The following is a 115343-nucleotide window of genomic DNA, read 5'->3' on the forward strand; positions in this document are numbered from 1 at the left end:
GATGATAATCGATTTCCAATCACGTTCGGGATCGAGACCTGGTTCATAGATCCCTGTAGCATAGCCCAGAAAAGGATCGACAACCACCTCAGATGGAGGCAGAAACCCAAGCTCTTGCAACCACTGAGGCATCTGAGTGGAACGACCACTGGCTTCAACTACCAGATTTGCTTCAAGCTCTTGAGTAGTGTGCTCAGATGGTGCCTGGGTATTCCGCTCTCGTATTTTGACTCCGGCTACCGCTTGCTTTTTCGCATCTGTCAAGAGACCTACGACTTCATATCCTTCAAGTATTCGTATCTGTGGGGATAGACGCAGAAGTTGATGAATCTGCCACTCAATCAAGGCACGGGAACAAGTATAAAGCATCATCGAAGATGGGATTCGGTGAATACGTCCTTCTCCAAAGTTCATGATCGCCTCTCTAAGGAGGTCTAAAGGGATCGCTCCTTGTGCCTGTAATTTCGTGGTAATCCCAGGGAACAGCTCTTCGAGGACGCTTCGTCCTGACAAAAGCATGAGATGCGTCTGACGACCTTGAGGAACACCCGAACGAAATGCAGGTTTTTCGGGGTAATGGTCTGGTTCGACAATCGTCACGCGCTCAAAGTGATAAAAGAGGACACGTGCAGTTGCTAAGCCTGCAATACCTCCACCAATCACTATCGCATGTTTTCTATGAGGGGATGTTATATGACTACTCATCAATAAATTTACCTTTTTCTGGAAGAGAATATGCTCATATCAGGCACATTCCTCATACTTTGTGTGTCTGGATGGCAGCCGATGGGGACACCCACACGTTTCACGCCACTGTCTGGCAGAAGAACTCTTCGCGGCTGACTATATCGACCAGAAGACTCCTCCAGGCCAATCTAATCGTGGGCCAGGAGGAGCCTCGTGTAAATTTGCTCACTTCGTGGGAGGAATTTTACACGTTGGGCCTCAGTGGCGGTCCGACCACTGACTCGGTGTTCCACCTCTCGTCGGCACGCCGAACGGCATCGAGGACCGGAGGACCTGGTGGGGGAGGAATGAGCGAGGTAGCTGGCTCGCCGACATCTGCGAAGTAGCGCTCGCTGCCGCCCGGTGTCAGCAGGCCAAGCAGGACAGCGTCCTGTTCGCCGACGACCAGGAAAGTGTGCGGCACGTCGCGCGGCAACAGCACGAAAGAACCCGGCCCGACAGTAAAGTCCCGCTCACCACAGCGGAAGCGTACCTGCCCTTGGATGACCCATACTGCCTCGTCTACGCCGTGATGAACGTGCAGCGGTGGACCGCTGCCAACCGAGGGGCGCGACTCGATTAGCCCATAGTGGCCGTCGGTGTCTGCGCTGCCGACTTTGATCGTGATCCGATGACCGCCAACCCAGAACGACTCGCCGTCGTCTGGTCCAACAATGAGAAGCCGGTCGATGTCTCTCTTGTTCATTAGTACCTCTCCTTTTGGATACGTTCTCGGTACACGTCAAATCATTACTGCTCTTAGCATAGAAGCTTATCGAGGCGCAAACTAGGAAAATCTTGCGGTCTTCTGGTGTGATGCCAACGTATCGCTTGAATAGATGACTTTGACCCGATTTGTAGGAAATACCAATTATTGACTCTTACGCAACCTCGCTGATCAAAAGAGTGGTATGCTGGAAGGTTCTCTTTTTTCGACTTTCGCTTTTGGGCTATCTTGGGCGCGATGAAGCACGCGCTGTCGGAGCAGGTCAAATTTCGCACGACCATACATGCTTCGCTTAAGCAGACACGCGCCGCGTGATTTGTCCTTCCGTCTGACCGTTACTCCCAGGCAGGGTCAAGCCCGCATAGATAGCGGCATGGTCCTGCCGCACGAAAGCCTCAAACGCCTCGAACTCTGGGATATGACTGGTTTCCGCGGTTGTGTTGCAAGAAAGAAGCTAATCTGGTAAAGTGAGGAGAAAAAGGAAGTGGGAACAAGTAATGACAGAGCAGAACCCCTTCAAATGGCGACATTTTCAGACCGAGATCATCCTGCTCTGTGTGCAGTGGTATCTACGCTATCCTCTCAGTTACCGCGACCTCGAAGAGATCATGGCTGAGCGCGGCCTTCTCGTCGACCATAGCACCATTTATCGTTGGGTTCAAGCGTATGCTCCCGAAATAGAAAAACGCTGTCGACCTCATCTCAAAGCCTGCAACGATTCCTGGCGTGTCGATGAAACCTACATCAAGGTCAAAAAAAAGTGGGTGTATCTCTATCGAGCCGTCGATTCCCAGGGGAACACGTTGGAGTTTCTCTTGAGTCCAATGCGCGATGCTGAGGCAGCCAAGCATTTTTTCTGCAAAGCTTTACAATCCTGCGCTGGATCTGTCTCTCAGATTGGTTCGGTTCGTGAAAACGAGCTCACATCTTCTGTACCAGCCACTCTCCCTGTTCCCCGGTCAGCCCCTCGTGTGGTCAACGTCGATAAGAACGCAGCCTATCCCAAAGCGATTGGCGAGCTCAAAGCAGCGGGAACACTTCCCGAGAGCGTAGAACTCCGGCAAGTGAAATATCTCAACAATCTGATCGAACAAGACCATCGCTTCATCAAACGATTAACTAAGCCAGGGATGGGCTTCTTTTCGTTTAAGACGGCATGGCGATCATTACAGGGATTTGAGGTGATGAACATGCTGCGGAAAGGACAGGTACAAGGGGTGGACAAAGGAGATGTGAGAGGCCAAGTGGCCTTCGTGGCCAAGCTGTTTGCAGCAGCAGTGTAAGAACGATAATGAGGAACCATCACGCCTAGTTTCTTCTTTGCAATTTCTCGCAACACAACCCGCCTTTGCACCAGGTGATCTGGCTCTGATCGAAGCAGTTGGTCGTCTGGCAGGATGGACCACCAAGCGCCATCCCCGCCGGTATCATTGGATCTACGCTGAAGCAGATGCCGCTCGCGAGAGGCTTACTGGCGAGGCTTGGCACGCCTTCGTCACTGGCTGGCGACAGACCGGCGGCGACAGACGCCGTATCAAAGGCGTCTAAGATCGTTGATGAGGCCATTCATGACTATCTCGTGAAGATGGGCTATTGAGGCGTTCCGTAGAGGAACAAAAGCCCCTTTTCCTATAATCGCAGTTCCTCCTTCCATCAGTTCCGCCTCATTTGGGCAGAACCAGTATAGAATCAACTTGCTTCGATGGCTATGAAATTTTCGTTAAAATGAAGCGACCAACGGGTGTTTTTCATCGAAAGTGCGGGAGATCCTGGATTGGTTGACATATCCTGGCAGCAAGGGTGACCGATGAACTCAAAAAGCTCGCATTACCCATGTGGAACTTTTCTCTGATGAAGATCGTGTTACCGTCTATGTGGAACATCCGAGAACAGTGCCTCCCTACGCACTGTCATTGCAGCAAATGAGAAAGAAGGAAACACGATGGCAAGCAACGTTCTTCCCCATCCACGTGTGTGGTTCATTACTGGCAGTTCGACAGGCTTTGGTCGTGCGCTGGCTGAAGCCGTGCTCACGCATGGTGATCGGCTCGTGGCAACGGCACGTCACCCTGAGCGTTTACAGGATCTTGTCCGCTCTTCTCCAGATCGTGTTCAACTCCTGCCCTTGGATGTCACAAACCCGCCCCAGAGCCAGGATGCCGCGGCCCAAGCCGTTGCGCATTTTGGGCGGATAGATGTCCTCGTCAATAACGCTGGCTACGGCCTACTGGGTGCCGTGGAAGAGGCCACGGATGCAGAAACACGTCAAGAGTTGGAGACCAACTTCTTTGGGGTACTGCATGTGACGCGTGCCGTCCTTCCCTTTCTGCGCCGACAGCGCTCCGGGCATATTCTCATGATGGCATCGGTTGATGGCTTCATCGGTGAGACGGGTGCCGGCATCTACAATGCCAGTAAATTCGCGATAGAAGGCCTGTCCGAGGCGCTTGCTCAGGATGTGGCTCCACTGGGCATCCACGTGACCCTCATCGAACCGGGATACTTTCGCACCGACTTTACTGGACGGTCTTTAAAGGAGGCTGCCCGCCAGATTGAAGATTACGCTCAAACCAGCGGAGTTGCGCGTGAACAGGTCAGACACATCAATGGCAAGCAGCCGGGTGACCCAAAACGTGCAGCCCAGGCCATGATTCACGTCGTGGAGACGGCTCATCCGCCTTTGCGTCTGGTTCTTGGTGCTGATGCTCTCTCGCGTGTTCGTCACAAGCTCCAGCAAGTGAAAGAGGAGGTGGATTCCTGGGAAGCGACCACGGTCAGTACGGCCTTTGCCGCAACTTCAACCCGTTCTTCCGGCTAAGCAGAACAGGGAGAGAGGGGAGAAATGTTTTTCTCATGCGCCTACCTCTGATCGGCCCATCAGATCCTTATGCATCAGATAGTGGTCATTCTCACTGCCAGGATGTGTCACCCATCCGGGGTCTTCCGCGATGTTGATGATTCAGATATGAGGAACTGTGCGGAGAGTTTCGGCAGTTTTTGTGGGTATTGTCAACTTAATGGAATTGCAGAGCTATGATTCGCAAATTGAAGACGAAAGTGGGGAATGAATCCACATCTTCTCCAAGAAAAGAGGCTGTCGAATCGCTGAAAGAGGGTTCAGTGGGGAAAACTCATCAAGAGAAAAATTTAAGTTGACAATACCGTTTTCATAGCTCTTCCTTCTTTCCTGTGAGCTAGAAGAAGCACATCATATTGTCTCGGACCGAGGGGCAAGGCCTGTCTAAGCTCGTGATACGTGGTCTAGGCCACTCGATACGGTTCAAACTTGGGCCAGCCCGAGATGATGGGGGACTATCTTACGTTCGCGGTCTCACCCGCAGCTGTCACCTCGTCCTCACCATCATTATGGAACCGATGTTCCTATTGTACGAGCTATCTGCATCCAACATAACAGTAGAAGGAAAATTCAGAAGGATGAAACATACTAAATCCTCCTTTTCATAGATTACATCCTTTTCTATTTGTGACAGATTCAGCGAGTCTTTCCACTCAGAAACGTATCGGCCAATTGAAATGCATGATACAGCGCGATACCAATGTCCGGTTTGAGCGAAACAAGACCTCTGATAGCCGAAGCAAAAAGTTGCAGTGCGAATGCTTGTGTCTCTGCATGTAACCACGAAAGCTGCACTAAAGCAAACATCTTTTCATACTCTCCAGCCGTGAGAAGCCTCTCCACCAGCACACTCAACGCTCTCCCTTGCTTTTCGTTATGCATGATGGAACGTGCGACCTCTTCTGCCTGCTTCCAGCCCTCAGCTTCGGTCAATGCGCTTGCTAGTTCGCTCAACGCTGCCGCTTGCACTTCGCTATCTGTGATAGAACGCGCGACCTCTTCTGCCTGTATCCAGAGAGACTCTGCTCGCTCCCAGCCTTCGGCTTCGGTTAATGCGCTCGCTAGCTCGCTCAACACTGCTGCCTGCTTTTTGTTATCCATGATGGAACGTGCGACCTCTTCTGCTTGCTTCCAGCGCTGTACTCTAGCTAGTTTGCTTACTAGTTCGCTCAATGCTGCTGCTTGCTTTTTGCTATCCGTGATGGAACGTGCGACCTCTTCTGCCTGTGTCCAACGCTGTACTCTAGCTAGTCTGCTGGTAAATTCACTCAAGGGTGGACCGATTTTGCATGGAAGAATGCGAATTTGATCTGAAGGATGGGAATCGGCGGCTCGTCTTCAGGTGATGCCGCTCCCGATGCGGCTTTTCCCATCGATCACTTGTAAATTAGAGCCTGTGCATGGAGAGGTTGAAAAACGTCATAGGCATGCGATGATGATCTCTCCATGGTCTTGACCCAGAAAAGTGTGGAAGGTAAACTAGAGAGAATGGACTTCCACAGAAAGGGAACAGACCATGCAAAAGAAACAAAGGACATTTACACGAGAGTTCAAGAGAGAAGCAGTCCAACTCGCAAAAACCAGTGGAAAGCCGATGATCCAAATTGCAAGGGATTTGGGCATTGCTGACAGCACGCTGCATCATTGGTGTAAGGAGTTTGACGAGCATGGGGTGCAAGCATTTCCTGGAAGTGGGCATCAAACACCTCAAGAAGAAGAAATGAGACAATTAAAGAGAGAAAACGAATTATTGCGCCAAGAACGTGATATCTTAAAAAAAGCGCTGGGCATCTTCTCGCGCGGCCAGCTCTGACCTTTCCTTTCATTGCAGAGCAGAGCCAACACTATGCCATCACGATGCTCTGTAAGACCCTTGAGGTGTCGGAGAGTGGCTACTATGCCTGGAAAAATCGAGAGCCTTCCCAGCATTGTCGAGAAGATGCCCGTCTTGCCGCCGAAATTCAACAACTGTTCCTGGAGCACAGAAAGCTTTATGGGAGTCCACGCATTCATATGCTGCTCAAAGAACGAGGGATCAGCACAGCTCGCAAGCGAGTTGCACGTTTGATGCGTGAGCTGGGCTTGTCAGCGCTGCCCAAACGGTCGCGCAAACCGACAACGAAAAGCGACCCTCATGCTCGTTTTGCTCCTAATCTCCTCCAACGAGAATTTCACGCGGATGCACCCAATACGAAGTGGGTCTCGGATACCAAAGCCGTCGAGACTGCTGAGGGGTGGCTGTATCTGGTCGTGATCCTGGACCTCTTCTCGCGCATGGTGGTCGGCTGGGCGATGGGGACATCGGAGGATTCGGAACTGACTGAGCTGGCTCTGCGTATGGCGGTAGCGCACAGGCATCCTGGATCTGATTTGCTTCATCATTCTGACCGAGGAACTGAATTTACTTCCGAGCGGTATCAGGCAGCTTTGCGTGAGGAAGGCATTGAAGTCAGCATGAGTCGCACTGCAAATTGCTGGGATAACGCTGCAATGGAATCGTTCTTCGCTACTCTCACGAAAGAGTGTACCAATCGAATACGCTTCCAGACAAGGCAGCAAGCTCGTACAGCCATTTTCGAGTATCTCGAATGTTTTTATAATCCCATTCGTTTGCATTCGACATTGCAGTATGTCAGTCCGCTTGCTTTCGAGCACACTTCCGAAAATAAGATGAGATAACCTCCCAGTTTATCATCTACATTTTTCTGGGTGAATTCCAACTCACCTTGCCCCAAAATAACGGTTTGGTTGAAGGAAAAGTGAACAAATTGAAACTTATTAAACGTATGATGTTTGGAAGGGCTGGATTTCCTATGCTACGCCAGAGAGTACTCCATGCTTTGTAGAACGATGTTATACATGAGAAATTATCTACTAACTGTAAAGAGACATCACCTAAAGTGTGTAAGATCCGTCGTTCACAAACTCAAGAAACAGGCTGTTCCTTTCCTCAGAAAAGGCCTGTATCCCTTTTTGCGCAGAAGTCACTGTAGTCCACATGTACAGGTCAGCATGTCCCAGGACAAATGTCCGGCGATCCCAGATACGAAGGTGAAAGCGTTCTTGAGCAGGGCTTCCCTCGTCGTACGAAAAATTGAGCGGAAGATTAGAATGATCTGATGCGACCTGCCGTAGCGCCTGCTGGTAGGCTTGGTACAGACGAGCCATTTTGTTGAACCGGAAATGGGACTCGACCCGGAGCGCGCTGAAGCGAGGGACAACAGCATCGGTCTCAGTTTTGCGATGTTGACGCTGCTCCTGTTCGACCTCATCCCTTTTCGTTAACCCTTCCACAACCCAGGGAGCCACTGGTAGCAAAACGAAAGGTTGATAGCGGGACCTTTTTTCTGCAGGAAGAGACTGGAGCCAGGAGTGTAATTGCATTGAGGCCCCGCTGTACTCTTTCCAGAAACGTGCACGCGCCCAATCAGTTGCTTCGGGCAGGATTTCCCCAAGCAGATAGGCACGCATATGGGTATCTGCATCCCATTCGCTCATGGTTTCCATCTGGAGTGCGGCAAACAACTCGGTAAAGCGTGCATGCAGAATGACCAAGGTGGATCTCACGGTATTCACGTCCCGATTGCGTGCGGTCAAAACAGCAGCTACAAGAGCCAGGTGATTCATCCAGGGTTTTCCTGATACATGGTAGTACAGGTAGCCCACGACACGTTCATGAACGACCGGTCTCTCTCCACTGCCTTCGGGATCGCCACCGGTCTTTGGTGCATGCAACACTTGTGGGGCGATTTTTCCCTCTAAGTCTGCCCAGGTGCGTGATGGGTTCTTACGAGGCATGGGTGTGTCCTCCCATGCTGCAAAGAAAGTCAAAATCAGGGTCGCTCTCAAGGAGGTGGGTCAGCGATTGCACGGCAGGATCAGGAGCAGCTTTACTGCCTCGCGTGGGCGATCGGCGGCGCTCTGCCAAACCCTGTTTGAGCGATTCATCCAGTTTTTGATGGACGGCATTCTGAATTTCTGCGTGACGGATCACGTCAAAGTAATGTTCGTAGCACTCGATTGTTTGCCATCCTTGCCGCCATTTCATGTACTCGATCAGTTCGCGGAGCCGTCGTTTGACCTCTCCCTCAGCCCTGGCAGTTTCGTAGATATGCCGAACTGCGGCTGTGACGTACCAATGGCGGCACTGGTGAATATCGACGTCAATCTGAGCCATTTGGCAGGCTGGATTCCAAAAATTTTCACGGAATGTATTTGCGGAAAGTGTCGTTCCTCGTCCACTGAGAAACAATGGCACGGTACTCAGATCAATCTGATGGCGTTTGCTCAATTCAACGTAGTCAGCAAGGGTGTACCCATTGGGATCTGATCCTCGTCTCTCCTCATCGAAGTATCGACGAAGGAGTTTGCCAGTATCGTTTGAAAACCGTAAAAACTTAATGCGAGTGCCGTGACTTCCTTTACTGAAAGCGTTGGCCTCCTGGAGTATGCCGCGTGCAACCCAATCACCGACCGTGAGTCCAGTGACTTCAGAAACCCGACCGCCAGATTCAAACAAGATCCGTGTCACACACTCCTCACGGAGTCTCCAGTTAAGCAGTTGCCCACCTGCAAGGACTCGGCCTGGGAGTGCAGGATCATCGACCACTTGAGGAATCCACTCCTCTCCCTCCAGCTTGAAGTAGCTATCTGAGAGACGCATCTTGTAGCGAGGCGGTTCCACCCCGCTGCAATCTGGCATGTGGGGATATTCGCCGCGATCTTCAGGCTCTTCTTCGATCATGGCATGAAGCGCTGACACAGGGTCAACAAGAGGATTAGCAAATGAGTAGCAGCCACGCTGCTTCATCACCCGGTAGAAAAACTTCAGGCCGGACAAGAACACATGAATGGTGCTGCGAGTTCCTTGGGTAATGGAAACAAGTTGGAAGCCTTGGCGATGCTGTCGTACTTTACACCGAAGATGTTGCACGAGGTAATCATCAACGGCCTGACGCACAGCATCGGGGGCTGCATCCCACCCACATGCTGCCCGCTGCTGCCAGCGATCAGTGTCCAGAAAAGTGAAGAACGGGAGAATTGCGTACAAGTAGGTTCGGACAGTCCCTACACTCAGCTGAGCGGTAGCCTCTTTCGCAAACACGGTCAGATAGAAATGCAGACGATCTTCCCCATCAAACACAAGGTAGGGATGCTGGTGCTCTGTGTCTGCTGGTCTAGGTACGAATCGATAGGTTCCCCTTGCCATCATCAACCTCTTCTTGTCAGAAATGAGCCTCAGTAGGATATCTGAGAGAACTTCTTCAGTATATCTGAGATAACCACTTCTGCCAAGAAAACAGTACTGAAAGGATGCCTGCATATCTACACGCTGGTAGTGCATAGATGTTGAGTCTTCCTACCTTACGCGAGAAGGGAAAATGCTTAAAGTTGTTTACGGATACGCCACCTTATGGGTAAAAGTTCAACAGATGAGGCCAAATAAGCCGTAAATGGGGCAACACTCCTGCGTTTTTTTGGGTGAAATCAAGGCGCATCAGCGTGAAACCGAGAAATGGACGGTTCTGGATCTGGAGGAACCGCACCCCATCTGGTATACTTCCTTCCAGAGGTGTAAATGGTGTCCATGTATCTCTGATAGGCTAACCGTGGAAACACACATTTCCCGCTCATAAGAGGCAGGAAGGAATACTGATGGTTGCACCGCCTGGCGATGGCATTGATCTCTTCAAAATTGCAGGCCGCTCCATTTCGTGGTGGATCAAAAGCTACAAGACGGGCGCCACCAGGAGTATCAGGCAACCATTTTGTAGTCGGCTCGAAAAGAAGCGCTTGAGATGTGTTAGGGATAAAAGATGAAAACAGCGCGTATTGCTTTCTTCATTGGAGGCCTTCTTTTCATAGGTATTTGTGCTATCATTCTCTTTCGGAATGCTCAAACGTTCAATCCAGTATCAAATTTCATTAACGTCTTTTTTGTTGTTTTTGGAGTGATCATTAACTTCATGCAACTTTTCTTTGCTTTTCCTCTTTTCAGCAACAATGCCTCTCCACAGGTTGCCTTCGCTCCCAAAAATACTCCTCAACCGTCTCCATCCCTGTCACTTTCTCGTGGTTCACGGTATCTTCTGGGGACACGAGGTTTCTGCAACATCATTATGGGAATGCTCATCTTCTTCAATGGCCCAGATGTGGGCCACCTTGCTCTGCTCATCGCGGTGACCGTACTTTTGTCAGCAATGGCAACACTGGCCCTAGTAGCGCAAGAGTGGAAGGCTTCTCGAAGGCGGCGCTGGCTCCTTCCTGAAGGGATTTTGGGGAGTCTAGCTGGTATCCTGCTCATCACTTCGACCTCTCAGATCTTAGCATATTCCCTCCCATCAAATTACTCTCCTCTTGCATGGGTATGGGTAGCGACTATGATTCTCTGGTTCCTGACGACAGGCATTGGTGAAATCATTGCCTCTCATGCTTGGGCATTAATCGTCGGAGGAATCCTCTCTCTGTTGGAAACGGCAAGTATCCTTGCAGCTTTGATTATGGCCGACTCACCACTGGCCAGTGCTCCTATCGCCCAGCCTGTTGCCTACTTTCTTTTTTTTGCATATCCAATTCTGTTTGGGATTGCCTTAGTCATTGCTGCTTTCCAATGAGTGTTCTCCTTTGATTCTGCTCACATTTCCGGAGTCAAAATCTTTCCTCAGCAATTTATTTACAACATTCCATGCTGATCCTTTTGATGGGAAGCGGTTCCTCCAGATCCAGAACTATCCATTTCTCGGTTTCACGCTGATGCGCCTTGATTTCACCCAAAAAAACGCAGGAGTGTTGCCCCATTTGCTAATAAGCCATACCTGAACGCGTGAGCGATGATGACCTCTCATAACCAGAAGTCAGATCATCGCATCATCAAGCTGAATCGAGAAGGAAAGGGCAGATGTACATGATCTGCCTCCTCCTTGGTTTTTTTTCATCTCCAAGATGCCACCATGAGCATTTTGAACGGTATTGTCAACTTAATAGAATTGCAGAGCTATGATTCGCAAATTGAAGACGAAAGTGGGGAATGAACCCACGTCTTCTCCAAGAAAAGAGGCTGTCGAAGTGTTGAAAGAAGGTCCTGTGGGGAAAACTCATCAAGAGAAAAAATTAAGTTGACAATACCCTGTTCGTCATTGGAGAGCAGAAGGCGGCACGATACACCCAGGCATATCCTTGTTGCACATCCGACCACAGTGCGGCGGTTTCTGCGAGTCCTTTTGTCAGAAAAAGCTGCATGCGTTCTAACTCACGCGGTAAGCCCCTTTTTCAGAGACCCGGGTGAGTGAGGCAACAATGGCGGAGAGACGTCCGTAGAGTTTCAGACCAGGGGCTTCTAACGGCGGTCTGCCATCGTCGGTTAAGGCGCTTCGGACAGCCAGACAATAGCTGCAAATGGCTTCGGCCTCTGCATCCGTGCGCCACTCAAGCGCGCGTTCAATCGGACGAACGCCACGTACATACTTTTTCAGTTCCTTTTTGGCATGCCGATCAGCTTCATAGACGGGTTTGGCCGCTTCACGCAGGTAATGGAAATGGCATAATTGATGCGGAACGTCTGGCAATACCGTCTGAACTGCCTTGCGAATCGAGTATTGCCCATCGGAGATGATCCCACGAATGGGAACGTCAAGCGCCTGGTGGACCTCGCGCAGGAGGTTGGCGAGGTCCGCTTCACAGGCACTGAGGAGGCTCCGAGCAAGGAAGATTTCCCCAGAGAGACAATCCCGTAACACCCAAAGAGCTTCATGGCCCACATCTGGTTGTAAACCGTCAAGAGCAAGGATGACCTGCCCCTGTTCTTTGAAACGATCACGGAATCGTTGCTGGTCTGAAAGCTTGAGTGCAATCAGTTCCTCATCGCGCTGAAGCAAATGGGTCACGGCTCGTTCGGCGATTTGAACTCCTCGATCACAGAGCGCCTGGTGGATTTCAGGAATACTCCGATGAGAGGTATAGCGCAGCGTGCCAACCAGGGCAATGATATCCAAGCCAAACTCACCATGTGGTAAAGCCCATCGTCCCTCTTCTTCGGGCCGGTAGGGGCGATGATACCATGCGCACTGCCGATTGCGACAACGACAGACGCAGAGCGTGAGGCAGCAGATCCCCTGTAATGTCGTAATGGTTCGTTGGGTGTAGTAAGCGACCCACATCATTTGACCACATCCAGCACAGCGTGTGCGTAGCAGCGAAAGCTGCTGTTCTGCAGTAGCTGCCGGGCGACATCCTGTTCTCATACATTTCCCCTGATTTTCCTTCCTGCCAGACGAAGCTCCCTGGTTCTCTGTGGAGGATGCGATGAAAGGTGCCTGGAGCTGCAATGTCCTTCTGCTGAAATGAAACCGTTATCGAGCAGCCATAGCCTTACAGCGTTTGGCTTGAACCACAGATCACGTCGCTCAAGAAGCTGATACCCCGCTCTCGTGTTTGGCGAAGGATTTGGCGAGAGTCTTAAATGCAGCTTTTGGTTCCCACATCATCTCAGGATAGCTGATCCCATGCTTGCCTGCATAGCTTTTCACGAGGGCGTAACTTGCCATGTCGAGATCGTAGCGTGGGTCTTCATGATACGGAAAAGCGGGTGCGACAAAGGTGAAGACAAACATCCCATCTACTCCAGCACCTTCCAGGAGCGCAAGCAAATCAGAAAGTTCTTGTGCCTGTAACCCCTCGTCACGCACATACTTCCCATTGAGTTGCGGTGGTATTTTGGAAAAGTCAACAATCATCCAACCTCTTCCACCAGCCTGCTCGGCCCCTTGATAGGTGCAGCAGCCGAACTCTGTAATGATGACAGGTTTGCCATGGAGAAAGTATCGTTTCAGTGATTCGGCGTAAGAATCTCTGTTACGCGCTTCTCGGTAATGGTCAAGGCACACGAAGTCAAAGAACCCCCAATCAACGGATTCTAATTGCACTGACGCATACGTGACGTTCCCATGAAAAACCTGTCGGACAGCCCCGGTGGCTTGCGCTAAAAATGCATGAAGCGGTTTGTTCTGTGCTCCTGTTTGAATGTATTCCCGAAATGCAGGATTCCCGACTCGCTCAAGGACCGTCTTTCCTGGGATGATGCCCTGCATAAAAAGGGTCAGCTCACTCCCCAGGATAAAGACCAGTGCTGGCAACCGTTGACGCAAGGCTTCAGCCGCTGCTGCACACGTGACGATGTAATCAAGCGTTTCTTGTTCGCTCTTCTCAGGACGTTGCGGTGAAAGCCACACTTCCAGCCCTTGTTCGAGGGCATCCTCTGCCGCTGTTATCAACCTATCAATATCCGTGCCTGCTATCCTGACGGCATTGCAATGGAGATCGTTCTTGATAATTTCCAGCTCACGATGCACCACTTCCATGTCAAATGTAGGCCGTGTTACGTGCTTCAGCTCAATGCCTACATCATAGTTGATCCCTTTACGTTGCATGATTTCCCCTTTCTTTGTGCTTCCTTTATTGAACGATAGCTTTATCTTTTCCAACTGTTGCCACTAGTGGGCGTTTTGCTGGCGTTTTCTCGCGATCAAGACGTGCCTGAAAGCCAGCGAGCCAGCGATCAGGGCCGCGATGATCCCATAATCGATCACCGGTCGGAGCAGAATAACCTGTGCAATGGGGAGCGTATAGGTGAGAATGACGCAGACAACCAACATGAGCAGCAGTGCCATTCCCCAGATTGTTGTCAGGAGCAGAAAGCGGCGGTGTGCTCCTGAGGATTGAAAACTCCGTTCAAGCTGTGCTCTCTGCTCCTGCGACATATCCCCAAATCCACTTTTAATGAGCACTAGCAGCACCGGCTTCCCAATCAGCACTGACCCCAGCATTAGCAGCCCAAACACGCCGATCATCAACGAGTGACTGATCAGCACGAGGCGAGCATCATTGAATAGTAACGCACTCAAGAGTTTCACGGCGATACCCACCAGCGTAAAGGAGCCAATCAAGCTCAGTCGTCGCTTGCGCATCAGCTCGATGAGCACGCCAAACACTGGCGTAATGGCTGCCAGCAAGAGCGCATTCACCTCTGAGAGATGAATGCTCCCAGTAGCTACAAGATAGATGAGATAGGGGACAATCGCCGCATAGATGAGTGTAGGAAGAAGCTTCATCCCGATCATTCGTGGAGAGAACGCCTGTTGATTTGAGACCGGTAGGTTTGACATAGGATATCACCTTCTTTTTGCTTTTGTAACATCAATTGATCTTAAACTTTATCATTGCTTCCCGTACATGATCGGCACATATCTCCGCCGTATCATCGAGGTCACCAGAAGGAGTCTACCGCAAGAGGGGGCATATGACGTCCCTCGAAGGAGGTATTGGAGAGGAGTATTGTCCTCGTGGTTTAGAGTAGATGGAGTTCGCGAGCACGGGCAACCGCCTGGGTGCGATTGATCACCGCGAGTTTGGCAAGCAGATGTTTGACATGGAGTTTGACCGTGTGCAGGCTGATGACCAACCGATCCGCGATCTCCTGGTTTGAGAGGCCAAGAGCCACCAATTGAAGCACTTCCTGTTCACGAGGGCTCAAGGGATCAGGGAGAGACTGGCGTGATGGTGGGAGCGAAAGCGCGGCAGGTGCCTGTGGCATGGGAACAAGCGCAGCCTGGAGTAACTGAATATAGCCAGGCGAGGCAGAGGTAAAGGGGGCAATCTGTGTGAGAAGATGTGCCATCTCCTTTCCTTCATCAGCGAAGAGGCGCACATAGCCTTCTGATTCGGCCCGGGCCAGCACTGGTCCGAGCGTGAAGAGGGCCTGCCTCGTCTGGCCCTGTGCAAGCATGACTAATGCTGTGAGGATTTGGATCTCTCTAAACCAGCCAGCCAGGTTCCTCCTCACGGCGATCGGGCGTAACTGGTCCAGCAGCATCAACGCCTCTTTGAGCGCCACCGGCTTTCGTTGGAGGCGTCCCCGTGCCAGCAATATGCGTGCTAGTGTCACATACTCAAGATAATCGTAGCGCGAAAGTGCAGATAGCAGCCGATCATCAAAACGTAATGTGCGTCTTGCTTCCCAATGCTCGGCTTGCGCTAGCTGACCCTGCGTGAGGGCCAAGCGTACAGAAAACATTTCCATACTTCTTTTCCCTGCATGAGTGAGCAAAGGCTCAGAAGGATGTGGAACTGTCGCCAGCTCGAATGCTGCTTGGGTGAGCAGTTGCCTGGCTTGATCAATGTCGCCCAATGCCCCGGCGACGCGTGCCTGTACCCAGGAGCTGAGGAGGAGCATGGTGGGGAGAGGCAGTTTCAAGCGTTGAACCAGCTCTCTTGCCTGCTGTGCGCACGCCTCGGCTTCGGCAAGCTGATTCCATTCATAGAACAGGCTAGCCTGGCGTGCTTGCATCAGGGCAAGGTAAAGAGAGGACGAGTTCTCCCTCTGAGCGAGCTGCTGGAGCACATCGGTATAGAGTTGTCCAAGTGCGCGCAACTGCCCCTGTGCTTCGTAGATTTCCGCGAGCGTAGGTGCGGTAGACAAAAACTGAGGATGATCTGTACAAACCCTGCCCATAGGAAAAGCTTTAAGGAGTACCTGCTCGGCAGATTCTAGATCACCGTGCGCACGATAGAGAACGCCAAGCGTCATCTGGCGGCCCGCTACGATGAAACGGCTCAGCGCGCTTTCAGCAGGAGAGTGCAGAGCTCTCGCCTGCTGAGCGAGGGTGATCGAACGCTCCGTATCGCCTTGAGCCATAGCCGCCCACGCCTGCAAGAGCGGGAGCACCTCAGGCCGCTCAGCAAAGCCGACAGAATCATCCCACCTCTGTATCTGTATCTGCTCTTTGAGGTGCGAAGTCAACATCTTCACAGACTGCTCTGAGTTGAAGAGAGGGAGATGGTCGAACCCCTGTACCCAAATCGAGGTCAGAGAAAGCAATGGGGAGTCAGTAATCAAAGCTGGCGGAAGTTGAGAGAGAAATGTTCGCATATGCAAAAACTCTCCCTGTTCAAACAATTGCGGCAGAAGCCGTTCCAGGAGAGCCGCTGCACGGGGCTGATCCCCTGCGAGCAAGGCGTACGCACAGGCTTCCTCTTCCTGGTGCTGCTCTTCATACCAGAGACTGGCCCGACGATACAGCTCTGGTATGCGCTCAGGTTCCCGCTCTCGCAGGTGTGCCGATAACGCTTCGGCAAAGAAGGGATGGTAGCGATACCAGGTTTCCGTCTCATCCAGAGCGCTGACAAAGAGATTAGCTGTGCGCAGTTGCGCCAGGCGATCCTTGCTCCCCACCTCACCGAGCACCGCGTCGCACAATGGTCCACAGAGCCGTCGCAGGAGGCAGGTGGAGAGCAGAAAATGTTGCGTCTCCGCTGACTGCTGCCCCAGAATTTCTTCGCTCACATACTCGCGGAGAAAACGATACGTGCCCCCTGCTTGTCGCAGAAACCTGGCAGCATCAGCCCTCCCATGCAGCGCCAGTGTCAGCAATTGGATGCCAGCGATCCAGCCCTCGGTCCGCTCTTCCAACAGGTGCATCGCTTCGTTGGAGAGCGTGAGGTTCACGGTGTGCACAAACGCTTCTACCTCAGAAGAAACAAAACAGAGGTCTCCCGTTCGCAATTCGCTGACCTGATTGCGCGCACGCAGGCGTGCCAGGGGCAAGGGTGGATCAACGCGTGTTGCGATGATCAGATGCAAGCGAGCGGGCAGATGATCCAGCAGGAATTGCACCAGAGCATGGACCGTCTCGGATGTCAGGAGGTAGTAATCATCCAGAATCATGACTGTATCTTGCTGGAGTAAACGAGCAAGATCGTTGAGAAGATGCGTCATCGCCTGTTTCCACGAAGGGATGGGCGTCCATTGGTCTCCCTGCACCAGTGTGCCAATGCGTATATCCAGTCTTGTCAGAGCAGCCTGAAGGTAAGAGAGGAAGCGCACGGGATCATTATCCGCCTCCTCACACGACAGCCAAACCACAGGGAAGGTGGTCGCAGCGGCCCACTCCGCGAGCAGCGTCGTCTTCCCGAAGCCAGCGGGAGCCGAGCAGAGCGTCAAGGGCCATTGTACCCCCTGGTCCAGGAGGGTAAGGAGGCGGGGGCGCGATACATGATGCACTGGCAGACGCGGAAGAGCGAGTTTCGTGTTCAGGATCAGAACAGGTGTCAGAACGTCAGACGAGGGTATTGTCTGCAATCCATGCTCTTGTCTTGACGCTTCTTCCCCAGTCGAAGTGTCCTCAAGACGTAGCGCCAAGCGGCGGACAGCCTCACACAGGTGTGGCTGCGTCAAGTTTGCGGAGACGCCCAGGTAACAGGCGACAAGTCGTCCGCATTTCCGCCGATAGGCGCGCCAGTACCAGCCACCACGCCGATTCCCTGCCCGCCTTTTATGCGCGGTAAATGTACCCGCTTCGCCTTCAAATGTGAAGGCTGTTGCCGTTTCTAGCCAAGCATACCAGGAGGACGTTCCGACGTTGACTGCCACTTGCTGCCCCTGGTGTTCGTAAACCAGCGTCTCGTTTTGGACGATCCCAGTTGTCGCTGACAGCTTCTTAATGGTAATCCCTCCCGTGGAAAGATGGTGGAGGTGTTAGGCATGCTCCTAACAGTTGCCTAACAGGGAGTATAGCAGGTCAGTGATGAAACCTCAAGGAAAGTTTGCTATCCTTGAAAAAAAGAGAAGCGGCGAGAGTCAGACCGCTTCTCCCAATAGAAAGCGGCTCCCAGAGCAAGCGAGCGTCAGGAGCCGATGAGTGAGTATAGCACAGATGGACGTTAAGAAGCTATGAAGGTTTTTGCAGAGAAGACAGGTAACACGATGTGCGTGAGAGAAGAGAAAGCGAGCGAGTTGCCTGCGGGGTGTCGTGCCCAGCGGAAAAAGGACAGATGACGCCCATCCACCAACACGAAGGGACCTGCACCAAGCGTTTCACCAGCTCAACACAGAGATCATTGGGTCCATTGCCTCCAATATGATCCATGCTGTCGTGTGATGCAACACTGATAGTAGGAACGGCAAGAACGGGATTTCTCTACCTTTCACGTGGCCGTGTCTCAACTTGGGACACCTCATACAGAGACAGTCTCAAGTTGGGATGTGCCTCTTTGTTGTGCAAGCCCTGACAGACTGACAGCTCTGTTTGTAAAGGCTCAGGATCGGTGTTTCAAGCCCTGACGAGAGGGGAGCGAGTAATTCACTTGTAAAATTGGGATTTTATTACGCACTATTGCTTTCATACAGTGCTCACCACTACTGTAGCAAGTAATTCAAACCTAGAGCGACGCTTCTTTTAAGAAAATACAGAGATCTATAAATTCGTAGTAGGCAAGTAAGCGACAACAGCCCGACTTCGGAATATGCCCGCTGTGCTTCATGCTCCTCACTATTCGGCTCGCAATGTCCTCGACGTCTCTCGAAGCGTGGCAGTACCCTCATTTATGCCTCGTCTACGCCTCGTCCAACGACGCTAAAGCGTGTGCTAAAAGCTCACCATTGCCAAAGCGCATCTCGGGCACTTTTTCCAGACAGCGTAAGATGATCTCTTCCAGAACGGGAGGAATATTCAGATTGAGCTGTCTGAGAGGCGTGGGTGCATCCTGAATATGCTGCATCGCCACCGCCACCGGCGTATCTCCATTGAAAGGAATGCACCCAGTCAGCATCTCGTACATCACGCATCCAAGCGCATAGACATCAGTCGCTGGGGTAATGGGCTCGCCCTGGGCCTGCTCGGGGGTGGCGGACAGGAAGGGACCCCATCCCCTCCCAAAATCGGTAAGTTTCATTGAGCCAGTGGGGTCGAGCAGGATGTTGTGAGATTTGACATTGCTATGTACAACGCCGCGACGATGAGCCGCACCCAGTCCAAGTGCGACCTCATATGCGAGAGCGACAGCTTGCGAGGAGGTGAGTACTCTCTGCGAACGCAAGTAATGGCACAGATCGATCCCCTCAACAAGCTCCATCACCCTGAAATACATGCTGCCAGTTCGTCCGAAATCATAGACCGCTACGATGTTGGGATGCTGTAAGGAAAAGGCAGTCCTGGCTTCTTCCAGAAAGCGCAAACCATTCTCTGGAAAACTGTACACCTGTGAAAATGACGTTCACCCTCGCACGGGAAAAAGGAGACTCAGAGGAGGGAGGAACGCTGTTGGTGCGAGAGTTCTCTCTTTTCTGATCAGGGGTGGACACCCAGGCTGAGAGAACCATCAGCAAGGAGGGTGTCAGGCAGCGGTCTCCTATGAGTAAACCAACCGAGCGCATCAGTTGCAGTGTAAGGTCTAAAGCAGCAGCAATGGCTTCTTGCAGATCCTCGCGTGTGCGAGTACCACTGCTGCACTGCGGGCATTGTGATTCCGCCTGCTCTCCAGCAGTTCCAGATATATATTTACATAGTTACACTTTGGTAGCTGCCTAGAATAGAAAGAGAATATGAAAGAAACCTTTCACTTACTTCTCTCATGATGGTGAATGTGAAAGAGAGCGGACACAAGTAATATCTGAGAAAGGGAATCATCAGTATGGCTACGTGTGAAGTGTGTGGCAACGATTATGCGATGTCCTTTGTGGTAGAAACAGCTGGAGTCAGGCACGTCTTTGACTCCTTTGAATGTGCTATCCACCGCCTTGCTCCTGTTTGTGAGCACTGTAGCTGTAAGATTATTGGACACGGTGTGGAGGCTGCTGGACATTTCTTTTGTTGTGCCTCTTGCGCGGCTGCAAAAGGAGCAAAGGGCCTCGTCGATCATGTCTAGTCGATACCGACACAGAAAAACTGGCTCAGTTCGTCAGGCCCTCACTGCGAAGGCCACGCGTAACGATGATTTTACGCCGCATGCTTAGACCTCAGCGAAACCGCTATGCTTTGCCTGCAAAAAATCATCGCTGACGTACTTGAGCACGCATCGCCCAATGCGAGGATCAGGGCGCTCAAAGAGAGGCTTGACGACAACGCCTTCACGGAGATGCTCAGCTCTCGGGGCTTCATCGAGTGCGTGATCTCTGAGCGCTGTGTTCCCTTGTGCATAATGGCGAACAACGCTGAGCGCAGAAGAGCACCTCGTCTGGCGGGATATCCGGCGAGGCGGGGATGCTCCACAGATTTCTACGATTTTCTCCCGGTATTCGGCTCTGTTGCACTTTACGTGATTCCATCTCACGTTTGTGCCTGACTATCTGGATTCCAGCCTCAGCCATCTCATCGACCTCATCCAGTATGAAAGTGGTCATGTTCAGAAAGCTCTCCCTCTCTCCCTCTCCTCCTCGCTAGGAGCTACTGATGCCGAAGCTCTATATATAGATGAGATATGTAACCATGAAACGTATCTACTATAAAGATAGACAATATAGCATGTTTTTCATCTTATCTCTAGAGTAGAGATACTGTTACGAGTAGACCTCACAGAGGATGCTGGCAAACGGAGAAGCTTGTATGGTTTTCTTCGCTCAGCGTTCAGGATTGAGTGACAATAGAAGAAAGGGCATACAACCATGAAGTCCACTACGTTGAAATGGGTCTTTGCAAGAGCTTACTGCATGCTGCTGCTCGCCATCCTGTTGCTGGTGGCAGCCTGCGGAGGCTCTTCCTCTCCAGGCAGTTCCCCTGCCAATCCTACCCCAACCAAGGGAGGATACAATCTCGTTACACTGTTCGAGAGGGATATACAGGTCTTTGACCATGCGATCCAGTCCATCCTGACTCCATAGAGTACACACTCTGTGTTTGTGATAGGAGAAAACCGGCCCTATCTCACTTTAACGAAAGCTGTGGTATAGATTGAGAGGATGGAACCCGCAGAGGTTCAGGAGCGCGTCTCCAACAACCTGTATGTTCTCAGTGACCTAATCGTCACGTAGAGGGAGATAGGGCTATTATCTGGTTCTCCATCATCTTCCGTGCAGGATGAGCTTATGAGAACCTTTCGCTCTTTCGCCGCCCGCTTCCAGAGCAAATCCGGGTTTTTCATCATGCTGTTGATGAGATTTTTGCACGAGAGCTGACGGAGAACCAAAAAATCTGTTCCACGTTCCATGCTGAAGGAAAGCTTCAGCAGAGACGAGGATGCACATGGAGACATGAACTGGCGAGAAGCCGCGCCATGACAGGAAGTCCTTGCTCATCTTAGAAACGACAATCTGCTGGTGATGCACCTAGCGCCCAACGGCAAAGGTACTCTGCCAGGAGCCGCCAGACCAGCTTACGTCCAAGGTATAACAGCCCGCGACTGAGAACAAGGGGAAGATCCCCCACTCTTTCCAGCCCTCTCTTGGCGACCCATGTGGAACGTCCGGCACCCCCGGAACGCTGCCAACATCCTCTGTATTCGTCTTGGAGTTCAGGATCAGCGTTTGCGTGCTTGTACTGGGAGGGATTTGCCCATCGGTCCACCAGGCGAGCTTTCCCGTTTCTCTATTCCGAAGGCGTAGCGTGACCGGCTGCTCATAGTTTGGCCCAACCTCCACAACGAGCTTTGTTATCGGCCACTGCTGATTGCCATCCTGACCCACATGGACGACGCTCTGGTAGAAGGAGCCGTAGATCCAGAACGGCCCGCTCCCGATCAGGTGCACGTTGCTATTCATTCCCAAACTGTCAAGATGCATCTCATGTGGCGGGGACTTTAGAGGGCAATTCTGGGGAGGTGGAGCCAGTGGGCTTGTGACAGACGATGGGCCAGCCGTTGCTGTAATCTGTGTGGCATGTGAGACGGCGGTACTGACCGACTTCGCGGTTGGTGTAGCCTGTGAGATACCTGTAGTGGCAGACGAACAGCCTGTGAGGAGCAACACTGCCAGCAGGCCGATGCACCTTCCTAAATCACCCTGGGGCCAATGAACCAGACAGGGAAGGAGACGTAGGGAAATCATCAGTCAATCCTCATTTCTTTTTTGCATTTAAAGTACGCTCTCTGACTGAAGAATACCTACTCTCCCTGAAATAGGGCTGAATGAGCAGTGTAAATTACAAAATTCGGTCCTGCGCAAACCGGAGGATCGCTCAGCAGAAGACCAGTACCTGCTCAACCTCGTAGAACAAACCCATCCTCAAGTGCAAGTGGCCTGTGTGTTGGCTCAAGCCTTTGCGCTGATGGTCCGCACCAGGAACGCTCCTGCACTCAAGCCTTGGCTGCAAGAAGTGAGCAGCAGCGGAGTGCCAGAATTGCGCACTTTTGCCGCAGGTATCAAGCGCGATCAGGCAGCAGTCCTCGCGGCTCTGACGTATGAGTGGAGTCACGATTACGTTGCATAATGCACCTCGTCTCTCAGATCATTATCATTCTCAGGTAGTCGTGCTTGCTGCTCCTCATCAGGAGGAAGAAAAAGACACGATCCTCGATCATTGTATCGTGCTCCAATAATACGTCCTTTATGGTATCTTCGCCAAATGACTTGAGCAGAGACACCCAACTTGCTCGCCAATTCTTCTGCGGTCAGCATCCCTTGAGACCGCAGGCGTGTGTACCGATCTGGAATACTGTGGTGCCGACGCAGTTGATACACATGGATGCCCCGAAAGAGCAGTCCATCGAAGGTCCGATGCCCTTGCTGATTGAGCTGCGCTGCGACCTCCGTGTCTGTGTGCTCTTCCAGCAGGCGATCCATAGCAGCAAGAGTCTCAGGTGGTGTCAAGCGGGATTGGGCAAAAGGAGGAGGCAAGGGCACCATGAGAGTTTGTGTGGCTCCCCCCTTGAAACGAATATGTGCGACAATCTGGTCAGATTTGTGGACGGTCACATCCTCAATCACCAGGCGTATCGCACGCTTACGTTGGCGCACAGTGGTCTTGGAGTTCTCCCAGAATCGGCGGAAACGCTCCGGGGTTCCATCTATCTCGGTGCGCTCTTCCTCGCTCACCTGGTGTTGATCGCTCTGATTGTACTGCTCCTCGATGGCTCGGGCCTCTTCTAGTTCACGCAATTTCGTGTTCCATTCGGCTTCTAGCACCGTCGCCACCAGTCGGTTCTCAGGATCAACTTTGAGGTAGCGGCGTTGAGCCAGGTCCGCCTCATATTGGGCTCGTTCAACTTGCAAGTGACGCAAGCGCCGTGCTTCATCCGCTCGACTCACCAACTCGTCTTGGACAGCGAGAGTGAGTGCCAGGGCTTCTGGAGTCACCCGTTGCATGAGAAGCCTTCCAATGCAACGATCCAGATCAGAGCCAGGGATACGCTGACAAGGTGGCTCGCCTTGCTCAATGCTTTTGTGCTGACACAGATAATCGGGCACAATACGCTGGCCGGCTCGCTGATGATAGCGTACAGTCATGCGTTCTCCGCACTTGCCACACAGGATGAGTCCCTGCAAGAGTGCTGGCCCTTCTCGTGGTGGAGAGAAGCGCTGTGGAGCATAGGCTTGACTATTCATAGCTAATTGTGCCTCATTTCTCTCGTAATCCTCGAAGGCTAATGTACCCCACATGGGCATTCTTCACAAGGGTATCCCATTCAGATCGAGGCAGATTGATAATGTGAACCTTGCCATCTGCCGTTTTCGTCGTGCGAGTGCGGCCAAAAACATAGGCCCCTGCATAGGCGGGCTGATGCAGGACCCTCAGCACATCGTGGTGCTGGATCACTCCCCAGGCGAGTTCTCCTTGATGAGGTCCTCGACGAATCCGTCGGGGAAAGAGCAGGTGCTGCTGGTGAAAGTGGCGCACAGTCGCAGATGCGGAGAAAGTCGGCTGGAAGCTGAGGAAGACCTCCCGGATGGCAGCTTGCACCTGGAGATCGGGATCAAGCACAATTGTTCCGGATTCAGTGTAACCCAATCCAACGGGGAGAGCCAGTTTCAGAGCTCCACGTCGCGCTTTGTTGAGGATGCCCCCTTGCAAACGGGCGCGCATCACAAAAAGCTCAGCTTCTGACATAGCCCCTTTCAATCCGAGCAAAAGCCTGTCGTTGAAGGTGGAAGGATCATAAAGACCCTCCTCATCTAGGATCAAGGTCTGGGTCAGTGCACAAATTTCCAGCAGTTGATGCCAATCGCTGGAGTTGCGAGCCAGCCGAGAAACTTCTAACCCTAAGACCAGACCCACCTGCCCTAGTCCCACTGAAGCCACCAAACGCTGAAATCCGAGACGGTCGGCAGTGGAGGCAGCTGAGTGACCCAGATCTTGGTCAATCACGAGAATACGCTCCTGGGCCCATCCTAACGCCAGAGCCCGTTCACGTAGCGATCTGAAGTATGCTTTGGGCTTAGAATTGAGCGATCCCGGCTTTGACTTTACTATTTTGTCGGACTGACGCCACGCGCCTGATAGATCAGGGAGCAGAGCAGCTCTTGTTGGATGCCATGCTGGTTCTATTTAAAGAGCAGGGGTGGCTCAAGGAACGTCAGCGCCAACGAACAGACTCTACCCATGTGCTGGCGAAAGTACGAGCGATTAATCGGCTCATATGCGTCGGTGAGGCGATGCGCTTTGCGCTGGGTACCCTGGCTATCGTTGCTGGAGACTGGGTATTGGCTCATAGCAACCAAGAGTGGCTTGCCGCTACGGGCACCATATCGAGGAATCCCGCCTCCCACGCAGCCAGCAGGATCGTCAGGCGATAGCTGAACAGATCGGCCGGGATGGTTCACAGTTGTTGATTGATATGTATGCGCCAGAGGCACCTGCCTTTTTACGTGAGATTCCAGCAGTTCAAATTCTGCGCCGCGTCTGGATCCAAAATTACGTCTGGATTGAGGGTCAACTCAGCTTTCGCGGCAATGAGGATCTTCCTCCAGGCAAGCAGTTCATCAACTCCCCTTATGACCAAGAAGCCCGCTATGGGAAAAAGCGCGAAACGCGATGGACTGGCTACAAAGTGCATCTCACCGAAACCTGCGAAGACGATGCCCCTCATCTCATCGCGCATGTGACTACCGTCGCTGCTGCCATCACTGATGAGGCCATGAGCCGCTTCGATCCATGGCCGAGCTTGTGCAGACGAAGCTCACCCCACGTCAACATTTACTCGACTCAGGCTATATTACCGCACCCATTCTGGTCAGTAGGCGAGCCTCAGTACGGAATTGAAGTGATCGGTCCTGCACGTGATGTCAAGTGGCAAGCCAACACCGAGGGAGGCATCGATGCCAGCCAGTTCCACATCGATTGGGAACAAAAGCTTGCCATCTGCCCCGCTAGGCAACGCAGTATCAATTGGACTCCTGCCATCGACGACCGGAAAAACGAGGTGATCAAGATCAAGTTCTCCACCACCGATTGTGGTCGCTGTCCACGCCAGATCGACTGTATCCGCTCAGAAAAAAAGTCGAAGCGACGTACCATCACCATTCGACCCCAGGCCCAACATGAAGCGCTGCAAGCCGCCCGTCGGAGGCTTTAGACGGCAGCCTTTACTCGCCAATATGCCCTGCGAGAAGGCATCGAAGCGACGATGTCTCAAGGGGTGCGAGCCTTTGGCATGCGACGCTCCCGTTATCTCGGCTTGGCTAAAACGCATTTACAACACCTTAGCATTGCCGCTGCAATCAATCTGGTTCGTGTGGGGGCATGGCTCGATGGAGATGATCTTGCTCCCACATGCATCTCGGCTTTCCAAAAACTTTGCTTTGCTGCTTAAAGAGGTTTCCCAACAGTGTCAACTTTGGTGAAGGATGAGTTTATGAGAGGAGAAGTGATCCTTGAGTTGAGCGTAAACTCCCAGTTCTTCATGTCATTACTACAGAGGTTTCACCAAAGTTGTGTATGAGCCATGTTTGGCCGTCGTCAAGAAACTGTGGTACACTTCAGAAATTAAGAGTCAGATGTAGACATAAATTGGGAAAGGGACAAATGAATAATTCTGACGAACAATCTCTCTCTGAAATTTTCCGTGAGTTCTTGCGCAAAAACCGTGAAAGCAAAGATCTTTCTCAAGAGCAACTTGCGGAGAAAATCGGTGATATTTCCAGTAAGACAACTAGGTGGCCCAGTTTGTCAAGACAAAGAATTCGACTGAAATAAGAGCTACTTGCCTCCTTTTCAATGACTATTCACTCTCAGTCTGCTCTGCGGTGGATTTACGGAAATAGACTTCAGCAGGGATGTGATACTCGAGTGCCTGATGAGGACTCTGCCAATTGTAAAACGCAAAATAGCGAGTTAATGCCTGACGTGCTTCGCGTGGCGAAGAGTAATCGTGAATGTAGACCTCCTCATACTTAACTGTGCGCCATAATCGTTCCGTAAAAATATTGTCGAGTGCTCGCCCTTTGCCGTCCATACTGATCTGAACATTGGCCGCTTTGAGTACATCCAGATATTGTGGACTGGTGAAATGGCTTCCTTGATCGAGGTTCGCAAATACATGGCACAGCCTGTTCGAGTGCCTGCTGAACTGCCATGATCACAAAAGGCATTTCTAATGTCTGATCCAATTGCCAACTCACGACATAGCGCGAATACCAATCCAGGATTGCCACCAGATACAATACATCCAGCCTTTTTGCATGCGAATGTAGGTGATGTCAATGCCCCAGACATGATTCGGATAAGCAACAGCCAGATTTCGCAAGAGATACGGATAGACCTGTTCTTTGAGCTGGCGACGGCTCAAATTGCTTCCCTGGATAAATGGCTGCAATACCCATCTCGTGCATATAGCGAGCCACTGTTTTGCGATTGATACTCATTCCTTCTCGGTGGAGCTGTGCGGCAATCTTTCGTGCCCCATAAAAAGGATAGTGCGTATAAATTTCATCGATGCGATGTTTGAGCTGCACTTCTTCCGCACTGGGAGGCCGTGGTTGATAATATAAACTTGAGCGACTTAAACTGAGTAAATCGGCTTGTAGGCTCAGTGGAAGCTCGTCTGCTTCTCGTTCAATGAACGCGACCCGCTCCTCTCTCGTCAGAGCTGTAACTTTTTTTTGAGCCAACTGACTTGAGTCGTTAACTTGCCAATTTCGGCGTAGAGTTCCCCGAGTTGCTGCTCGTGAGCGGCTTTGAGTTCGGCTGTACTCTCCTGTTTCTCAAAGAGACCTGGCAACCCTTCCAGTGCGATTGCTCGCCAATTTTTGAGTTGGGTGGGATGTACTTCATACTCTGCGGCAATTTGGGCCAGCGTTTTCTCTTCCTTCAAAAGTTCTTGAACTACTCGGGCCTTGAATGCGGCTGTATATTGCTTTCTCATTATGTGTTGAGTATATCTTACTTCCGCCTCTTCCTGTGTTCAAAATCTTAGGGCCATTATACAATTGCCAGATGGGAACGAGGTACGGCTTTACCTTCTCGAAGTAATTTGTGGAAGCTAGCCGAGTTCTTTGGTGATGAGGAAGGGATAGTTAAACGATTGGCTGATTTGAATCCTGGATCGCGGAACGTTACTATCCAGATGCGCATATTAGCAGAGCCTCTTACCGCTCAAAATCTCTTGACAATCATCTCAGCGCTAACAGAACTGACTACGAAATACTGGCTCATCGCAAAAAGGCGCTTTGCTGATTTCATCGAATACACCCAAACGCACAATGGACGATTTGCAGAAGAAGCTCAGATAGTAATAACACGTATCAGCTACAATTCACCTTTCAATATGGATTGGAAAGTGGATTTGAGTGCTCCTAGTGTTGCAGAGGCGCTTGTCACAACCATTGATGGCATTACTCAGCGACAAGAGCGACTGGAAAAAGCGAAACTGGAAAACCAGGCAAAAGCACTGGAAATCAAAGAAGCAGAACAAAAGGCTGAGCAGGACAATCAAATAGCTCTGCTTGAGCAAGAGAAGCACCGCCTTGAACTTGAGCAACGTCGTCTGGAAGTGCTAGGGAAACAGTTAGAGGTGCAGAAGAAGGGCATTGAGTATGCTCTGGAGATTGCGGGAAAAGTAGTTGATATGTTACACCCTGGAGCTGATCCGGCAACACGAGCAATGGAAATTCAAGCACTCCTCCCCAATCTCGTTCAGCTTCAAAATGGGAAGGGACTTGAATTGGCCTTACCTCCTCTGTCGAAAGATACTGAGTAAGATTTTGACACCATATCATTTGATGGGAGGAAGAGATCATGCCAAGACCACTCGACGGCATCGGATTCCTGGCTTACTGCCGGAGACAAAGTTTTTCGAAAGAAACACAAGAACTGCTCGCCAACATTCGATCTTCCACACCCTAGCCGCTTCTCACCAATCCCCCTGTGGTGGTGCGAACATCACCCCACCACATACAAGAGAGCAGTTCCTTCCCCGCTAGCACTGCGTGACGCTCCTCATCTCTCTCCCATCACCAAGCAGACTGTGTCAGATCGATCCTCTTCACCTCATCACCGTGTTCCATAAGAGGTTTTTATATCTTTTTTATAGACAAGAGGAACAACTCTGCTATACTAGCTCTATCATCCTTTACAGATGTTTTCATACAGGCCACAATGATCACCATGCCACCGAGCCAAGAGTGAAGAGGATGGGGAGTCCTCACGCACTCCTGGCTCTCCCTTCCTCTCATACGTGCGGTGACGATTCTCCATGGATTACTCCTACCACACAAATGAACCGCGAGAGCATATAATAGAGGAAGCTCTTTTTTATGCGTGCCCCCGGATCTCTCCTTGCAAAAAGGTTCACCTCCCACTCCACAGACCACACGGCGCTCCTCGAAAGGGGAGCACCGTGTGGATATTCTTATTAGCCATGTTGCTCATGATATCCCTGTGATATCTTCCTGCCACTTTAGCAGATCGCGCCTGCTTCCGCAAGCCACAGAGGACCTCTCTGCTGCTTTTGTTAAGGAAAGCAGCAGAGAGGGAAGATGAACCATTTGGAGTGACCCCTTCCTACCGGGTCTGACGCACTTTTGATGATCATGAAGAATCCATTGATGAATGCAAAACACGCTGACGAAGGAGATCGAAATTCGCTCTCCCATACATCTGACGCTTCAAATACTTTAATCGATGAACGTGCCCTTCCACGACACCGTTGCTCCAAGAAAAAATGAGACCGGCCTGCACTGCTTCCTGATCCTGCCGCAGTTTGACCACAAAGGAGCGCAGTTCGGGAATGCCACTGTGGAAAGCCGCGTGGAGCCAACTGTCAAGTTCTTCTCCCCTCCGCTCTCGTACCATCTGGAGAAAGAACTGAAGCAACGAGGCTGTGTTGCAAAGACAAAGCTGATCGGCTACAGTAGGGAGAAAAAAGCGAAAGAGATCTCCTCTCAATGAGCAACTACAGTGAAAATCCGTTCAAATGGCGTCACTTTCAGTCCGACCTGATTCTCTTGTGCGTCAGGTGGTATTTGCGCTATTCGCTCAGCTACAGAGATCTTGAAGAAATGATGCTGGAACGAGGATTGCAGGTGGATCATACCACCATTTACCGCTGGGTTCAGCAGTATGCTCCAGAGCTTGAACGGCGTTGCCGTCCTCATTTGAAGCCTACCACCGATTCCTGGCGGGTTGACGAGACCTACATCAAAGTGAAAAAGCAGTGGGTCTACCTCTATCGAGCTCTCGATTCGCAGGGAAAGACTCTCAATTTTTGGCTGAGTCCGACCAGAGATGGAGAGGCAGCCAAGCGTTTCTTGCTCAAAACCCTCACCGCCTCTTATTGCAGCCAATCACGCGTCATCAACGTAGACAAAAACGCTGCCTATCCCAAAGCTTTTTCTGAGCTGAAAGCGGCAGGAAGCATCCCAGAAGGTTGCAAGCTCAGACAAATCAAATATCTGAACAATATAGTCGAGCAAGATCATCGCTTCATCAAACGATTGACCAAGCCGGGGATGGGATTTTTCTCCTTTGAGACGGCCTGGCGAACCCTCCAAGGATTCGAAGTGATGAACATGCTACGGAAAGGGCAACTGCAAGGAGTGGAAAAAGGGGATGTGAGAGGGCAAGTCACGTTGGTCGCCGGGCTGTTCACAGTAGCCATCTAATGCATTCTCAAGAGACCTTTTCCGGGATGGATAAATGAGCTTCATACGAACAATGATAATAAGCACAAATCCGCTCGGCCAACTGCTTGGCTGTGAGCAGCCCATTAGGTTCAACGACAGCTCGCTTGCCATGCACCCACTTGGGTTCAATAGGATTGAGCCACGGACTCTGCTTGGGCAGAAACAACGGGAGAATGCGCACGCCCTTGCCTGTCAACTTGACCTGCTGGTTGTGATCTCGAATCCAGGTGCGTACGATCTTACTGTCATGCCAAGAAGCATTATCCCAGATGAGCAGCCAGGCCGTTTTCCCCTGACGCTCCAGTTGGGTGCAGCACCAAGTCAGAAACTGCGTCGTGATGTCACTGACTGGACGTCCATCCACAAAGCGCAGGGACATCTGATCCCGAACGGGAGCATCTGCTGGCCCTCGTTGCCACAGAACCCCATAACATGCCAGCGCTTTCGCATCAGGATCGGCCTTCTGCCAGCTCTGTTCTCTCAAATGAACGGGAGCATCGGTCGTTTGCCAAGCATGGGCTGGGGGCAACGCGAAGCGACTCCACTACACCTCATCGAGAAAGCCGATGGCCCAGATGGCCGCCTGTCGCGCCTGGGAGGCCCAGATCAACAGTCGGTCGCGAGCCGTTTTTTTTCTGGTACAACGGATCAGGGCTGGTGAGCCAGTGTTTCGCCCGCTTCCAGTTGATGCCCAGACGCAAGAGCGTTTGGCGCATCGTCTCGATGGAGACGGAGCGGGTCATCCAGCCGAGGCGAACACACTGCTTGACGAGCAAGTCGAGTGTCCACAGGCTGGTCTCGAAGCCGAAATCGCGAGGCGGGCGATGCAACACCGCTTTGAACATCTCAGTGGTCACGTCTTCGCGCAGAACGGTCGGCAGATGGTGGGGACGGCTCGATCCAGCTTGGAGCGCTTCTTGTCTCTCCCGGTTGAATGCGTGGATGGCATGGCGAACGGTTTGTTCGTCGCAGGAGAGCGCCTTCGCGATGCGGGGGGGCGTTTCCCCACGAGCCGAGGCGAGCAAGATCTGGCTGCGACGAAGCACAAATGCGTCGGCTGAACGTAATCCGGCGGTCAACGCCGTTCGTTCGTCTTCGGAAAGGTCTCGAACAAAAATGCGTGGTCTCATGGGATTGAGTATACCAAATCCCGGATTACCTCTCTTGAGAATGCACTAAGCAAGCTTGAAAGGACCACTCACGTCCATTTCTTTTCCTCCAATTTTTTGCAACACAACCTTCCTGGCCGCCCTCCGAAGAAACGGGCACCAGTGGAAGCTGGCATATTGCCCCAACTACAGGCCCACGCCGATGTGACGCTGGCGCAACATTGCACCATGTAGGAGCAGGCCAATGGTGAGCGCGTGAGCCGTTGGACGATGAGCCGGGCGATCACCCAGCTGGGCTGGACACGAAAAAAAGTCGATCGGAGCGACGGAGCGCAATGAAGAGGAACGAGCTGCGTAGCGAGCAAAGGCACGTACGCTTCCGACAAAAGATCTGGTTTTTATTGATGAGACCGGCTCCAATATTGCCTTGACGCCCCTCTATGCCCGTGCTCCAAGGGGAGAACGAGAAAGACGGGAAGGTGCCTCGCAACCGTGGCAAAAATACCACGCTCATCGCGGCTCTTTCTCTGTCTGGTATGGGATGCAATGATCCTGGAAGGATCGACCAACACGAGTGCTTTTGAGATGTATGTCGAACAGATTCTGGTTCCCAGCCTCCAGGCGGGGCAGATCGTGGTCATGGACAATCTCCAGGCGCACAAGGGCGGACAGATCAAGCAGATGATCGAAGCGAAAGGCTGTCAACTCCTCTTTTTACCAAGCTATTCCCCCGATCTCTCTCCTACCGAAGAAGCGTTCTCCAAACTGAAAACCGTCTTACGTCGCACAGGAGCGAGAACCCGAGAAGCCCTCGAAGAGGCCATTGCTCAAGCGTTTTTCACCATCACGGCTCAGGATGCGCAGGGGTGGTTTCAGCGTTGCGGGTATCCTCTTCCTGAGCAAGAAAGGCAGAGGTAATATGGCTCAATCTTTTGGCACCCCGCTGTAGGTTTCTTGATGCTCAAGAGATGATGTCTTCTTCATGTCCGTAGTATAAAATACCTCAAGTGCTTGAGGTCAAGAGCTTTCAGGGTTTCTTTTGAACGGTGTAAGCTGGAACCAAAACAGTGGAAGAGCGAGAAGTTCATTCCACGGGTTGCGCAACTTACTAATCCTGACAAATGACAAGAATCCCTTTTTTCGTTTAATCTAGTAGTGTCTCCCACAAGTTTCCTCGTTGGATAGGCTCGCCATGAGCTGGACACACCCAGAGAAATTCACGCTTCTTGATGGCTGAGAGCGAGCGTTTCAATGCTGTCTTATTCCAGGTAAGAAGAGCAGGCGCAGGGCGTAACTTGTTTTTAGAACTGACTACGAGATCACCGCTAAAAAGTGTCTCCTCATAGAGAAACGAGACGTGACCGGGTGTATGACCAGGGGTGGGGATAACTTCTATCTTTCCGATCTTTTGCCCCCAAACATAGGTATGGTCTACCCGAGGTAAATTCGTCCTGACGACCGTTTGCAATACTCTTCGGAAGCCTGAAGCAGAGCGTTGCTTGAGAATATAAGGAAGATCCTCATGAGAGGCCCAAACTTGAGCACCTGAAGCTTGTTGGAGTGCATGAGCATTCCCAATATGGTCTCCATCATGATGCGTCAGCAGAATATGAGCAATATCGGTGGGCTTCATCCCGAGCTTCTCTAGTTCTGCTACTATTGCTGGTGCGCGTCCTGGAAAACTGGTATCGATGAGAATAGGCTCATCACCCAGAACCAGATAGGCGTAACTGCCCTTTGTTGTTTGTAGCAGGTGTATATCTTTTATGATTTCCATCTATCCTATGCTCCTTTAACAGAATAATAGAGCTTGCCACTTCAAAAGAAGAAACTTTCAATTCTACTTACCTTTTCTCATGATCTCCATTTCTTCAAATGATGATCTTAGATCACTTTTTGCTCACTGGGGCAGAGGGAAAAATTCGTTAGAGGAGCGACTGAGCGCGTATCCTCAAGTGTATATTAACATGTTACTATTGAGAAGGATAGTAACATGTTAATATACACTTGTCAACAACCTCTTTCAGTAACATTTTTATTTGACTTGACACGAGCCTGTCAGCATACATGGACGGGAATAAAACGTATGCATAGGAAGAAGCGAAGGGAGATCAGAAGATGGATAATGCGCAAAGCAGAGATGATAGTAAGACGGATGAATTAGCGGGCAGACTCACAAAAAAGAAGAGTTTTCCGCTTTTAACAATCCTCTATGAGACGGCGCGACAAGCCGATGCCGCACTTCAGGGGGTGCTTGCACCTGTCAATCTCAGCACGGCACAATGGTCCATTCTCCATGTTATTGATGAGCATCCAGGTATAGCTGGAGCAACCATTGCGCGTCAGGGCAAAATCAGCCCGGCAGCGGTAACGACAATGCTTCAGCGCCTTGAAGCGACGGGGCTCATCGAACGACATGCGCCGTCTCATGGACGGGCCATGGAAACGTTTCTTACTTCCTATGGGCGTGAGTGCCTGCAAGCGGGTGACGCCGCCGTCCGGCACGTGGAACAATTACTCTGGTCGTTGGCCGATGAGCGTGATCTTATCCAATTGCTTACAATCATGGAGCTGTTCATTACGACCCTCGATGCTTTAGAGAAGAATAATGCTGAAGAGAGAGGCGAATAGAAAGAACTCTCTCTGAATTTTCTTTTCTCAAAATAGACATGCATAAGAAAGCCCTGATGTTCAAGTGAACCCCTTTCTCTCTGAAAACGACTGCTAAACGCTGGCTGACGCTCTCTAACGAGGAACGAAATCCTGCTATTCTCATAGGGAGAAGAGCAGGAACGAAAAAGAGCAGAACCATCTATGGAAAATAAACTTCTTGAGCAAATGCAACAAGGTGATCATGATCACCTTGTTCTCTCTTTTGCACTTTTTCCCTGTTTTAAGATGAGAGAAGGAAAAATCATGTATGATATAATTGTTGTCGGCGCTCGTTGTGCCGGGTCCTCAGTTGCTCTGCTTTTGGCTCGCAAAGGCTATCGGATCTTGCTGCTCGATAAAGCTTCGTTTCCCAGTGATAGGAAATGTCAGGTGGAGATGCTCTGTAAGCGACTGCTGCTCTAAAATGTGAATGGCCCGCAGGTAGAACAACTCGGCTTGCTCGTCTTTGCCCTGATGAGCATAGATGCGTGCCAGGCCATCGAGAGGAGATCCCAACTGGGGATGATCCGCTCCCAAAAGACACTCCTGTATGTGTAGGGAACGCAGGTAGAGTGGTTCGGCCTGCTCATCTTTGCCCTGATGAGCATAAATCACTGCTAGCCCGTTGATGGCGAGAATGGTCTGGGGATGATCTGAACCGAATTGTTGTTCCCTGATACGCAGTGTACGCATCGTAAGCGCTTCTGCCTGAGTATACTGTTTCTGCCGCTCATAGACCAGGCTCAACCCGAGGAGAGAGGTGGCTACCAGGGGATGCTCTGGCCCCGACTGCTCTTCACGGATCTGTAAGGCTTGCGCATAGAGGCGTTCTGCTTGCTTTAATCTGCCCCGGTTAGCGACAATATTCACCAGCCAATGGAGCGCGAGGGCAACATCTAGATGCTCTGGTCCCAGATGGTGCTGGCGGATCTGTAAGGCTCGCTGACAGAACGCTTCGGCCTCCTGGTCTTTGCCCCGCTGCGAAGAAAGATTAGCCAGGTTCAGCAAGAGGGTCGTCATGGGCAAAACCTGGGGCGTGCCTTGCTGTTCATGCAGGCACAAGGCATGCAGGAGGAGCTGTTTAGCCTGTGCAAAGCTGCCACGTTCTCGCAGATAGATTCCTGCGCGCTCTAGCAAAGCTATTGCTTCCTCCTGTTGTAACCCATATTGTCTGATAAGCTGGTCACAGTTCTTCGCCTGTTCCACTACTCGTTGACATTGCGGCCATGATTCTATCTCCACCCGCGCATCTGTCGGAAGGAGCGCATGGACGGCCTGGACCAGGCGTTCAGCCCACTGTTTCTGGTCCCGCTTGTCCATGTGTGCTTGCTGCACTACCTGTACTAGCCGGTGCAGACGAAGCAGACGCTCTTCCCCAAAGCGCTGCACCAGGGAAAATGCCTGTACTGTTTCGAGCAACTGATTGAAGCGCCACCGATCACTCACCGCTTCTTGCAAGGCAGCGGGCCAGAAGGATGCTCCCTGGATCAGCACTTCCTCTGGAAACTGGTCAGGAGCCACAAATGCACATAACTGCAAGAACTCGGCAGCCGCCTGATTGCTCTGTTCGATTTGCTCAAAGGAGAGTGACCAGGTGGTGGCGACAGAGTCGGCATAGCCAACGGTGTGTTTCCCTCGTCGAGCCAGCAAGGCGTACTGCTGCTCTTGAGACAGGTGCAAGTATTCCTGCAAGCTGCATCCAGTTTCCTCTATAATAGGCTCCAGCTTGATCGAGGGCCAGGGGTAACTGACCCAGAGCCGCTACGATCTTGCCTGCCTGTACTCTCGTTTCCACGGTGGCTGAGGTCTCGCGTTGTATGCGGCGCAGCAACAACTGGATGCCTTCTTCCAGGCTGAGCGTTTCCATCTGCACGGAGGAGGCGAGTGGCCCTACGGCGTTGCTGCGCGTGGTAAGCAGGATGCTGCCCTGGCCGCGGGTAGGTAGCTGGAGAGAACTGAGAGGTCATCGGCGTTATCCATGATGAGCAGCCAGGGATCGTGACAGTGTTCTAGCCAGCATATGACGTGGCGTGCCCAGATCCGTTGATCGGTCCCTGGTGCCACATCCAGGGAGATCTGTTCACGGAGGGCGGCAAAGCTAGCAAGGAGCGATTCTTCGCTGGTGGCCGGCATCCACAGAGTATGACGGTAGCGTCCTTGTTCATGGGAGCGATAGACATATTCAAGTGCCATTTGCGTTTTGCCGATCCCTCCTAACCCCTTGGGGGCATACGCCTGGGGCAAAGGCGCTCGTCGGCCAGAGTTGGGAGTCGGCAGAGAAGAGGCGAAGTGTTGGAACAACATAGCGAGCAGATCCTCGCGTCCAGTAAAATGAGGATTTCGCTGGTAGGGAACGGTCCAGAGGGCATTGTCTTCAGCAGGAGGAGGAGGATCTAGGGAAGGAGAAGTCTCGGGAGGGAGAGCATCATCAAGCAAGCCTAGTTCCTGGGCACTTGCCTCGAAGAGTTCACAGAGCTTGACACGATAATAGAGCGTTGGGTGTTGACTGCCTCGTTCCCAGCGTTGAACCGTCGTAACACTGATTCCCAGGTGTTCGGCGAGATCCTCCTGTCGCCAGCTACGCCGGATTCGTTTTTCTCGCAAGCGATGATTATGTGTCATCTCTTTTCCTGATCTTTCTCTATAGCGAAGCATCTTTGCCATAGGTCCGTTCTATGGAGAATGGAACCAGGCAAAAAGTATTCTAAACAACGATAGACAAAATTTTCAAGTTTTCTTTCTCCTGATCAGTATTGATACTTGAGCTGGACAGAATGCTCAAGGGTTTGAGGAATACCCAATTGTCAAATCCCCTTCAATTGTGTGCACTCAGCACGAGCATAAGGGTATCAGATTTGCCCATGAGGATCAAAGTATCTGGGCCTTTGCATCTCCTGGTATCTATGTACCAACGAACACTACAAACGTACATAGAAATTCATGCTCTGCACTCAAATACTCGTTGTAAGACTTTCAGCCTAACTGAAAGTCTTACAACGAGCGTTTCACCTGTCCATTTATATACCTGGAGACATCTTCAGACTGAACGTAACGCCACAATAGGATCGAGTTTGGATGCCCGTACTGCCGGATAGATGCCAAAGACCATCCCGATAGTTCCAGAAACCGCAAAAGGGATGATGATCGAAAAAGTAGAAACCACAAAAGGAATGCCCACCAGATAAGTCACTCCTGCGCCAATGAGCAGGCCAATAAGCAGACCTATCATGCCTCCAAGCACGCTCAAAGTCAATGACTCAATAAGAAATTGGTTACGAATATCCTGTCGCCTGGCCCCAATAGACATACGAATGCCAATCTCTCTTGTTCGCTCGGTGACTGAGACCAGCATGATATTCATAATGCCGATCCCTCCAACTGTTAACGAAATGGCCGCCACCCCAACGAACAGGGCCGTTAATATCGTGGTAAATTGGTTCGCCGTCTGCAATAATTGGCTGGAATTGGTGAGATTGAAATCATCGGCTGCTCCTGTCTGAAGATGATGCTGCTGCCGTAGAAGCTCATCAATTTCTTGTTGAGCCAGGTTGATAACATCTGAAGAACTGACCTGAATAATAATCTGATCAACATAGATCGAGGTTTTTAAGCGGTTGAGGGCCGTCGTAGAAGGGACCATGATGATATCATCGTTCCCGCTCCCTTTCGCTTCCAGCACCCCGACGACTTTAAAGAGCTGATCGCGAATACGAATCGTTTGACCAATCGGATCGACTCCTGATGTTGCAAAGAGATTGTCTACTACTGTCTGACCGAGGATAGCAACTGGTTTGGCACCTGCCTCATCGCTCTCGCTAAACCACATCCCTTGAGCAATGTTCCAGCCTTCAATCGTTTGATAGCTGCTATCCACGCCCTCGATCTTGGTGTTCCAGTTCTGATTACTGTACACGACCTGGGCACTTACTGAGATGACTGGGCTCACGTCGGTCACATACGTTACTTTTTTGATCGCCGCTACATCGCTCAGCGTCAACGATGGCGTCGAACTCCCCCCGCTACTACTCCCACCTCCAATTGCACCACGGGTGCGAGCAGCTCCAGGAGCAGCAGTAATCACATTGGTGCCCAGACCCATGATGCTGGAGTTAATCTGTGCGCTCACTCCCTGTGTGAGGGTCAGCGCGGCGATGACTGCCGCGATGCCAATGAAGATGCCAAGTGTCGTGAGAAATGACCGTACTCGATTACTCCACAATGCTTCCAGGGCAATGCGAAAATTGGGGCCAAACATCCCCCCTGCCTTAAAATCTTTGGCGCTGAGCGGGGGAAGTCCCCTCTTTGAAGGAGAAGAAGAAACAACCAGATCCGATGTGCCAGCAATCCTTTGTGGTTGTGATGTACTCACGTTTGAACCTCTCTGCTTTCTAATACTCATTTTGGGGATTTGCTGAGAGCAACTGCTGCAATTCGTCTTCGGCAGAACGCGGCGTCAGATTCAACTCATCGCGCAGCAGCCGCCCGTCACGGAAGACGACCTGGCGCGAGGTATAGCGTGCGATATCCGGCTCGTGCGTGACTAGCACAATCGTCAGACCTTGCCGGTTCAACTCCTGTAAAAGAGCCATAATCTCAATACTGGTGCGGCTGTCCAGATTGCCGGTCGGCTCATCAGCTAGCAAAAGCGACGGGCTGTTCACCAGCGAGCGAGCAATTGCCACGCGTTGCTGTTGTCCACCAGAGAGCTGCATTGGTTTATGATCCATACGTGAACCTAATCCCACCAGGTGAAGAGCCTGACGTGCCCGACGTTGTCGCACTTCCCTCGATATCCCTGCATAGACCATTGGCAATTCAACATTACTCAGGGCGGTATCTTTACTCAAAAGGTTAAAACTCTGGAAGACAAATCCGATCAACCGATTACGTACACGCGCCAGCGCTTCGTTAGAAAGACGGCTGACGAGATAGCCAGCCAGCCAGTAGGTTCCCTGTGTCGGGCGGTCCAGGCACCCTAACAGGTTCATAAAGGTCGATTTGCCAGAGCCAGAAGGCCCCATGATTGCCACAAACTCGCCTGGATAAATGTCCAGTGAAACATCTTGTAAGGCATAGACAGGAGTCTGTCCGAGCATGTACGTCTTTTTCAAGTTCTGGACGCGAATCACTGGATGCGCAGTCGGATCAGCATCGACAACGCCTCCTGGTGATACTGGCCTCTGTGGGTGTGTTGCCTGATCATATATCCCTATTTGATATGTTTTGGTGGGGCGAGATGAATCAGAGAAGATCTGTCCATCCACCGAGGGATGTCCAGCAAAAGCCCCGCTCCATGAAGCGTGAATATGCTCATTGGCCATCGTGTTTGCACCTCTTTCTAAGAATATTGCTGGTATTTCTGTTTTTCTGCATGTCATTTCATAAAAAAAAGCTTCATCCTGGTCTTTCTAATGACAGGTCGTCCTGGCATAGGGTAGGCTTCTCTGAAGAGGAAGTCACTTTAGCGTGGTCATCCTGAGGTGCTCCATTTATGATTCGCTCCCTTCTAAAAGCAAGCTGTGCCGTTGTGCGAAGGCAATAGTTTCCGCTCTAGACTGCACGCCTAATTTGCCATAGATGCTGGTTAGATGCGTCTCAACCGTTTTTATAGAGATATGAAGCGCGAGTGCGATATCGCTGTTGCGCTTTGTCTGGACCACTAAATGCAAGACGGCCAACTCACGACTCGTCAGCGGTTCCATCTCGTGAATGAGCATGTCCTCTTTCTCCTCTTGCAGCAGGTGTTTTACCTCTGGTGCAATGCTGGATTTTCCCGCGGTAAGGTCGTGGATGGCTGCACGAATATCACTGCCTCGTGCGCTTTTGAGCCAGTACCCTTTGACGCCAAGTGCGAGCATCGCTCGTACATAGGCCACCTGATCGTAGGCGGTGAGCACAAGAATCTCTGGCTTCCATTCCCGGTGTGAGAGCAGTGCCTGGGCGACGCTGAAGCCGTTCATCCCTTTCATGTTGATATCAAGGACTACGATCTGTGGCCTCCGTTCTAGACAGAGCGCGACCGCCTCCAGGCCATTTTCCGCTTCGCCAATGACTTTCAGATGGGGGTCTTCCAGGAGCAATCGCCTTGTGCCCTCACGCATAATAGGATGATCCTCGATCAATACCAGCGTGATGTTTTCTTCAGTTGGAAAGCGGCTCAGATTCTCTTGCATATCGCGGTCTCCTTCCTGTTACGAGTGATGTGAAGTGAGAATGCCCTCCTGCATCAAGGTGGTGCAGGAAGGTGGCGGAACATACGTCGCACGAATAGTGACCCCACATCCTGAGCTGGAGCGTATCTGCCAGTGTCCGCCGATGGCTCGCATACGTTCTTGCATACCTATCAGACCAAGGCGCTCCTTGAGCGGCTGGTGGCTCCCTATCCCTCGTCCGTCGTCAGCAATCAGCAAAGAGACCATGCCGCTTTGGCTGCGGCGAAGCCGTACGGTGATAGTATTTGCCCTGGCATGTTTGAGCGCGTTGGAGAGCGCCTCCTGCGCAACGCGATAGAGGGCCAGTTCAACAGTGGCTGGCAGACGAGACGAAGATGTGCCAGTACAGCTCACCTGAATGTGCATATCATGCCCACTCGTTTTCCCACGTTGCCTGCTTTGCTGTGCCAGGAAGCCAAGAGCTTCTTCCAGTCCTAGCTCGTCGAGGAGAGGAGGGCGTAAGTGGAGGCAAGTACGACGTAAGTCTTCCTCTACCGAGCGAACAAGCGGCATTACTTCTGCCACCTCTGTCATTGTGCAAGCTTCAGAGAGTTGGCGTACGACCAGCATGACCAGTTGTAATGCCTCATCGTGTAGCTCAAGGGCAAGGTGTCTACGTTCTTCCTCCTGGGCTGAGACGACACGGTGGTTGAGGGCGGTGAGTTGCTGCGCGTGTGCCTGAGCCTGAACGAGATAGCGACAATTGACCTCCAGAACGGAAAGTTGAGCTGCCAGTGTCGTGAGAAAGCTGATGTCTTGTTGGCTGTAGGGTTCGAGATTTTGTTTGGGTCCAAGACAAAGAAAGCCGGTAAGTTGCTCACTCTCATAGAAAGCGAGGAGGAGCATGTTATCCAGAAAAAGCGATTCCTCGGTATGGCGCGTGCAATAGGTACTGGCAAGTTGAGCCAACCGTATCAACCTTTCAGTTGATGTGCCCTGTGGCCCTGTCATGTAGTGATAGACCTGCCAGGAGATGGTTATTTCGTGCAGGTCGCGTGTTGTGGAATAAGGAGATTCTTGCGGCCTGGTAGACACCAGGAGAGCACATTCGCTGGCATTGAGCAAATGTGCCAGATGCGGCAACACGAAAGCGCTGATCTGATCGATCCCCTGGAAACGCGTGAGGGCAGTACTGAGTTCACAGAGGGCATGGTTGTACTGATAGAAATCGTGGTAGAAGACCTGATCGCCCAGATCACGAACCCTGTGCCAGGTAAGCGGAAAGAGCCAGAGGCTTAAAAGCCCAATCGGCACTGAGAGCCAGAACCACTGGTCTTCACTGAGAGAGGCACTGGTTGAGACAACGCTGAACACAACGGTAGCAGGGAACACAAAAAGGCTTGCGAGCATCAGCCATAAGACGACCCGCATTACACGACGGCTGATCAGACTGGTGGTACCAACAAGTTGATGACGCAGGAGTGCATACCCATAGGCCAGGGGGAGGGGCAATAGAGACAACAATCCTGGTCGCACCATCGCTCCACTACGCGTGAAGTTCAGACTCAAAGTCAACCACACCAACAGGCAAAGGATGCCGATCACAATCAAGAAGGTCATTGGCTGCTCACGTCGCTTCAGGTGGCGTACGCCCAGGAGGAGCGTCCAAAGAATGACGCCGATGCAGGCAACGCTATAGAGAGCAATGAGCAGCAAAAGCAGGAGATGAGCCTGCGGCCAGATCAGGAGTGCTGGCCATTCCACCACCACGAGCAAGAGAGCCACCAGGAGCGGGCTGGAGAGGAGACACAGCTGGCGGGGTGGTATCGGTCGCCCTCCTTGCTCAAAGGCAACTGAGGGAAACAGGTTAACGGCTGTGGCGGCAAGCCCTGGCAGGATTAGCATCAGGAAGAATAACAACAGGCTCACCCAGAATGTTCTCGGAGCGAAAACGCTTTGCAAGCAAAATATCAACGAGACACAGGAGAACAGACCATAGCTCACGAACGCGACGGGGCGGCTTCTTGCGTGCAGAAAGATCGCTATTCCCATGAGACTAAAGATGAGGACAAGAACACCTTTGAGTGCCACATCAAGTCCACTCACTGGCTGCGGTGAGGCATTGACCACAAACTGCTGTTCCAGGATGGCTGAAGGAGCTTGAATGGAAACGCCAGAGGCCAGGCAACTCTGGGAGCCTGTCTTCTGGTCCCTCAGTTGTACAATATCGCCTGCCTGTACGCCAAATCGCCACACATTCGTAAAAGGCACGACCTGTACCACGCGACAGACGTTGGGATTCCCTGCAACAGGAGCCAGTTGGATCGCTGGAGATTGAGCCTGACCAAATCCGCTATTTGCCAGAACGAGCACAATAATCTGCACGAGAACTCCTGAATATACCACGAACCAGCGCCTGGTGATCTTGTCATTGATGCTCTGAGCAATGATTGAGATGAGATGTACCATTGGTTTCTCCAGTTCTCCTTATGCGGTTACCTCTTGCTGAGGAAAGTATACTCCAACCAGAGCCACAAAAACATCAGGGTTTCCCCTGGAGACAAGCTTCTGGTACAAAGCTATACTTACTTCTGGTCATGAGTGAACATGATCAGGGGCTTTTTGGACCGAACGAACCAGAAAAGCCTTTTATTGAGGAGAAAGGATACTGCTCATGAAACGCACGTTCCAACAGGTATCCCACCGGATATCCGCGATCAGGACTTGGAGTGTGGTCTCACTCCTGCCGTTACTACTTCTCTTGCTGTTTCTTTTCGCTGCATGCGGTGGCAAGAAATGATGTAACCCTCACTCATCAACTTCGGTATCGTTATTAGCAGGACTTGCTCATGAGAGGATGTTTTGTCCTCCTCTCATGAGGGGGTTGCTTTCTGATGAAAATGTAGAACAGAAAGAAGGTAATCTGAATGTCACAGAGATATCGTTTAGTGAGCATGGTAAGTGGTATTGTCAACTTGGTGGCGTATTCGAACCATATGCTACAATAATCTCATGAAAACGAACACCATTGCTCCCAACTATAAAGGCTACCGCTTTCCACCTGAAATCATTAGTCATGCGGTCTGGCTGTATTTCCGTTTTTCGCTCAGTTTCCGCGATGTGGAAGAGCTTCTTGCACAGCGTGGGATCATCGTGACCTATGAAACGATACGGCAATGGTGTCTCACATTTGGACAAACCTACGCCAATGAAGTTCGCCGTCGCCGCCCTCGCTGCGGTGATATTTGGCATATGGATGAGGTCATACTCACCATTCGTGGGAAAAAACATATCCTCTGGCGAGCCGTAGATCAAGATGGCACGGTGCTTGACATCCTCGTGCAGAGCCGACGCAACACAAAAGCTGCCAAGCGATTTTTCCGTAAGCCCCTTAAGGGGCTCCAATATGTCCCGCGAGTCATTATTACAGATAAGCTCAAGAGCTATGGGGCGGCAAAACGCGAGATCTTGCTTGGAGTGAGGCATCGACAGCACAAAGAGTTGAACAATCGAGCAGAAAACTCACATCAACCCACACGGCTGCGTGAAAAGAAGATGCGACGCTTTAAATCAGCCAAGCAGGCACAACGATTTGTTTCTGCATTTGGTCCTCTCTCCCAACATTTCCAACCAGGAAGACATTGTCTGAGAGCCGAGGACTATCGTGCCACTTTACAAAGCCGATTCCAACAATGGAATGAGATCACCAGAGTGAAACTAGCCAGCTAATGGCAGAACGCTCCAAAACTCTTGCTCGCCTCCAACCTCTTTCCTCTTTCTTACTCAGCAATACGTCACATGTTTACGAACAAGTTGACAATACCCACCTATTCAAATGGCGTCATTTCCAGCCCGACATCATTCTGGTGTGTGTACGTTGGTATCTTCGCTATACGCTCAGTAGTCCACCACAGTAAAGTTGATGCCTGGCTGCTCCTTAAGGTATGCTGAGAAAAAAAGGAGCAGAACCGCATGGCCCTCATCCACAAAGTCTGTCTGAGCGACGAAGATCGGACAACATTGCATGACCTCCTGAAAGTGGGGGAACATTCCGCCCGAACCATCGCCAGAGGATACATCTTATTACTAGCCCATCAAGGCAAATCGGACGACGAAATTGCGCAGACGCTGGAAGTCGGTCGGGCAACGGTCCAACGGGTTCGCAAACGGTACTGTCAAAAAGGGTTAGATCATGCGCTCACTGAATTCCCTCGTCCTGGCGCAAAGCCTCGACTCGATGGGAAGCAAGAAGCCTATCTGGTCGCGCTTGCTTGCAGTGATGCTCCCGAAGGCCGCACTTGCTGGACGCTCGAATTGCTCGCGAACCGACTGGTGCAATTGCACATCGTGGACAGCATTTCTGATGAGACAGTTCGTCGCGTCTTAAAAAAAAGGAACTCAAGCCCTGGTTGAAAGAAGAGTGGTGTATTCCGAAAGTCGGGGCGGAGTTCGTCTGGCGGATGGAAGATCTCCTGGATTTGTACATGCAGCCCTACGATCCAGCGTTCCCTGTTGTGTGCATCGATGAGCGTCCTTGTCAACTGATTGGACACCTGCAACCACCCCAACCAGTGCAATCGGGTCGCCTGGCTCGCGAGGATACGGAATTTTCGCGCCATGGTGCGTGTAGCACTTTCTTGATGTTTGAGCCACAAGCGGGTTGGCGGCATGCTCTGGTCAAAGCCACCCGCACGAAGCGAGATTTCGCCGACTGTCTCAAATACCTGCTTGATGAGAAATATCCCTCTGCTTCCAAAGTGCGGCTAGTCCTCGATAATCTGAATACACATACGCCTGCTGCTCTGTATGAAACGTTTCCTTTCCCAGAAGCACTCCGTTTGGCAAAAAGGATCGAATGGCATTACACACCACTCCACGGGAGTTGGTTGAATATGGTGGAAATTGAGTTATCGGTCTTAGTCAACCAATGTTTGAAGAGGCGTATCAGCAATATCGAGCAACTCCGTCAAGAAATTGCTGCATGGGAGCACGCACGCAACGCGCAAAAAGCCATGGTGCAGTGGCGCTTTACTCCTCCCGATGCACGCATCAAACTGAAACACTTGTATCCCTCACGCGAGGAAATTCCTTCTTAAGGGAACGAGAACCAGGCATCACCTTCAGTGTGGGGGACTACTCAGCTATCGAGATCTCGAAGAGATGATGCTCGAACGCGGCTTGCAGGTGGACCATACCACGATCTATCGATGGGTGCAAACATACGTACCTGAACTGGAGAAGCGCTGTCGACCGCATCTCAAAGCGTGCAATGACTCAAGGACGGGTGGACGAGACGTACATCAAAATCAAGAAAGTCTGGATGTACCTCTATCGAGCAGTTGACTCTGCAGGAGACACGATCGAGTTCTTCCTCAGTCCAACACGGGATGCAGAGGCAGCTACACACTTTTTCTGTAAAACACTGCACGTTGCTGCGCGTTCAGTTCTTCAAGCATGCCTGATCAAAGAACAGGTGGCTCAACCCACAATTCCCACTGACTTCAATACAACCAGACTGATTCCTCGAGTGTCGGGCGCTGGACAAGAATGCTGCCTACCCTAAAGCCATTGCAGATCTCAAAGCCGCTGGGGTCCTTCCGGCAACGGTTGAACTAAGGCAAGTGAGGTATCTGAATAATCTCGTGGAACAAGATCACCGCTTCATCAAACGCTTGACGAAGCCTGGGATGGGTTTCTTCTCCTTTGAGACGGCGTGGCGAACGTTGCAAGGCTACGAGATCGTGAATGCTATGCGAAAAGGGCAACTGCAAGGCGTGAAAAAAGGAGACGTGAGAGGCCAAGTTGCCTTGGTCGCCAAGCTGTTTGGAGTGGTTGCTTAAACCGAACAAGCCGAGTTGCTCCATGACTCATCTTATTCTTTGAAATTTCTTGCAACACAACCCTTCGCATCACGCTCATTCACCTGTTTCGGTGTGAGGCATGTGCCCCTTGTCAACGTCTGTGCACATGTCGGCGTGCATACCCTTTACCATTTCTGAAAGATGGCCTGGGAGAAGGAATGAGTATCCTCCTACGTTGGTTGCTCATGCGGCGGCCAGTCGAGCGGCAGGCCCGCCTCGAGGTGGGCCAGCGCCTGATCCGCCAGGCCAAGTACGTCGGCATCAGGGTCATTGGCTGCCGTGAGAAACGTTGCCATCATTACCCCAAGCAGAGCGCTGGCTAGATTGCGCACTGCAAAATCGTTGCTTGCACGCCCAGCACGCCCGGCGACCACTGCAACGATCTCATCGAGCTGGTTGGCGGACTGGTTGAGAAACGCAGCGCGCAAGGTGTGGTTCGATGACATCAATCCGAGACGCCGCCGAAAGATGGTGTTCTGTTCCGGCGTGAGGTGTGAGAACACGTTGCGAATGGCTTTGCGCAGCACGGTGATCGGGTGGAGACCTGCTGGTTCCACCTTGATGGCTTCCAACAGCACCGGATCAAGGTCATCTTGAAAGACCACGTCTTCCTTGGTCGGGAAATAGTTGAAGAACGTGCTCAGTGCGATGTCTGCGGCCTCGGCGATCTCCTCGATTGTGGTGGCCTCAAACCCTTTGTCCAGAAAGAGGCGCAAGGCCTCTCTCTGGATCAAGGCACGCGTCTGGAGCTTTTTGCGTTCGCGCCGACTGAGGCGTGTCTCAGGCAATGTGTCCAACTCTCACCCTCCTTTGTTTGGTAACGCGCATTTGGTAAAACACTGGAACTCATGCTGAAACGGGATCAAGAAGCGTGTCACTTGCGCCAAAGGTGACTCCACCCGAGGCCCACATCATCGCTTGACACGACTTCCTGGATCACGTGATGGCTCCCCGCTTGCTCTATTGAAATTGTGCCCAGACACTTCCGGTATCCAGGTACTGCCTCATGAAGTCGATCTTTTCCTCTGGATTGACATGATAGACGAAACATTGAGCCACTCGGTATTTCCGCCCCAAGAAGTTCTTCGGGTCTTTCGGCCAGGGCCAATTTTGTGTGGTGCCGAATGTGATCACCTCTTCGCTCAGGGTTCCGATATTCCAGTATTCAAAGACACCCCAGTCTTTGGTGGCGACGTTTGTTATCACGATGGGTTTTTTCTGGTCTGCTGATGCAGCTCGGAACCAGGGAATAACCTCTTCTTTGCCTTTGAGCACTTTGTTGTAAGGCATCAATCCCCATTCAATATCGTCTGTAATCAGAGCCTCGACGGTAGCAAGGTCTCCTGACACAACTGCCCAAAGCAACGTAGAAAAAGGAGTCGTCTGTGATCCTGGGGTAAGCGCTCCGTTATTGAGATCGAGCGGTTTGATGGTATCGAAATCGAGATCGTGTGCGTTCATCATGGGTTTCTTTCCCTCCTGGATATACAATATCATTGGATTTTCTACAAACTTATAGGAATATTATAATTGGAATAGATCCAAAATTCAAGCGGTTTTATCTCCAGATTCAGAACGGGGGCATCACAAGATGACAGCAAGAGAGTTCTTTTTGGAGGAAGAGACTCCAACTCTTTCACGAAAATCGCTTTCTCAGCATCTGACGCGCGTGGCATCTTTGCTTGAACCAAATAAGTACAAATACAATGAAGTTTCGGCAAGAGCCGCTTCATGAGACAGGTGTATCTCGTTGCGCAACCCGTGGGTATGTGAGCAATTGTTTCAACAGTGCCTCTCTGACAAAGCAGATTAGTACGGCCTACAATCACTGCAGAAGTCAGACTCAATATCAGTGAAACCTGCACTGTCGCAGTAGTTTAGACTCTCCTATCAGCTCTCTTTGTCAGAGAGGCTACCACGAGCATGTGTTTTCTCATCTTGCGATGGTCGTTTTTGAGCAGGAGATAGTATATCACGTGAAACTAGATATTCCTGAAATAGAGGATGTATAAAGCGATATCCTCCCCCAACACGCTGAAGCAGATTGCAACTGACAGCTGTATCTAAGAAGTGACTCAGACGCCAGGGCATGGTCCCGCTTCGCCAGAGCAGATAGCGGAGGAGATAGTGTCCGCAATAGTCGCTGCCTCCAAAGTTCAGGGCAAAAAAGAGGCCAAGGCAGAAGCCTCCTCCAGTTCCAAAGATGACGCCAGAGGTCGGGCCAAAGAAGAGACCAAACACGAGGCTAAATAACAATCCAAAGCAGAGCCAGATAAGCAGCCCAATGCATAGCGCATTATATCCCGTTCGTACAATACCTTGATTTGGGAGAAATCGCTGATCTATGGGAAACTGCTTGCTGGAAAGGCCGCTGGCACATCCAACGGCCAGAGCACTCAACAGACCTGCAACACAGCCAGCAAGCAGCCCATACAAAGGCCAAAACAAGAGGAAACCAGCCCATCCCGCAACAAGTCCAGGGAGACCCTTTCTCCAGGACCAGAACAAGAGATCCTGAGGAACGACCTCAAGGCGAAGGCTGTGCGTCCTGATCGAAAGCGCGCGAATCAGCCAACGGAGCAGCGTATCGAAAAACCAGAGGAACAGCACACAGGCAAATACATCGAGCAATCCAAATAGTATACCAGTGAACAGACCAGCATAGATACTACAAAACAGCCCAGAGACGATTCCACTGCTTAGAAGTGTCATAGCGACTGGCTGCCAGGCATGGTGTGTTGCACGCCAAAGGGGACGTTGTACATTGAGCTGAAGATAGGCATCAAGAGGCATGGGCAACCAGATACGCAGAAGGCCTGAACCTAGCCCGGCGAGGAAAGCATTCCAGACAGAATGGCAGGGCTGGCTCCACGCACAAACCAAACAAGCAATCCGACAATCACTCCCGTCGGCAAGCCCAATGTTCCTGCCACAACGAGGCCAATGAGGACTCGCTCCAAACGAGAAGCCCACTGGGGAGGAAGCCAGGAGCGTTGAAGCCATTCAAGGTAGATCTCGGCCAGGTGTTCTTTGCGCATGCACAGTGCTAACCACCTCAACCACTGAACAGCTGGTTGGGGAGAAAAAGGGCTTTGCTTCCCCAACACCTGGAGCATCCGTTGCAGATAGTGCTCAAAGAGTTGATCCCGCGATGGCGCGGTGAACAGTTCATCCGCAGCGGCATTGGTATAGACATGGACGAGAACACTGAGCATCAGCGGAGTGGTGAGGAGTGTTTGAAGGGCGACATCTGTTTGAAGAGCAGTCCGGACTGCCTGCATGGATTCACCCAATTCTTCAAGGTAGTCTATCACACGCTGGAACGGTAGCGCTTGCAGGGTCACCACCCCAGGAAACGGAAAACGTGCAACTTGTGCGAGGTACTCTTCTCGACGCGAGCAGACCACTAATGGGACAAAGTGTGCTTGTCGATATGCAGCAATGGTCTCAATACACGCAGTTCGCCTCCTTGCCTCCACCTCATCCAGCCCATCCAACAGGAACAAGACCTGTTGATCGGCGAGCAGGGCTTGACTCAGGTGAGCAGGAAGTCCATAGATCAAACTCATTTGCGCTTCGAGCCAGGAGGCAAATGGCTGCTTATTTCCCCAAGATGAGAGGTGCAGGATCATCGGTATGGGATGTGTTGGATCACGCTCGGCACGTTCAAGCAGGTGCATCGCAAGGTCAAGCAGAAGCATCGTTTTGCCCGATCCTGGAGCTCCTAGCACAAGAAGCGCATGACCAGCCTCGTCATACGCCTGCAATAAGGAAGAAACAGGGGAAAGAGAGAAATCGTGTGATGTCTTTTGCTGGTACGATCCTAATGGGCCAGAAGAAGCAACCAGATCAGAACGCTCAAGGAGGTCAATGGACATGAATGGCATGCCTGAAAGAGACTGAGTGAACCGTTTCCTGTATTCTTTATGCGTCCCACGAATCAGTGCAGTGCGCTGCTGTGTGGAGAGGGAAGAGGAAGAAGTTGGAGCAAGATGCCTGGCGGTCCGTCGGCGCACGATGCCCACCAGAGCAGTCAACATCAACAAGCAACTCGTGAGCGACCCAGTCAAGACAAGATGATGTAGCATCCATCCCACAGGAGTATCAGCAGGAAAATCGGCCTGCGAGGTGAGTCGTGTGGAAACGATATTGGTGGCCAGACTCCACATCACAGTAAACCAGAAAAAATTGAGGATCCGCCACAGCCAATTGCCAATATGCACCCAGAAAGGGCGTGACAATGCAATGCATCGTGATGAGAGTGGGTCGGCCATCCTCTTCTGCCTCGCACGCAGGAGCATCCTTCATCTGCCAGATGAGTGTAACTGTCTTTCTAACAATACTATACCACAAAGCACTGGCTTTTTCAGGCGCTTCCGACGAAATTTTTGAGAAGCTGTGGAAGATCACAATGACAGAAGAAAACATTGCTTCTTCTGTAGCTCCTGCCAGCGCTCAATGGCTTCGGCATACTCTACCTCCACAGATATTTCTTACTTTCTGCATTGCTGTCCAAAATACTTACGTATTGAGCGTCTTTCTAAATAAAGGATGGCAATTGTCAGGGAAGAGCTTCATGAAGAAACACAATTGGAGCAAAGTTAGTCTCCTCCTGGGAGGCCTCCTCTTTCTGCTCACGATGACTGCGTTGCTGCCACTCTCAGAGGTATGTGCGCACGAACAAACGTCACACATAGGCACGCCAATCAACGTCACCGCTCAACCAACTCCAACTGAAGATGCGACGGTGACGGCCTTAAACAAGCAGAAACTTCTCCACGAGAACGATTGGTGGTGGATTTATGGGGCGACCATTCTCACATCAATCATCTCAACGTTCACGCTGGCGGCTGCTGGTGTCTTCGCTGTGGTACGCTATTTCAATGACCGCAGAGATACTCGAAAGAAAGAAGAAGCTGAAGCCAAGCGCCAAGCAGGAGATCGTCAAGCCGAACGAGAACGAAGAGATGAAGAACAACAACGTTGGATGAAAGATCGGGAAGATGAGCGAATCAAGCGAGCAGAAGAGCGTTTTCAGGTGGCGGTGACGGGACTCGCAGACAAAAATGAAGGAGTGAGAATCGGCGCAGCTATTCTTTTACGTACTTTCCTCCACGAAGGCAATCAGCAATTTTACTTCCAAATCTTTGACCTGGCTGTTGTCAATTTACGCCTTCAACGAACTGCTCAGACGTTAAAAGATCCAGTTCCAGAAGAACACCCAGAAGATGATTTATTCTTCGATGAAGAACCAGAAGACGACTTTGCTTGCTATCCGGATCCACCTGCACGGCTCACCACGCTCAGTCAAGCACTCATAGTCGTCTTCAAAGAAGCTTTTCCGTGTGCTCGCGAGGTCTTAAAAGAACGGAGAGGAGCATTTCGCCCCCAGTTTTTGGATGCCAGTTACATTCAATTTGACAATGCTTATCTCGCGGAGGCTGATCTACAAGACGCATGGATGCCACAGGTGTTCCTACGAAAGGCGAATCTGAGCCATGCGACTCTTCGTGGAATAAATCTCAGTAGAGCTAGCCTCGAAGAGGCAACTCTCGGCGATGCCGATTTGAGCCATGCGACTCTTCGTGGTACACAACTCTATCGTGCAAAGCTTTGCAACGCGAAGCTTTGTCATGCCGACCTCAGTGAAGCTATCCTCAATAATGCTGATCTAAGCCATGCCAACCTTCATGGTACACAACTCTCTCATGCAGCTCTGAACCTTGCTACTCTCAGTGGAGCCAATCTCACTAAAGCGCTCCTCACCGGAGCCAATCTCAACAAGGCCGAACTCAGCAACGCCAAGCTTAACAAGGCCGATTTGAGCGAAAGCTATTTCAGTTCTGCCAATCTCAGCTATGCTGACCTCAGCAAGATAGAGGTCTTAGCGCATACTGAACGCTATTTGATGGAGGGGAGCAAAACGCATTTTAATGAAGCGAACCTGAGCGGCGCCAATCTGAGCGGTGCGATCCTTCGCCACATCGATTTTAGCGAGGCAAACCTTACTGATGCTAATCTAAGTGACACCACCTTCACACACACCAATCTCGAAGAGGCTCAATCCTTAGAAAATACAAATTTACATGGTGCCAAAGGTTTGACGAAGGAGCAGCTAGCCGTCTGCAAAGCCAAAGGAGCTATCGTTGATGAAGACCTCACAAGCGACCCCTCTCAGCTCATCGAGGCCTCCACTATGCCGTTACAAGGCAACAATATCCAAGACACATCAACGCTCTCTGATGCAAAGCAGCAGGAACCGCCTGCCGATGCCACCACCCACCAGGCAGTTTCCGAATCGGCTAACCCTCCTCCCTGATCATCAACAACACGTCCATGGGATTTTTGCTCATAAAATCGAGCCGGGAGACCTCACGCATCATACAGAAGCCTAGTCCTACAGTTGTAGATGACTGGCGAGAGCACTAGGCCATCTCCGCAGGCTTCACGCCCTCTTCCAAGCTGCGTCGCACTAACAACCAGCGCTGCCACCCACTGGTCTTCGGTGCCGCCAATTCGATACGGGCCCACGAGAAGAGGCGCGAACCTTTGCTCCCTGCGCCTGCACTCAGTACCTGCCAATCCTCTCTCGCGAGAGTCTGGGCGAGCTGATCCACTCGCTTGCGCACGCCTTGCACTTCCACATACTCTTTACAGGCCACGGCCAGGGCATACGCCTGTTGGCGCTCCTCCAGCGCCATCCGCAGTGACTGAGCGCTCCCATAAACGGCATCTCCCATGACCCAGGCAACGGGAAGGCCTGGGCCCAGGGTTCGTTCAAGCATGCGTTGCGCTAACTCTGGCTTCGTTGCGAAGGTCACCCCGTCTGGCACATGCGCTTCTCGGCATCGTGCCTGGTCATCTACCCAGCTTTTCGGCAAATACAATTCCCGATCCAATAAGGCATGTCCATGCGCACTCGCGTAGGAAAGAAATACGCCGATCTGGCAATTCTCGATCCGCCCTGCTGTGCCACTGTACTGTCGTTGCACTCCGACCGATTTGCTCCCTTTTTTGAGAAAGCCCGTCTCGTCGATGACCACGACCGCTTCAGGAGTCGAAAGTTTCTCCAAGACATAGGCACGCAACGCATCTCGTATCCCATCATAATCCCACTTTGCCCGATCCAACAGGCGTTGGATGGCATAGGGAGTGGCTTCTCCCAGTGCTTCAGCTACTTGCCAGCCATTTTTTGCGTTCCACCATCCCCATCAATCCCCGCACATAGGCAAGCGCTCGCTGATAGGATTCTGGCCGCACAAAAGCATGCCTGATCCGCTGGCCCAACTCGTTGAATGCGATGGCCCATATCGCCTCCGGTGATGAAGAAGGGCTTGAGGGAAAATGAAGTGACATGGACAATCTCCTCTGCATTTCTTGCCCTGTCAGTGATTGAGGAGAGAGAAGGCGTGACCTTCTCTCTCCTCCGGACGCCCGTTCAGGAGATGGAAGATCACGAGAGGAAAGGCTCGCGTGGTGCGGGCCTGAAGCCCCTCATAGATGTGTGGAGCATCTTGCACGAAGCGCTCCCACAGTTCACGCCTTCTCTCCGGTCCCACGATTTCTGCTTCCGCTTTCATGGCCTGGTTCCTCACCTGTAGTGTCACCTGCGGATGGGCGCGGACATTGAGCAGCCAGCCGGGTTGGGAGTCCCGCCCGCCGTTTGTTGCTGCGATCACATAGGAGGAGGCATCCTTGATGTAACTCAGTGGCACGGTTCGTTGCTTTCCAGACCGTCGCCCAGTCGTGGTGAGCAGGAGGACGGCTGTCCCATTCATCGAGCCAGCGATGCGTCCCCCTGTGACACGATAGAGCAAGATCAGCACAGGGAGCAGGAGCTTTAAAAGAAACTCATCAATTCGTTGCATGAGAGACCAGTGCATCCGTTTCTGCCTCCATCCTTTTTGTCAGCTCTTTAAGCGGTTTGTCCTGGCCCTTCGCTCGAGGCTGGCAGCGGGACCGGTTCTGCGTTCTCCCACCCTGTCTTGCGAGCCCACGCTTCCAGCGTCAGCGGCTCTGGGTGGAGCTTGCGTAATGCGGGAATGTTGGCGGCATACCCCTGCTCGTTGAACCAGCGCAGCATCGCGCCCGGTTCATTCCTCTGTTCACCTGCGTTGTCCTGGACTTGAACCGGCCTGCCAATCACGCGACTGAAAACCACAGCGGTCTGCGCTGTGGTCAACTCATCTCCTGCCAGCTCCAATGCCTTGCCCAGATAGTACTCCGGGTTGGCAAAGGCCAGGGCCACGAAGGCGGCAATATTGGTAAGCGCGACCAGTTGCATGGCCCTAGCAGACCGGAGCCCAAACGAAGGGAGGGTTCCATTCAGAATCAGGGGACGCAGGAACAGGTAGTTGTCCATGAAAGCGACCGGGCGTAGCACGGTGGATGGCACCTCCAGCAAACGAATATAGTGCTCAATCTGCCACTTACTCTCGAAATGAGGAATGCCCGTCTTTCGCTCCGCGCCGCCCACCGAAGAGAACACGAAATGCTGCACTCCTGCCGCCGCCGCTGCATCCGCGAGTGCCCGGCCCTGGCGCACCTCGCCTTCTGATCCCACACCTGCTAGCCCGAAATTGACCACGCCGAAGACTCCATAGACGCCCTGCAATGCAGCTTCGAGCGAGACGCGGTCTTCCAGGTTCCCCTGAACTACCTCCGCACCTGCTTCAGCCGGGGCTTGCGCCTTTTCACTGGTCGCGTCACGGGTCAGCGCCCGCACCGACCACCCGTCTGTCAGCAGACGACGTGCGGTCGTGCCCCCTTGATTGCCCGTCGCACCGACCACCAGGATATATGGTTGTGTTGTTGTCATACGATACTTCCATTTCTCTGAAAAAGGGGGCTTATCTGTTCGAGAAAGCTCGTTCACGCCCTCTGCGGAGAACTCCGATGCCGATCCACATGAGCAAAGCTGCTGCAAGAGCCAGAGGCAGGTCGCTAAAGAGGGAAGCGGGAACAAAACGGCCAAGCAGGAAACCAAGAATAATCAAAGGAACTGTCAGCACGCCAATGAGCAGGAGCATCACCGCTGGAAAGCCAGGGAATGCTCTAGTGCGCAAGATCGCAATGGCAAGCAGCGTCATTCCGACAAAAAGCGTGATGGTTGTCATCCCCGCCATGGCACGCGGAAGCATTCCCCCTCCGAACAAACTTGAAAGCTGAGTGATGTTGATGAGGTGTATGATAAGCGCCATTGTCTCTAGCCCAATGGCCCCGGAAGCCAGCACTTTTGCCTGCCTCCAAAGCCGTACACTAAGCAGAAGCAGGCCAGTTCCTAGACAGATTTGTGCAGCTTCGTTGGCGATCATGCCCAGCCACATAGTGGCTGATCCATCAAAGTAGTTCGGATCAATCAATTTCCCAGCCATCACTCCTGCCAGGTAGGTCATCATCCATAGCATGCCTGCCAGGGTCAATCCCCATCCCCCCCAAACGGCGAACCCTGAAGCAGATGCTCTCATCGATGTACTTGTTCCCTTTGTCGCGTTTTGCATAAATCTCTCCCTTTTAGTTTTGTGGATGCAAGAGGACCATCGGGATTTCTCGCTGCGTGAGCTTTTCATACCGTGCAAACATCGGTGAGGCTCTCACCAGGTGTTCCCAGAGCACTTGTCGCTGCTCGGGATCGGCGATTTCCGCGATTGCGGAGCTCTGCCAGTTTTGAATGCGCACCTGCACGTGCGGCTGGCTGCGCAGATTGAAAAACCACGCGGGATGTCGATCTTGTCCAGCGTTCGATCCGGCGACGACATAGGCGGAACCGCTTTTAATGTAGATCAGCGAGACCTTGCGTGGTTGCCCAGAGGTACGCCCCGTGGTGGTCAGTTCGAGGAGTCCCACCGGATCCGTCGCGCTATTCATCTGAATGCGCCCACCCGTCAAGTTGTAGACAATCAACGAAAACATACTCAGCTTTGCCGTTTTCTGTGACATCAGCTTCTCCCTTCGTGTGAATGATCTCCTTCGCCTTTAAGAATTTCATTTTGAAATAGTGTCAAAATGAAATCATATTTGAGGCAAAAAAAACTGCGCTTTCGTCAGGCAAGCAGACTTCTGCCTGTTGAAACGTTCTGCTCCCGCCACCTAGCGGGATGGCCAGTTGTGTTGGACCTTCGTGAGTAAATCGATAAGCACCAGTTGCTCAGTCGTCGTCAGGGCATCCAGCACCCCCTGTGCCACGCTTCGCCATTCCTGCATGAAGGTCTCAATGGTGAGCTTCCCCTGCTCCGTCGGGATGACCCGGAAGCTGCGCCGATCCTCCTGATTGAGCATCCGCTTGATGTAGCCGTGCTGCTCCAGCCGATCTAAGATACGGGTCAGTGTGCTCAAATTCACATCACCCAGAGCTTCGGCGATCTCCTTGACCATCAACGGGCCACGAGGTTCCATCCAGAGGAAGAGCACGCGCACGTCCTCGGGATGGCATCCCTTCATCTGTTGCTCAAAGTTCCACTGTTGTTGCTCGATGCGGTCGCTCAGAAAAAAGATAAACCGGAGCAAAGCCGTCGTCATCTCTGGCCGATCAGGAAACGATGTGCTTGCCATGGAACTCCTTCATGCCCAGCGTACCGCCAGCGTCATCTGGCTGTTCATCTCATATATTTTCATTCTGAAAATAGAATACCAGACCCATCGGCGCCTGTCAAGAGGGGGAGAGGGGTTTCCTCTGAAGCATGAAGGATCATTTCCCCAATGTGGCTTTTCTTCTTTCTTCATTTACAACTGTAGGGCTAGCAAGGAAACAATGTTATCTAAGACGGATCCCTGACGCCTCAAAATAGTTATCGAACTGAAGCGGAAAGAAGTGCGCTGAAATTTGGCAGAGACAAACGTTTTTCTTTATGAGTATTGTACTCATAGGCACAAAAAGCTATACTTACAGAAAAGAGGTTCTTGAAGGGAATGCAGTAATCGTATGCAACAGAAACGACGTCATCACTCAGTTGTATGTCTCTGTGCTCCCCCTGACCTGCCATATCTTGAGCAGTGGGAAACCCATCTCCACCCTCTCGAACAAGCAGGGCATCTCACTGTCTGGTCTGAACGGCATCTCACCGCTGGAGCGCTCCTGGCTCAGCAAATAGACGAACGTTTGAAGCAGGCAGATCTGCTTGTGCTGATGCTCAGTGCTGATTTTTTTGCATCCGACAACTGCATGGCCCTGATGGAACGAGCCATACAATATCACCAGGCTGGTTCAGTACGCCTCATCCCGTTGCTGCTGCGTCCAGTAGCCTGGCAAGAGTCTTCGCTTGCTTCGCTGTCATGTATTCCTTCCAATGGCCTTCCGGTAACCCAATGGGCTGATCCAGATGCCGCCTTTCACGCATGTGTTCGAGAGATCCGCCACCTCTTCGACCAGCCGATGGCCTCATCATTATCAGACTGGCACCCTGTGTCTGCCAGAGAATGGCAGAACCGAATCCGTATGCTCAAGCGGCTGAGCCATTCTTATCGAGAGATGTTGGCACAATCGTTGCGAGGAGCTGCCTGGCTAGAACTTGGCCTGGCTGAAAAACCGGATGCCGTACTGAATGCGGCAAGTCTCTTATGGCATAGCTTCAATCAGGTTGAGCGTATGCTTCCTCCTGAGACGTCCATCTTGCAAGTTTTTGATGAGGCCGAACAGGAGTTGCTGATCCTGGGTGAGCCAGGCACGGGAAAATCGACGTTGCTACTCGACCTGGCACAACAACTGATCCAGCGAGCCGAAACCGATGCAATGTATCCCTTGTCGATCATCTTGCCGCTGTCTTCCTGGGCTATCAAACGCCCTCCACTCCACAGTTGGATAGCCGAGCAACTTTCGCAAATCTATCATATACCGCGCCGTCTGAGTGAGCAGTGGGTACGTGAGGAGAAAATTCTGCCCTTACTTGATGGCCTCGATGAAATGAATGAAGCGGCTCGTCCAGTCTGTATTGCTGCAATCAATGAGTATCATCGTGAGCATCTCCATGTTCCACTGGTTATCTGTAGCCGCAAGGCAGAGTATGAAGCGGCCACATTGCAACAGCAGCTTATCCTTCAGGCCGCGGTCATCGTGCAACGTCTCACCCGGGAGCAGATTGATGCCTACCTCCTTCATGCAGGCACCCTGCTCATAGACTTACATAGTGAGTTTGAAAAGAATACTACTTTGTGGGAGTTGGTAACAACTCCGCTCATGCTGAATATCTTCATGCTTACTTATCAAGGAACCTCAGTACGAGATCTTCCCTCCAAGGAAGCTGAGCTACAACGACAGGTTTGGATCGATTATATTAAACATATGGTTGAACGGAAAGGAGATGCGAATCGCTATCCACTTCAGCCCACTCTCAAGTGGCTTAGCTGGCTGGCCTGGCAAATGCGGGAACACAATCAAACAATTTTTTATCTGGAACAGTTACAACCCGATTGGCTCCCTCAGAGACAAGAAAGATACTACCGATGGAGTATTGGGCCAGCCACTGGGCTGGTTTTGGGTCCGCTCGTTGGCCTGTGCTCTGGCTTAGCGCTTGGCCCGATGGCAGCACTGACATTTGGCACAATTGTTGGCCTGTGCTCTGGCCTAGCATATGGCTTGGGCTTTGTGACAGGCAAGTTAAGCGCTCAGATAAAACCCACAGAAGTGCTCGTTTGGTCGTGGAAAATTTGGTACGAGCACAAAGAATTGGATTACTTTTTGCTCTATCCATGGGTGTGGCTACGGGCCTGGTCGGCGGCTTGGTTGCGGGCCTGATCAGCGGCTTGGTCATGGGCCTGCTCATGGGAGCATTGAGTATGTTTTCAGAAAAGCAAATTATAGAGCGCAGTATCCTGACTCCAAACGAGGGAGTACGGCGTTCCATAATAAATGGGGTAATATTTACGCTTATCGTTGGACTGATCTTCGGGCTGTTCATAGGTTGGTTCGACGTCAATGGACCACTCGATGGGCTGATCTCTGGGTCGCTCTTTGGCATTGGCGGCGGGCTCATTGCTGGGCTGCAAGCAGCCATACAACACTATACCCTACGTTTCTGGCTCTCTCAAACACACCTTCTTCCCTGGAAAACCGTTCCGTTTCTGAACGATGCCACTACTCGCATTCTTCTGCGACGCATAGGTAGCGGCTATAGCTTTACCCATCGTCTGCTCCTTGAGCACCTCGCTGACAGACAGGCATCTTCGATCTAATCGCTCCAGGCAACAGAACAGTTGTAGCAGTGCTTCTTACTTCTCATTAGCGCAGACTTTCTCGCATCTGGTTATTGTTATGGTGTTGAAATGTTTAAAGCTCTAGAGAGGCATGAAAAAAGAGAAGCTTGCGTTATTCCTATCATTCTTCGGCCAGTTGATTGGGCAGGAGTCCCATTTGAGAAACTTCAAGTGCTTCCCAAAAACGCTAAGGCTGTCACTAGTTGGCGACTACGAGACCAGGCATTTGTGGAAATTGTTCAAGAAATTCGAAAAGTAATTCATTCGCTGAGAATAGGCTCTGGAAAACAAGATCAGGGAGCCGGCTTCGAGGGAATGCGGAGTGCTGATCTCCGATCAAACTATGAAGAATTTATTGATTGGAGCAAGTATATCCTCCGCAGAGACCCGGAAAATGCAGAGATATATTTTCTTTTAGCTGATGCTTTGAAATATGAAGGTTTCCATGATAAAGCTCTTGCTCTGTATGGGTGGTGTCTTCAATTTCGTCCTCGTATGATGCAAGCCTATTATGGCATTGGAAATGTTCTCTATTTACAGGCAAAATTTAGTGAAGCTCAAACAGTGTATGAACGTGCTATTCAACTTGACCCAACAAATCCGTATGCATATTATAGTTATTGTATTGTTTACTTTACTCTCTATGGAGAGCGAGAAAGAGGGAATAATGCCTACAAGGAGGCTATCAATGCTTACAAAGAGGCAATCGCATATGATCCTCGACTCAAACTGAATGATCTTTCTTTTAAGGAGGAAGCGATTGATTATTATCTGGATTGGGAGTATGCTCTCCCAAACGATGATAAGCTGGCTGCTCACCGATATGAATGGGCTTTGAGAAGTTTATATAATGCTCTTTGCAGAGAAGAAGCATTTAAGAAGTGGCTTGAAACTGGTCAAATAATATGGTCAGATTACATGCCAAATTGCCCAGAAAGGTAACCTTTTTGGCCTATCGCCCTCCCCCCGATTTTAAGATGCTTATTCATCACCCCTTCCTCCATACACAATGAATCACATCGAAAGGCTTTCTCGCTGTGAGAACTCGTTCCCATCGCTGCTCAGATGAGACGCGGAGACTAACAGTCTTCCAACATGACACGAAAGCGCCATTAATTCTATCTCCATACTCTATGGCTTCATAACAGGCCAATCAGATCAAAGAGGCTTCTATACACATATCCACACAGTCATTCAGCCATAACTTTTCTTTGGTCCAGTCTTGCCCCAGGGCTTTCCTCGCCTTCTCGCCTCATGCAAGCTAAACATATGGGCGCGCCTCTTCTCCGTACCAGGTCTCGTCCCCGTCTCTCGCTCGATCCTCTGCTGTTTTTCGTTCCCTAACTTGCTTAAATGGAAATAAAATCCATTGAGGTGCCGTTGTTCACGTTGATCTTGCACAAAACAGGCACGCGAGCAAAAGGGCTGTTCTGAGTTGTGCTTTAGTCGGTGTTTCGGAACGGAGTGAGTACACCAGTAGCAAATGATCTCACCATTGGCCCGTCGGGTATTGTCAACTTAATTTTTTCTCTTGATGAGTTTTCCCCACAGGACCTTCTTTCAACACTTCGACAGCCTCTTTTCTTGGAGAAGACGTGGGTTCATTCCCCACTTTCGTCTTCAATTTGCGAATCATAGCTCTGCAATTCTATTAAGTTGACAATACCACGAACAGCACACAGCTGCTCAGGTGCGTAAGAACTATGAAACGCTCCTGGCGGAAATGGAGCAAGCGCCAATATCCTCTGAGATACTTCCCCATATGCTCTCGACATTTCGCAAAGTGACCATGAGCTATTGGTCTGATCTCTTTCATTGCTACGATCTTCCTGATCTCCCACGCACCAACAACGAGTTGGAGCAGTAATTTGGCTCAGCACGCTATCATGAGCGGCGAGCGACTGGGCGAAAGCAGGCGTCACCAGGCTTGGTCGTCCGTGGCGCTGTTCGAGTAGTGGCATCGGTCGCTTCCCGTTTGCATACTTTTTCTGGACCAGAGCTTTGTCCGACCGATTTCACACGATGGCGTACCTTGCGCAGCGAACTGAACCATCGTCACGAAGCACGGCGCATGCAATACCGCTTCCGTCAATCACCCGAAAAGTACCTCGCGACTCTTGAAGAAAAGCTCATCAAGGAAAGATTACCGACGTAGAAAAAAAGTTATACTGAACCTGGCTGATCGAGGCGGGCGCATCGAGTGCTGGCAGTTCAGAGCACATGCCATTCGTGCATCACGAGCGCGTTTCTGTCACCTTAATTACCTCAATATCGTGTCCAAGAAGAATGATGCAAAGTGGGATGCTGAAATCGAAGACATGAAAGATCTCTCTATGTCAAGCTCTAAAAGCTCATGAAGAAAAATTTGAGAGGAAGAAATGAGACAGCAAGAAAGAGGAAGCCCTTCAACATGGCATAAGGAAGTCTACCATGCCGCGTCACGATGTCAAGCCGCTTCGCTTCCCGAGACCTCGCGCCGCTTGCATGGTCTGAAAAAGGCATGCCAAGTTGAAAGTCAAAAAACAGGCTGTTGTTTTGCCTCTCTAGGCCGCTCGTTGCGCATGGTCTCGTCGGGCTGCTTCAAAGATGGCTGCTTGATAGCACTCTTCCTTGAGCCACATCGCATGGATTACTCGTCCCCAGACATTAGCAAGGGCACGTACTGCGACCGTATGGCTTTTTCCTTCCTTGCGCTTGCGTTGGTAGTACTCCAAGGCCCACGGCTCGGAGAGCGTCGATTGCCAAGCAAACTGCTGCAGGGCATTGCGCAGCGGTTTAATGCAAGCATAGCGTCGATGGGCTTTGGCATAGGTTCCACTTTGAAAGAGAACCGGCGAGGTCCCGGCCAGGGCTTGCAAGCTGGCGGCAGTGGCGTAACGTGTTCGATCATCCCCAATTTCTGCCAACAGTCGAGGGGCAAGCCGCGTTCCAGCGCGGGGAAGACTGCTGAAAAGCTCGCTGTCAGCATGCGTCAAAAAAAGGTCTTCGATGGCCTTGTCATACTCGGCAATGCTCTCCACCACGGGCAGCAGTTGTTTCATCAATGTGATCAGCAGGCGCGACTTTGTGCGGGTCGTGATTTCGTCGGCTTGCAAGTGGGGTTGATGCAAAGTTTCGTAGATCTTGGAGGCGGCAGAGCGGGGATTGCTGTGATGCCCCACGCGCCTCGTTCCCTCGATTTGTTGGATCGAAGCAGCCTGAGCCGCTTGAGGAGTAGGATACCTTTGCAGAAAGGTCAGCGTCGAAGGCTGTGCAAGCTTGCTGAACAGATGCAAGCCCGCCGGATAATAGGCTTTGAGGCAGGCAGTGAGCTGGTTGACCAGGCGTGTTTGACTCTGGATCAAGCTATCCTGATCACGGGTCAATGCGCTTCCGTTCTGCAATGATTGGGCTATCGGGTGTGAGTCGCCGCAAATCAGCGAAATCTGCTCTGCCGACTTTTGCCAACAAATACGCATCGATGCTATCCGTCTTCGCTCCCGAAGCAGACCGACGCCGATCAATGGTGTTTGGATTGACTGGATAGACCGGAAATCCTGCTTCCAGCAAAGCCGTGATCAGCAAGCCGTGATTGGTTTCGACGATACAAGCTACCTCAGTTTTTCTGTGCGGGCCACTGATAGATTGCAGGAGGTCAGTCAGTTCTTTAAGCCCTTCGACTGTATGCTTCACCTGACGTTTTCCAACCTGATGACCGGCATCATCAAGAACCATGAGATCATGCTTTTCGTCAGCCCAGTCGATGCCAGCGTACCACATGGGCAGTTTCCTCCTGGGGCGCCAAACGTTCCTGGAGCGACGAGTCCTTCTACTGTGGCGCTCAAAGCGCGACTCTCTAATGATCGATCTTCCAGGAACTCCGACAGGCGAAGGACGATCTTTCATAAGCGGTCAAGCCGTTTGGAGGTCCCAGCCTTTCGCCTGTCGGGTTCGACAGTTCACATGAGCAAGCATACCCTTGCTCCGGCCCTTCTGTCGAGAGGGCTTGAGACTAGTTTACCGTAGAAGGAGGTCACGTGATGACAAATTCGGCAGCGACGCTCGAACATTTTGAGCGCCAGAAGAACATTCTCCTGACGAGCTATCGCCGCGTTGGTACACCAGTATATACACCAGTGAATATTGCCGTCGAAGGAGAACATGCCTTCGTCCGCACATGGAACACGGCGGGGAAATTCAAACGGATTCGCCACCATCCCACTGTCGAGATTGCCCCCTCGACCGTGTTTGGTCAGCGAACTGGTCCAGCGATTCGGGCGCGTGCTCGAGTGCTGGAAGGAGCCGAGGCGGTTCATGCCGGTCAGGCGCTTGATCGCAAGTATCCTCTGCTGCAAGGCGTCCTCGTCCCAATGATTCATCGCCTGGGCCACTATCGAACCATTCATATCGAGCTGACCCCTCTCGACGATCTTGTTGGACGGACTGTCCTCATCACCGGAGCAACGGCGGGCATCGGGCGTACTGCCGTTATTCAGCTTGCCCAGCGCGGTGCCCAGATCATTATTGTGGGTCGTAGCGAGGACCGAGGTCGGCAGGCAGTCGCCGACATCAGCGCTCAGAGTCACAACGATCAGGTCTCCTTCCTGCAGGCGGATATGGGCCATCTCGAATCGGTACGTCGTCTTGCCCAGGTGGTGCGCCAGCAGTACCCCCAGGTGGATACGCTCGTGAACAATGTCGCAGGTCTCTCTCCAACAAGGCAGGAGACGGTTGATGGATTGGAAGCCACCCTCGCAGTGACGCATCTCGGTCCATTTCTGCTCACACGGCTGCTCGTGCCCCTACTTGAGGAGAAACCAATCGGCAGAGTAGTGAATCTCATGTCAGGGACCTACCGCTTTGGCAGCCTCGACCCTCTCACCCTGGAACCATCCGGCCCCTATCGCGGCTTCGATGCCTATATGAGTGCCAAGTTGGCTCTCTTGCTCACCTCGCTCGAACTCGCTCGACGCACACAGGGAAGTACACTGCGCGTCCTGCTTGCAGATCCAGGTGGGGCTGACACCGATACACTCACGGTTTCCTTGCAACCTGGCATGCTCAGTGCTCGCATGCGGTTGATGGCAACCTTCTTCTCTTTGCTGGTCCGCCGCCCTGGGAACCTGGAGCGAGCTGCTCGTTCATCAGTCGAGGCTGTCACCTCGACCGACCTGATGAGTGGAGATTACCTCAAAGCCAACACCCGTCCTAGTCAGATCGCCCGTGTGGCCCAGGATGCTGCCTTCGCACAACGTGTCTGGGCAGCCAGCAATCGTCTGGTTGGCTTGCCTGATGATCTGCGTGTGTCAGAGACGCTGTTCAGTACTCAGGAATAGTCAAGCCTTCAGCCGCAACAGCTAGGGACTTGAGGAGGTTCCGGCGAGGGGAGGAGGGGCAAGTTGGTGCGATGCAACGCGCGTGTCCAGCATGGTTGACTCCTGCCCACTGCTCTCAACGCTCAGGAGACGGAGGCTTCATGGGACATCTCGCTGATGGAGAGATGATGTGCGTGGTCAATGAAAATGCCTGCTGTTCCCGGCCTCCTCACTGCCTGAATTGACCGTTGCCTTTGCTTCAGAAGTCTACTCTGTTGTATGGCAGGCTCAAAGACGGAAAGAAAGGAGAACACACAAGGGCAATGCCATCAGCCAACGTTACCCCCTAGCAGGGTAAACTCTCTGCTGGTGAAGTGTCGCGGAGGGTTTGTAAAATGAAGCTGACAAGACAGAAGGAGCCTGGAAAGCGGGATCTTGTTGTTGTCGTTGTGTGCGTTGCTGTTGCGTCTGACGCTTGCGTGCAAGGAGAGTAAGCATCAAGCGGATCATCGCAATGTGGATCATCGCTTCGCTACTCTCCACCGACCGCTCGTAATCTTTGGCAAGGCGGCGATACCGATTGAGCCGCCCAAACGTCCGTTCTACCACCCAACGATGTGGAAGCACTTGAAATCCTTTCTCGTTGCCAGCACGCCTGACGATGGCTCTCCATCGCTGAGCACGTGCTCTCGACCCGTCTCCGCCCTCTTGCGCGACGCGCCCACCTGTAGGCACGTGGTGAGAAGTGGTCTTGCCAAATGTTGAGATGGTGTTTTGAGGAGGAACATGCGTATCATCTGAGTCGGCCCGAAGTCGCTAGATACGTGATTGAGGCGACCAAAGCACTCGCTGATCTGCTTGGGATCTCTCTCGGCGAGGGAAGAGGCAAGAGCGAAGATTGAGCTGAAAGCGAGGAACACCTGAGATGTGTTCCCCGCCACTTCTGGTTTGAGTGCTCTCAATTGAAGTGCAGAACCATCTTGCCATGCTCAAATCGCCGGAAGCGTCAGGACTGTGAACAAGGTCTCATGTGGGTCTCCCTCTTGTGGTAAACTGATGGTCATCCAACACATCTTCAGGAGGAGCGACCCATGAACTGCCCACACTGTACATCTGCCGCAACAAAGGAACAGTTGAAGAAAACGACGCTTGGATACCGAACGTTTCGCTGCCGAGAGTGCCGACACACGTTCAATGAACGTGACTTCCACTCCTTTCAACTACTTGGAATATCCAACCGATATCGTTCTGCTTGTCGTGCTCTGGCGACTGCGCTATAAACTGAGTCTGCGGGATCTGGCAGAGATGTTCCTCCAACGCGGTTGGGTGTTCACGCATGAAGCCGTTAGAGACTGGGAAGCGAGGTTTGCCCCATTGCTTGCAGATCAGTTACGAGCGAAGCGCCGAGGACAAGCAGGGACATCGTGGCATGTCGATGAAACCTACGTGAAAGTGCATGGGAAGTGGTGTTATCTTTATCGGGCGATTGATCGCGATGGCAACCTGGTGGATTCGCGGCTGAGTGAAAAGCGCGATATGGAGGCGGCCAAACGCTTTTTCATGCAGGCCCTCGAGGTCTGCGGTCAGGCTCCTGAACGGGTAACAACTGATGGGCATGATTCGTATCCACGGGCCATCCGCGAGACACTCGGCAGTCACGTCATCCACCGTTGCAATCCCTACCTCAATAATCGACTGGAACAAGATCACCGGGGAATTAAGCAACGATATTATCCCATGCGTGGGTTCGGAAGTTTCGCATCGGCATCTCGCTTTTGCCAAGCCTTTGAGGAGGTGCGCCAGTTTTTCCGCTTCCGCACCACCATGAACCAATCGGTGCCTCTTGCTGGGCAACGTAGGTTCTTTCGTCAACGTCTGGACACCCTACGACGAATGTCCCTAACTGTTTAGCCTCTAGAAACAGAGGCTTCAAGAAATTGAACACGATTGGTGGTTTGAGCTTCTCAGTTCTGACACTTCCTTAGAAAGTGCAACTGTAGTGCTCTTCTCATTTCCAACCCATTTCCAACCCATTTCCAACCTGCTCCTCCCCTTTCTTGGGTATACTTACTGCAAGCAATACTAGGTGAATGATTCGCCCCTAGAACAGCAGCCGAGCGCTGTTCTCCCAGGCTAAATGAAATGAAATTGAAAGGAATGCAAACTTTTTATGGATACAAAATCAAACAAAATGTTTCTGACCAAGCGGAAGGCGATTGCTGGAATGCTGGCTACTGGAGCGGGCCTGAGCATCAACTTTGCGACCCCTCCATTCAGCTTTGCCGCCAGCCGCTCGCCCTCTGCAACAAATCCCACTCCCCTCTCCATTACTCACGTGTCCAGTGGCACCTATGCCTTTGGAGCGCAGACGACAACCGCGGAGTATATGGATACCATTAATACTTCTGGTGATGTCACTCTCTATCAACAGTTAGACCGGAACGATATCCCTCGTGATGCCTTTTACGCCGGTTTGGGCTAACGAGATCTCGTATACCACCAATTCCAAAGTGTATAAATTCTGCTTGAATTCATAAGTACTTTCTCGTGCTCTATCCATCTTTCGATTGAAGGTGGTCAGAGCAGCAGTCGTTCTCAACTCTTATTAGGCTAAACGGGGTGTATCGCATGGATTTGACGGACATCGTCACCTTTGTTTCCGCGTTTTGTCGTTGTGCTACTGGCTTCGTTTTTCTTCTTTCGTTTGGGAGCAAAGTACGTGATATCGCTCAGTTTCAGCGCAGCGTTGTCGCTTTTCGTCTGCTCCCCAGAAAACTGAGTCACATTGCCGCAATCCTCTTTCTCGGCGGAGAGCTGGTGGTTGTGCTCTTCCTCCTGGTGGGGGAGTGTTGCTGCTGCCAGGATTCATACTCGCTCTGTTTCTACTCATAGTATTTAGCATCGCAATATCATCTGTTCTCGTCAGAAAGCTCCATATTTCCTGCAATTGCTTTGGGGCCAGCGATCAACCGGTGGCCGTGACCGATGTCTGGCGCAACGTTGGCCTGATCATCTGCGCGCTGGCTGGCTCTGGTACGACTTCCTGGAGCCAGGCAGGAGGCCGCATCCTGAACATCGGAGAATGGTTGCTGGCAGGCGTCAGCGCGCTGCTCCTCTCACTGTTATGGTTACAGCTCAGAAACATTGTGCAATTGCTCTCCGGTGATCAATCATCTTCTACAGAAAAGGTATAACAAACAAGGAGGTATCTTTTGGAAACAGTTCTTATTGTGAGTTCAGTACTTCTCTGGATCGTACTCATTTGCAATGTGTTCTTGACGCTCGCACTGGTACGCAATGCGAACAAGACTGCCACGCAAGCGAAACCCTTTACTCCCCCGGAAGGCTTAAAAGAGGGAGATGAAGCGCCTGTATTTACAGCTCAAGCGCTCGACGAGACGACCGTGACGCAGGAGGACTATAGCCATAAGCCCGCACTCTTCGTCTTTATTGCTCCTCATTGTGGACCCTGCCATGAAATTCTCCCGTCTCTGAAGGCGATGGGATCTCAGATGGCAGACACGGATCTGGTGCTGGTCAGCAATAGTTCGCTAGAGGAAGCTCGCGAACTGGCAAAAGAGTTCGATCTCACGTTGCCGCTCTTATCGGCTCCCAAACCCCAGAATCCTTTCTTTACCGACTACAAGGTTCACGGCACGCCCACCTATTACCTGATCAACGCGCAGGGTAAGGTCCAGGCGACGGGCAATCCCCATGCGAACAATCCTCAGTGGAACAAACTGGTAGCATCCCTGACCAAACAGGCCGCTGCGGTTTAAGCTATTCTCTCAACCCAGGTGTTCCCTGCAGATGAGAAGGCCGGCGGGCATGCGAGAGAGAGATTCGAGGATTCTCGCTCTTCTCTCTTGCTCAGCCCAAATTGCTGCATGCCACCAGCATCATCTGCGGTGACATATAAATTATTATTGGCTCCATATGCTCAATGCCGAGCCATGCAAAATGGAGCTATTCACAAGTAAAAGGAGACCATGCGATGACCAATACTGTTTTCTCGACTGTTGATCGTTTCGCCAGCAAATTCAAGCTCATTGATAGCTTGATCAACAGCGTTGCTGAGCGGCTTCTGCCACAACATGAGGCACAGGCAGGTTATAATTGCGGAGCCGGCGCATATCACTGTCGTAATCGATGTAGAGGTGAAATGTGTAGAGAGGATCTAGGTTTATATTACGGTCAATACGTCTGCTGCGACAGCCGCACGGGCCAGGATCTTTACTCCTATGATTATTGCGGCTGTTAATAATAAGTCGTGAGATCAATGCATCTGAGGCTTATCTCGTGTCGAGCAGGACATGCCCGGCACGAGAGCCACATCCTGATCAAGAATAGCTCTACAAAATCATAAGGAGTAATTTTATCATGAATACCGTTTTCTCGACCGTTGATCGTTTTGCTAGCCGCTTCAAGCCGGTTGATACCTTGATCAATCATATTGCGACACGTCTTTTGCCTCAGCATGAGGCAAAAGGTGGCGGTTGCCCGTCAGGCACTACATATAATGGGTGGACGTGTGGCAATTATTGCCGCCCTGCCGGCGATTTACAATATGAGCTGCTCTACCTTTGCGGTTTTCACGGCGGACAGTATCTCGTCCGACAATGTTGCGACTGCTGCTCATAGATACCATTCTACCCTCCCTGTAATTCATAAGGGATAGATATCACCGCTTTACCTATATGTTTATCCGCATCTCATCCTATGCTACACGACGGCAGGACCTGTTAAGAATTACAGGTTCTGCCATGAGAGAAATGAGCTTTTCTGCTATGCTTCTCTTCATGATCATCATTTGCATACTATGCCTTTTGCTTTGTTGCGCAGTCTTTCTGCTGCGTAAGAGTATGTACCTGGTGACGGTCATCGGCGCTTCTATGTCTCCGCAGCTCGTGCATGGAGACCGCGTTCTGGTCTTTCGCTGGTATCCCAGCCGCCGATTACGCAACGGACAGGTCGTGGTTCTGACCACGAGCCGCAACAAGTATTACAAACGCGATTCGGGACGCAGCACATGGTACGTGAAGAGGATTGTGGCAATGGGTGGCGACACCTTCACGCAGGATACCGCGCCTTATCCTGATGCTGATAATGATGAGCACATACGCAACAAAGCACAGGTGGACGAGGCGGGGCGATGGAGCTGGCACATCCCACCGGGACACATCTTCGCCTGTGGTGACAACCGGGAGCGCAGCATTGATTCGCGCATCTGGGGTCCCATTCCAACCAATCAGATCATCGGCATCGTGCTCGCCAAACTCCCAGGCACCTCCGTCGTTCCACCTGAATTGACATCTCGCGACGTCATCCCGAACACCCCACTTCCCAGTGGTGAGCCTGCCCCCGACTTTCATGCCGAGACGCTCAGCGGCGAGATCGTCTCGTTAGACAGCTATCAAGGGGAAGCGCTGCTTTTATTGTTCATTGCTAAAAACAGCTTCTCCTATCAAAAAACTCCCGCGTTCCCGACGCTTGCAGAGGATCTCGCGACACATCATATCGCAGTTACCTTCGTCTTTGATGGGACACGCGAGACGGCCCAGACGCTCACAGAACTGCTTCCTGCCTCTCAATCGGTGCTCCTCGCTCCACGCCGAGCGAATCCTCTGTTTGACGATTATCACATGATTGGAATGCCCTCTTACTGCTTGCTTGATGACCAGCACATTGTCCGAGCCACAGGTTTCACCAGCTTTGACGCCGCAACCCTGCTAGCTTCGCTCGAACAGGCACGATCAGATCGTTCCCAGGAGGAGTTGAATGCATAAGCTACGCGACTGGTCTCACTTTCTCCGGGATATGGTGAAACTCACCGGCCAGATGATGGCGCTGGCGTGGCGTGCATTGCCATTGTGTTTTGTGATTCAACTGGGGCTGGAACTGCTCCAGGGGGGCATCCCGCTGGCCTCGGCCTGGCTCTCCAAAGGGATTTTCGATGCCCTGGGTCAGGGATTGCATGGTCAGCCCTTCGCTCGTCTTCTCCCAACGCTGATTTTCCTGCTTGCGACCCAGACGGTGGTGTTCGTCCTCGGCCAGACCATCGCCCCTCTCAACCGATTTGTTTCCAGTGAGCTTGATCGCGGCCTGACCCTGCAGATCAGAGAGACGCTGTTCCGCAAAATCTCCGGCCTGGTCGGCATCTCGTACTTTGAGGACCCTGAGTTCTACAACAAAATGGAGCTGGCTTCCTCACGCGCCCAGTTCGCGCCCAGTCAGGCATTGCAAATTCTGGGCACGCTCATCCAGCAAGGCATGACGCTGCTCTCTTTTGTTGGTACCCTGCTGGCCTTCAACCCCTTACTGGCTCTGAGCATCAGCATCGCCATCCTGCCAGAGATTATCGTGCAACTCAAATTCAGCCGTCAACGCTTCGGCATCGCCATGCTCAATAGTCCCAGAGCACGCCGCGCCTCGTACTATGGTCGCCTTCTTTCCTGGACGATGTTCGCCAAAGAGCTGCGCCTCTTCAATCTCGGCGAGTATTTCCTGCGCAAATTCCTGGACATGACCAGAGAGATCCAGCATAACGAGCGAGAGCAGCAGAAGCGCGAACTGCGCTGGCAAGGCGGGCTGACCCTGCTGGGCAGCCTGGTTTCTTCTGCTGCGTTTGTCGTGGTCATCTCCTCTGCCTTTTCTGGCCGCATCAGCCTGGGCGACGTGGTGCTCTACACCAGCGCCGTGAGCAGCGTCCAGAGCGCCCTCAGCATACTCATCAACACGATGGCCCACACTAACGATAGCGTCCTGTTTTTCCGATTGTACACGGATATTCTGAAGCTGGAGCAGCCTCTTGCCATCAGCACACAGACTCAGCCCGTTCCTCCACTCTCCAAAGGCATCACCCTGCGCAATATCTCCTTTCGCTATAGCGAGCAGCATCCCTGGATTTTGCAGAACGTCAACCTGTTTCTACCCGCAGGCAAATGCCTTGCACTCGTGGGGCTCAATGGCGCAGGCAAAACCACACTGGTCAAGCTGCTGACACGGCTCTATGATCCCACCGAAGGTGAAATTCTCTGGGATGGCATCGACATTCGCACCTTCGATCCGCAAGGCTTCAGGTATCATCTGAGCACCATCTTTCAGGATTTCGCCCGCTACGAGCTGACCGCCCACGAAAATATTGCCTTGGGCGGAATCGAGCAGATCGAGGCCACCGACAAGATCGAGCAAGCTGCTCTCAAAGCGGGAATTCACGAACGCATCAAGGCGCTCCCCGACGGTTATCAGACCATCTTGAGCCGCTGGATGGCGGAGGAAAAAAAGGCCGGGGCCGATCTCTCAGGTGGCGAGTGGCAGAAGCTGGCCCTGGCCCGTATGCTGATGCGAGAGAGTGATTTTCTTATTCTCGACGAGCCATCGGCGGCTCTCGACGCCCAGGCCGAGCACGAGCTTTACTGCCACTTTCGCGAGATGATGCGCGACCGCACCTCGCTGCTCATCACCCATCGCTTCAGCACGATCCGCATGGCCGACTCCATCGCCGTCATTGAGCAAGGACAGATCAGCGAATATGGCACGCACGACGAATTACTGGCTCTGAGCGGCACCTACGCTCAGCTCTATACCACCCAAGCTGAGAAATATAGCCTGCATGGGGCTCCTTCTCCAGAGCCAAAAAGTAGAGAACGAGAAAAGAGAACCGAGACAGAGACGACAGAGCGAGAACGTGTCAATGCCAATCGGAAACCAGCCTCCCCAGGCGATGCGCAACGGGCGAACTCTCTCCAGTGAAGTGACGCACAGATCAGTTTTCGTCGTCTTCCTGGCTTTTCGGCTGCGATGGTGTAAAATCCTTTCTGATACGATAACAGGAAACGAGAAGAAGAGAGAGGCGGCAGCGTTCGTTTTTGCTGTGCGAGCGCCGCAGGCAGCAAGTCTGGCACGAACCGGCCCGTAATCCTGTGGACGCATGTGTGTCTGTAATTCTCATAGTCATTGTTCTTTCTCTCAAAGAGGAGTTTATCCCCAGGGTGCAGGGAATCTGTGGAGAAGGATGTGGAAAAAGGGGTAGAGGAAGAGGGGGAGGGTTGGGTAGACTTGTGAGAGAGGAAGTGTTTTCCCCTGTGGTTTCTGGCTGGAAGCGTTCATCTGTGGCGTTGTGGTCGCTATTTCATCCGTGTGTTGTTGGCCAGGCAAAGAGACGAACAGGAGGAAGCAGATGAGTTCAGTAGGTATCCTACGCAGCGCGGTGCGGTATCGGCCACTCACGGAGTCGGTGCAGGAGTTTGTGGTGCTCTCGCCCCGAGCCTCGAAGAGAACGTCACGCAAGCCCCCGCAGAGGACAGGGAATCCGCACCCGCTGTGGGTTCCCAAGCACCCGTTGGTGCTGGTGGGGGTGGGGAGGTATTCGCGCTATGTCGTGAGTTGGCAATTGGATCAGACATTAGAAATGCCTTTTGTGATCATGGCAGTTCAGCAGGCACTCGAACAGGCTGTGCCATGTATTTGCGAACCTCGATCAAGGAAGCCATTTCACCAGTCCACAATATCTGGACGTACTCAAAGCGGCCAATGTTCAGATCAGTATGGACGGCAAAGGGCGAGCACTCGACAATATTTTTACGGAACGATTATGGCGCACAGTTAAGTATGAGGAGGTCTACATTCACGATTACTCTTCGCCACGCGAAGCACGTCAGGCATTAACTCGCTATTTTGCGTTTTACAATTGGCAGCGTCCTCATCAGGCACTCGAGTATCACATCCCTGCTGAAGTCTATTTCCGTAAATCCACCGCAGAGCAGACTGAGAGTGAATAGTCATTGAAAAGGAGGCAAGTAGCTCTTATTTCAGTCGAATTCTTTGTCTTGACAAACTGGGCCACCTAGAAGTGCCGGTACACAGGTCGTATTTGTTGATCCCAAATATACCAGCCAAGTGTGTAGTAGCTGTGGAGTGATAGTCAAGAAAGAGCTATCCGAACGCTGGCATGAGTGCGAGTGTGGATGCTCTCTTGACCGCGACCACAACGCGGCTATCAACATCAAAAAACTAGGGATGAAAGCACTGGCAGAAACAAGAGTCCAGGCTCGGTAGGAGCCTTCAGGGGACGCGCCCCTGAGAAGCCCCTATACACATGTATGGGGTGCTTCACGCAATTGCTTTCTGACGAGGAGGCAGCGCTCTCAGTAGTGCAATCCTATAACATCTTTGATCTGCATTCGGATGGCTATTACTCTGTCAAACTACATTGCTCGGTTTTTGGAATATGTCCAATCGGCTTGAGAAGGGCATTGAAGCCCTCTGAAAAACCAAGCAATGTGGTTTGACAGAGTACTATTATGAGCGGGAGGAAGAGACTATTCCCGCTGTCTGGCAGGCCAGGGTAGGAGCGTAGTTTCCCTACCAGTCCGTCTCGCGCCAAGCACGCTATGAAGGAGCTATTCGTGATGTTCTTTCAGGGAGGAGACCCCTATGAACAAGGTCGTGCTTATTGGGGGTAGAGCTACATAAGCTTTCACTAGAGCAAAATAGTGAGCTTACATACATTATAAGTATTACGACAAAAATAGATATTAACTTGTACGTGGGTTTGCGGTACAAATTTTTCGCACTTTTTTATCCAAATCATGGGTTAATCACTAAGAGTGCCGTAAATTTTTAAGGAGAAACTCCTTGTTTGCGCGAACTTTGGCGTTGTGGGGGTCAAGCCGTAGCGCTCGTTCACAAGCCTTCAAGGCTTGCTGGTATCTCCCCAACTGAATTAGGGCCACGCTTGCATTGTGATGAGCTAGAGCGTTGCGAGGATTATACCGGAGAGCTAGATCGCAAGCATCAAGTGCTTGTTGACATCTCCCCAATTTAATGAGAACCAAACTTTTGTTGGCATAGGTCGAAGAGTGAGAAGGGTTAAGTTGTAGTGCTCGTTCACAGGCGTCAAGGGCTTCCTGGTATCTTCCTAATTCACAGAGAGCTTTGCTTGCATTGTGATGAGCCAGAGCATTGCGAGGATCATATCGAAGAGCTAAATCGCAGGTAGAGAGCGCCTCCTGATATCTTCCCAACTGAACTAGGGCAGCAGCTTTGTTAACGTAGGCCAGAGAACAAGAAGGATCAAGGTGAATCGCTTGTTCACAAGCGCTAAGGGCTTGCTGGTATCTCCCTAATCTAATGAGAGCAAGAGCTTTGTTCACATAGGTCTTGGAAAAGGTGGGTTCAAGGTGAATCGCTTGTTCACAGGCACCAAGGGCTCGTTGGGATTTCCCCAATTCGAGAAGTACCTTACCTGCATTGTAATGAGCCAGAGCATTGCGAGGATCATATCGAAGAGCTAGATCGCAAGCGTCAAGAGCTTCTTGGTTTCTTCCTAATCCACCCAGGGCGGCAGCTTTGTTCACATAGGACATGGAAGAGGTAGGATCAAATTGAATCGCTTGTTCACAAGCATCAAGAGCTTGTTGATATTTCCCTAATTCAAGAAGCGCTTTGCTCACATTGTAATGAGCCAAGGCATTGTGAGGATCATACTGAAGAGCTTGCTGGCAAGCCTCTATGGCTTGTTGGTATTTCCCTAAACTAAGCAGGACCACGCTTGCATTATAGTGGGCCAGAACATTGTGAGGATCAAACTGAAGAGCTTGTTCACAAGCCTCCAGGGCTTGTTGATATTGTTCCAATTTAGCCAGGGCAGTGACCTTGTTTGTATAGGCCAGAGAACATGAAGGGTCAAGTTTGATGGCTTGATTGCAGGCGTCAATAGCTTCCTGGAATCTTTCCAAATTAAGTAAGGCGAGGCTCTTGTTTACGTAGGCTGGAGAGCAAGAGGGGTCAATTTGTATCGCCCACTCACAAGCATTTAGGGCTTGCAGATGCCTCCCTAGATGACTGAGGGCCTTGCTTTTGTTGACATAGATCCGAGCGTCCTGAGGATCGAGTTGGAAGGCTTGTTCACAAGCCTCCAGTGCCTCCTGGTTTCTTCCTAGATTAATTAAAGCCAGGCTTTTGTTCACATAGATGAGCGAACAGGAGGAATCAAACTGAAGAGCCCTATCACAAGCCTCCAGCGCCTCCTGGCTTCTCCCAGACTCAATAAGCGCCTTGATCCTGGCAAGATTCTCGTCGATGGTTGATTGAGGGACTGGTGAGGGTTGAGTGGGAGGCAGCGAAGCCGATGAACTGAGATCTTGCAAGATTTCTTTTTTAACAGTGATAGCTAATGGAAACGTGGGATTAAGCCTGAGAGCTTGTTCGCAGACCTCCAGAGCCTCATGCTGCTTCCCCATATAAGAAAGTATGGCGCTCTTCTTTACCAGGAATGTCTCATCGTCTGGTTTGAGATCAATAGCTCGCTGGCAGTCTGTTAGGGCTTCTTCGTATCTTTGAAGATGACCCAGGGCAGTGCTTCTTATTGTAAATGCTCTTACATTATTCGGGTCAAGTCGAAGCGCTTCGTTACAGGCGGTGATGGCCTCATCAAATCTTTCTAAGGTAAGAAGGACATATCCTTTCTCCGTAAACATTTCACTTATCTGGTTATGATTAGTCGTATCAGGTGCAAGCTTGATTGCTTGATTATAAGCTTCCAGCGCTTCTATAGGCCTTTCCAATCGCTGCAAAAATGCTGCTTTAAAAGTAAGAACAACATGATCATGCGGGTTAAGCCTATTAGCGTAGTCATAAGCTTCTAGGGCCTCTTGAGACCTGCCGAGCGTCTCTAAGATTTTCGCGGTACTCACAAGAGCCTGACTATTATAAGGGAAAGGAACGCCACTCTGAACTGCCTGATGATATGCTTCTATCGCTTCCAATGGCTTTTCTAGATGAAAGAGAAGGTCTCCTTTGAGTAGAAAGAAGGATGCGTCAGGCCGTTTTAAACGAAAAAGATGCTCAAGAGTCTCCATAGCTTCCTGATATCTTCCAAGATCCTGAAGTGCGCTACTTTTAGTGATAAAAGCAGGCCCTGTTTGAGGGTCAAGCTGAATAGCTCGTTCACATGTCTCTAGTGCCTCTAGAGGTTTTCCTATGTGAAGCAGCGCAGTTCCCTTCATAGCAAAGGCAAGGGCATTGCAAGGGTTAAGCTTGATAGCTTGCCCAAAAGCGATAATTGCTTCTTGGTGTCTATCAAGATGGACAAGTACATCTCCCTTCCCAACAAAGGCGTCATCGTTACGGGGGTTGAGTTGAATAGCCTGTTCGCACGTAGCGAGCGCCTCTGCTAGAGGTCCAGCGCGCTTTTCCAAAGGTAGGGGCTTTCCATAAACCACAAGAGAAAACAACACGGAACCCTTCAGTGCAAAAGCGCTATCGTTAAGTGTGTTGAGCTTGATAGCTTGCTCGCAAACACTGAGTGCTTCTTGATATTTACCAAGTCCCTGGAGGGCAGCTCCTTTTCCAACAAAAGCAGCATCGTTGCGAGGGTTAAGCTTGATAGCTTGCTCGCAAGCACTGAGTGCTTCTTGATGTTTATGAAGTCCCTGGAGGGCAGCTCCTTTTCCAACAAAAGCAGCATCGTTGCGAGGGTTAAGCTGAATAATATGCTCGAAAGTTTCCAGTGCCTCCTGGGGCCTTCCTAACTTTTGGAGTGAGGCGCCTTTACCTAAAAAAGCTTGCTCGTTATTTGGATTGAGCAAGATAGCTTGCTGATGAGCTTCTAATGCTTCCTGATACCTTCCTAACCTTTGGAGTGCAACTCCTTTGTCCCGAAAAGCTTGCTCGTTATTTGGATTGAGCAAGATAGCTTGCTGATGAGCTTCTAATGCTTCCTGATACCTTCCTAGATTAGCGAGGAAACATCCTTTAGCATGCCAGTTTCTGGCATTGTCAGGATTTAGCTGAAGTGCATATTCAAATGCATCTATCCCATCCTGTAGTTTTCCAAGAAGGTCGGCCAGAACAAACCCTTTAATAGCATAGGCCCGATCATTCTTAGGGTCAAGAGAGATTGCCTGCTCGCAAGCCTCCAGAGCTTCTAGAGGTTTTCTGAGAAAGAGGAGAGCATATCCTTTATCTGTAAAGGCTGAACTATTAGGATAAAGCAGGGCTGATTGCTCAAGAGCGAGAAAAGCCTGATAGTAGTTTTGCAACTCGATAAGAATGCCTCCTTTTGCTAAAAGGGCCGGAGCGTGTTGAGGATTCCTTGTAATTAATTGTTCGCAAATGTCAAGTGCTCTCTGGTATTCTTTGGATGCTTTACAAGCAATAATCTCAGAAAAAAGCTCAACATCCGCTTTTAATGAGTCTTGTACATCTTGTACGGCTTTCTGAACGCTGCTTGCTATATGCTGCCATACCTTGTCACGTTTTGACCAATTTGTTACAGGATTTCCTCCTCTAGGGAGAACATCTAATGCTTCCAGAGGGGAACTTTCCCATAAAACAGGGCGAACAAGAATAGGAAGTACACGGGAAGAACCATTTTTATGTCGCTCTAAAGCCTGTTTCATTTCAACGCTGTAACAGTAATCGGAGCCAAAAAAATCAGGACTGATGAGGAGCAGAATTATATGAGCAGCGTTTATCTGAGCCTGAGTCTCTTTTTTCCAATCAGATCCTGGGAGAATTTCTCGATTATGCCAAGTAATAATCAGTTTATTGTGTTTCAATATTGAGAGGTGATCATCTAACTCGTCACGTAACCACTTATCTTGAGGGGCATAACAGTATACAAGATTTAAGGTTTGTGGCTGCATGATTGGTAACTCCTTCCGCTTTCTCTCTAGAAAAGAACTAGAAAAACTCAGTTCTGAATCTTAGATCTCTGATGATCAATTTGTACTTCTTTCCTAATGTTTTTTTCGCTGATATGCTTTTATATCTTTATCCATTTTATTTATAGGGAAGTATGCTGTAAATAATTGAACGGTCTTATTGCTTGACATGCTCTAGCTCTCGCTACCCAATAGGAACCTGCTACATTGCCAGTTCATACCTTTCTTGAGCAGCAGCCAGCGAAAGTTTGGAGTAGATTTCCAGCGATAGGCGCGTAGCATGTCCAGAGTGAGGTGTGAGGAGAATAAAAGTTTAATGCCACCTTCTTACATATTTTCCATCATTGTCATAGTTAGGAGAAAAAGCGTAGTTTGCAGCATTCCATGTTGTATCGAAGATTGGCCTCATAACTTCTGTAATATCATCATTTCCGCCATCAAGTGTATCAATCATAACCTCTGGTATAATAAGGTCAGTCCTATCAATTTCATCCGTATAACTTGGAATATAGGCACCACGCTCTATCTTATACCTTTTTACTCCAAGAAGGCTTACCATGATAAACACAGGTGCCTCAACCCCAAGAAATTGCAGAAGTTCCATGTGTTTCTTCACAGCTTGGAGGAGTCGTATCTCAAACACCTCGCCAAGGAACTCCTTCTTCTCACCATTGATTCCCAGGATCGTAACATCGACAACTTCAACAATACCGTTGCGAAAGACCTGTACATATCCCGTCGATATCATTGTTGGTGTCGCTGAACTCTTGGTCCATTGTGCAGAACGTACTATGCCATCAAGATTGAAACGGAGAGAAGTAGGGGGTTGCGTATCCCAAACGACTAGGGGCCTCATTAAATCCCACTGAGAGGAATCGTTCAATGCTTTAATATCTATAGACATTGAGGGGTTAAAAGCACTTGATGGGATCATGTGGAGAACAATTTTTGATGCCTGTTCCTCAAGAAGCACGGGTGTTTCTTCTCCTATACTAATCCTACTAAGACGCTCTGCACGAAAATCTCTGATACGTTCAGCTATTGTTCCTGAAAGTTCAAATGCTGTGCGTAACTCTGTGACATCGAGTCGAAACTTCCCTCCAGAATTGCGAGCGTAAAAGTGACCATGATCCTTGAAGATTACTCGATGTGGAGACAGCGAGCTTTTTTGTACACGCAAAATAAAGACATGATGATCACTTTTTGATGCCAATGCTACTGGCTGGACATCCACTCGTGGCAGTCTGGGTGAAATTCCGTCACGAAGCATATTTTCTAGCCTTAGTTTGTAAGCATCGACATCATCGACTTGGATTCCAGTAATTTGTAGAGGGATACCAGCTTGTTCCTCAATACCAAAAAGGAGGGTTCCCCCAGCGCTATTGGCAAAAGAGGATATATCTGCAAGGAACTCCTTTTTGTCATTGTCTGTTCCCCCAGGTAAAGCCTGTTTATATTCCACCGTTTTTCGTTCAGCCTTTTGAGCATCAATTTGAGTGTCTATCAATGCTTGAATATCTTGTTCTGTGATGGATTCGATAGGTTTATCAAATAGCATCAATGTTTTCCTTTTTAGACTCTTCATTCTCTTCTTTTACATCTTTTGTGACTAATACGGCGATTGCAAGCCCTATATTGTACATTTTCTCTGTCTCAAGAGATGCATTATGCCTTGAAAATAATCATGCAACAATACATTAAAACCTTCTTCAATGGCTGTTACATCTATTTGGGAAATAGTATTTGTAATTATGATAGTGCTATTATATACTTCTCAAAAAGGAAGAACAAGAGATATTCAGTAGAGAAGCTTTCTTATGGTACTTTAAGGCTACTAGAGTTTTCTACATAAAGGTATTTTAGAAAAGGAGAGCGATATCATAGGTTCATATGGTTGTTGGAGAGAGGAATAGCATGTCCCCAAGGGCACTAACATCCATGAAAGTGGACTATGCTCCAAGCAGAATCTGCCAACAACAGAAGGCCGGTAAGGATCTAGAGTTGTGAGCCAGTGAAGGGTCATACTTGCCTCCCTCTGATTGCAAATCAGATCTATGGTAGGTTGAGCAATTCTTCTGTCCAGTGACGGCAACCTTCACTTAAGGTCGTTTTAAGGCAAAGTGGCAAGATTATTTGGCAAGGAACATCGGAATAACGTTCAGCGCACCGCCGTCGAGATCGTGATCAGCGAGATGGAGATGCTCACGCCGAAGGAGAAGCAGGAGGAGGAGGTGCCTCGGGCAGGCAAGCGGTAGGCGTTAGAACAAAAAGGGGGTGAATAATGGATGCATTGAAGTAAGTAGAGATAAGGCTAGGATAACTGTAAAAATCATGCAAAAAGTAATTTGCTAAATTCGCGACTTGTCGAATATTTCTACCTTATCAAACAGCCCAACATATCTCTATCTTGTTACCACTAACCACCCAAGCAATATATTTTCCGTCAGGCGACCACGCTCCAAGTTTTATTTCACTGATGTATAAATTTAATGGACCAGTGTAAAATGTATAGTCAGCTATAACTTTACCTGTAGCAAAATCCCCTACCTGTGCTGTAGGACCTACTCTAGAAATTCCAGAAACAATATACTTTCCATCAGGGGACCAATCTATAAATTCACTCGGAACGAACTCGGGGGAAAAGGTTCTTATGGCTTTACCAGTAACTACTTCGCTGACACCTAAAATAGTTCCTGCCCCAGCTTCCAAGCCGAATGCTCCCCAAGCGATATACCGTCCGTCGGGTGACCACGCGATGGATAGCACAATAGCATTATTGCCTATATTATAGTCAACCACGTGTTTTCCCGAGGATGACTCCCATACACGTATGATTCCAGGATAGTCATATCCGAAAGCTATAGCAAGATATTTTCTGTTAGGTGACCAAGTGACTGCTCCTATTGAAGAGGTGTACTTTCCCCCTGAATAGATTATATAGCTACTTATAACATTACCATCAACTACCTTATTAAGCTCTATTTGTTGAGATTTTGTATCTGAAGTAATATATATGTCTTTATTTGACCATATAACTGAAATTATAGCGTATGCATGTATACTATATTTAGCTATGAGTCTACCTATTGTTACATCCCATACCTGCGTAGTTTCACCTGCTCCTAATGCAAGGTATTTTCCGTCTGGTGACCATGCGACCGAGTTGGTCGTACTCCATTCCTTAAGACCGAGATCGAGTTTATGGATGAGTCTTCCGGTAATTGCTTCCCATACCAACACCGTGTTATACTCTGCTGAAGCAAGATACCTCCCGTCAGGGGACCACGTGAGCGCCATGACGGAGCTAGAATGTCCTGTGAAAGTATAAATAGCGGGGGAACGACGAGCGATCTCCAACCATCCCACAATACCTGTGGCAGTTACCCCTAATCCTGCCAGGCCCAATTGCAATACTTTACGCCGCAATAGTGTATGATGTTTTCGTGAGCTTGGTGAATGGTGGGGAGGAGGTCCATTTCCTTGTGCTTTGGCCGATGGAGGTAGCGTTGATGGAAGTGGTATGTTTCCGGTAGGCTGTGAGATATCCCTTTGTCTAGCCTGGTGAGCTGCGATTTTTTGTAATTCCCTCTTTATCTCAACGATACTGGCTGGTCTATTGCTTGCAACCTTTTCCAACATTTGCATAATAAGAGCTTCGAGACCCGTGGGAGCGAACTGGCCATGCAAATTTAGAGGCGGAAAATCAAAAAACGTGGGTACATTTGCTGTGGGATCATTCCCGGTCAATAATCGGTGAAGTGTAGCTCCTAAGCTGTAAATATCAGATCGAGGAGTCGTTTGTGTATGGAGTTTTGGATATTGCTCTGGAGCCGCATAGCCAACCGATAAAGCTAAAGACGTGTCATGAGCCTGGCCCACTTTAAAATGCCGAGCAATGCCGAAGTCTATGAGATAAAGATGCCCATCAGGAGTTCGCATAATATTGAGTGGTTTCAAATCACGAAAGATGATAGGTGGTTGGCGAGTATGTAGATAATTCAGGACGGTACAAATTTGTATACCGATACTAAGTACCTCCTGAACAGGAAGCCAGCCTCCCTTGATCTTTGCATAATCTTCTAGTGTTTGGCCTACAATAAATTCCATCACCAGGTACCATCGTCCATCTTCCTCAAAATATTCATGGATACTGGGGAGATTTGGATGCATGAGGACTGCCAGCATTTCTGCTTCGTGCTTAAATGTTTCTACGTCTCTTTTGCTGGGATTCGTTTGGAGCATTTCTTTAATTGCTACAAGGCGATTCCCCAGTTTGGTATCTTGTGCTTTGTAGACAATTCCCATGCCGCCCTGGCTGAGTTTGCTCATAATGAGATATCGTTGTTTAAGTATGTGGGCCATAAAAATATTCTTCCTTAGTACTCGACGCGCAATTCTTCCATTGCCTTTTCGCGACCTTCTATGGACGGTAAACTATAACGCCGTGTCGTTTCCAGGCGTTTATGCTCTACAATCCCAGCGACCTGCACCGAGTCATTGCCCTGACGAACCAATTCGTCAGGGCAATGACTCGGTGCAAGGTGTGAGCGGAAAGTTCCAGATGGGCAGCAGCACCGATACAGCGAATGATCAGGTCAGTAGCGCGAGCAGAGAACTGTTTCCCTTTTAGGTTGAAAAAAAACGCAGGATCGGATGTTTGCGGAAAGCCTTTAGCTCTTTCTTTGAGCCAGGGCCAGAGTGCCTCGCGTACCTCTACATTTAATAGTACTTCGCGGTAAGTATCACGCTTACCTGAGTAGGTAATCACCAACCCTTTGCGAGCAGAAACGCATATATCATCCAAGTTAAGCGTGGTACATTCTCCAAGGTGAATAGCCGTGTAGAAAAGCAGGTGGGTCATGGCCTGATCACGTGCGTTCAGTGTGCGTTCTACTGCTCGCAAAAAGGCTTTTTGCTCGTCAGATTTGAGTGCGTGAGGAGCTTGCGTGGGCAAGCTTTCGCGTTGAACCTGTGGTCGATCATTTCCAATGAAGAGATGAAGATGGTCAATGGCTGCCAACGCAAGATTCACTGAGGTGGGTTTCGCTTGACACTTGGGTTTGAGATACGTTTTATAATCCCGGATGGCGTACTCACAGGCAAAGGGAGTGCGTAATAGGTCATCTTCAGTTAGGGGGTGTTGGGTGAGATATGTTCTGTATTGATGAGCTTGGAGCTGATAGGTCATACGCGTTTTTATTGCTAGCGGCTGACGATCTAACCAGGCATCATATGCAGCAAGGGTCTGTACTAAAGTCTCTCTCATTACTCGTCTCTGTTAGTATTAGTACTGTTGATACGCTATTCATCCAAAAATTTCGTATTAGTCGAATTATATCACAGATAGCGCCTCGACTAATAGGTATTAGTTGAAGCTCTTTTCTTATCTTGAAGAGATAATGTTCATATGATTTCATCACCTGTTTGATAACCCTCTGTATCGGGATATTTGTTGGGTCTTTATTCGAAAATATATCCTAGTAATTCTTATAGTTTTTAAGCATACTATTTGTAATAGCAGCGATAGAAATGAGAAGGGAAGGAGTATAAAGGAGAAAACAGTTTAGCTAATTCCGCTAGACCGTGAGTGGAGCGTTCTCAGTTGTTTACTTCCAAACGGAGGGGAGAAGGATACGGAATCCCTAGAGATGCTCTGTGATAACGTAGAAATCCGTTCTATTTTCTCGTCTAGGGAAGTATGGGATAGAGTAAGTAAAGGGTGAGCATTATTCATTCTTGCGGAAAAGAGAGTGGCGATACTGGATGATCAATGGCGCTATGTAGTAACAGAGGGGTAAGTTGAGAAACATCGATACTTAGAACAGCATGACGATGTCCGAAACAATCTCCGCTATTACGGCAGGCATGGGTGGGAGCATAGTCCTTTTTACCCGTTATTTTACTTTGACCACAGCTATACTCAAAGTGGATAGGCATATGAGGGCGGATCCTGTACATACGTTCAATTCCTATTAGTTCTCTCCTTGTTTTAGAGAAGCGAGTGTGTTTGAGCTGTGTGCTCGGAAATATCCTGGGCATCCTTTTTCTCCGAGTAAGCTGGTTAGTAATGAACACAAGGAAGACTGTTCTATTCAGAAATGTTTTGCAAGAGGAGGGCAAGAATGCAGCTGGTCGAGCGGACGAGCATCAAGAAAACTGACCCTCGTTATGCAGCCATTGATGCTGCATCATTTGCCTCGAAAAACTTGTATAATGCAGCCAATTATCTTGTTCGTCAATCCTTTATTTTTCAGGGCAAATATCTGGGCTATGCTGAGGTTTTCCACCTGATCAAAACTCATGAAGCTTATCAGGCTTTGCCTCGCAAGGTGAGCAATGATGTACTTCGTCTGCTGGACAAGAACTGGAAAGCCTTCTTCCAGGCAATCAAAGTATGGGAAGCTGACCCGTCAAAATTTCATGGACGCCCAAAGCTTCCTCGCTACAAAGAGAAAACAAAAGGTAGAAATATCCTTATCTAACGTCAGTTCTGTTTAAGTTAGACTGATCAAGCAGCCAAGAGAGCGCGTTCATCGAGATGCAACCCCGGCTTTTTGGCTCGATGACTGTAGGCAAGAAGCCCGGCAATCACATGCACCACAAAATTGACGGGGCTACGATGACGAGAATGCTCGATTTGCGAAATATTCTTGAGCTGGTCGATAATGGTTTCGATAATCGCTCGTTTGCGCAGCAGGAGTTTGTCTGACAGATGCATAAGCTGGTTTTTCATGTTTTTGCGCAGCCTCGTGATGAGCTGGAGTCCTTGTTCAAAGAGCAGTTTGCTCAAGGGACCAGAAATGTAGCCACGGTCTCCAAACAGCTTGCCGTGCAGGTTGTTCACCAGATGAGGAACAGGAGTGCGATCATCGACGTTGCCTGGCGTCAAGCAACAGGCCAACAGTTCGCCGCGATCATTGACCGCCAGGTGCAGTTTGAACCCAAAGAACCAGCCCATTGAAGTCTTGCCGCGCTTGGCATCAATGGCAAAGACTCGATGTTGACTGATGCGCTTGGCATCACACACTTCCAGGGAAGTGGAATCGATAAAACTGATCCCTGTGCAGGGTCCAAATCGACGCTGTAAGTAGGCCAGGAGCGGAATCAGCATCCTTGGGATGAGGGCAACGAAGCGAGCATAACTGACCAAATGAGGAAATTCTTTGTTCAGGTGCATCTGAACATATTCGGTGTAATATGCCTTAAATGTTCGATTAATGCGACTGGTGAAGCGTAATGAGACAAGTCTCAGGAAAGAGGATGAAAATGGATGAGGGGTCGGACAGCAGCGCGGGAACGAAGGCAGAGCAGGCCGATGAGGTATAGTTGAAGTGGAAGCGGCGAGACGAGGTCGACCATTGGTGCTCTCTCGAATGCGCTGGTGAAGCTGACCCTGGTGCGTCTAGCAGAGCTGATTGCTGCCACGAGGTGACTCGTGAGCGCGTGTAGGAAACTTGTGTTCCTTTCGCACCTCTCGCCGACGTCCTTTCTGTTGTCAGTCTAGGAGAAAGGAAGTCGAGGATGCAAGTGCTTTTTGCCAGTTGTGCAGGATTGGATGTGCATAAAAAGACAGTGGTGGCTTGTCTGATGCTCACTCAGTCAACGGGCGAGGTACGCAAGCAGGTACGCACCTTCGCCACCACCACCGAGAGCTTGTTGGTTCTCGCTGACTGGCTGACGAGTCAGCAGGTGAGTCACGTGGCACTCGAATCGACGGGGATCTATTGGAGACCCATCTTCAACATCCTGGAAGGAGCCTTCAACGTAGTGCTGGTCAACGCTCAGCATATGAAGGCCGTTCCTGGACGCAAAACCGACGTGAAAGATAGCGAGTGGCTGGCAGACCTATTGCGACATGGCTTACTCAAGGCCAGTTTCATCCCTCCTCAATCCATCCGTGATCTGCGCGATCTGGTCCGCTATCGCAAATCGCTCATTCAGGAACGTACGCGGGAGATCAATCGGGTACAAAAGGTGTTGGAAACAGCCAATATCAAGCTCTCGTCAGTAGTCAGTGATGTAGTAGGAGCCAGTGGCCGGGCGATGATCCAGGCACTGATCACGGGAGAACAGTCCCCTGAAGTACTCGCCGAGCTGGCACGGGGTTCCTTGCACAAAAAGATCCCTCAGTTACGCGAAGCATTGCTCGGACGCGTCGATGCCCATCATCAGATCCTGCTCTCTCACCTTCTGAGCCACGTCGACTTTCTGGATCAGGCGATTGCTCGCTTGTTTCTACAGATCCAGCCCTATCTGCGGTCCTACGATGAAGCAGTAGAACTCCTAGTGAGTATTCCAGGGGTGGCAGCCGAAACCGCTGCCTGCGTCTTGGGAGAAATCGGGGTGGACATGAGCTGTTTTCCTAGCGCTGCCCATCTGGCCTCATGGGCAGGGCTATGTCCAGGCAATCGAGAGAGTGCAGGCAAACGGCTCTCTGGCAAGACTGCTGCCGGCAACAAACGCCTGAAAGCGGCCCTGGCGGAGGTCGTCTGGGTGCTTGCTCATATGAAAGACAACTATCTCTCGGCCCAATACCATCGTCTGGCTCGGCGTTTGGGAAAGCCCAAAGCGGTGATCGCAGTCGCCCATAGCCTCCTTGTCATCATTTACCATCTGCTCCGCGACAAGCAACCCTATCAGGATCTTGGGGCGACCTATTTTGAGACGATGGATCGGGAGAGGGTCGTCAAGGGCGCCGTGCGTCGGTTGCAAGGCTTCGGTTACACGGTGACCTTGCAGCCTCAAGAGGAGGTTGGTGCCTGACATCCACACGCTTCTTTCTGTAAATACGGCTCCTGTTTCTCCTTCGGGTTTTCCTCCCGGAAGGTTGGCTTCTGATTCTCTCTTCATCCCAGGGATTTATTTTCATAGGAAAATGGATCAGAATGGTCATGATTTCGCTTGGGCAAAGCTGGCCCTTACGTTCTCGTCGCTTACCTGCTGCAAGTTGGCTGGCTTTGAGCTGCGGGGCAAAGCTTATCAGAAAATCATCGACAGCACAAAACAACTCGAGTAAACTCATTTCTAGATCCCTCCGATGATCCCACTGGATGCGTGTATGACTTACGAGGTTGGGAAGTCATACACGCATCCAGTGGGATCATCCCGTAGATAGCTCCTTCACCTGTCTCAGACGCGCCTCTCTTAGAAAGATGAGCCTCGCACCTTGATGGGAGAAATACGCAACGCCACCGAATACTCCGCTGCAAACTGTTCCGGCGAGCCAAACTTGCTGGTCATCCAGTGACGATATTTCGCCAGATACAGCGGATGTTGATCGGCTGGAGGTTCAGTGGTGCTGATCTAGGCGTGTCCGGTAAACATGATGATTCCAGAGCCAGTCTGGTCGCCATTAAAATGCAGCGCCACCTGGGCATTCCGGCGCACAAAATACAGGCGTTTGCCATGAGCTAGATTATAGACCAAAAAAGTGGATGCCGTCTCATCCCACCAGAACCAGGTGGGTGCGGGCTAGGGTATTCCGCGCGTATCCACCGTGGTCAGCCATACGAGATACTCTTCATGCATGCGACGCCGTACATTTTTTCAAAAATCGTGTTCTCATCTGGAATTTGAAAGGTCATGCTTCACAGTCCTTCCTCGTCTCTTGCTCTTCTGCACGGTGGCGCAAGAGCGAACGCCTCGTGGGGAGCAATTCCAACTCCTCTTCAAGCGAAGCTCCCCACATTTGGAGGGCAGGAACAATTGAGGTGATCCACTCCTGGTTTTGCATCAAAGTGGCATGATAGCTGCTATACGCTGCCTCATCCGCGAACGAAGCAAACCAGACGAAGACGTTTTCCCCTTCGCGTACAGGCAGCTCTGGATAGGTGTTCTCGGCTGGTTCGGTCACGAAATGCCCCAAAAGCGTCGCCCCTGCCGAGAGCAGCAGAGGGGTCATGGTGTGTTCAAAGAAATCCACGAAGCGCTCATCAACTGGTGCCTCAAAAGCAGAGATGGTCGCGGTGATGAGCCCTCCTGCTTCTTCTGGCGCGTCTCTCAATGGACGGTTGGTCGGGTCGAGGCAAAAACCAGTGGCAGCACGAACTGGCTTGAGCAAGAGAACATTGTCTATGTCATCAATGGTCTTGTTGGCCGCAGCTCGATGCGCTTGCCAGAGCGGGCTCACGCGGTAGAAGTTGTGTAACGCTGTCCGGCGCGTTTGCATATTGGCAAATCCACGCAGCCAGACGAAGCGATCAGGGTTGGTGCGATCACGAAATTGACCGGGGATGAACGCACCATAGCGCTCTTGCTCTTCAATGAAATACTCATCGAATAAAGCAATGAACGCATCGCGTCTTCCTGGGTGATGGATATATTGACGCAATTCTATAATTGGACAACAGGTCTCTTCGGCTTGCTTTGGAGCGTATCTCGCGCTCATATCCAGTTCTCCTGGCGCTTGATGACTTGTTTTCTCAGGCATTTCTCGTTCCTTTTTTGCGACCCCTCTAGCGAAATAGCCTCATTGCAGCGCCTATCCCATAAGCATACTGAGCGAGCTTCTCATAGGTCCCCTCTGTGTGCAACTCGTTGGCGATCTCCCGCACCAGGCCCATCGTTGCCAGTGTTGCCGCTGCTCCGATACTGATGCGAGCCACGCCCAGCTTGAACAACTCCGGTGCTGAGGGCGCTCCAGGGGCTACCATAATATTCAATGGTCCTGGGATCTCGCGGACCAGCGTCTGAAGCAACCCTGGCTCGATGACTCCAGGAACAAAGATGCTATCTGCACCCGCCTCAAGGTAGGCTCTGGCACGACGCAATGTCTCTTGCAGGCGAGTTGACTCCTCGCCCACCTCAAAAAGATAAGTATCAATACGAGCGTTAATGACCAGGCTCAGCCCCGCCAACTTTGCTTCCTGGCGCGCCGCCGCTATGCGCGCTCCTTGTGCCTCCAGTTCGTAGAGTGGTTTCTCTGTATTCCCGGTATTATCCTCGAGATTCACTCCTGCCACTCCTGCCGCAATCACTACTCGCATCGTCTGTGCGACATCCTCGGGCGCGGATCCATAGCCCGCTTCAATATCCGCTGTCACAGGCACCTGTACCGCAGCCACGATGCGCCTGATAACCTGAACCATTTCTTCTCGCCTGATTCGTTCTCCGTCAGGATAGCCAAAAGCAAAGGCAATGCCTGCACTGGTTGTTCCAAGAGCAGCAAACCCCGCCTCCTCAAACAGTCGTGCGCTGGCAACATCCCAGACATTCGGTAGGAGGAGCCCTGCCCCCTTCTGCTGCAGACTCAATAATAACTCAGCTTTTTCCTGTTGTTTCATAGTTGTTTCATTTCTTTCTTTTGCATTTCGCCAATTTTACAAGATCTCCAATTACCAGGATGAGCCTCGCGCCTTGAGAGGAAAAACACGTAATGCCACCGAGAAGTCCACGGCAAACTGTTCTGGTGAGCCAAATTTGAGGGTCATCCAGTGGCGATATTTCTCTAAATAGAGTGGATGTTGATGCGCAGGAGGTTCATCAGGGCAGATCTGGGCATGTCCAGTAAAGGTGATGATGCCATAGCCAGTCCCGTAGCCGTTAAAGTTCAGCGCTACCTGGGAATTGTTGCGCACAAGATCCAGGCGTTTGGCATAGGTCTGGTTATAGATCAAAAAATTTGATGCCGCTTCATCCCATAAAAACCAGACCGGGGCGGGCTGAGGCATACCATGTAGACCCATAGCGGTGAGCCAGATAAGATACTCTTCCTGTACGCGACGCCGTACACTCACACCAAAGGGCGTCGTGGGTTCTGGAAGTTGAAATGTCATTCTCTTGGTCCTTTCTTCCCGACCACTGCACGTCAAATCATCAATTCTGCATATGTCGGATGGCAGTAATCTTACCGTGTGCCCAAAGGATACAGCAGAAATTGTGCCATCTGTCTGTCATATTTAAGGACGCATTTTCGAAAAGGTTGACGCCGCACAAGATTTGCTTGTAGGATAGGAGTGAGGAGGATTCTCTGAGCCTCTCTCTGTCAACTTTCTATTCTATTTCTGGAAGGGAGACTGCAGAGCAGATGCAGCGCTTCGACCGCGTTTTAGGGATTCTGCTCTTTCTACGGAGTAAATCTTCGACCTCAGCAACCGAGTTAGCGCGCCAGTTTGACGTTTCCACGCGAACGATTTACCGTGATTTGGAGACTCTTTCCGCCCTCGGTGTGCCTGTCTATGCGGAACGCGGGCGCAACGGTGGAGTGCGGCTGTTGCCAGGCTATTTTCTGCCTCCTCTCATGTTCACGCAGCAGGAGGCGATTGCGCTGCTCCTGGGGCTTACCCTTCAAAGGAGTTTGCGTGCGACTCCTTTCCCTATCGAGAGAGATCTGGCAGAGAAAAAACTCCTGGCCGCTCTTCCCGAACCTTTACGCTCACTCCTGGCAAAAGCAGAGCAACTCGTCGTCTTTGAGCAGACACCCAGTGATATTTTTCACCCCGAGCCGAGACAACACGAGCCAGAGGTTGCTGCCTCGCGCACTGCTGAAGAGGCTGATGTCCAGCAAAGTCGGACGATTAGCACCTTTTTTCAGGCTGTCCTTGACGGCAACTTGGTACAGATGCAATACGCCTCTCCTTATCAGAGAGACGCACATTGGGTGCTGGCTGAACCGCTCGGACTCCTGTGGGATCGTGATCGCTGGTATCTGGCTGGGAGATTGGCAGAGCGGGAGGGGCGTCCTGTGAGGTTCTGGCGAGCCGATCGCGTCTTGCAGATCAACCCGCGTCGGCCCATGGTTCCGGCTCAACATGAGTTTGATATGCGAGAACTCTTAGGGCGGACCTGGCTTCGGTCAGCAATGGAGCAGTGGAGGCAGCTGTCGCCTGTGAAAATCCGTCTCTCACGCGCCCAAGCACAACAGCTGCAAGAGGATTGGTATTATCGTCATGCTCGTTTTGAGCCGATCAACGAGCAGCAGGTGATCATGACTTTTGGAGAGAACAACCCCACATTTGTCCTGGAGCTACTACGCTGGTTAGGGCCAGGAGCCGAATTGCTTGAGCCACAGACATGGCAAGAACAGATGAGAGAGGAGCTAAGACAGATGCTGGCGTCCTATCCTCCCAATGATCTCCAGGAGGGGTGCGGGCCTACACCTGCGCGATAGACACTCGCCATCGCTCCCCTCTCCCAAAAGCCGTCAGACGATAGTGGCTAATTTGTTGTCCATTCTGACCCAGCATAGAATGCTTCTGGTCAGTCGGGATCGCGGAGGTGATTATGCAGCGGCAGCCCGCCGCGCCGTTCCCCAGGCACAGCAAGTAGCCGATAAATTTCATTTACGCAAAAATCTTCGAGAACGGCTTGCTGATGTGGTAACAAGAAGACATTCTCCAGCTTACCTATTGTTGCAGAAGCCAGATCCGACGCTATTCCTGCTCATGTGCGAGGTCGATCAGCTCAGAACGTTCGCACAGATGCCGAAGCAGTGGGATCGTCAGACGCGGAAAAACACTACCGCACGATCCCTCCAACCCCCTATGCCCGGCCACCAATCGATCCGACTCCAGAGCGACAGAAACAGGAGAGGCGAGCCAGACGCGTCGGCCTCTATGAAGATGTGCATCTGCTCTCCAAGCAAGGGGTAAGCATTCGTGCCATTGCCAGGCAGTTGAAAATCTGTCGTCAAGCAGTTCGCCGTTACCTATAAGCTGAGGAGTTTCCTGAAATTGCGCCTCCACCACCACGAGGGAGCATATTGGATCTGTATAAACCCTATATTTTTCAGCGGTGGCAATAAGGATGTCGAAACAGTGTCCAGCTCTACGATGAGATCAAGGCTGGCGACTATTCAGGGTGCAACTCTAGGCTTCGGAACTTTCTTGCCAGTGTTCGCAAGAAGCATAGAGAGGCTGGATCAGCAGAAGCATTATCTTTGATGAAGCGTCCTCCTCGGGGGAAATCCTAGCAGACCTGCCCCCAAACCACATGCGACTCGCCGTATGTCTCCTACACGGGCCTCCTGGCTCATGGTGAGCTGGAAGGAAGAACTTGATGAACGGCAGCAGAAATCCGTTGAGCAGATCTGCCAAGGCCATCCCGACCTGGAATCTGCCTACCAGTTAGCACAACAATTTGTCTTAATGTTGGCCGAGCATCGAGCGGAGGATTTAGATGCGTGGCTCGTCCAGGCCGAACAGAGCGGCCTTCCAGAACTGCGTAAAATGGCGAAAGGCATTCGCTAGGACGAGGCGGCTGTCTGCGCCACCTTTACTTCCGAATGGAGCAACGGACAGGTCGAGGCACAGGTCAACTGCTTGAAACTCCAGAAGCGGATCGTCTATGGCCGTGCCAGTTTCGATTTACTCCGGCTTCGGGTGCTCTGTCGTGTGCAGAGACGCTCGCCTTCGTCTCTTCCATTAGTTCTGCTTTGGTCTGCTCGCACTTACGGACGAGTGAAAAGAAGACAGTAACTGTGATCGTAGCCATAGCCATAGGTTGGTTCCCAGTGAACGACGACTTCCCCCTGAAAGGGTAAGATCTGGCTTATGGCCTGTGCGATGTCCCAAGCGAGAGGGGTCACGCCCCCCGGCTTTTTCAGGTTGGAAACTTCGATCACTGCTACAGCCGTTTCGTTCATGAGCAAGCCAATGTGACGATAGATTTCCTGGAGCCCCGAAAGGTAGGCATCGTACCCACGTCCAGGTTCCTGATAGGCGGCCAGTGGGTCTTCAGGATCATCACGGTGCATGTAGGGAGGCGAGGTAAGCGTGAAGTCGATGCGCGGCAGAGCGTAGGTCGAAAGGAGCCTGGCATCTCCTTGCAAGAGGGCTTCCGGGTGGCGCAGGCGCGAACGAATATAGGCACAACGCTGTGGGTCGTATTCGATGCCGCTTGCTCGTCGGCCCATCTCCTCAGCAACAGAGAGCGTGGTCCCAAAACCGGCAAAGGGGTCAAAGACCAGATCTCCTGGATGAGTATACTCACTCAGGAAGGCTCGTACCAGTCCTGGAGGGTAGCTCACATCATCGTGGGCAAACGGCTCGGGAAGTGTTTCAGGTTGTTCATTCCGCAAACGTATGCAGGTTTTTACGTCTGGTTTCTCTCCTGGAAAGCTTCTGTTTTCGGATGATTGTACCTGAATTGGGTCAGATGAGCAAGCAAGCTCACTTTTTGTGAGGATGAGCCCTTGAGACTGACCCTTTGTCGCGAAAGCTCTTGACAGACAGCACAACATTCAAAGTGATCCTAGGGAACCGCGCTGGGGGACCAACCAATGATAATGCCGAGGAGATGCTTGAACAGGTGGCTACTGGTCTGGCCACCTGCTTCGCACCAGCCTCCATGTCCACCTACTATGCGCGGCCAGATCTGGCTTGGCGCCCCATTGTAGACATTGAGCCATTGAGCATTGCTATCGCCAGGTGGGTAGATGAAACCGATCCGCTCTCCGGGATACTTTGTGTGATGGGACGGGCCACTTCTAGATCGGTGGCATCTTCGCACTCCTCGCAGCCATGCCACAGGACAAGATATGGCAGCGTGATGGTTGCCACCGCACTGTGTTGCTTGATGCCCGAGGCACGCGCGGCGGGTCAAATCCTCATCAACCAGATCGCGAGTTCCCAATGATTTTGCTGAGGTGATTGGCCTCGCCCACGTGTGAGAGGCGTTGGTTGAGCCAATGTCATCAAGCTATCTCCCCGGAAAAATAGTCCTGAATCTCTCGTCCAGCCCACGAGGGGAGATCTGTGGGCAGTCCCACTGTTTGCGCTTTTCGGACAAGGAGTGTGATGGCATTGATCACCTCGTTTCCACGCCTGCTCGGCGAACTTCATAGCGCAGGAGCACATTGTCAGAATGCTCCCAGGTACGGACGTCCATGAGCCGAAGCGATGCGGGAGGTTTACCCACAAAGACAGGGACTCCTTCTCCTAAGATCACATTGCCTATCATCAGATGGATCTCATCCACCAAATCATGCGCCAGCAGATCGTTCCAAAGCGTTCTGCTCCCAGTAATCAAAATATCTTTGCCTGGTTGGCGTTTGAGTTCGGCAATCTTTTGATGAGCATCTGCACGTCTGATGATGGAGATACCGGGCCAGTTTCCCGTCAGCGTGTCTGAGACGATGATAGAGGGCACGGACGCGCCCGCTTGGCTGAGCTCTCGTTGTTCGGAGGTCCACTTAGGAGAGGTGGGATCCTTAGCGACCTCTGGCCAGAAACTGTTGAATAGCTGAAAGGAAACACGGCCAGCAAGAGTTAAGTCGGCTCTGCGAAGCAATTCGGCAGTATATGTGTCGAAGACGCCTCCCATCATTGGGAACATGACCGAGACCTCGTTGTTTGGTCCTGTGTGATATCCATCCAGTGAAATGATGTTGAAGACAATGATTTTCCGCATGAGATCCTTCCTTCTCGGTTCCTGTTGTTCCAAACCCTCTCAATCAAGGGGCTAGTCATTCGTTCTTCTTCAACCCCCTTCGATGTGGCCATTCCCCCACCGTTTTTCTCTGCCGAGACGTCTCGTTGCGCAATCCGTGGGAGTACAGTCTCTCTCGTTTATAATAGCGCACGTGCCTTTGTTGATCAGCTTTCCGCCAGATAGGAATGGTTAGCAGGAGCAATGCACGTGCGTTGTTGTGTCAGGAATTGTCCTTTTTCATACTACCTGGTGCCTATTCCATTGCGCCATATGCCAGAGTCCAGAAGTCGGTGAAGACCTTTGGGGGTTCTGGCGAATCCATCATACGTTGTGTGAAGAGGATGCCAATCATTCCTTCTACCGGGTCGGTGTAGGCCGAGGTCCCGAAGCCGCCCTCCCACCCGAAGCGGCCTGGTGTATGGAAAATGTCGGTGCGCTCAATGTCCACAGCCATACCTAAGCCCCAACTACGATACGACCCGAAAAAGATTTCTGCGCCAGCACGTTGCTCAGGGATAAGATGATCTGAGGTCATCAGCTCCACTGTGGCGCGAGAAAGAATTCGCTCGTGCCTGTACTGGCCTTTGCCCAGCATCATGCGGCAGAAGGCAAAATAGTCATCAATCGTCGAGACGAGGCCGCCTCCCCCGATTCAAACGATGGTTCAGGGTGCCATGCGCTGTTCGCCGCGTTGTCAAATACATCCAACGTGTTCGCCTCCCGATTGAAGAAGTAGAAGGTCGGCAAGCGCTCGATTTTGTCAGAAGGCACGTGGAAGGCGGTATCTTTCATTCCCAGTGGCTCGAAGATGCGTTCGCGCATGAAGGTGCCAAGCGATTGTCCCGATACCCGTGCAATCAAGACTCCGAGTACCTCGCTACTCACATTATACATCCACCGCTCACCTGGTTGTGCCAACAGTGGCAACGAGCCGAGCCTGTTCAGCCATTCGTCTGTAGCAGGTGCGTACGTCGGCAGCTTTGGACCATCGCTGCCAATCCGATAGTCACGGATCAACTGTTGAATCGGATAGGTATCAGGCATCGCCATCACGCTGCCGAAGCCCATTGTGAAAGTCAGCAAATCGCGAACGGTGATCGCTCGTCGCGCAGGCACCGTCTCATCGGGCTGCGAGGAGAGGGACGTGAGCACGCGACGATTGGCCAACTCCGGGAACCACTTCTCAATCGAATCGTCGAGTCGTATCTTGCACTCCTCCACCAAAATCATCGCCGCAACGGCAGTAATGGGCTTGGTGATCGAAGCGATGCGAAAGATGGTGTCGCGCTTCATCGGTGCCGGATTGTCAAACGCCAGGGTCCCCAGCACCTCCACATGAACGTCGTCATGATGGCTCACGAGTGCAACGAGACCGGGTAGCGCTTTCTGTTCAACATACCCTGACAACACGTGATGCATTCGCTCAAGTCGCGACTTTGAAAAACCTGTACCATTCATATTCAATTCCTCGTTCTCATCACTGACTATACAACGTCTGGGAGAAGGAAGCTAGTGCTCTGAGGCCTCAGAGCACTAGCTTCCTTCTCCCTGGTGTTCCTCGGCGATTGCAGGCAGACCTTTGAGCTTCACCACGATCAATACAGCCACGATGGCGAGAACGACCGCGCTCAGTAGGGCAACGGTGTGATATTCCTGCACAAAAGCATTTCTAGCAAGCAAGAGGACGTCTCTCCCTAATTGACCAGGAAGGTTCCCGGTCGTTGCCACTGCTGTTGCTAAGGTTTCTCGCACTGAATGAGCTGCATCGGCAGAAAGCCCATGGGGCAGAGTTGCGGTTTGCAGACGATAGACGAATGCGCCAATGCTTCCAACCACCGCCACCCCAAGCGCAAAACCGAATTCATTGCCCGTTTGAGAAACGGCAGCCGCTGCACCAGCTTTTTGCGGCGGAACAGAACCTATCACGATCCCCGTTCCCAGAGTTGTCAGTGGTCCGGCTCCCAGATTAAAGAGAGCGAAGCCCACAAGCAGTGGGGCGATGCCACCACCAACCGTCGTCAGACACAGAACCAGCATGCCACTGATGGAGCAGATCAGCCCCAGTGCAATCAGATAGGCGGGCCGAATCTTGCGAGCAAGGGAAGGTGATATCAGGAAGCCAACGATAGAGGCCGCCATGGCGGGAATCATCCAGAGTCCCGCTTGCAACGGCGACAACCCGGCTACTAACTGTAAGTACTGCGTCGAAAGGACCATAACACCGCCAGGAAGCATCGTATTGATCAGCATTGCAAGCAGCATAATGGTGAAGGCTGGCTTCTGAAAGAGCGTCACATCCAAAAGCGGATTGCTCAAGATGCGCTGCTGGCGGACAAACACGACCCCAAACACCACACCAACCAGTAAAGCGGCAACAGGCACCACTTGCCAGCCATGAGCCGCTACTTCTTTTATGCCATAGATCAGTGGAAGGATCGTCGCCAGCGATAAGAACACACTTGGGAAGTGAAGCTGATCCGCATCAGGATTCTTGTACTCAGGCAGGACTATCTTGCCAAGCAGCAGTGCAATGACCATCGGAGGCACGCCCACCAGGAAGACCGAGCCCCACCAGAAATGCTCCAGCAGCACCCCACCAACCAGCGGTCCCAGAATCGATCCGCTGATCAAACAACTCAGCCAGATACTGATTGCCCGCGCATTCTCTTTCGGATCGGCAAATAGATGCCGAATGAGCGAGAGTGCAGCAGGAGCAATCATGGCACCAGCCACTCCCAGCAGTGCTCGCGCGAAAATCAGCATCCCGGCACTTTGCGAAAACGCGACCAGAAGCGAGATCATCCCAAAAGCTCCGCTCCCTATCAGTAACACCTTCCGACGACCGATCCGATCTCCAAGCGTTCCCATTGTTATCATAAAACCGGCCAACAAAAAGCCGTACATATCGGTGATCCAAAGCAGCTGTGTACTACTGGCGTGTAAGTTCTGGCTGATCTTGGGAAGCGCCAGGAGCATCACAAACAAATCAATCGCCACCACGAGCGAAGTCAGACTCAGAACCCCAAGCCCAAGCCATGCTTGCACCGTTGCTTTCTCGGGTTGTTCGGTCTTCTCTTGCTCTTTCGTCTTTGTATATGTTGTCATCGTGTTTCTCCTTCTACCTGAGTCAGGGACACTTTTTCTCATTCTCGCGCCTGGTCTCCAGATTACCCGGCGTGTAGTCATGGAGTACCTATCCTCCTTTGTTTTCCGCTTTGTCGTTGCTTTCCAGGAAGAGCAGCGATAAGTTCAACTGATTGAGCTTGTTGAGGACACCATAGAGGGCAGGTTGATCCTGGAGAGTGCCGGTCAACATCGTGGTGCCATCGGACATGTGCCGAATCTGCAAACCTTCCAGCCAGGACTGCCACGATGGGTCCAGATGTCCTTTGAAACAGATCGAAACGTGCATCACTGCCCTCCGTTCTCTGCATGTGTTCTCTCAAACACACTTTATCTGAGAAGAGGGGGTCTTGCCATCACGCATCTTCGTGATTGGAGGGGTGATTCCACTCGCGTCTTGGGTGATTAAATGGGTGATCAAGATTCCCACGAATTGCGCAACGAGACTGTTGAAGAGCTAATCCTGATCAGAGGAGGGAAAGTCGTTCAGAACTGGACGTTGATCCCATGAGAGAGAGAAGAAGCAGCGGGATGGGGAGCCAAAAAGGCAGAAGATGAGGAAAAGCCAGGGAAAAAGGCCATGAGGTGCCACTCGGAACAGCAATGATGGCCGAGAAGAAAGAACCCGCTGGCTGAGAAGCGCAGGATTAAGCCGTCACCAACCCGAGCGAATCCGCAAAAGGTGCTGGGATACCAAAAAGCTTGATCGTCACTTGACGAGCGGTTGGAGGACGCGCATTGTGAGCCAGCCGTTCTTGAAAGCCTAGACGAGAGTGCGCCCGCTGCGTGCGGGTCAGGATCACATCCGCAGTGGGTGGTGAGGCGGCGGCGGAGGCGGCTGACTCACCTCGATACGTTGCTGTTGAACGACCTGCATGCAGGCACGCCGATGTTCTCTGCGGCTTCAATCTCGCCAGAGGAGCGGGGCAGAACCAACTCGGAGCGGATGCAAGAGCACACTCACGCAGGCTCCGGCTTTGCCGTTGCGCCGCCATTCCATTGACACTGCTCACGCAAAGGGCAGTGTCGACAACTGTGGATGCTGGCCCCATACACCACGCGCAAGCTTCCATCGGCTTCTCTACGGTATTCATGTGCAAAAAGCTGTTGGTCGGCGAGACAACGCAACGTGCCATCAGGCTGGAGAGTAAAGTCCTGGCCCGAGAAGCGGCCCGTTTTCCAGGACAAGCTCACCTGAGGAGGCGCATAGCCCGAGGCGGGAGAGGTGTATGGTGAAGGAGGTGGGAGATCTGGGGCAAATTCAGTCGTGCGTACCGGATCAGGATGAAGCTGATGGCCCAACTCCAGGAGCAGGTTCCAGACCCACTGTGAGACCACCTGCCAGCATTCCTGGCCTCAGGCGGAGTGAGAGCACCACCGATCAGGGTCCTGTTCTTTGTCTTCATCTGAAAGCTGAGGTTCAAAGGTCCCGCGATGCAGATACAGCTCGACGACATCGGAGGCAGTGAACGCTTGCTGTGGCAAGTTCGTGAAGAAGAGTTCGTAGACAGTGCCCTCACGTGTAACGCCTACAGGACTCTTCTTTCGGCCCTCGGGGTGGGTTGCCACCACCACGCGATACAGCACCCCCGCAGGTCCAACTGATACCTGCGGGCAGTCGTAGAGTCTGCGCACGATCTGACTTTCCGGGCGCTGCTGAAACTGGTCTGCTGGAAGATGCAGACATGCCTGCACAAGCGAATGATCGAGGACCGTGTACTCCTTGCCACGAGTCACAAAGGCGAAGCCAGCCAAGTCTGCAAGCACGGTCCCCATGCCATATTGCCCATCGAGCCGAAGCAGGCAGCGTTCGCACGGGAACTGATGCACAGCGAGATAACGACTGATGGCAGAGAGGCCCTGACGCAGTTCCTCCCGGTAGAGCCCATTGCCCCGGTTGCCAAAGGAGCCGAGCCACTGAAAACCGTGGGCCTGGCTGATAACCGTGCGGGTACGCACCACTTGCCCACTCTTGCGCCCTCGATAGCTAGGTGCACAGATCTCATCGAACCGGCGAGAGGCTGGGGCAGGTCTTCGGTCTGAGGCAAGGCGCGTTGACGGGCTGCCTCACGCGTGCCATCAATATCGAAGACCTCCCACTGTCCGCCGGCGAGGGTCCTTCAGTTCGCCTCTCTGCCGCTCTTTGGTGAGCGGGCGAGCGAGCAGATCATCGAGAAAGAGTGTGCGAAGAGCTTGGATGGATGCATCGGGAAGCTGTGCCAAAAAGCGCGAGAGCGTTGAACGAGCGGGCAACTGGTCACGCTCAAAGAGGGCCATGAAAGGTCCTGCAAAGGGCTGAAGTCTCTGGTAGAACGCTTCCAGGGTGCGTTCCCCGCTGATGGCATAGCCGAAAAGGACCGCAAGAAAGTCGATCACCTCATAGTGCCCGAAACGACGTCGCGCAAAGCGCACCTTCTCGTTGACCTTGGTCAGGACACCGTTCTTGCGCAGGTGCTTGGCGATCAGCACGACTTCGCCAAACCAGGAGGGAATCGAGGGAGCAGACTCCGATGAGGTCTGGACGATAATCGATCCATCAACGGTACTGGTCATATCTCCGTCCAGGTGGCTGTCATGTTCATCATTCTGTTTTGTATTCTGCCTCGGCCTGGTGTGTGCGCAGAACAGGAACAGCCAGCAGGATCGAACCAATAGCCAGAGCGATGAGCAGTGCACCAGACCAATACGGTGTGGCGTGACCGAACTGAACGTAGAGCAGACCGCTGAACAGCGAACCCAGGATCATTGCCAATGACTGCATTGACTGACTGGCACTGCCAACCAGACCTTGCTGGCGCGGTCCGGCCAGACGTGAAAGCAGACCGCGTAACGCGTTCTCCACCAGACCACCAGCCCCAGCAAAGAGCAATACCCCTCCAAGTACCAGAAGCGGCGAGGCGATCAGCACAATCAATCCCACCAGAATATAGCTCACCGCGATCAGTATCAGCGAGCCGATGCTCAGTGTTACCTCGCTCACAACTGAGAGCAACTTGCCTACCAGTACGCCCTGAACCACAATATCGACCACCCCAACCACTGTCGCGACCATCCCAGCAGCGGCGGCGTTCCAACCCAGACTATCCTTTAACAAAATGGTCAGGTTTATTCCCATACTCGCAAACGGCAGATAGTAGAGGAACACAGCTAGCAAGAGCCAGCGCAGATGAGCATGGGCAAGCAGGCCGCCGAGTTGTTTGAAAGGATTGAGGGCGCGGAGGCTGATCGCGCTGATGCGGTGTTTTTTGCTCAGGCTCTCCGGCAGAAAGAAGAAGCCCCACACGAGCGCAAGCAGAATGACGGCTGCCGCAGCAAGAAAAGGAGTACTCAAGTTGAGCGTCGCTAACAGGCCACCGACACCAGGGCCGACAAGAAAGCCGACTCCGGAGAAGCTCCCCATGAGACCGAAGTACTTTCCGCGCTCCTCCGGCTTGGTGATATCGGCAACATAGGCAAAGAGGACGCCAAAGTTCCCCCCGGTCAGGCCATCGATGATGCGGCCCAGGAAGAGCAGCCAGAGCGTCCCACCCAGACCGAAAAGCAGGTAGCCAATCGCTGAACCGAGTAAACAAACGCACAGGATCAGGCGTCGTCCAAAGCGATCACTCAGCAGACCCAGGACGGGAGCTGCGATAAACTGGCAGATACCATAGATCGAGGCCAGAGAGGCCACGACCAGTGCAAGATTGCCTGGATTGTTCAGATAGCGCAGGGTCATAAAGGGGACCACAGGGAAGATGATGGTCATCCCCATAGAATTGAGGAACGCAACCACCGCGAGAAAGAAGATGGCCTTGCGGTCAGGTGCGGGCATCTTGTCGCCGCCGGACGATCCCGTCTGAGAGGTAAGAGGTCCTAATGTACTCATAAAGTCAAATTCCTTATCTTGAGAGCGTTAAGTATTCGATGAAAAGCGGTTCGCACCCTTTTTAAGCACAGGTGGAACGCTGGTTGCTACCGCTTCTCAGGCTGCCTTTACGATACCAGTCAGGAGGATGAGACAGCCTCATCCGAGCGAATGATTCGTCGGATGATGGACGATGCTGTCGTTTCACATGGGCATGTGGAGGCAGGAGGAAATGCTTTAGACGTGTTTCAGTTGATTGGCAACAGCACTCGCTGCGAGGCGGTTGTGGACGCCCAGCTTGCGATAGATACTCTGAACGTGGGTGCGTATCGTATTGATTGAGACCACGAGGGCGCTTGCCATCTCAGCGTTGGAATTGCCCGCGACCAGCAGACGCAGGACTTTCTGTTCTTGTGGACTCAGAGGTTCTGGCAGAAGCATGGTATCAACGACCTTCTGCTCATCAGATGAGCGGCTTTCCTGAGCAAAAGCACCCAGGATCTGCCGCACGTAAACAAGCAGTGCTTTCTCATGTAGAGAGGGCAGCAGCGCGCGCAGCAGGAGAGCCAGCTCCTTCCCTTCATCGAGGAAGAGGCGCAGGTAGCCTTCGCCGCGTGTCGTTTCGAGCACCTCCACGAGCTGCTCTCGCGCCTTCTCATACGCCCGCAGCTTTGCATACGCCAGAGCCAGCACCACCTGAACTTCCAGTCTGAAGTGCAGATGGCCGGTTCGCAACGCGGCAGTAGAGAGCTGCTCTAGCAGTTCTATCGCCGTGATAGTTTCCGCCCTCGCCAGGAAAAAGCGTGCTCGCAGTAATTGCTCGCATTGGCGCTGATAGCGAGGCACTCTCTCCTCATTGTTCTGGTGAGATACTGCCCAACGTCTCACCGATGCCAGATCGTCATCGGCAAGTTGAATGCGTACAAGCCGAGCCTGGACTTCCCGTGAGGTATGGAGAGAGGCGGTTGTCTGTCTTTGCGCTAACCAGGCGGTCAGGCGGTGCATAGCCTGCGCCGTCTGACCGTGTCTGTGCTCAATGTGGGCCAGGAGCGCCGAAGCGCGGGCCTGCACCTCTTCTATGTTCATCTGTTCCCCAAGCAAAAGAGCCTCATGTGCAGCCTGTTCCGCTGCTGCCAGATCGTTCCACTGATAGAAAATCTGCGCCAGCTCTCCCTGGGTACGAGCGATATCGTCGTGATCCGACACGCTCCTGGCCTCGGCCTGAATCTGTCGCAATTGCTCTGCTGCCTGGCGTAGCTCGCCCATCTCAAAGCTCACACGGCTCAATCTGCTCCTGGTGGCACGTGCGCCGGTAGGGCTGCCTTGCTGCTCGTTGAGGGGCAGGACCGCGAGAAAGTGTTCGCGTGCTGTCACTAAAATCCCGTTGTGAAGTTCGCCGATTCCTACAGCGCTCAGGGCCAATATCCGCCAGGTCACGGCTTTCTGGGGAAGCCAGGCGAGCGCCTGAGTGGCCCATGAGACGGACTGGAGGATTCTGCCCTCTTGACGAGCAAGCAGGGCACGGAAGGCAAATACCTCGGCCAACTTTGCAGTCGTGTTCGTCTCTCGCCAATGGTGTTCTGCCACCAGGAGCAGATGGTGGATGCGCTCTTTGCAAGATGGTGCCTCCAGTGAATGGAAGAGCAGGTTGCGAGCAGCGTAGAGACAGAGATCGGGATGGTGTTCCAGGTCTGCTTCCGGCAAGCGTTCCAGCCAGCGCTTCAGGCGATACCATTCGGTGGTACCAGGTTCGTTGATCTGCTGATGCTGTTCAAGGGACCGTGCTATCAAGCGGGCGGCACGATGGTATGCAGCGGCGGTAAAAGCGGTTTCGATGGCTTCTGGAAGCAGTCCATCTGCCTCATACCAGCGGCTAGCGCGAATCGCCAGTGCACGGATGCGTTCCTCGCCGAGGCTTCTGCGCGCCTCCTGCTGCATAGCCTCGGCGAAGAGAGGGTGGTAACGCGCCCATGTTCCTTCCCAGTCTAACGACATCAGAAAGCAGTCGCCTTTGCGTAGCATGGTAAGCAGGTGTACACTATCATCACGTTTGGTGAGAGCGTCACAGAGCGAGGCTGTGAGACGGGGAAGCATGCAGGTATGCAGGAGAAAGGTTTGCATCTCCTCTGACAAGGTGTGAAAGATCTCGTGGAGGAAGTAGTCATGTATGTTCAACGCCTGGCGTGATATGGAGTGCTCTGTACTGCCAAAGAAGGCAGTAAGAATGTGTTCAATCTCCTGCTCGTGTGCGGACCAGCGGAGCATTTCTACCAGGAAGCGCAAGCCGACAGGCCACCCTTCCAGCCGCTCATAGACCTGGTGGACGGCTCTGGGCGAGAGCGTAAAGGAAAGCTCCTGGGCGAGAAAGGCGCTGGTTTCTTCTAAAGAGAAGCACATGGAGAGCGGGGAGATGTCCAGCACCTCGTTACGAGCGCGCAGGCGAGCCAGGGAGAAGGGAGGATCGCCGCGAACGAGCAGAACCAGATGGAGTGATGCAGGCAGGTGCTCAAGGAAGAAGCTGAGTGTAGCGGCGATCTGAGGCGAGGTGATGACATGCAGATTGTCCAGAATGAGCATGCCAGGATGCTCAAGATGACTCACATCGTTGAGCAAAGCAATGAGCATCGCGTCCAGTGGTTTGAATGATGGCAGCAGGTGCTCGTGGAGCAGATCCAGCGCGCCCTTTCCGAGTTCGGGTTGCCATTGCTGGCAGGCGGCGATCATATAGCGCCAGAAGCGAATAGGGTCGTTATCTCCTTCATCGAAAGTAATACAGGCCGCGTGCGGAAAATCCGAGCGTTGGGATCGTGTGGTAAGCCAATGGCTAACCAACGTGGTTTTGCCATAGCCAGCGGCCACTGAGATGAGGGTCACTTTGTATTCCAGTCCCTGATCCAGCAGCGTGAGCAGATGATCACGCTGAAGTAACGAGGGCTGGTGGCGCGGGAGCTGGAGCTTTGGAAGCAGCAACGGCTCAAGGGATGGCGAAGCAAAAGTTGAGGCTGTACGTTCCGCTCGTGGTGTATGCTGTTGGGAATGCTGCGACTGTGGAGGCAAGACAGCGCCTTCAGACGAGAGTTTGGCCGCGATATCCTCCAGCCGCTCCAGGCTCAATTGTGCACTCCGTCCGGCGTAGCACTTGAGCACCTGCCCCTTGTGGCGCTGATAGGCGTACCAGTAGCCCTCGCCGCCACGACGACGCTTTTCTTTGAGGAGATTGATTGGCCCATCGCGGCCTTGAAAAGCAAATGCGCGATGTTCCTCAAGCCATGCCTGCCACGCTCCTCCTTCCTCTGAGAGCTGGCAGGAGGCCGCATTTCCCTGTGTGATGAGCAGAGAATGTTCTTGCTCAAAAGGTCGTTGTACCAGGTATTGTGCGCGCTTTGGCAGAGACCGATACTCCTTTCTCTCTCTTGTCCCCCAACACTTAGTGTGAATGAGTATACAACGATGTGTATCAAAAAACAAGTGTTCCCCAACAGGCAGATACCTCGCATGGTTGACTCATTCCCTTTCTTTGTTTGCAAGAGCACTCATACTCGCTCCCGATGTTGGCTGGCAACAGAGAGATCAACGACCTTTGCGTCAACGCACTCCGTCTTCCTTGCCTGTGCTTGATTGAAGAGAAGCCTATCAGAGGATGCTTGAGAGACTTCTTTCCCGTGAGGAAGGGAACACATTCCTTTAAGTTAGAGGTTTACACGTATTCTGGGCCGATCTCAAGGAGGCATATGTGAAGCCGGTTCGCTCCCTGCGACAAGCTCGTTGCGCAATTCGTGGGAGATTGCAAGCGAGAGGAGATGCCAAAGCGCATTAGAGCCAGTGCAATTGACGAGCGGTTTCGAGAGCCTCAGTCCGTCGGGAGACGCCGAGCTTGCGATAGATGCTGCTCACCTGGGTTTTAATCGTATTAGGGGAGACAATCAATTCCCGGGCGATTTCGGCATACGTGCTCCCAGCATTCAACAACCGCAGCACACGCACCTCCTGGGGAGAGAGCGACTCCTGTGCTCTGAGAGGAGTGGTATCAACCCTGGTTCTCTGTTGTGCTGGGCTGGACACATGTTGTTCAAAGGCAGCCAGCAACCGTCGCACGTAGGAGCGAGAAAACGATGCAGCGACAGCGGTGGATTCCTCCGCCTCGCGTGGAACGGTGAGCAAGCTCTGGAGGACCTGTTTCATGGGCTGGCCCATATCCAGATACACACGCAGGGCCCCTTCTGGCTCCGTCATCGCGAGCAAACGAGCCATCACTGCCTGGACGGTTTCTTGTTTCCCCATCTGATGCAGAGCGACCGTGTAGGATGCGAGATAGTCCATCATGGTATTGCTATTGCCGGGCCGATCAAGCTGTTCGCGAAACTGCTCCAGCAATTCCAGCACTCGTGGATACTGGTGCTGCGCGAGCAAGACGCGAATCCACATCAGAAATACTGCTTTGTGGTTAGGATTCCAGGCTGCCCGAGAAAACACAACCTGATCGGCCCAGCGACCCGCCTCCTCCAGATTCCCCACGGCCAACCAGTATTGCGCACGCACTCCAGCCAGGTAGAAGCTCTGACCCGCAAGGGGGGCTTGCCTGCTCAGCGCTTCAGCCTGTTGCAACGCCTGATCTGTGGCGGTCGGATGGCCACAGACGATCTCGATCTGCGCTAAAACGCTATAGCCCATCATCAGCAGATCGACCTGCTGCCAATCCTGAGCGATGCGGAGCAGGCGCCGCGCCGCATCAGCGGCTTCGTCCAAGCGGTTCCAGTAGTAGTAGGTGCAACTCAGGAAGTAATACAAGTACCCAGCCCAGGCGGTGCGCCCACCACTCTGCTCCACCAAGGCCAGACCCGCCAGGCATTCCTGTTCCACCGCATGCCACTGCCCGGCTCTCATAGAGGCAAAGGCCAGCCATCCTCTCACCCTGGCACTCGCCTGCCAATCTCCTGCTTGAAGCGTTTGCTGCTTGACCTTCAACAACCAGGGGATCAAGAGCGCTCCCTCACGCCGAAGTCCCTCGACCTGCCAGTAGTGGATAGAGTAGGCAATCATGTTCCAGCAGAGCTCCTCATCCTGACCAAGCGCCTCCAACTCCCGCGCCAGTGCGGACAACCGTTCTGTCTCACCGTCTTTGAGAAGTGCCTGCGTCTCTATCCAGGCTCGTAACAGATACAAACGCCGCCTGATCGAGGTCAATGCAATGAGCGTGTCCGTCTCACCTCCCTCAATGCTGCCTGCACATTCTTCCTGAGCATGCAGCATTGCTTCCAGGCGCGCAATCGTTTGCTCAACCTGTATCCGTGTCCTGATAGAGACCGCATCCTTCACGCTATACAGAGATTCGAGTAGACGTAACATCACGGTCAGAGCAAGTCGAGCATATTGCCACAGAATGCTCTCAGGAAGCGTCACGATCCAGCTATATAGCGTGTGTGCTTCACCACCCAGCAAGAGGGTGGGTGCAAATCGCTCCATCAAGCGTGCCGCGTCAGAGTAGTCAGCCGCAGCCAGAGCGTGGGTAATGGCTTCCCTCAGTTCACCCTGTGCCTCATAAAAGCTGGCGGCACGTTGGTGGAACAGAGGGATCAGTTCCGGGGAACTGGCCTGCAAGCGAACGAGGAGCGCTTCACGAAAGAGATCATGATAGCGATACCACTGCCGCTCTTCGTCCAGCGGCACCACAAAGAGATTGGCTCGCTCTAGCTCCTCCAACATCTGCTGGCTCTCCTTTTGCGAGGGCGAAGCAGTTACCACCTGGCAAAGGGCGGCGTTCATACGAAGTAAGATGGCTGTCTGCAGTAAAAACTCCTGCTGCGGGGCGGGCAACTGCGCCAGGATGTCCTGCTGCACGTAATCAAGCAGATAGCGGTGGGAGCCTGCAAAGTCCTTGACAAACGTGGAGCGATCCTCGCGCTTGCGCAGGGAGAGAGCCGCCAGTTGCAGACCGGCAATCCAGCCCTCGGTACGCGTCTCCAGAATTGCCACCTCTTCTTCAGAAAGAGGGAGACCCATACTCTGCACCAAAAAGCGGGTGGTTTCATCCTGACGAAAGCGCAAGTCCTGGTCGCGCAACTCAAGCAGATGCCCACGCATACGCAATCTGGAGAGGGGAAGGGCAGGGTCGGATCTTGTGGCAAGCACCAGATGCATATGAGCGGGCAGATACTCAAGCAGGAAGAGCATGTCTTGATCGATACTCTGATGACTGATGACATGAAAGTCATCCAGGATGAGGATGACTTCTCGCTCGATCTGTTCCAGTTCGTGAAGCAAGTTCGTCAAGATGGCAGAGAACGGGGGAGGCTCAGGCGCGTGTAGCAAGGCCAAAGCGGTCTGTCCTATCATGGGCAGACCGCTCCGCAGGGCCGCAATGACCGAGTTCCAGAAACTGATCGGCTCCCGATCGAGGACATCAAGCGAGAGCCAGGCAAAAACCGGACGGAATTTCGCTCCACCCGGTGCTCTTCCCCGACTTTCCTCTGCACGCTGTGCTGCTACCCATGCCGAGAGTAATGTCGTCTTGCCACTCCCAGCAGAGGCAGAAAGAAGCGTCAATGGATAAGAGCGCACAGCATCCAGTTCTCTCAGCAAGCGAGCACGCTCAACCAGCCAGCCCGGCAGGCGCGGAGTGGAGAGCTTGGCTGAGAGCAGAGAGGAAGGCTGATCCGAGGGCGATTGCGCTGCAGCGATGCTTTCGCTGCGTGAAGGAGATGATGACGAACGGGTAAGTTCTCTGGCAGTCTGCTCCAGGTGAGCAAACGTGACCCTCGCTGACGGTCCCAGGTAGCGTTTGCGGGTGCGCCGAGCTTGCCTGCGATAAGCATACCAATACTGAGAGCCGCACGGTCGTGCTTCTTTGATCACACTGAGATGACCTGCCTGCCCCTGGAAAGCAAAGGCCATTTGTTCCTGCACCCAGGCGAGCCACGCTGGCTCATCTTGCGGATGAAAAGATCGCTGGCGCTGTCCATGTATGTGAAGATCATAGCCCTGGTGTTCTTCTGACCAGAGAAGGATCTGTGATGACGGTTTTGGCATAGATCCGTTGTTCCTCTGCTTCCCCTCTGATAGGCATGTGTTTTCTCCGATCACCCACTCGATCACCCAATAGCGAGGAGTATAGCACAGAAAGAATGGAGCAGTCAAAGAGGACGCCTCTACTCACGATATCTGCTCAACACTTGGGAGTTCGCCCAAGGTTGTATCGTTCTGCCTGGGAGGGAAAATCAGGCGCTTCCCCTCCCGGAGAGTGATCTCGTTCTCTGAGTACTTAGAGGAAAAACCTGAGATGGGTTTCTGTTTCTAGCCTCTTAGAGTATTTACCAGGCACGTAGGCGATGCCTTGCGCGGCAAGGGAGTCGATCAGTTCGTCATCTTCCCGGTGAGCGAGGTTGTAATGGTTCTGCACGCACACAATTGGTGCGATCGCTTGTGCCTCTGCAGTGACGTTGCTGACACCAAGGTGCTTGATCAGTCCCTCTTGCTGCAGTTGCACGAGTACCGTGAAAGGTTCAGCGAGCGAACCAGCAGCGGGTCCGGTGGCCTCTCCCACACCCAGATTGACGACGTCGAGCACATCGAGCCCAAGGTTGCGCAGGTTGTCATACACGGCCTGGCGCAGTTGCTCGGGAGCGAGTGCCTGCGGCCAGCCGCCTTGAGCATCTCGCAAGGATCCAACCTTGGTCACGATGTGCAAAGAGTCGGGGTAGGGGTGTAGGGCTTCCTTGATGATTTGGTTGGTGATGTGCGGACCGTAGGCGTCAGCTGTGTCGATGTGCGTGATGCCCAGGTGGACGGCCTCACGCAGTACGGCCACGGCTGCTTCGCGGTCGGCTGGAGGGCCGAAGACGTACGGGCCGGCTAGTTGCATGGCAACGTAACCCATGCGAGTCACGGTCAGACCCTCGGCCATAGTGAATGTTCCTGCGGCTGTGGCTGTTAGATTGTTTTATTCATTCGCTGAATGCGATACCATAGAATATTTCCTCTTTTTCTCAGACCTGGCGAGCTCTCTGATTTTTTACGCTGTTTCTCCTGGCAAAGGTGGTCCCACCAGAATGACCCCATAGCGCTCAGTGACGCGATGGAGCGCTTGTTCGTCGACTGGCTGCGACCGTAAGAGCGCAGCGGTTTCCTCAAAGTACTGACGCACCTTTGCTGCTGGCAGCGCGAGGATGAGCAGTTCGCCATTTTCTGTGCCCACATTGCGGAAGGTATGGGCGGTCCCACGAGGAACGAAGACCCAGGCTCCCTCAGAGGCTTTCGAGATGGTATCTGCCACTTTGATCAGAAAGGTTCCTTTCACAATCCAGAAACACTCATCGAAGTTGCTATGCAGATGTTCTGGCGGTCCCGCTGCAGGTGGGACCACTTCAAACCAGGTGTCCACTGCCCCATTGGTCGTCTCTCCTGTCGTTTTCCACACCTGGTACCAGGTCTCAGAAAGAAACACTCGCTCTCCCTGCTCGAATGCTCGAAGAATCGGACTCGTCACATGCTCTGTCATCTGGTTTCTCCTTTCGCTCCCTGGAAGGGAGCAAACATCTGCTCAAAAATGTTCTCGGGCCTGGACACTACGCGATATGAAGAATAATGCGACCTCTCCCATGCCCACTCTGGCTCAGTTCCTGCGCTTTAGAGGCTTCGCGAAGTTCGAACGTGGCGGCAATGGAGGTGCGCAACTGACCCTCATCGATCAGGCGCGAGATGGTGGTGAGAAGCTGAGCCGTATCGCCCAATTGAGCGTTGAAGAACGCGGTCCGTACACCCAGGGTCTGTGCTTGCCTCTCGTCAGGTTGTCCCGCGGTGGTCAGCAGCGTCCCACCCGGCTTCAACGTGACCAGGGCACCCGCTGTTCCCTCCCCACCCACGGTATCGAGGACCAGATCCACCTGGTGAACCTCATCCTCTACACGGGTCTGGGTGTAGTCGATGACCGTATCTGCGCCAAGTGAACGCACAAAGGCGACATTGCTGGTCGAGGTGGTGGTGATCACCTGTGCGCCGTGCCGATGAGCCAGCTGCACAGCAAAAAGGCCGACCCCACCGGAACCACCCAGGATCAATACCCGTTGTCCGGCCTGGAGCTGCCCCTGAGCAAAGAGCGCCTGCCAGGCAGCGACCGCGCCTATGGGAACCGTTGCCGCTTCATCAAAACTGAGCGCTGTGGGTTTGGGAGCCAGTGTCTGTGCAGGCACAAGACAATACTCTGCGTAGCTTCCTCCTGCCATAATATGACCAAAGACTGCCTGACCAGGCTGAAACGTCGTGACACCAGGACCAACGCGTTCAACCACCCCTGCCAGTTCTATGCCAGGTACATAGGGAAACCTGGAGGGCATGATATCCTTTAACAAGCCCAAACGAATTTTCCAGTCGAGGGCATTGACGCCTGAGGCCTGGACACGGACCAACACCTCACCCTCTCCAGGCACGGGTTGCGAGATCTCTTCGAGGCGAAGCTGAGCAGCATCGCCATAGGCATGAACTTGTATGGCACGCATGGTTGTCATTAGAATAGTCCTCTTTCATTTCAGGTACATCAGGAGATAAATGTCTTTGCTGTTTATGCAGAAGGTGAGAGCATACCGGATTGTTTGAGCCACGCCTCCAGTGTTAGGAGGTCCGGGTGAAGCTGGCGTAGAGCGGGAATAGCAGCTTGATAGCCAGATTGATTGAACCATTCATACATCATGGCGGTCTCGGCATCAAAGCTACGGAGTTGCTCTAGAGGCAGTTCAACAAAACGAGTCGGTTTTCCGGTTACTCGCTCGATGCTTTCGGCAATCTCAGCGATCGTCAGTTCTTCCCCGGCAATTTCGATTTCTTTGCCCAGGAACGACTCAGGATGCGCGAAGGCCAGGGCCGCAAATTTTCCAATATCCTCCACGGCGATCATTTGCAGGCGAGTCTCCGGGCGTAGTGCCTGGCTCACCACCAGCGTGCCATCAGCCTCTACTGTGGTGGCATACTGAAGGTTACTCATAAAAAAGACCGGACGCAGAATCGTCACGGGCAGATGCAGGGCACGCAGATACTCTTCTATCTGCCACTTGCTCTCAAAATGGGCAATCCCCGTCCCACGTTCGGCCCCACCAACTGAGGAATAGACTAAATGACTTACGCCAGCTTGCAAAGCGGCATCAGCGACTGCTTTCCCCTGCTGAAGCTCCGCTGCCGCTCCCCCTTCGGCATAGGGGGTTTGCACGCTGAAGATGCCATAGACGTCCTTCATGGCCTCGCGTAACGAGGACGGCTGGTTCAAATCGCCCTGAACTAGCTCTACCCCTTGTTGGCGCAACGCCTCAGACTGCGCTCGCCTGGGATCGCGAACAAGGGCACGCACGTTCCAATCATCTTTCAGAAGTTGCCGGGCGACAGCTGATCCTTGCTGTCCAGTGGCTCCAAAGACAAGAATCGTTTTATCAGTATGTGGCATTCGTTTCCTCTTCGGCATATACTATGCCGATATAGTATTTTCAGTCAGGGCAAAAAAGGAACTCACTTCTCCATTATTGTCTCTATCTGTCCTCTCGCCGGAGTTGAGGGAACATCTCCCTTGTCGGCGATAGTGGAGAGTATACTACTGGCAACACAAAAGATCTTGATCTTTTGGAGTCATTTTCTCTGAGGGAGAGACATGATCCATTAGGACCATTCCTGCATCCGAGCAGGATGAACGCAGCATCGGCGTTCAGTGGTCCTGTTTCGCGAGGAGATCAAGCGAATGCGCACGTGCTGCGGCCTGTGTACGGTTGCGTACCCCCAATTTGGCGAAGATGGCTTGCACGTGCCGCCTGACGGTGTTTGGCGCGATCACCAGAGCATGCGAGATCTCCTGATTGGAGGCTCCTTGTGCCAGCAGTTCCAGAACCTCTTGCTCGCGAGGACTGAGCGGATCAATGAGGGCCTGATTGTGAGCGGAAGAGGCAGGGCCGCTCTTCTCTTCTTGCAGAAACGCTTCGAGCAAGTGATCGACATAGAACCCTGGATGATGCTCGCGGCTGCGTTTCAGAAGAGGCACGAGGCGGGGACCTTCATCGAGAAAGTGACGCAGATAGCCTTCTGGTTCCCCTATCGTCAGGGCTTCTTCCAGCGCCTGCAACGCTTGCTGTTCTTGCTGCATCTGCTGGCAAGCCAGCGCCTCCAGCAGGCACATTTCTAACACCTGCTCCCGGCGCCCTGTCAAGCGTGCCTGGGGCAGCCAGATAGCGAGCAGCTGGTGTGCCTCTTCACTGCTGCCTTCGGCCAGCAGGACCCGCACCTGGGCTACCGCCTCTCGCTCCTGTGCAAAAACCGAAAGGAGGGGCACGTGTTGTTGAGAGCGCTTCCTCCACTGCACGGCGACCTCCTGTTTGCCCATGGAGAGCCCGAGCCGGACCTGGAGACCAGAGAGAAGCCAGGCCTGGGCATAGCTATTGTCACGGTAGGCAGGAAGGGTGAGCAAGCGCTGCAGCGTCTCTGAAGCTTCGTCGAACTGCTGGCGCGCAAGGAAGATTTGCATCAAGACCACATAGGCTTGATCAACAAAAAGCATGGCGCCAGCTTGCTCCAGCAGTTGTACTGCTTGTTGTGTCTGGTTCAATGATTGTTCCAGGTGATTCTGCTCGTACAGCAGCGCCGCCTGACAGGCAGACAACGCCGCCTGTATGAGCGGCTTCTCCTGGTGTTTCAATGTGAGGGTGGCGAGCGTCTGCTCGGCTTGCTTGAGTTGTCCCTGCATGAGCAGATAGGACGAAGCCACGCAGAACGCCCGGCAGGCGCTCGCTATCCCTCCCGATTGCTCATAGGCTGGAACAGCCTCCTGGAGAGCTTGCCATGCCGTGCGAATCTCACCGCGAGCCAAACAGACATACGCCTGTGCCGTGCTCAGAAGGGCGCGAACATAGTTGTTGTCATCAACAAGCACTTGTCGTGCCTGTTCGGACAGCGCAATCGTCTCCTGCACATTCCCATAGAATCCCCTGCTCACAGCTCGACGGGCAAGCAGTTCTGCTGAGAACTGCCAGCGTGTGTTCCCCTCTGGCATCTGAGCGAGCGCGATTTCTATCTGGTCTAACCAGTCCTCAGCGGTCCGAAAATCCCCCATGTAATACCATAACCGGGCAGCGAACTGCCCGAGGCGCGGATGCTGATAAAACAGGTCAGCGGGGAGCTGCTCGATCCACTGCTGCATCATGTGGATCTCGCCGGGTTGCCCTCGTGGGTGGAGGAGAAAGTGCCCAAACAGCGTAATGACGTGCTGCCAATCGTGGCTGCGCACCGCGTAGTGCGCGGCCTCATACAACAGCCCTTGTTCGGTGTACCAGGAGCTTGCCTTCCCATACAGGGCATCGATCTGCTCCTGTGAAGTGAACTGACGGAGGTGATGGCGTAAGGCTTCTGCAAATAAATGATGATAGCGATACCAGCTTCCTCCCGCATCCACTGTCACAACAAATAGATGCTGGCGTTCCAGGTATTCCAACATCTGTTGACTCTGGCCCTCTTCCCACAGCGCATCACAGAGAGCCGCACAGAACTGGTCAAGCAAGCTGCTGATCAGCAAAAACGTCTGGAGCCGTTCTGGTTGTTGCCTGAGCACTTCTTCAGTGAGATAGTCCAGAATGTAGCGCTGGTTGCCAGAAGTCCGTGTCAACACCTCCGAGAGCAGTGCTTGGCCCCGTAACGAGAGCGCGATCAGTTGCAGTCCCACCAACCAGCCCTCGGTGCGCTGCGTGATCGCTTCGACCTCTTCGTTGGTCAGTGAGAGCTCCATGACCTCGCGGAGAAAGGCGCTGGCTTCAGAAGGCGTGCACTGTAGCTGTTGTGCCCGCACCTCCAGCAGATGCCCACGAGCCCATAGCCGGTGCAGAGGCAGAGGAGGATCTACACGGGTCGAAAGATACAGACAGAGTTGTGGAGATAACCGCTCAATAAGGTAGGTCAGGCTTTGATGGATGGCGGGTTCAGTCATCAGATGATAGTCGTCGATGACCAGCACGTAGCGAGCCTTCGGCTCTTCAAGCAGCCGATTGACCAGCAGGGAGAGCAGGTCCTGGATCGGTGGTGTGCGCTGATCCTGCAGCAGGGAGAGGAGCGGCTTCATCAGATCGGGAGCACAGCGCTGCAGTGCCAGGAACACGCACAGCCAGAACCGATGGACCTCATCATCAGAGGCATCCAGCGAGACCCAGGCGCAGGATCTGCGAGCCTGAGTGGCTGAAAACCACTCGGACAAGACACTGGTTTTGCCATAGCCAGCAGGAGCCGAGACCAGCGTCAAAGGGGACCGAAGACCCGTATTGAGCACATCATGTAACCGCTGCCGATGAATGAGGGCGTGCAGAGAAGTTGGTGCAGAAAATTTTGTACCGGCGATGACAAAATCGAGAGACATACCTGTATTGATGATTCCCTTCTCTTCTGAAGTTTCTTATCTATGAGGATGCAACACGTATTCTGGATGTGTTCCCTCCTATCATTTACTATGCCGGTATAGTATTTTCAGGGTAAAAAAAGATGTTCCAATCATGGTTCATCATCGTCTGAGACGAGATTGGTAACAGCCTGTTGTATGAGACGACGAAACAGCACCTGTTCGATCTCGGACATCCCGCGCACCGTGCATTCCGCTAGAGCATGCCATATCTGGAGGGCAGGTTCATACAAAGAACGACCGCGTTCGGTGAGGTACACCCGCGAGGCCCGCCGATCTGTGGGATCAGGACGACGCACCACAATGCCAGCTCGCTCCATCCGCTGGATGGACTTCACAATCGTAGCCAATCCCACGTCGAAGCGGGCTGTCAATTGCGTGGCGGTCAACCCATCTTCCTGGTAGAGGAGAAAGAGAATATGCTCCTGCCCGGTATAGAGACCGAGCCTGTTGAGTGCCTCTTCCGCCCACTGGCGATGGGCATGGGCCAGCATGACGATGTGATAACTGATCTCTTCGTTCATGTGCGTCGTCTGTTCCACTTCCCA

91 protein-coding genes and 21 pseudogenes (1 of these 112 cut by a window edge) are annotated in these 115343 nt (G+C 52.0%); 46 read left to right on the forward strand and 66 right to left on the reverse strand.

Translation table 11 applies throughout. From position 1 onward, the window contains the following. Both K3T83_RS51955 and K3T83_RS51960 read right to left on the reverse strand, forming a co-directional pair. On the reverse strand, positions 1 to 705 hold the 5' portion of the coding sequence (locus K3T83_RS51955; protein ID WP_220210929.1) for an FAD-dependent oxidoreductase. It extends 678 nt beyond the left edge of the window; 705 of the gene's 1383 nt are visible here — the first part of the coding sequence; its start codon is at positions 703 to 705; its stop codon lies beyond the left edge, outside the window. Positions 706 to 931: 226 nt separating this feature from the next. Further along, on the reverse strand, positions 932 to 1432 hold the full coding sequence (locus K3T83_RS51960) for a cupin domain-containing protein (protein WP_220210930.1): 501 nt from the start codon (positions 1430 to 1432) through the stop codon (positions 932 to 934). 518 nt (positions 1433 to 1950) lie between these two features. Between K3T83_RS51960 and K3T83_RS51965 the strand changes: the two genes are divergently transcribed. The 3 genes from K3T83_RS51965 to K3T83_RS51975 all read left to right on the forward strand — a co-directional run bounded on the left by K3T83_RS51965 (position 1951) and on the right by K3T83_RS51975 (position 4271). Further along, complete coding sequence (locus tag K3T83_RS51965) at positions 1951 to 2736, forward strand: IS6 family transposase (protein WP_220210931.1); 786 nt, start codon at positions 1951 to 1953, stop codon at positions 2734 to 2736. Then, positions 2720 to 3001: a hypothetical protein gene (locus K3T83_RS51970; RefSeq protein WP_220210932.1), complete on the forward strand. Its 282-nt coding sequence runs from the start codon at positions 2720 to 2722 to the stop codon at positions 2999 to 3001. The genes K3T83_RS51965 and K3T83_RS51970 overlap by 17 nt, the downstream gene beginning before the upstream one ends. 394 nt (positions 3002 to 3395) lie before the next feature. Next, positions 3396 to 4271 (forward strand): oxidoreductase, encoded by an 876-nt coding sequence (locus K3T83_RS51975; protein WP_220210933.1) that lies wholly within the window; start codon positions 3396 to 3398, stop codon positions 4269 to 4271. Between the two features lie 675 nt (positions 4272 to 4946). On the opposite strand, the gene K3T83_RS51980 is transcribed toward K3T83_RS51975, so the two are convergent. After that, positions 4947 to 5582: a hypothetical protein gene (locus tag K3T83_RS51980; protein WP_220210934.1), complete on the reverse strand. Its 636-nt coding sequence runs from the start codon at positions 5580 to 5582 to the stop codon at positions 4947 to 4949. Positions 5583 to 5826: 244 nt separating this feature from the next. Here K3T83_RS51980 and K3T83_RS51990 point away from each other — a divergent pair. Then, positions 5827 to 6989, forward strand: a pseudogene (locus K3T83_RS51990) (IS3 family transposase). A 216-nt stretch (positions 6990 to 7205) separates the two neighbouring features. Here K3T83_RS51990 and K3T83_RS51995 read toward each other — a convergent pair. Then, entirely contained in the window at positions 7206 to 8108 is a 903-nt protein-coding gene (locus K3T83_RS51995) for a hypothetical protein (protein ID WP_220210935.1), read from the reverse strand. Continuing rightward, positions 8098 to 9522 (reverse strand): site-specific integrase, encoded by a 1425-nt coding sequence (locus K3T83_RS52000; protein ID WP_220210936.1) that lies wholly within the window; start codon positions 9520 to 9522, stop codon positions 8098 to 8100. Before K3T83_RS52000 ends, K3T83_RS51995 begins: the two co-directional genes overlap by 11 nt. A gap of 754 nt (positions 9523 to 10276) precedes the next feature. Here K3T83_RS52000 and K3T83_RS52005 point away from each other — a divergent pair. Continuing rightward, positions 10277 to 10924, forward strand: coding sequence for a hypothetical protein (locus tag K3T83_RS52005; protein WP_220210937.1), 648 nt, complete (start codon positions 10277 to 10279; stop codon positions 10922 to 10924). A gap of 535 nt (positions 10925 to 11459) precedes the next feature. On the opposite strand, the pseudogene K3T83_RS52010 reads toward K3T83_RS52005, so the two are convergent. The 5 genes and pseudogenes from K3T83_RS52010 to K3T83_RS52030 all read right to left on the reverse strand — a co-directional run. Then, positions 11460 to 12466, reverse strand: a pseudogene (locus tag K3T83_RS52010) (ISNCY family transposase); the annotation flags it as partial. Between the two features lie 246 nt (positions 12467 to 12712). Further along, a complete protein-coding gene (locus K3T83_RS52015; protein ID WP_220210939.1) occupies positions 12713 to 13735 on the reverse strand; it encodes a glycoside hydrolase family 113 protein in 1023 nt (340 codons plus the stop codon). 63 nt (positions 13736 to 13798) lie between these two features. Beyond that, complete coding sequence (locus tag K3T83_RS52020) at positions 13799 to 14470, reverse strand: VC0807 family protein (RefSeq protein ID WP_220210940.1); 672 nt, start codon at positions 14468 to 14470, stop codon at positions 13799 to 13801. Between the two features lie 182 nt (positions 14471 to 14652). Then, positions 14653 to 17733 carry a winged helix-turn-helix domain-containing protein gene (locus tag K3T83_RS52025; RefSeq protein ID WP_220210941.1) on the reverse strand — a complete coding sequence of 1027 codons (3081 nt, stop codon included), beginning with the start codon at positions 17731 to 17733 and terminating at the stop codon, positions 14653 to 14655. 962 nt (positions 17734 to 18695) lie between these two features. Next, positions 18696 to 19316: a protein kinase domain-containing protein gene (locus K3T83_RS52030; protein WP_220210942.1), complete on the reverse strand. Its 621-nt coding sequence runs from the start codon at positions 19314 to 19316 to the stop codon at positions 18696 to 18698. 456 nt (positions 19317 to 19772) lie between these two features. On the opposite strand from K3T83_RS52030, the gene K3T83_RS52035 reads away from it, so the two are divergent. Both K3T83_RS52035 and K3T83_RS52040 read left to right on the forward strand, forming a co-directional pair. Next, complete coding sequence (locus K3T83_RS52035; protein ID WP_220210943.1) at positions 19773 to 20006, forward strand: metallothionein; 234 nt, start codon at positions 19773 to 19775, stop codon at positions 20004 to 20006. A 736-nt stretch (positions 20007 to 20742) separates the two neighbouring features. After that, positions 20743 to 20958, forward strand: a complete 216-nt coding sequence (locus K3T83_RS52040; protein ID WP_220210944.1) for a hypothetical protein — start codon at positions 20743 to 20745, stop codon at positions 20956 to 20958. A 444-nt stretch (positions 20959 to 21402) separates the two neighbouring features. On the opposite strand, the gene K3T83_RS52045 is transcribed toward K3T83_RS52040, so the two are convergent. Continuing rightward, positions 21403 to 22119 (reverse strand): hypothetical protein, encoded by a 717-nt coding sequence (locus K3T83_RS52045; RefSeq protein WP_220210945.1) that lies wholly within the window; start codon positions 22117 to 22119, stop codon positions 21403 to 21405. A gap of 76 nt (positions 22120 to 22195) precedes the next feature. Here K3T83_RS52045 and K3T83_RS52050 point away from each other — a divergent pair, with 76 nt between their 5' ends. After that, entirely contained in the window at positions 22196 to 22501 is a 306-nt protein-coding gene (locus K3T83_RS52050) for a transposase (protein ID WP_373324762.1), read from the forward strand. Here K3T83_RS52050 and K3T83_RS52055 read toward each other — a convergent pair. Beyond that, positions 22489 to 23616 (reverse strand): recombinase zinc ribbon domain-containing protein, encoded by a 1128-nt coding sequence (locus tag K3T83_RS52055; RefSeq protein ID WP_220210946.1) that lies wholly within the window; start codon positions 23614 to 23616, stop codon positions 22489 to 22491. The two genes, K3T83_RS52050 and K3T83_RS52055, sit on opposite strands and share 13 nt — an antisense overlap. 13 nt (positions 23617 to 23629) lie before the next feature. After that, positions 23630 to 24556, reverse strand: a complete 927-nt coding sequence (locus K3T83_RS52060; protein WP_308441739.1) for a recombinase family protein — start codon at positions 24554 to 24556, stop codon at positions 23630 to 23632. Here K3T83_RS52060 and K3T83_RS52065 point away from each other — a divergent pair. Both K3T83_RS52065 and K3T83_RS56900 read left to right on the forward strand, forming a co-directional pair. Continuing rightward, on the forward strand, positions 24469 to 24804 hold the full coding sequence (locus K3T83_RS52065; protein WP_220210948.1) for a hypothetical protein: 336 nt from the start codon (positions 24469 to 24471) through the stop codon (positions 24802 to 24804). The genes K3T83_RS52060 and K3T83_RS52065 overlap by 88 nt on opposite strands. Positions 24805 to 24845: 41 nt before the next feature. After that, positions 24846 to 25820: pseudogene (locus K3T83_RS56900) on the forward strand (transposase). Between the two features lie 408 nt (positions 25821 to 26228). Here K3T83_RS56900 and K3T83_RS58455 read toward each other — a convergent pair. Then, positions 26229 to 27371 (reverse strand): annotated as a pseudogene (locus K3T83_RS58455) (IS3 family transposase). A 159-nt stretch (positions 27372 to 27530) separates the two neighbouring features. Here K3T83_RS58455 and K3T83_RS52095 point away from each other — a divergent pair. Further along, a complete protein-coding gene (locus tag K3T83_RS52095) occupies positions 27531 to 28205 on the forward strand; it encodes a hypothetical protein (protein WP_220210953.1) in 675 nt (224 codons plus the stop codon). Between the two features lie 830 nt (positions 28206 to 29035). Here the strand turns inward: K3T83_RS52095 and K3T83_RS52100 are convergent. Then, a pseudogene (locus K3T83_RS52100) lies at positions 29036 to 29320 on the reverse strand (transposase); the annotation flags it as partial. 71 nt (positions 29321 to 29391) lie between these two features. Here K3T83_RS52100 and K3T83_RS52105 point away from each other — a divergent pair. Then, positions 29392 to 30108 carry an IS6 family transposase gene (locus K3T83_RS52105; protein ID WP_220210955.1) on the forward strand — a complete coding sequence of 239 codons (717 nt, stop codon included), beginning with the start codon at positions 29392 to 29394 and terminating at the stop codon, positions 30106 to 30108. Positions 30109 to 30115: 7 nt separating this feature from the next. On the opposite strand, the gene K3T83_RS52110 is transcribed toward K3T83_RS52105, so the two are convergent. From K3T83_RS52110 to K3T83_RS52120, 3 genes are all read right to left on the reverse strand, one after another. Next, entirely contained in the window at positions 30116 to 30658 is a 543-nt protein-coding gene (locus K3T83_RS52110; RefSeq protein WP_236065294.1) for a transposase, read from the reverse strand. A gap of 22 nt (positions 30659 to 30680) precedes the next feature. Beyond that, on the reverse strand, positions 30681 to 31259 hold the full coding sequence (locus tag K3T83_RS52115; RefSeq protein WP_220210956.1) for a helix-turn-helix domain-containing protein: 579 nt from the start codon (positions 31257 to 31259) through the stop codon (positions 30681 to 30683). A gap of 165 nt (positions 31260 to 31424) precedes the next feature. After that, on the reverse strand, positions 31425 to 31658 hold the full coding sequence (locus tag K3T83_RS52120; RefSeq protein WP_220210957.1) for a hypothetical protein: 234 nt from the start codon (positions 31656 to 31658) through the stop codon (positions 31425 to 31427). A 72-nt stretch (positions 31659 to 31730) separates the two neighbouring features. Between K3T83_RS52120 and K3T83_RS52125 the strand changes: the two genes are divergently transcribed. Then, positions 31731 to 32156, forward strand: coding sequence for a transposase (locus K3T83_RS52125; RefSeq protein WP_220210958.1), 426 nt, complete (start codon positions 31731 to 31733; stop codon positions 32154 to 32156). A 226-nt stretch (positions 32157 to 32382) separates the two neighbouring features. On the opposite strand, the gene K3T83_RS52130 is transcribed toward K3T83_RS52125, so the two are convergent. Then, entirely contained in the window at positions 32383 to 33015 is a 633-nt protein-coding gene (locus tag K3T83_RS52130) for an MBL fold metallo-hydrolase (RefSeq protein WP_220210959.1), read from the reverse strand. A 341-nt stretch (positions 33016 to 33356) separates the two neighbouring features. Here K3T83_RS52130 and K3T83_RS52135 point away from each other — a divergent pair, with 341 nt between their 5' ends. Continuing rightward, positions 33357 to 33869 carry a MarR family winged helix-turn-helix transcriptional regulator gene (locus tag K3T83_RS52135; protein ID WP_220210960.1) on the forward strand — a complete coding sequence of 171 codons (513 nt, stop codon included), beginning with the start codon at positions 33357 to 33359 and terminating at the stop codon, positions 33867 to 33869. A gap of 285 nt (positions 33870 to 34154) precedes the next feature. Further along, positions 34155 to 34268, forward strand: a pseudogene (locus K3T83_RS58460) (NAD(P)-binding protein); the annotation flags it as partial. A gap of 51 nt (positions 34269 to 34319) precedes the next feature. On the opposite strand, the pseudogene K3T83_RS58465 reads toward K3T83_RS58460, so the two are convergent. The 6 genes and pseudogenes from K3T83_RS58465 to K3T83_RS52165 form a co-directional block, all read right to left on the reverse strand. Next, positions 34320 to 35582, reverse strand: a pseudogene (locus tag K3T83_RS58465) (tetratricopeptide repeat protein); the annotation flags it as partial. A 198-nt stretch (positions 35583 to 35780) separates the two neighbouring features. Continuing rightward, positions 35781 to 36512 carry a helix-turn-helix transcriptional regulator gene (locus tag K3T83_RS52145; RefSeq protein WP_220210962.1) on the reverse strand — a complete coding sequence of 244 codons (732 nt, stop codon included), beginning with the start codon at positions 36510 to 36512 and terminating at the stop codon, positions 35781 to 35783. Positions 36513 to 36927: 415 nt separating this feature from the next. Then, entirely contained in the window at positions 36928 to 38259 is a 1332-nt protein-coding gene (locus K3T83_RS52150) for an ABC transporter permease (protein ID WP_220210963.1), read from the reverse strand. Between the two features lie 19 nt (positions 38260 to 38278). Continuing rightward, positions 38279 to 38986, reverse strand: coding sequence for an ABC transporter ATP-binding protein (locus tag K3T83_RS52155; protein ID WP_444544572.1), 708 nt, complete (start codon positions 38984 to 38986; stop codon positions 38279 to 38281). A 393-nt stretch (positions 38987 to 39379) separates the two neighbouring features. Further along, entirely contained in the window at positions 39380 to 40063 is a 684-nt protein-coding gene (locus tag K3T83_RS52160) for a response regulator (RefSeq protein WP_220210964.1), read from the reverse strand. A gap of 18 nt (positions 40064 to 40081) precedes the next feature. Next, on the reverse strand, positions 40082 to 42511 hold the full coding sequence (locus K3T83_RS52165) for a sensor histidine kinase (protein ID WP_220210965.1): 2430 nt from the start codon (positions 42509 to 42511) through the stop codon (positions 40082 to 40084). A 543-nt stretch (positions 42512 to 43054) separates the two neighbouring features. Between K3T83_RS52165 and K3T83_RS52170 the strand changes: the two genes are divergently transcribed. The 4 genes and pseudogenes from K3T83_RS52170 to K3T83_RS58470 all read left to right on the forward strand — a co-directional run bounded on the left by K3T83_RS52170 (position 43055) and on the right by K3T83_RS58470 (position 45882). Continuing rightward, positions 43055 to 43771: an IS6 family transposase gene (locus tag K3T83_RS52170; RefSeq protein WP_220210966.1), complete on the forward strand. Its 717-nt coding sequence runs from the start codon at positions 43055 to 43057 to the stop codon at positions 43769 to 43771. A gap of 98 nt (positions 43772 to 43869) precedes the next feature. Further along, a pseudogene (locus tag K3T83_RS52175) lies at positions 43870 to 43944 on the forward strand (IS6 family transposase); the annotation flags it as partial. A gap of 70 nt (positions 43945 to 44014) precedes the next feature. After that, a protein-coding gene (locus K3T83_RS52180) for an IS630 family transposase (RefSeq protein WP_220208040.1) occupies positions 44015 to 45138 on the forward strand; the annotation gives its coding sequence in 2 pieces (ribosomal slippage) (positions 44015 to 44423 and positions 44423 to 45138; 1125 coding nt in all). Positions 45139 to 45202: 64 nt separating this feature from the next. Further along, positions 45203 to 45882 (forward strand): annotated as a pseudogene (locus K3T83_RS58470) (IS6 family transposase). 191 nt (positions 45883 to 46073) lie between these two features. Here K3T83_RS58470 and K3T83_RS52190 read toward each other — a convergent pair. The 4 genes from K3T83_RS52190 to K3T83_RS52205 all read right to left on the reverse strand — a co-directional run bounded on the left by K3T83_RS52190 (position 46074) and on the right by K3T83_RS52205 (position 50177). Then, complete coding sequence (locus tag K3T83_RS52190) at positions 46074 to 46700, reverse strand: acyl-CoA-like ligand-binding transcription factor (protein ID WP_220210967.1); 627 nt, start codon at positions 46698 to 46700, stop codon at positions 46074 to 46076. A 163-nt stretch (positions 46701 to 46863) separates the two neighbouring features. Further along, entirely contained in the window at positions 46864 to 47367 is a 504-nt protein-coding gene (locus K3T83_RS52195; protein ID WP_220210968.1) for a nuclear transport factor 2 family protein, read from the reverse strand. Positions 47368 to 47793: 426 nt separating this feature from the next. Next, entirely contained in the window at positions 47794 to 48615 is an 822-nt protein-coding gene (locus K3T83_RS52200; protein WP_220210969.1) for a hypothetical protein, read from the reverse strand. A gap of 110 nt (positions 48616 to 48725) precedes the next feature. Continuing rightward, positions 48726 to 50177 carry an NACHT domain-containing protein gene (locus K3T83_RS52205; RefSeq protein WP_220210970.1) on the reverse strand — a complete coding sequence of 484 codons (1452 nt, stop codon included), beginning with the start codon at positions 50175 to 50177 and terminating at the stop codon, positions 48726 to 48728. A gap of 302 nt (positions 50178 to 50479) precedes the next feature. On the opposite strand from K3T83_RS52205, the gene K3T83_RS52210 reads away from it, so the two are divergent. Next, complete coding sequence (locus tag K3T83_RS52210; RefSeq protein WP_220210971.1) at positions 50480 to 52222, forward strand: pentapeptide repeat-containing protein; 1743 nt, start codon at positions 50480 to 50482, stop codon at positions 52220 to 52222. A gap of 106 nt (positions 52223 to 52328) precedes the next feature. Here the strand turns inward: K3T83_RS52210 and K3T83_RS52215 are convergent, their stop codons facing one another. From K3T83_RS52215 to K3T83_RS52245, 7 genes are all read right to left on the reverse strand, one after another. Further along, positions 52329 to 53069, reverse strand: coding sequence for an IS701 family transposase (locus K3T83_RS52215; RefSeq protein WP_220211147.1), 741 nt, complete (start codon positions 53067 to 53069; stop codon positions 52329 to 52331). A 4-nt stretch (positions 53070 to 53073) separates the two neighbouring features. Next, a complete protein-coding gene (locus K3T83_RS52220) occupies positions 53074 to 53259 on the reverse strand; it encodes a hypothetical protein (RefSeq protein ID WP_220210972.1) in 186 nt (61 codons plus the stop codon). A 29-nt stretch (positions 53260 to 53288) separates the two neighbouring features. Continuing rightward, entirely contained in the window at positions 53289 to 53786 is a 498-nt protein-coding gene (locus K3T83_RS52225) for a nitroreductase/quinone reductase family protein (protein ID WP_220210973.1), read from the reverse strand. A 32-nt stretch (positions 53787 to 53818) separates the two neighbouring features. Further along, positions 53819 to 54721, reverse strand: a complete 903-nt coding sequence (locus tag K3T83_RS52230; RefSeq protein WP_220210974.1) for an NmrA/HSCARG family protein — start codon at positions 54719 to 54721, stop codon at positions 53819 to 53821. Positions 54722 to 54752: 31 nt separating this feature from the next. Beyond that, the gene (locus K3T83_RS52235; RefSeq protein WP_220210975.1) at positions 54753 to 55403 is read right to left on the reverse strand and encodes a hypothetical protein; all 651 of its coding nucleotides are present in this window, start codon (positions 55401 to 55403) and stop codon (positions 54753 to 54755) included. A 13-nt stretch (positions 55404 to 55416) separates the two neighbouring features. After that, positions 55417 to 55842 carry a nitroreductase/quinone reductase family protein gene (locus tag K3T83_RS52240; RefSeq protein ID WP_220210976.1) on the reverse strand — a complete coding sequence of 142 codons (426 nt, stop codon included), beginning with the start codon at positions 55840 to 55842 and terminating at the stop codon, positions 55417 to 55419. A 150-nt stretch (positions 55843 to 55992) separates the two neighbouring features. Beyond that, positions 55993 to 56454 (reverse strand): MarR family winged helix-turn-helix transcriptional regulator, encoded by a 462-nt coding sequence (locus K3T83_RS52245; protein ID WP_220210977.1) that lies wholly within the window; start codon positions 56452 to 56454, stop codon positions 55993 to 55995. 370 nt (positions 56455 to 56824) lie between these two features. Between K3T83_RS52245 and K3T83_RS52250 the strand changes: the two genes are divergently transcribed. The 4 genes and pseudogenes from K3T83_RS52250 to K3T83_RS56920 all read left to right on the forward strand — a co-directional run. Continuing rightward, positions 56825 to 58633 (forward strand): TIR domain-containing protein, encoded by a 1809-nt coding sequence (locus tag K3T83_RS52250; protein ID WP_220210978.1) that lies wholly within the window; start codon positions 56825 to 56827, stop codon positions 58631 to 58633. A gap of 41 nt (positions 58634 to 58674) precedes the next feature. Continuing rightward, positions 58675 to 59070, forward strand: coding sequence for a hypothetical protein (locus K3T83_RS52255; RefSeq protein WP_220210979.1), 396 nt, complete (start codon positions 58675 to 58677; stop codon positions 59068 to 59070). Between the two features lie 90 nt (positions 59071 to 59160). Beyond that, the gene (locus K3T83_RS52260; RefSeq protein WP_220210980.1) at positions 59161 to 60033 is read left to right on the forward strand and encodes a tetratricopeptide repeat protein; all 873 of its coding nucleotides are present in this window, start codon (positions 59161 to 59163) and stop codon (positions 60031 to 60033) included. A gap of 727 nt (positions 60034 to 60760) precedes the next feature. Further along, positions 60761 to 61246: pseudogene (locus tag K3T83_RS56920) on the forward strand (ISNCY family transposase); the annotation flags it as partial. Positions 61247 to 61634: 388 nt separating this feature from the next. On the opposite strand, the pseudogene K3T83_RS52275 reads toward K3T83_RS56920, so the two are convergent. After that, positions 61635 to 62850 (reverse strand): annotated as a pseudogene (locus K3T83_RS52275) (IS110 family RNA-guided transposase). Positions 62851 to 63110: 260 nt separating this feature from the next. Between K3T83_RS52275 and K3T83_RS52280 the strand changes: the two are divergent. Continuing rightward, positions 63111 to 64406 carry a PPOX class F420-dependent oxidoreductase gene (locus K3T83_RS52280; RefSeq protein WP_220210983.1) on the forward strand — a complete coding sequence of 432 codons (1296 nt, stop codon included), beginning with the start codon at positions 63111 to 63113 and terminating at the stop codon, positions 64404 to 64406. Between the two features lie 459 nt (positions 64407 to 64865). Here K3T83_RS52280 and K3T83_RS58475 read toward each other — a convergent pair. Next, a pseudogene (locus K3T83_RS58475) lies at positions 64866 to 65060 on the reverse strand (transposase); the annotation flags it as partial. A gap of 83 nt (positions 65061 to 65143) precedes the next feature. On the opposite strand from K3T83_RS58475, the gene K3T83_RS52290 reads away from it, so the two are divergent. From K3T83_RS52290 to K3T83_RS52350, 13 genes and pseudogenes are all read left to right on the forward strand, one after another. Beyond that, positions 65144 to 65287, forward strand: coding sequence for a hypothetical protein (locus tag K3T83_RS52290; protein ID WP_220210985.1), 144 nt, complete (start codon positions 65144 to 65146; stop codon positions 65285 to 65287). 189 nt (positions 65288 to 65476) lie between these two features. Then, a pseudogene (locus K3T83_RS52295) lies at positions 65477 to 66296 on the forward strand (IS6 family transposase). 259 nt (positions 66297 to 66555) lie between these two features. Continuing rightward, a complete protein-coding gene (locus K3T83_RS52300; RefSeq protein ID WP_220210986.1) occupies positions 66556 to 66867 on the forward strand; it encodes a hypothetical protein in 312 nt (103 codons plus the stop codon). 146 nt (positions 66868 to 67013) lie between these two features. After that, positions 67014 to 67277: a MauE/DoxX family redox-associated membrane protein gene (locus tag K3T83_RS52305; protein ID WP_220210987.1), complete on the forward strand. Its 264-nt coding sequence runs from the start codon at positions 67014 to 67016 to the stop codon at positions 67275 to 67277. Continuing rightward, positions 67232 to 67354 (forward strand): annotated as a pseudogene (locus K3T83_RS58480) (MauE/DoxX family redox-associated membrane protein); the annotation flags it as partial. The gene K3T83_RS52305 and the pseudogene K3T83_RS58480, both read left to right, overlap by 46 nt. Positions 67355 to 67357: 3 nt before the next feature. Next, a complete protein-coding gene (locus K3T83_RS52310; RefSeq protein WP_220210988.1) occupies positions 67358 to 67579 on the forward strand; it encodes a hypothetical protein in 222 nt (73 codons plus the stop codon). An 18-nt stretch (positions 67580 to 67597) separates the two neighbouring features. After that, positions 67598 to 68164, forward strand: coding sequence for a TlpA family protein disulfide reductase (locus K3T83_RS52315; protein WP_220210989.1), 567 nt, complete (start codon positions 67598 to 67600; stop codon positions 68162 to 68164). A gap of 215 nt (positions 68165 to 68379) precedes the next feature. After that, complete coding sequence (locus tag K3T83_RS52320; protein ID WP_220210990.1) at positions 68380 to 68646, forward strand: hypothetical protein; 267 nt, start codon at positions 68380 to 68382, stop codon at positions 68644 to 68646. Between the two features lie 119 nt (positions 68647 to 68765). After that, complete coding sequence (locus K3T83_RS52325) at positions 68766 to 69026, forward strand: hypothetical protein (protein WP_220210991.1); 261 nt, start codon at positions 68766 to 68768, stop codon at positions 69024 to 69026. 158 nt (positions 69027 to 69184) lie between these two features. Next, positions 69185 to 70171 carry a signal peptidase I gene (gene lepB, locus K3T83_RS52330; RefSeq protein WP_268963617.1) on the forward strand — a complete coding sequence of 329 codons (987 nt, stop codon included), beginning with the start codon at positions 69185 to 69187 and terminating at the stop codon, positions 70169 to 70171. Next, on the forward strand, positions 70164 to 72137 hold the full coding sequence (locus tag K3T83_RS52335; RefSeq protein ID WP_220210993.1) for an ABC transporter ATP-binding protein: 1974 nt from the start codon (positions 70164 to 70166) through the stop codon (positions 72135 to 72137). The genes lepB and K3T83_RS52335 overlap by 8 nt, the downstream gene beginning before the upstream one ends. A gap of 613 nt (positions 72138 to 72750) precedes the next feature. Next, a pseudogene (locus K3T83_RS58485) lies at positions 72751 to 73165 on the forward strand (transposase); the annotation flags it as partial. An 82-nt stretch (positions 73166 to 73247) separates the two neighbouring features. Beyond that, positions 73248 to 73442: pseudogene (locus K3T83_RS52350) on the forward strand (zinc ribbon domain-containing protein); the annotation flags it as partial. 545 nt (positions 73443 to 73987) lie between these two features. Here K3T83_RS52350 and K3T83_RS52355 read toward each other — a convergent pair. Next, on the reverse strand, positions 73988 to 78034 hold the full coding sequence (locus K3T83_RS52355; RefSeq protein ID WP_220210995.1) for a tetratricopeptide repeat protein: 4047 nt from the start codon (positions 78032 to 78034) through the stop codon (positions 73988 to 73990). Between the two features lie 331 nt (positions 78035 to 78365). Beyond that, positions 78366 to 79610: an AlbA family DNA-binding domain-containing protein gene (locus K3T83_RS52360; RefSeq protein ID WP_220210996.1), complete on the reverse strand. Its 1245-nt coding sequence runs from the start codon at positions 79608 to 79610 to the stop codon at positions 78366 to 78368. 562 nt (positions 79611 to 80172) lie between these two features. Between K3T83_RS52360 and K3T83_RS57545 the strand changes: the two genes are divergently transcribed. Continuing rightward, on the forward strand, positions 80173 to 80307 hold the full coding sequence (locus K3T83_RS57545; protein WP_268963598.1) for a hypothetical protein: 135 nt from the start codon (positions 80173 to 80175) through the stop codon (positions 80305 to 80307). A gap of 127 nt (positions 80308 to 80434) precedes the next feature. Here K3T83_RS57545 and K3T83_RS52365 read toward each other — a convergent pair whose 3' ends face one another. Together K3T83_RS52365 and K3T83_RS52370 are read right to left on the reverse strand one after the other, a co-directional pair. Continuing rightward, positions 80435 to 82414 carry a serine/threonine-protein kinase gene (locus K3T83_RS52365; RefSeq protein ID WP_220210997.1) on the reverse strand — a complete coding sequence of 660 codons (1980 nt, stop codon included), beginning with the start codon at positions 82412 to 82414 and terminating at the stop codon, positions 80435 to 80437. Between the two features lie 106 nt (positions 82415 to 82520). After that, on the reverse strand, positions 82521 to 83318 hold the full coding sequence (locus K3T83_RS52370) for a tyrosine-type recombinase/integrase (RefSeq protein ID WP_220210998.1): 798 nt from the start codon (positions 83316 to 83318) through the stop codon (positions 82521 to 82523). Between the two features lie 856 nt (positions 83319 to 84174). Between K3T83_RS52370 and K3T83_RS52375 the strand changes: the two are divergent. After that, positions 84175 to 84531: pseudogene (locus tag K3T83_RS52375) on the forward strand (RNA-guided endonuclease TnpB family protein); the annotation flags it as partial. Positions 84532 to 84560: 29 nt separating this feature from the next. Here the strand turns inward: K3T83_RS52375 and K3T83_RS52380 are convergent. Then, positions 84561 to 85299 (reverse strand): annotated as a pseudogene (locus tag K3T83_RS52380) (IS982 family transposase); the annotation flags it as partial. A gap of 274 nt (positions 85300 to 85573) precedes the next feature. Between K3T83_RS52380 and K3T83_RS52385 the strand changes: the two are divergent. Continuing rightward, a complete protein-coding gene (locus K3T83_RS52385) occupies positions 85574 to 86815 on the forward strand; it encodes an IS110 family RNA-guided transposase (protein WP_220209574.1) in 1242 nt (413 codons plus the stop codon). A 109-nt stretch (positions 86816 to 86924) separates the two neighbouring features. Here K3T83_RS52385 and K3T83_RS58735 read toward each other — a convergent pair. The 4 genes and pseudogenes from K3T83_RS58735 to K3T83_RS52405 all read right to left on the reverse strand — a co-directional run. After that, positions 86925 to 87074, reverse strand: a pseudogene (locus K3T83_RS58735) (IS982 family transposase); the annotation flags it as partial. 558 nt (positions 87075 to 87632) lie between these two features. After that, a complete protein-coding gene (locus K3T83_RS52395; RefSeq protein WP_236065299.1) occupies positions 87633 to 88481 on the reverse strand; it encodes an NIPSNAP family protein in 849 nt (282 codons plus the stop codon). Between the two features lie 25 nt (positions 88482 to 88506). Next, on the reverse strand, positions 88507 to 89334 hold the full coding sequence (locus K3T83_RS52400; protein ID WP_220211002.1) for an isocitrate lyase/PEP mutase family protein: 828 nt from the start codon (positions 89332 to 89334) through the stop codon (positions 88507 to 88509). A gap of 51 nt (positions 89335 to 89385) precedes the next feature. After that, positions 89386 to 89826, reverse strand: coding sequence for a pyridoxamine 5'-phosphate oxidase family protein (locus K3T83_RS52405; protein ID WP_220211003.1), 441 nt, complete (start codon positions 89824 to 89826; stop codon positions 89386 to 89388). Between the two features lie 251 nt (positions 89827 to 90077). Here K3T83_RS52405 and K3T83_RS52410 point away from each other — a divergent pair, with 251 nt between their 5' ends. The 4 genes and pseudogenes from K3T83_RS52410 to K3T83_RS52420 all read left to right on the forward strand — a co-directional run bounded on the left by K3T83_RS52410 (position 90078) and on the right by K3T83_RS52420 (position 92238). Continuing rightward, on the forward strand, positions 90078 to 91160 hold the full coding sequence (locus tag K3T83_RS52410) for a helix-turn-helix transcriptional regulator (protein WP_220211004.1): 1083 nt from the start codon (positions 90078 to 90080) through the stop codon (positions 91158 to 91160). An 85-nt stretch (positions 91161 to 91245) separates the two neighbouring features. Then, positions 91246 to 91374, forward strand: a pseudogene (locus K3T83_RS58740) (transposase); the annotation flags it as partial. 107 nt (positions 91375 to 91481) lie between these two features. After that, entirely contained in the window at positions 91482 to 91703 is a 222-nt protein-coding gene (locus tag K3T83_RS58745) for a hypothetical protein (RefSeq protein WP_444544573.1), read from the forward strand. A 292-nt stretch (positions 91704 to 91995) separates the two neighbouring features. Continuing rightward, positions 91996 to 92238 (forward strand): transposase, encoded by a 243-nt coding sequence (locus K3T83_RS52420; RefSeq protein WP_220211006.1) that lies wholly within the window; start codon positions 91996 to 91998, stop codon positions 92236 to 92238. 200 nt (positions 92239 to 92438) lie between these two features. On the opposite strand, the gene K3T83_RS52425 is transcribed toward K3T83_RS52420, so the two are convergent. Further along, positions 92439 to 93068 (reverse strand): DNA methyltransferase, encoded by a 630-nt coding sequence (locus K3T83_RS52425; RefSeq protein WP_220211007.1) that lies wholly within the window; start codon positions 93066 to 93068, stop codon positions 92439 to 92441. 218 nt (positions 93069 to 93286) lie between these two features. Between K3T83_RS52425 and K3T83_RS52430 the strand changes: the two genes are divergently transcribed. Then, the gene (locus K3T83_RS52430; protein ID WP_220211008.1) at positions 93287 to 93625 is read left to right on the forward strand and encodes a hypothetical protein; all 339 of its coding nucleotides are present in this window, start codon (positions 93287 to 93289) and stop codon (positions 93623 to 93625) included. Between the two features lie 171 nt (positions 93626 to 93796). Here the strand turns inward: K3T83_RS52430 and K3T83_RS52435 are convergent, their stop codons facing one another. The 18 genes and pseudogenes from K3T83_RS52435 to K3T83_RS52505 all read right to left on the reverse strand — a co-directional run bounded on the left by K3T83_RS52435 (position 93797) and on the right by K3T83_RS52505 (position 115337). Beyond that, complete coding sequence (locus K3T83_RS52435) at positions 93797 to 94399, reverse strand: dihydrofolate reductase family protein (protein ID WP_220211009.1); 603 nt, start codon at positions 94397 to 94399, stop codon at positions 93797 to 93799. A gap of 274 nt (positions 94400 to 94673) precedes the next feature. After that, a complete protein-coding gene (locus K3T83_RS57550) occupies positions 94674 to 95018 on the reverse strand; it encodes a serine hydrolase domain-containing protein (protein ID WP_308441732.1) in 345 nt (114 codons plus the stop codon). Continuing rightward, on the reverse strand, positions 95015 to 95878 hold the full coding sequence (locus K3T83_RS52445) for a serine hydrolase domain-containing protein (RefSeq protein WP_220211010.1): 864 nt from the start codon (positions 95876 to 95878) through the stop codon (positions 95015 to 95017). Before K3T83_RS52445 ends, K3T83_RS57550 begins: the two co-directional genes overlap by 4 nt. Positions 95879 to 95953: 75 nt before the next feature. Then, positions 95954 to 97525, reverse strand: a complete 1572-nt coding sequence (locus K3T83_RS52450) for an MFS transporter (RefSeq protein WP_220211011.1) — start codon at positions 97523 to 97525, stop codon at positions 95954 to 95956. Positions 97526 to 97613: 88 nt separating this feature from the next. After that, a complete protein-coding gene (locus tag K3T83_RS52455) occupies positions 97614 to 97832 on the reverse strand; it encodes a DUF8691 family protein (protein ID WP_220211012.1) in 219 nt (72 codons plus the stop codon). 358 nt (positions 97833 to 98190) lie between these two features. Further along, positions 98191 to 98538 (reverse strand): hypothetical protein, encoded by a 348-nt coding sequence (locus K3T83_RS56935; protein ID WP_236065300.1) that lies wholly within the window; start codon positions 98536 to 98538, stop codon positions 98191 to 98193. Then, positions 98504 to 98881 carry a hypothetical protein gene (locus K3T83_RS56940; RefSeq protein ID WP_236065301.1) on the reverse strand — a complete coding sequence of 126 codons (378 nt, stop codon included), beginning with the start codon at positions 98879 to 98881 and terminating at the stop codon, positions 98504 to 98506. Before K3T83_RS56940 ends, K3T83_RS56935 begins: the two co-directional genes overlap by 35 nt. Before the next feature lie 18 nt (positions 98882 to 98899). Continuing rightward, positions 98900 to 99502: a hypothetical protein gene (locus tag K3T83_RS56945; protein WP_236065302.1), complete on the reverse strand. Its 603-nt coding sequence runs from the start codon at positions 99500 to 99502 to the stop codon at positions 98900 to 98902. Positions 99503 to 99622: 120 nt separating this feature from the next. Beyond that, a complete protein-coding gene (locus K3T83_RS56950) occupies positions 99623 to 100096 on the reverse strand; it encodes a hypothetical protein (RefSeq protein WP_236065303.1) in 474 nt (157 codons plus the stop codon). 28 nt (positions 100097 to 100124) lie between these two features. Continuing rightward, the gene (locus tag K3T83_RS52465; protein ID WP_220211013.1) at positions 100125 to 101411 is read right to left on the reverse strand and encodes an MFS transporter; all 1287 of its coding nucleotides are present in this window, start codon (positions 101409 to 101411) and stop codon (positions 100125 to 100127) included. A gap of 216 nt (positions 101412 to 101627) precedes the next feature. Then, the gene (locus K3T83_RS52470; protein WP_220211014.1) at positions 101628 to 104858 is read right to left on the reverse strand and encodes a winged helix-turn-helix domain-containing protein; all 3231 of its coding nucleotides are present in this window, start codon (positions 104856 to 104858) and stop codon (positions 101628 to 101630) included. A gap of 345 nt (positions 104859 to 105203) precedes the next feature. Continuing rightward, on the reverse strand, positions 105204 to 108416 hold the full coding sequence (locus tag K3T83_RS52475; protein ID WP_220211015.1) for a winged helix-turn-helix domain-containing protein: 3213 nt from the start codon (positions 108414 to 108416) through the stop codon (positions 105204 to 105206). A gap of 286 nt (positions 108417 to 108702) precedes the next feature. Further along, positions 108703 to 109302 (reverse strand): annotated as a pseudogene (locus K3T83_RS52480) (oxidoreductase); the annotation flags it as partial. A 96-nt stretch (positions 109303 to 109398) separates the two neighbouring features. Further along, a complete protein-coding gene (locus K3T83_RS52485; protein ID WP_220211017.1) occupies positions 109399 to 109884 on the reverse strand; it encodes a cupin domain-containing protein in 486 nt (161 codons plus the stop codon). A 67-nt stretch (positions 109885 to 109951) separates the two neighbouring features. Continuing rightward, positions 109952 to 110890, reverse strand: coding sequence for an NADP-dependent oxidoreductase (locus K3T83_RS52490; protein WP_236065304.1), 939 nt, complete (start codon positions 110888 to 110890; stop codon positions 109952 to 109954). Between the two features lie 53 nt (positions 110891 to 110943). Further along, a complete protein-coding gene (locus tag K3T83_RS52495; RefSeq protein WP_220211018.1) occupies positions 110944 to 111816 on the reverse strand; it encodes an NmrA/HSCARG family protein in 873 nt (290 codons plus the stop codon). Positions 111817 to 112071: 255 nt separating this feature from the next. Further along, positions 112072 to 114756, reverse strand: coding sequence for a winged helix-turn-helix domain-containing protein (locus K3T83_RS52500; protein ID WP_220211019.1), 2685 nt, complete (start codon positions 114754 to 114756; stop codon positions 112072 to 112074). Positions 114757 to 114887: 131 nt separating this feature from the next. Beyond that, positions 114888 to 115337 carry a MarR family winged helix-turn-helix transcriptional regulator gene (locus tag K3T83_RS52505; RefSeq protein WP_236065305.1) on the reverse strand — a complete coding sequence of 150 codons (450 nt, stop codon included), beginning with the start codon at positions 115335 to 115337 and terminating at the stop codon, positions 114888 to 114890. Positions 115338 to 115343 lie beyond the last annotated feature (6 nt).

This window comes from Reticulibacter mediterranei (assembly GCF_016587455.1).

What these genes read in the sequence shown, in the direction of transcription:
- K3T83_RS51960 (WP_220210930.1), bottom strand. Translation starts at nt 1,432, where the DNA reads ATGAACAAGAGAGACATCGACCGGCTTCTCATTGTTGGACCAGACGAC.
- K3T83_RS51965 (WP_220210931.1), top strand. Translation starts at nt 1,951, where the DNA reads ATGACAGAGCAGAACCCCTTCAAATGGCGACATTTTCAGACCGAGATC.
- K3T83_RS51975 (WP_220210933.1), top strand. Translation starts at nt 3,396, where the DNA reads ATGGCAAGCAACGTTCTTCCCCATCCACGTGTGTGGTTCATTACTGGC.
- K3T83_RS51995 (WP_220210935.1), bottom strand. Translation starts at nt 8,108, where the DNA reads ATGCCTCGTAAGAACCCATCACGCACCTGGGCAGACTTAGAGGGAAAA.
- K3T83_RS52000 (WP_220210936.1), bottom strand. Translation starts at nt 9,522, where the DNA reads ATGATGGCAAGGGGAACCTATCGATTCGTACCTAGACCAGCAGACACA.
- K3T83_RS52005 (WP_220210937.1), top strand. Translation starts at nt 10,277, where the DNA reads ATGCAACTTTTCTTTGCTTTTCCTCTTTTCAGCAACAATGCCTCTCCA.
- K3T83_RS52015 (WP_220210939.1), bottom strand. Translation starts at nt 13,735, where the DNA reads ATGCAACGTAAAGGGATCAACTATGATGTAGGCATTGAGCTGAAGCAC.
- K3T83_RS52020 (WP_220210940.1), bottom strand. Translation starts at nt 14,470, where the DNA reads ATGTCAAACCTACCGGTCTCAAATCAACAGGCGTTCTCTCCACGAATG.
- K3T83_RS52035 (WP_220210943.1), top strand. Translation starts at nt 19,773, where the DNA reads ATGGCTACGTGTGAAGTGTGTGGCAACGATTATGCGATGTCCTTTGTG.
- K3T83_RS52040 (WP_220210944.1), top strand. Translation starts at nt 20,743, where the DNA reads ATGAAGTCCACTACGTTGAAATGGGTCTTTGCAAGAGCTTACTGCATG.
- K3T83_RS52045 (WP_220210945.1), bottom strand. Translation starts at nt 22,119, where the DNA reads ATGATTTCCCTACGTCTCCTTCCCTGTCTGGTTCATTGGCCCCAGGGT.
- K3T83_RS52055 (WP_220210946.1), bottom strand. Translation starts at nt 23,616, where the DNA reads ATGAATAGTCAAGCCTATGCTCCACAGCGCTTCTCTCCACCACGAGAA.
- K3T83_RS52105 (WP_220210955.1), top strand. Translation starts at nt 29,392, where the DNA reads ATGAGCAACTACAGTGAAAATCCGTTCAAATGGCGTCACTTTCAGTCC.
- K3T83_RS52115 (WP_220210956.1), bottom strand. Translation starts at nt 31,259, where the DNA reads ATGAGACCACGCATTTTTGTTCGAGACCTTTCCGAAGACGAACGAACG.
- K3T83_RS52130 (WP_220210959.1), bottom strand. Translation starts at nt 33,015, where the DNA reads ATGGAAATCATAAAAGATATACACCTGCTACAAACAACAAAGGGCAGT.
- K3T83_RS52135 (WP_220210960.1), top strand. Translation starts at nt 33,357, where the DNA reads ATGGATAATGCGCAAAGCAGAGATGATAGTAAGACGGATGAATTAGCG.
- K3T83_RS52145 (WP_220210962.1), bottom strand. Translation starts at nt 36,512, where the DNA reads ATGACACATAATCATCGCTTGCGAGAAAAACGAATCCGGCGTAGCTGG.
- K3T83_RS52155 (WP_444544572.1), bottom strand. Translation starts at nt 38,986, where the DNA reads ATGCTCGGACAGACTCCTGTCTATGCCTTACAAGATGTTTCACTGGAC.
- K3T83_RS52160 (WP_220210964.1), bottom strand. Translation starts at nt 40,063, where the DNA reads ATGCAAGAGAATCTGAGCCGCTTTCCAACTGAAGAAAACATCACGCTG.
- K3T83_RS52165 (WP_220210965.1), bottom strand. Translation starts at nt 42,511, where the DNA reads ATGGTACATCTCATCTCAATCATTGCTCAGAGCATCAATGACAAGATC.
- K3T83_RS52170 (WP_220210966.1), top strand. Translation starts at nt 43,055, where the DNA reads ATGAAAACGAACACCATTGCTCCCAACTATAAAGGCTACCGCTTTCCA.
- K3T83_RS52195 (WP_220210968.1), bottom strand. Translation starts at nt 47,367, where the DNA reads ATGATGAACGCACACGATCTCGATTTCGATACCATCAAACCGCTCGAT.
- K3T83_RS52200 (WP_220210969.1), bottom strand. Translation starts at nt 48,615, where the DNA reads ATGACACTTCTAAGCAGTGGAATCGTCTCTGGGCTGTTTTGTAGTATC.
- K3T83_RS52205 (WP_220210970.1), bottom strand. Translation starts at nt 50,177, where the DNA reads ATGGCCGACCCACTCTCATCACGATGCATTGCATTGTCACGCCCTTTC.
- K3T83_RS52210 (WP_220210971.1), top strand. Translation starts at nt 50,480, where the DNA reads ATGAAGAAACACAATTGGAGCAAAGTTAGTCTCCTCCTGGGAGGCCTC.
- K3T83_RS52220 (WP_220210972.1), bottom strand. Translation starts at nt 53,259, where the DNA reads ATGTCACTTCATTTTCCCTCAAGCCCTTCTTCATCACCGGAGGCGATA.
- K3T83_RS52225 (WP_220210973.1), bottom strand. Translation starts at nt 53,786, where the DNA reads ATGCACTGGTCTCTCATGCAACGAATTGATGAGTTTCTTTTAAAGCTC.
- K3T83_RS52230 (WP_220210974.1), bottom strand. Translation starts at nt 54,721, where the DNA reads ATGACAACAACACAACCATATATCCTGGTGGTCGGTGCGACGGGCAAT.
- K3T83_RS52235 (WP_220210975.1), bottom strand. Translation starts at nt 55,403, where the DNA reads ATGCAAAACGCGACAAAGGGAACAAGTACATCGATGAGAGCATCTGCT.
- K3T83_RS52240 (WP_220210976.1), bottom strand. Translation starts at nt 55,842, where the DNA reads ATGTCACAGAAAACGGCAAAGCTGAGTATGTTTTCGTTGATTGTCTAC.
- K3T83_RS52245 (WP_220210977.1), bottom strand. Translation starts at nt 56,454, where the DNA reads ATGGCAAGCACATCGTTTCCTGATCGGCCAGAGATGACGACGGCTTTG.
- K3T83_RS52250 (WP_220210978.1), top strand. Translation starts at nt 56,825, where the DNA reads ATGCAACAGAAACGACGTCATCACTCAGTTGTATGTCTCTGTGCTCCC.
- K3T83_RS52255 (WP_220210979.1), top strand. Translation starts at nt 58,675, where the DNA reads ATGTTTTCAGAAAAGCAAATTATAGAGCGCAGTATCCTGACTCCAAAC.
- K3T83_RS52260 (WP_220210980.1), top strand. Translation starts at nt 59,161, where the DNA reads ATGTTTAAAGCTCTAGAGAGGCATGAAAAAAGAGAAGCTTGCGTTATT.
- K3T83_RS52280 (WP_220210983.1), top strand. Translation starts at nt 63,111, where the DNA reads ATGACAAATTCGGCAGCGACGCTCGAACATTTTGAGCGCCAGAAGAAC.
- K3T83_RS52290 (WP_220210985.1), top strand. Translation starts at nt 65,144, where the DNA reads ATGTTGAGATGGTGTTTTGAGGAGGAACATGCGTATCATCTGAGTCGG.
- K3T83_RS52300 (WP_220210986.1), top strand. Translation starts at nt 66,556, where the DNA reads ATGGATACAAAATCAAACAAAATGTTTCTGACCAAGCGGAAGGCGATT.
- K3T83_RS52305 (WP_220210987.1), top strand. Translation starts at nt 67,014, where the DNA reads ATGGATTTGACGGACATCGTCACCTTTGTTTCCGCGTTTTGTCGTTGT.
- K3T83_RS52320 (WP_220210990.1), top strand. Translation starts at nt 68,380, where the DNA reads ATGACCAATACTGTTTTCTCGACTGTTGATCGTTTCGCCAGCAAATTC.
- K3T83_RS52325 (WP_220210991.1), top strand. Translation starts at nt 68,766, where the DNA reads ATGAATACCGTTTTCTCGACCGTTGATCGTTTTGCTAGCCGCTTCAAG.
- lepB (WP_268963617.1), top strand. Translation starts at nt 69,185, where the DNA reads ATGATCATCATTTGCATACTATGCCTTTTGCTTTGTTGCGCAGTCTTT.
- K3T83_RS52335 (WP_220210993.1), top strand. Translation starts at nt 70,164, where the DNA reads ATGCATAAGCTACGCGACTGGTCTCACTTTCTCCGGGATATGGTGAAA.
- K3T83_RS52355 (WP_220210995.1), bottom strand. Translation starts at nt 78,034, where the DNA reads ATGCAGCCACAAACCTTAAATCTTGTATACTGTTATGCCCCTCAAGAT.
- K3T83_RS52360 (WP_220210996.1), bottom strand. Translation starts at nt 79,610, where the DNA reads ATGCTATTTGATAAACCTATCGAATCCATCACAGAACAAGATATTCAA.
- K3T83_RS52365 (WP_220210997.1), bottom strand. Translation starts at nt 82,414, where the DNA reads ATGGCCCACATACTTAAACAACGATATCTCATTATGAGCAAACTCAGC.
- K3T83_RS52370 (WP_220210998.1), bottom strand. Translation starts at nt 83,318, where the DNA reads ATGAGAGAGACTTTAGTACAGACCCTTGCTGCATATGATGCCTGGTTA.
- K3T83_RS52385 (WP_220209574.1), top strand. Translation starts at nt 85,574, where the DNA reads ATGCAAGTGCTTTTTGCCAGTTGTGCAGGATTGGATGTGCATAAAAAG.
- K3T83_RS52395 (WP_236065299.1), bottom strand. Translation starts at nt 88,481, where the DNA reads ATGCCTGAGAAAACAAGTCATCAAGCGCCAGGAGAACTGGATATGAGC.
- K3T83_RS52400 (WP_220211002.1), bottom strand. Translation starts at nt 89,334, where the DNA reads ATGAAACAACAGGAAAAAGCTGAGTTATTATTGAGTCTGCAGCAGAAG.
- K3T83_RS52405 (WP_220211003.1), bottom strand. Translation starts at nt 89,826, where the DNA reads ATGACATTTCAACTTCCAGAACCCACGACGCCCTTTGGTGTGAGTGTA.
- K3T83_RS52410 (WP_220211004.1), top strand. Translation starts at nt 90,078, where the DNA reads ATGCAGCGCTTCGACCGCGTTTTAGGGATTCTGCTCTTTCTACGGAGT.
- K3T83_RS52420 (WP_220211006.1), top strand. Translation starts at nt 91,996, where the DNA reads ATGTCTCCTACACGGGCCTCCTGGCTCATGGTGAGCTGGAAGGAAGAA.
- K3T83_RS52430 (WP_220211008.1), top strand. Translation starts at nt 93,287, where the DNA reads ATGCTTGAACAGGTGGCTACTGGTCTGGCCACCTGCTTCGCACCAGCC.
- K3T83_RS52435 (WP_220211009.1), bottom strand. Translation starts at nt 94,399, where the DNA reads ATGCGGAAAATCATTGTCTTCAACATCATTTCACTGGATGGATATCAC.
- K3T83_RS57550 (WP_308441732.1), bottom strand. Translation starts at nt 95,018, where the DNA reads ATGATGCTGGGCAAAGGCCAGTACAGGCACGAGCGAATTCTTTCTCGC.
- K3T83_RS52445 (WP_220211010.1), bottom strand. Translation starts at nt 95,878, where the DNA reads ATGAATGGTACAGGTTTTTCAAAGTCGCGACTTGAGCGAATGCATCAC.
- K3T83_RS52450 (WP_220211011.1), bottom strand. Translation starts at nt 97,525, where the DNA reads ATGACAACATATACAAAGACGAAAGAGCAAGAGAAGACCGAACAACCC.
- K3T83_RS52455 (WP_220211012.1), bottom strand. Translation starts at nt 97,832, where the DNA reads ATGCACGTTTCGATCTGTTTCAAAGGACATCTGGACCCATCGTGGCAG.
- K3T83_RS56935 (WP_236065300.1), bottom strand. Translation starts at nt 98,538, where the DNA reads ATGGCGGCGCAACGGCAAAGCCGGAGCCTGCGTGAGTGTGCTCTTGCA.
- K3T83_RS56950 (WP_236065303.1), bottom strand. Translation starts at nt 100,096, where the DNA reads ATGACCAGTACCGTTGATGGATCGATTATCGTCCAGACCTCATCGGAG.
- K3T83_RS52465 (WP_220211013.1), bottom strand. Translation starts at nt 101,411, where the DNA reads ATGAGTACATTAGGACCTCTTACCTCTCAGACGGGATCGTCCGGCGGC.
- K3T83_RS52475 (WP_220211015.1), bottom strand. Translation starts at nt 108,416, where the DNA reads ATGCCAAAACCGTCATCACAGATCCTTCTCTGGTCAGAAGAACACCAG.
- K3T83_RS52485 (WP_220211017.1), bottom strand. Translation starts at nt 109,884, where the DNA reads ATGACAGAGCATGTGACGAGTCCGATTCTTCGAGCATTCGAGCAGGGA.
- K3T83_RS52490 (WP_236065304.1), bottom strand. Translation starts at nt 110,890, where the DNA reads ATGACAACCATGCGTGCCATACAAGTTCATGCCTATGGCGATGCTGCT.
- K3T83_RS52495 (WP_220211018.1), bottom strand. Translation starts at nt 111,816, where the DNA reads ATGCCACATACTGATAAAACGATTCTTGTCTTTGGAGCCACTGGACAG.
- K3T83_RS52500 (WP_220211019.1), bottom strand. Translation starts at nt 114,756, where the DNA reads ATGTCTCTCGATTTTGTCATCGCCGGTACAAAATTTTCTGCACCAACT.